Annotated in this window: 96 protein-coding genes, 2 pseudogenes and 2 other annotated features; of the genes and pseudogenes, 12 read left to right on the top strand and 86 right to left on the bottom strand. The window is 45.4% G+C overall.

Translation table 11 applies throughout. The features are described 5' to 3' along the window. Positions 1-22: 22 nt before the first annotated feature. From nhaC to AM231_RS29855, 10 genes are all read right to left on the bottom strand, one after another. Positions 23-1,399 carry a Na+/H+ antiporter NhaC gene (gene nhaC / locus AM231_RS08010; RefSeq protein ID WP_054402160.1) on the bottom strand — a complete coding sequence of 459 codons (1,377 nt, stop codon included), beginning with the start codon at positions 1,397-1,399 and terminating at the stop codon, positions 23-25. 226 nt (positions 1,400-1,625) lie between these two features. Then, positions 1,626-2,711: an aspartate-semialdehyde dehydrogenase gene (gene asd / locus AM231_RS08005; protein ID WP_082341689.1), complete on the bottom strand. Its 1,086-nt coding sequence runs from the start codon at positions 2,709-2,711 to the stop codon at positions 1,626-1,628. A gap of 206 nt (positions 2,712-2,917) precedes the next feature. Then, positions 2,918-3,181: a binding site (T-box leader), on the bottom strand. A gap of 96 nt (positions 3,182-3,277) precedes the next feature. After that, the gene (locus AM231_RS08000) at positions 3,278-4,876 is read right to left on the bottom strand and encodes an amidohydrolase (protein WP_054402159.1); all 1,599 of its coding nucleotides are present in this window, start codon (positions 4,874-4,876) and stop codon (positions 3,278-3,280) included. 203 nt (positions 4,877-5,079) lie between these two features. After that, positions 5,080-5,490, bottom strand: a complete 411-nt coding sequence (locus AM231_RS07995) for a VOC family protein (RefSeq protein ID WP_054402158.1) — start codon at positions 5,488-5,490, stop codon at positions 5,080-5,082. A gap of 720 nt (positions 5,491-6,210) precedes the next feature. Further along, the gene (locus tag AM231_RS29460; RefSeq protein ID WP_054402157.1) at positions 6,211-6,720 is read right to left on the bottom strand and encodes an LLM class oxidoreductase; all 510 of its coding nucleotides are present in this window, start codon (positions 6,718-6,720) and stop codon (positions 6,211-6,213) included. A gap of 350 nt (positions 6,721-7,070) precedes the next feature. After that, positions 7,071-8,072 (bottom strand): LLM class flavin-dependent oxidoreductase, encoded by a 1,002-nt coding sequence (locus AM231_RS07980; RefSeq protein WP_054402155.1) that lies wholly within the window; start codon positions 8,070-8,072, stop codon positions 7,071-7,073. A 6-nt stretch (positions 8,073-8,078) separates the two neighbouring features. Beyond that, positions 8,079-8,375, bottom strand: a complete 297-nt coding sequence (locus tag AM231_RS07975) for a DUF3219 family protein (protein ID WP_054402154.1) — start codon at positions 8,373-8,375, stop codon at positions 8,079-8,081. A gap of 219 nt (positions 8,376-8,594) precedes the next feature. After that, complete coding sequence (locus tag AM231_RS07970; protein WP_054402153.1) at positions 8,595-9,551, bottom strand: LLM class oxidoreductase; 957 nt, start codon at positions 9,549-9,551, stop codon at positions 8,595-8,597. A gap of 338 nt (positions 9,552-9,889) precedes the next feature. Further along, positions 9,890-10,189 (bottom strand): ArsR/SmtB family transcription factor, encoded by a 300-nt coding sequence (locus AM231_RS07965; protein WP_054403565.1) that lies wholly within the window; start codon positions 10,187-10,189, stop codon positions 9,890-9,892. Positions 10,190-10,341: 152 nt separating this feature from the next. Beyond that, positions 10,342-10,500: a DMT family transporter gene (locus AM231_RS29855; RefSeq protein ID WP_423212918.1), complete on the bottom strand. Its 159-nt coding sequence runs from the start codon at positions 10,498-10,500 to the stop codon at positions 10,342-10,344. Between the two features lie 190 nt (positions 10,501-10,690). Between AM231_RS29855 and AM231_RS29455 the strand changes: the two genes are divergently transcribed. Next, positions 10,691-10,861: a hypothetical protein gene (locus tag AM231_RS29455; RefSeq protein WP_207383545.1), complete on the top strand. Its 171-nt coding sequence runs from the start codon at positions 10,691-10,693 to the stop codon at positions 10,859-10,861. A 251-nt stretch (positions 10,862-11,112) separates the two neighbouring features. On the opposite strand, the gene AM231_RS07960 is transcribed toward AM231_RS29455, so the two are convergent. From AM231_RS07960 to AM231_RS07950, 3 genes are all read right to left on the bottom strand, one after another. Continuing rightward, on the bottom strand, positions 11,113-13,500 hold the full coding sequence (locus AM231_RS07960; RefSeq protein ID WP_054403564.1) for a polyprenyl synthetase family protein: 2,388 nt from the start codon (positions 13,498-13,500) through the stop codon (positions 11,113-11,115). 106 nt (positions 13,501-13,606) lie between these two features. After that, positions 13,607-14,383 carry an alpha/beta fold hydrolase gene (locus AM231_RS07955; RefSeq protein WP_341271602.1) on the bottom strand — a complete coding sequence of 259 codons (777 nt, stop codon included), beginning with the start codon at positions 14,381-14,383 and terminating at the stop codon, positions 13,607-13,609. Positions 14,384-14,691: 308 nt separating this feature from the next. Continuing rightward, a complete protein-coding gene (locus AM231_RS07950) occupies positions 14,692-15,105 on the bottom strand; it encodes a YugN-like family protein (protein ID WP_053493643.1) in 414 nt (137 codons plus the stop codon). Between the two features lie 482 nt (positions 15,106-15,587). On the opposite strand from AM231_RS07950, the gene AM231_RS07945 reads away from it, so the two are divergent. After that, positions 15,588-17,378, top strand: a complete 1,791-nt coding sequence (locus AM231_RS07945) for a hypothetical protein (protein ID WP_054402152.1) — start codon at positions 15,588-15,590, stop codon at positions 17,376-17,378. Between the two features lie 131 nt (positions 17,379-17,509). Here the strand turns inward: AM231_RS07945 and AM231_RS07940 are convergent, their stop codons facing one another. The 5 genes from AM231_RS07940 to uvrA form a co-directional block, all read right to left on the bottom strand. Then, on the bottom strand, positions 17,510-17,860 hold the full coding sequence (locus tag AM231_RS07940; protein ID WP_054402151.1) for a DUF2512 family protein: 351 nt from the start codon (positions 17,858-17,860) through the stop codon (positions 17,510-17,512). A 78-nt stretch (positions 17,861-17,938) separates the two neighbouring features. Further along, positions 17,939-18,616 carry a protein kinase family protein gene (locus tag AM231_RS07935; RefSeq protein ID WP_053493646.1) on the bottom strand — a complete coding sequence of 226 codons (678 nt, stop codon included), beginning with the start codon at positions 18,614-18,616 and terminating at the stop codon, positions 17,939-17,941. Positions 18,617-18,771: 155 nt separating this feature from the next. Continuing rightward, on the bottom strand, positions 18,772-22,503 hold the full coding sequence (locus tag AM231_RS07930) for a non-ribosomal peptide synthetase (RefSeq protein ID WP_054403562.1): 3,732 nt from the start codon (positions 22,501-22,503) through the stop codon (positions 18,772-18,774). A gap of 44 nt (positions 22,504-22,547) precedes the next feature. Beyond that, positions 22,548-24,320: a methyl-accepting chemotaxis protein gene (locus AM231_RS07925; protein WP_054402150.1), complete on the bottom strand. Its 1,773-nt coding sequence runs from the start codon at positions 24,318-24,320 to the stop codon at positions 22,548-22,550. A gap of 456 nt (positions 24,321-24,776) precedes the next feature. Next, positions 24,777-27,254, bottom strand: coding sequence for an excinuclease ABC subunit UvrA (gene uvrA, locus AM231_RS07920; RefSeq protein ID WP_054402149.1), 2,478 nt, complete (start codon positions 27,252-27,254; stop codon positions 24,777-24,779). A gap of 271 nt (positions 27,255-27,525) precedes the next feature. Between uvrA and AM231_RS07915 the strand changes: the two genes are divergently transcribed. After that, a complete protein-coding gene (locus tag AM231_RS07915) occupies positions 27,526-27,981 on the top strand; it encodes a MarR family winged helix-turn-helix transcriptional regulator (RefSeq protein WP_207383606.1) in 456 nt (151 codons plus the stop codon). 79 nt (positions 27,982-28,060) lie between these two features. Here AM231_RS07915 and AM231_RS07910 read toward each other — a convergent pair whose 3' ends face one another. The 36 genes from AM231_RS07910 to AM231_RS07740 all read right to left on the bottom strand — a co-directional run bounded on the left by AM231_RS07910 (position 28,061) and on the right by AM231_RS07740 (position 70,473). Further along, the gene (locus AM231_RS07910) at positions 28,061-28,393 is read right to left on the bottom strand and encodes a thioredoxin family protein (RefSeq protein ID WP_054402147.1); all 333 of its coding nucleotides are present in this window, start codon (positions 28,391-28,393) and stop codon (positions 28,061-28,063) included. A 36-nt stretch (positions 28,394-28,429) separates the two neighbouring features. Next, positions 28,430-28,768: a bacillithiol system redox-active protein YtxJ gene (gene ytxJ / locus AM231_RS07905; RefSeq protein WP_054402146.1), complete on the bottom strand. Its 339-nt coding sequence runs from the start codon at positions 28,766-28,768 to the stop codon at positions 28,430-28,432. A gap of 99 nt (positions 28,769-28,867) precedes the next feature. Further along, on the bottom strand, positions 28,868-30,493 hold the full coding sequence (locus AM231_RS07900) for a histidine kinase N-terminal 7TM domain-containing diguanylate cyclase (RefSeq protein ID WP_054402145.1): 1,626 nt from the start codon (positions 30,491-30,493) through the stop codon (positions 28,868-28,870). A gap of 186 nt (positions 30,494-30,679) precedes the next feature. Next, positions 30,680-31,414 carry a class I SAM-dependent methyltransferase gene (locus AM231_RS07895; RefSeq protein WP_054402144.1) on the bottom strand — a complete coding sequence of 245 codons (735 nt, stop codon included), beginning with the start codon at positions 31,412-31,414 and terminating at the stop codon, positions 30,680-30,682. 53 nt (positions 31,415-31,467) lie between these two features. Then, complete coding sequence (locus tag AM231_RS07890; RefSeq protein ID WP_242615087.1) at positions 31,468-32,103, bottom strand: cysteine hydrolase family protein; 636 nt, start codon at positions 32,101-32,103, stop codon at positions 31,468-31,470. A 214-nt stretch (positions 32,104-32,317) separates the two neighbouring features. Next, entirely contained in the window at positions 32,318-33,298 is a 981-nt protein-coding gene (locus tag AM231_RS07885; protein ID WP_054402143.1) for a hypothetical protein, read from the bottom strand. Beyond that, positions 33,265-33,810: an RNA polymerase sigma factor gene (locus AM231_RS07880; RefSeq protein WP_278044628.1), complete on the bottom strand. Its 546-nt coding sequence runs from the start codon at positions 33,808-33,810 to the stop codon at positions 33,265-33,267. The genes AM231_RS07885 and AM231_RS07880 overlap by 34 nt, the downstream gene beginning before the upstream one ends. A gap of 213 nt (positions 33,811-34,023) precedes the next feature. Beyond that, a complete protein-coding gene (locus AM231_RS29450; protein ID WP_054402141.1) occupies positions 34,024-34,476 on the bottom strand; it encodes a hypothetical protein in 453 nt (150 codons plus the stop codon). Between the two features lie 204 nt (positions 34,477-34,680). Further along, positions 34,681-35,823: an efflux RND transporter periplasmic adaptor subunit gene (locus tag AM231_RS07870; RefSeq protein WP_054402140.1), complete on the bottom strand. Its 1,143-nt coding sequence runs from the start codon at positions 35,821-35,823 to the stop codon at positions 34,681-34,683. 24 nt (positions 35,824-35,847) lie between these two features. After that, positions 35,848-36,726, bottom strand: a complete 879-nt coding sequence (locus AM231_RS07865; RefSeq protein WP_054402139.1) for a carbohydrate ABC transporter permease — start codon at positions 36,724-36,726, stop codon at positions 35,848-35,850. Between the two features lie 17 nt (positions 36,727-36,743). Further along, the gene (locus AM231_RS07860) at positions 36,744-37,625 is read right to left on the bottom strand and encodes a carbohydrate ABC transporter permease (RefSeq protein WP_054402138.1); all 882 of its coding nucleotides are present in this window, start codon (positions 37,623-37,625) and stop codon (positions 36,744-36,746) included. Beyond that, positions 37,618-39,036 carry an ABC transporter substrate-binding protein gene (locus tag AM231_RS07855; RefSeq protein ID WP_054402137.1) on the bottom strand — a complete coding sequence of 473 codons (1,419 nt, stop codon included), beginning with the start codon at positions 39,034-39,036 and terminating at the stop codon, positions 37,618-37,620. Before AM231_RS07855 ends, AM231_RS07860 begins: the two co-directional genes overlap by 8 nt. A gap of 21 nt (positions 39,037-39,057) precedes the next feature. Beyond that, positions 39,058-40,365 carry an ABC transporter substrate-binding protein gene (locus AM231_RS07850; RefSeq protein WP_165593378.1) on the bottom strand — a complete coding sequence of 436 codons (1,308 nt, stop codon included), beginning with the start codon at positions 40,363-40,365 and terminating at the stop codon, positions 39,058-39,060. A 426-nt stretch (positions 40,366-40,791) separates the two neighbouring features. Then, complete coding sequence (locus AM231_RS07845) at positions 40,792-42,006, bottom strand: hypothetical protein (protein WP_054402135.1); 1,215 nt, start codon at positions 42,004-42,006, stop codon at positions 40,792-40,794. Further along, positions 42,003-43,457 carry a sensor histidine kinase gene (locus tag AM231_RS07840; protein ID WP_054402134.1) on the bottom strand — a complete coding sequence of 485 codons (1,455 nt, stop codon included), beginning with the start codon at positions 43,455-43,457 and terminating at the stop codon, positions 42,003-42,005. Before AM231_RS07840 ends, AM231_RS07845 begins: the two co-directional genes overlap by 4 nt. 3 nt (positions 43,458-43,460) lie before the next feature. Beyond that, positions 43,461-44,159, bottom strand: coding sequence for a response regulator transcription factor (locus AM231_RS07835; RefSeq protein WP_054402133.1), 699 nt, complete (start codon positions 44,157-44,159; stop codon positions 43,461-43,463). Between the two features lie 92 nt (positions 44,160-44,251). Next, the gene (locus tag AM231_RS07830) at positions 44,252-45,688 is read right to left on the bottom strand and encodes an N-acetylmuramoyl-L-alanine amidase (RefSeq protein ID WP_054402132.1); all 1,437 of its coding nucleotides are present in this window, start codon (positions 45,686-45,688) and stop codon (positions 44,252-44,254) included. A gap of 331 nt (positions 45,689-46,019) precedes the next feature. Beyond that, entirely contained in the window at positions 46,020-48,308 is a 2,289-nt protein-coding gene (gene metE / locus AM231_RS07825; RefSeq protein WP_054402131.1) for a 5-methyltetrahydropteroyltriglutamate--homocysteine S-methyltransferase, read from the bottom strand. A gap of 344 nt (positions 48,309-48,652) precedes the next feature. Beyond that, entirely contained in the window at positions 48,653-49,309 is a 657-nt protein-coding gene (locus AM231_RS07820; RefSeq protein ID WP_054402130.1) for a GAP family protein, read from the bottom strand. Then, positions 49,306-50,088 carry a MerR family transcriptional regulator gene (locus AM231_RS07815; protein WP_053493668.1) on the bottom strand — a complete coding sequence of 261 codons (783 nt, stop codon included), beginning with the start codon at positions 50,086-50,088 and terminating at the stop codon, positions 49,306-49,308. The genes AM231_RS07820 and AM231_RS07815 overlap by 4 nt, the downstream gene beginning before the upstream one ends. A gap of 275 nt (positions 50,089-50,363) precedes the next feature. Continuing rightward, on the bottom strand, positions 50,364-51,026 hold the full coding sequence (locus tag AM231_RS07810) for a bifunctional 2-keto-4-hydroxyglutarate aldolase/2-keto-3-deoxy-6-phosphogluconate aldolase (RefSeq protein WP_054402129.1): 663 nt from the start codon (positions 51,024-51,026) through the stop codon (positions 50,364-50,366). A gap of 26 nt (positions 51,027-51,052) precedes the next feature. Continuing rightward, the gene (locus AM231_RS07805; RefSeq protein WP_054402128.1) at positions 51,053-52,714 is read right to left on the bottom strand and encodes a hypothetical protein; all 1,662 of its coding nucleotides are present in this window, start codon (positions 52,712-52,714) and stop codon (positions 51,053-51,055) included. 272 nt (positions 52,715-52,986) lie between these two features. Next, a complete protein-coding gene (locus AM231_RS07800) occupies positions 52,987-54,846 on the bottom strand; it encodes a glycoside hydrolase family 35 protein (protein ID WP_054402127.1) in 1,860 nt (619 codons plus the stop codon). A 36-nt stretch (positions 54,847-54,882) separates the two neighbouring features. Then, positions 54,883-56,136: an alpha-L-fucosidase gene (locus AM231_RS07795; RefSeq protein WP_054402126.1), complete on the bottom strand. Its 1,254-nt coding sequence runs from the start codon at positions 56,134-56,136 to the stop codon at positions 54,883-54,885. 113 nt (positions 56,137-56,249) lie between these two features. Then, the gene (locus AM231_RS07790) at positions 56,250-57,617 is read right to left on the bottom strand and encodes an ABC transporter substrate-binding protein (protein WP_054402125.1); all 1,368 of its coding nucleotides are present in this window, start codon (positions 57,615-57,617) and stop codon (positions 56,250-56,252) included. Positions 57,618-57,771: 154 nt separating this feature from the next. Then, complete coding sequence (locus AM231_RS07785) at positions 57,772-58,608, bottom strand: carbohydrate ABC transporter permease (protein ID WP_053494264.1); 837 nt, start codon at positions 58,606-58,608, stop codon at positions 57,772-57,774. An 18-nt stretch (positions 58,609-58,626) separates the two neighbouring features. Further along, positions 58,627-59,547: a carbohydrate ABC transporter permease gene (locus tag AM231_RS07780; RefSeq protein ID WP_054402124.1), complete on the bottom strand. Its 921-nt coding sequence runs from the start codon at positions 59,545-59,547 to the stop codon at positions 58,627-58,629. A 347-nt stretch (positions 59,548-59,894) separates the two neighbouring features. After that, positions 59,895-61,487, bottom strand: a complete 1,593-nt coding sequence (locus tag AM231_RS07775) for a response regulator transcription factor (protein ID WP_054402123.1) — start codon at positions 61,485-61,487, stop codon at positions 59,895-59,897. Next, a complete protein-coding gene (locus tag AM231_RS07770; protein ID WP_054402122.1) occupies positions 61,487-63,211 on the bottom strand; it encodes a cache domain-containing sensor histidine kinase in 1,725 nt (574 codons plus the stop codon). The genes AM231_RS07775 and AM231_RS07770 overlap by 1 nt, the downstream gene beginning before the upstream one ends. Before the next feature lie 70 nt (positions 63,212-63,281). After that, positions 63,282-65,450 (bottom strand): alginate lyase family protein, encoded by a 2,169-nt coding sequence (locus tag AM231_RS07765; RefSeq protein ID WP_054402121.1) that lies wholly within the window; start codon positions 65,448-65,450, stop codon positions 63,282-63,284. After that, positions 65,440-66,561 carry a glycoside hydrolase family 88 protein gene (locus AM231_RS07760; protein ID WP_054402120.1) on the bottom strand — a complete coding sequence of 374 codons (1,122 nt, stop codon included), beginning with the start codon at positions 66,559-66,561 and terminating at the stop codon, positions 65,440-65,442. Before AM231_RS07760 ends, AM231_RS07765 begins: the two co-directional genes overlap by 11 nt. Then, a complete protein-coding gene (locus tag AM231_RS30185; protein ID WP_278044612.1) occupies positions 66,542-66,673 on the bottom strand; it encodes a hypothetical protein in 132 nt (43 codons plus the stop codon). Before AM231_RS30185 ends, AM231_RS07760 begins: the two co-directional genes overlap by 20 nt. Before the next feature lie 107 nt (positions 66,674-66,780). After that, a complete protein-coding gene (locus tag AM231_RS07755; protein ID WP_054402119.1) occupies positions 66,781-67,290 on the bottom strand; it encodes a ClbS/DfsB family four-helix bundle protein in 510 nt (169 codons plus the stop codon). 103 nt (positions 67,291-67,393) lie between these two features. Continuing rightward, positions 67,394-69,301, bottom strand: a complete 1,908-nt coding sequence (gene thrS, locus AM231_RS07750) for a threonine--tRNA ligase (protein WP_054402118.1) — start codon at positions 69,299-69,301, stop codon at positions 67,394-67,396. 367 nt (positions 69,302-69,668) lie between these two features. Continuing rightward, a complete protein-coding gene (locus tag AM231_RS29000) occupies positions 69,669-69,812 on the bottom strand; it encodes a hypothetical protein (protein ID WP_053493681.1) in 144 nt (47 codons plus the stop codon). Positions 69,813-69,987: 175 nt separating this feature from the next. Further along, entirely contained in the window at positions 69,988-70,473 is a 486-nt protein-coding gene (locus AM231_RS07740) for a hypothetical protein (protein ID WP_054402117.1), read from the bottom strand. Between the two features lie 244 nt (positions 70,474-70,717). On the opposite strand from AM231_RS07740, the gene AM231_RS07735 reads away from it, so the two are divergent. Next, positions 70,718-71,410 carry a DUF421 domain-containing protein gene (locus AM231_RS07735; RefSeq protein WP_054402116.1) on the top strand — a complete coding sequence of 231 codons (693 nt, stop codon included), beginning with the start codon at positions 70,718-70,720 and terminating at the stop codon, positions 71,408-71,410. Positions 71,411-71,527: 117 nt separating this feature from the next. Here the strand turns inward: AM231_RS07735 and AM231_RS07730 are convergent, their stop codons facing one another. The 3 genes from AM231_RS07730 to AM231_RS07720 are packed head-to-tail and all read right to left on the bottom strand — an operon-like array spanning position 71,528 to position 73,768. Next, entirely contained in the window at positions 71,528-71,728 is a 201-nt protein-coding gene (locus AM231_RS07730) for a hypothetical protein (RefSeq protein ID WP_054402115.1), read from the bottom strand. 58 nt (positions 71,729-71,786) lie between these two features. Then, positions 71,787-72,578: a GNAT family N-acetyltransferase gene (locus AM231_RS07725; protein ID WP_054402114.1), complete on the bottom strand. Its 792-nt coding sequence runs from the start codon at positions 72,576-72,578 to the stop codon at positions 71,787-71,789. A gap of 17 nt (positions 72,579-72,595) precedes the next feature. Then, complete coding sequence (locus AM231_RS07720) at positions 72,596-73,768, bottom strand: GNAT family N-acetyltransferase (RefSeq protein ID WP_054402113.1); 1,173 nt, start codon at positions 73,766-73,768, stop codon at positions 72,596-72,598. A 272-nt stretch (positions 73,769-74,040) separates the two neighbouring features. On the opposite strand from AM231_RS07720, the gene AM231_RS07715 reads away from it, so the two are divergent. Continuing rightward, complete coding sequence (locus AM231_RS07715; protein ID WP_054402112.1) at positions 74,041-74,580, top strand: NADPH-dependent FMN reductase; 540 nt, start codon at positions 74,041-74,043, stop codon at positions 74,578-74,580. A 100-nt stretch (positions 74,581-74,680) separates the two neighbouring features. Here AM231_RS07715 and AM231_RS07710 read toward each other — a convergent pair whose 3' ends face one another. From AM231_RS07710 to AM231_RS07700, 3 genes are all read right to left on the bottom strand, one after another. Then, positions 74,681-75,874, bottom strand: a complete 1,194-nt coding sequence (locus tag AM231_RS07710) for a DUF4179 domain-containing protein (RefSeq protein WP_082341559.1) — start codon at positions 75,872-75,874, stop codon at positions 74,681-74,683. Continuing rightward, on the bottom strand, positions 75,840-76,433 hold the full coding sequence (locus AM231_RS07705) for an RNA polymerase sigma factor (RefSeq protein WP_054402111.1): 594 nt from the start codon (positions 76,431-76,433) through the stop codon (positions 75,840-75,842). Before AM231_RS07705 ends, AM231_RS07710 begins: the two co-directional genes overlap by 35 nt. A gap of 159 nt (positions 76,434-76,592) precedes the next feature. Then, a complete protein-coding gene (locus AM231_RS07700) occupies positions 76,593-77,462 on the bottom strand; it encodes a LysR family transcriptional regulator (protein ID WP_054402110.1) in 870 nt (289 codons plus the stop codon). Between the two features lie 129 nt (positions 77,463-77,591). On the opposite strand from AM231_RS07700, the gene AM231_RS07695 reads away from it, so the two are divergent. After that, complete coding sequence (locus AM231_RS07695) at positions 77,592-78,506, top strand: DMT family transporter (RefSeq protein WP_054402109.1); 915 nt, start codon at positions 77,592-77,594, stop codon at positions 78,504-78,506. A gap of 84 nt (positions 78,507-78,590) precedes the next feature. Here the strand turns inward: AM231_RS07695 and AM231_RS07690 are convergent, their stop codons facing one another. The 6 genes from AM231_RS07690 to AM231_RS07665 all read right to left on the bottom strand — a co-directional run bounded on the left by AM231_RS07690 (position 78,591) and on the right by AM231_RS07665 (position 87,608). Then, a complete protein-coding gene (locus AM231_RS07690; protein ID WP_054402108.1) occupies positions 78,591-80,420 on the bottom strand; it encodes a cache domain-containing sensor histidine kinase in 1,830 nt (609 codons plus the stop codon). Between the two features lie 15 nt (positions 80,421-80,435). Further along, complete coding sequence (locus AM231_RS07685; RefSeq protein ID WP_053493692.1) at positions 80,436-82,010, bottom strand: response regulator; 1,575 nt, start codon at positions 82,008-82,010, stop codon at positions 80,436-80,438. Positions 82,011-82,052: 42 nt separating this feature from the next. Then, on the bottom strand, positions 82,053-83,717 hold the full coding sequence (locus tag AM231_RS07680; RefSeq protein WP_054402107.1) for an extracellular solute-binding protein: 1,665 nt from the start codon (positions 83,715-83,717) through the stop codon (positions 82,053-82,055). Positions 83,718-83,928: 211 nt separating this feature from the next. After that, positions 83,929-85,626: an extracellular solute-binding protein gene (locus AM231_RS07675; protein WP_054402106.1), complete on the bottom strand. Its 1,698-nt coding sequence runs from the start codon at positions 85,624-85,626 to the stop codon at positions 83,929-83,931. 71 nt (positions 85,627-85,697) lie between these two features. After that, positions 85,698-86,561 carry a carbohydrate ABC transporter permease gene (locus AM231_RS07670; protein ID WP_054403559.1) on the bottom strand — a complete coding sequence of 288 codons (864 nt, stop codon included), beginning with the start codon at positions 86,559-86,561 and terminating at the stop codon, positions 85,698-85,700. Between the two features lie 66 nt (positions 86,562-86,627). Continuing rightward, positions 86,628-87,608, bottom strand: a complete 981-nt coding sequence (locus AM231_RS07665; RefSeq protein WP_054402105.1) for an ABC transporter permease — start codon at positions 87,606-87,608, stop codon at positions 86,628-86,630. Positions 87,609-88,132: 524 nt separating this feature from the next. On the opposite strand from AM231_RS07665, the gene AM231_RS07660 reads away from it, so the two are divergent. Further along, positions 88,133-88,957, top strand: coding sequence for a TerC family protein (locus AM231_RS07660; protein WP_054402104.1), 825 nt, complete (start codon positions 88,133-88,135; stop codon positions 88,955-88,957). A gap of 122 nt (positions 88,958-89,079) precedes the next feature. On the opposite strand, the gene AM231_RS07655 is transcribed toward AM231_RS07660, so the two are convergent. Continuing rightward, positions 89,080-89,991 (bottom strand): NAD(P)/FAD-dependent oxidoreductase, encoded by a 912-nt coding sequence (locus tag AM231_RS07655; protein ID WP_054402103.1) that lies wholly within the window; start codon positions 89,989-89,991, stop codon positions 89,080-89,082. 55 nt (positions 89,992-90,046) lie between these two features. Next, positions 90,047-90,541, bottom strand: coding sequence for an RrF2 family transcriptional regulator (locus AM231_RS07650; protein ID WP_054402102.1), 495 nt, complete (start codon positions 90,539-90,541; stop codon positions 90,047-90,049). Positions 90,542-90,722: 181 nt separating this feature from the next. Here AM231_RS07650 and cypC point away from each other — a divergent pair, with 181 nt between their 5' ends. Continuing rightward, positions 90,723-91,988, top strand: a complete 1,266-nt coding sequence (gene cypC / locus AM231_RS07645) for a CYP152 family fatty-acid peroxygenase CypC (protein ID WP_207383544.1) — start codon at positions 90,723-90,725, stop codon at positions 91,986-91,988. Positions 91,989-92,161: 173 nt separating this feature from the next. Further along, entirely contained in the window at positions 92,162-93,079 is a 918-nt protein-coding gene (locus AM231_RS07640; protein WP_054402101.1) for an aldo/keto reductase, read from the top strand. A gap of 113 nt (positions 93,080-93,192) precedes the next feature. Here the strand turns inward: AM231_RS07640 and AM231_RS29445 are convergent, their stop codons facing one another. From AM231_RS29445 to AM231_RS07630, 4 genes are all read right to left on the bottom strand, one after another. Next, positions 93,193-93,291 (bottom strand): YjcZ family sporulation protein, encoded by a 99-nt coding sequence (locus tag AM231_RS29445; protein WP_207383543.1) that lies wholly within the window; start codon positions 93,289-93,291, stop codon positions 93,193-93,195. 134 nt (positions 93,292-93,425) lie between these two features. Next, on the bottom strand, positions 93,426-93,569 hold the full coding sequence (locus tag AM231_RS29440) for a hypothetical protein (protein WP_242615084.1): 144 nt from the start codon (positions 93,567-93,569) through the stop codon (positions 93,426-93,428). A gap of 106 nt (positions 93,570-93,675) precedes the next feature. Next, positions 93,676-94,212 carry a GNAT family N-acetyltransferase gene (locus AM231_RS07635; RefSeq protein WP_054402100.1) on the bottom strand — a complete coding sequence of 179 codons (537 nt, stop codon included), beginning with the start codon at positions 94,210-94,212 and terminating at the stop codon, positions 93,676-93,678. Between the two features lie 297 nt (positions 94,213-94,509). Next, on the bottom strand, positions 94,510-95,364 hold the full coding sequence (locus tag AM231_RS07630; RefSeq protein WP_054402099.1) for a manganese catalase family protein: 855 nt from the start codon (positions 95,362-95,364) through the stop codon (positions 94,510-94,512). A 201-nt stretch (positions 95,365-95,565) separates the two neighbouring features. Here AM231_RS07630 and AM231_RS07625 point away from each other — a divergent pair, with 201 nt between their 5' ends. Continuing rightward, complete coding sequence (locus AM231_RS07625; RefSeq protein ID WP_054402097.1) at positions 95,566-96,072, top strand: DUF3231 family protein; 507 nt, start codon at positions 95,566-95,568, stop codon at positions 96,070-96,072. A gap of 98 nt (positions 96,073-96,170) precedes the next feature. Here the strand turns inward: AM231_RS07625 and AM231_RS07620 are convergent, their stop codons facing one another. After that, positions 96,171-97,145, bottom strand: a complete 975-nt coding sequence (locus tag AM231_RS07620; protein WP_054402095.1) for a DMT family transporter — start codon at positions 97,143-97,145, stop codon at positions 96,171-96,173. A gap of 132 nt (positions 97,146-97,277) precedes the next feature. Between AM231_RS07620 and pdxR the strand changes: the two genes are divergently transcribed. Continuing rightward, the gene (pdxR, locus tag AM231_RS07615) at positions 97,278-98,672 is read left to right on the top strand and encodes a MocR-like pyridoxine biosynthesis transcription factor PdxR (protein WP_054402094.1); all 1,395 of its coding nucleotides are present in this window, start codon (positions 97,278-97,280) and stop codon (positions 98,670-98,672) included. A gap of 103 nt (positions 98,673-98,775) precedes the next feature. Here pdxR and hisC read toward each other — a convergent pair whose 3' ends face one another. The 9 genes from hisC to AM231_RS07570 form a co-directional block, all read right to left on the bottom strand. Beyond that, complete coding sequence (hisC, locus tag AM231_RS07610) at positions 98,776-99,903, bottom strand: histidinol-phosphate transaminase (RefSeq protein WP_054402093.1); 1,128 nt, start codon at positions 99,901-99,903, stop codon at positions 98,776-98,778. A 313-nt stretch (positions 99,904-100,216) separates the two neighbouring features. Continuing rightward, entirely contained in the window at positions 100,217-101,821 is a 1,605-nt protein-coding gene (locus AM231_RS07605) for an alkaline phosphatase family protein (RefSeq protein ID WP_054402092.1), read from the bottom strand. A gap of 114 nt (positions 101,822-101,935) precedes the next feature. Beyond that, complete coding sequence (locus AM231_RS07600; RefSeq protein ID WP_054402090.1) at positions 101,936-103,156, bottom strand: MFS transporter; 1,221 nt, start codon at positions 103,154-103,156, stop codon at positions 101,936-101,938. A gap of 139 nt (positions 103,157-103,295) precedes the next feature. Beyond that, on the bottom strand, positions 103,296-105,809 hold the full coding sequence (locus tag AM231_RS07595) for a WG repeat-containing protein (RefSeq protein WP_054402086.1): 2,514 nt from the start codon (positions 105,807-105,809) through the stop codon (positions 103,296-103,298). Between the two features lie 183 nt (positions 105,810-105,992). Beyond that, complete coding sequence (locus tag AM231_RS07590; protein ID WP_054402085.1) at positions 105,993-107,237, bottom strand: MDR family MFS transporter; 1,245 nt, start codon at positions 107,235-107,237, stop codon at positions 105,993-105,995. A 340-nt stretch (positions 107,238-107,577) separates the two neighbouring features. Continuing rightward, positions 107,578-107,982 (bottom strand): NUDIX hydrolase, encoded by a 405-nt coding sequence (locus AM231_RS07585; RefSeq protein ID WP_054402083.1) that lies wholly within the window; start codon positions 107,980-107,982, stop codon positions 107,578-107,580. 27 nt (positions 107,983-108,009) lie between these two features. Beyond that, positions 108,010-108,474 (bottom strand): DMT family transporter, encoded by a 465-nt coding sequence (locus AM231_RS07580; RefSeq protein WP_054402081.1) that lies wholly within the window; start codon positions 108,472-108,474, stop codon positions 108,010-108,012. A 40-nt stretch (positions 108,475-108,514) separates the two neighbouring features. After that, positions 108,515-109,216, bottom strand: coding sequence for a Crp/Fnr family transcriptional regulator (locus AM231_RS07575; RefSeq protein WP_054402079.1), 702 nt, complete (start codon positions 109,214-109,216; stop codon positions 108,515-108,517). Positions 109,217-109,268: 52 nt separating this feature from the next. Beyond that, complete coding sequence (locus AM231_RS07570; RefSeq protein ID WP_054402077.1) at positions 109,269-109,694, bottom strand: DMT family transporter; 426 nt, start codon at positions 109,692-109,694, stop codon at positions 109,269-109,271. A gap of 379 nt (positions 109,695-110,073) precedes the next feature. Between AM231_RS07570 and AM231_RS07565 the strand changes: the two are divergent. Next, a pseudogene (locus tag AM231_RS07565) lies at positions 110,074-110,936 on the top strand (pentapeptide repeat-containing protein). Between the two features lie 150 nt (positions 110,937-111,086). On the opposite strand, the pseudogene AM231_RS07560 reads toward AM231_RS07565, so the two are convergent. The 4 genes and pseudogenes from AM231_RS07560 to AM231_RS07545 form a co-directional block, all read right to left on the bottom strand. Continuing rightward, positions 111,087-112,774 (bottom strand): annotated as a pseudogene (locus tag AM231_RS07560) (glutamine--tRNA ligase/YqeY domain fusion protein). Positions 112,775-112,854: 80 nt separating this feature from the next. After that, positions 112,855-113,112: a binding site (T-box leader), on the bottom strand. An 85-nt stretch (positions 113,113-113,197) separates the two neighbouring features. After that, the gene (gene infC, locus AM231_RS07555) at positions 113,198-113,686 is read right to left on the bottom strand and encodes a translation initiation factor IF-3 (protein WP_054402074.1); all 489 of its coding nucleotides are present in this window, start codon (positions 113,684-113,686) and stop codon (positions 113,198-113,200) included. Positions 113,687-113,723: 37 nt separating this feature from the next. Beyond that, complete coding sequence (locus tag AM231_RS07550) at positions 113,724-114,443, bottom strand: metallophosphoesterase family protein (protein ID WP_341271616.1); 720 nt, start codon at positions 114,441-114,443, stop codon at positions 113,724-113,726. A 227-nt stretch (positions 114,444-114,670) separates the two neighbouring features. Further along, positions 114,671-115,114 (bottom strand): GNAT family N-acetyltransferase, encoded by a 444-nt coding sequence (locus AM231_RS07545; protein ID WP_054402071.1) that lies wholly within the window; start codon positions 115,112-115,114, stop codon positions 114,671-114,673. Positions 115,115-115,343: the final 229 nt, after the last annotated feature.

Raw genomic sequence — 115,343 nt, 5'->3', positions numbered from 1 at the left:
CATATATGATTATCAATTAACCTTAACTCTTCCCGCCTAGCGAGTTCCGCTGTAATCGTGGAATCAAAGCGTAGGCAAAAGTAAAGAGCGGACTCACCCATAAAAAGATGGCATAGGGAACATATTCAATGACCGGCACTCCAAGCGCTGCCGCGAAGAAAGCCCCACTAACCCCCCATGGAATTAAGGGGTTCACCAGTGTGCCGCAATCCTCCAAAGTACGTGACAACGTCTTTGCGGGAATCTCCCTGCGGGTGTATTCGTCCCTGAACATTTGTCCAGGCAATAGAATCGATAAATATTGCTCGCCCGTCATGCCGTTAACCGCCATCGAGGATGCGCCTGTCATCATAACGATGCTGCTCTTCCGCTTCAGCGGCTGCATGACTCTACGGAAGAAAGCCTCAATGACGCCGCAATGTTGAAGCAGCCCTCCTAACGCCAAAGCAATCAGAATGAGGGAAACGGACCCCATCATCGATTGCAAGCCGCCGCGGTTGACAATTGATGCAACGGTTTCGTTGGCAATCGGGCTTTTATAACCGTTCTGCATCACGCTAAACCAGACTTCAACAGCTGTATGATGCTGAACCAACGCAGTTACGATGAGACCAGTAACGATCCCGGTGATCAGTGTCGGGAGAATCGGGATTCGCTTAATTGAGCATATAATCACGGCTAGTGGCGATATCAGAGTTAGCCAATGGATATGAAACCCTTCATTAAGCGCGGTCTTAATTAGATGCAGTGATGATAAATCCATCGTACTGGCCATGGGTGCGAGCAAGAAGAATACCGTTGTCACGACCAGAGCTGGCACCGTAGTATAGACCATATGGCCGATATGGGTGAATAAAGATACACCAGCTACAGCAGGAGCAAAGTTGGTCGTGTCGGATAGCGGCGACATTTTATCACCGAAACATGCCCCGCAAATGACAGCGCCTGCTGCCAGTGTTGGCGAAATCCCAGTCGTTACGGCAATTCCCATGAGCGCTACACCCACGGTGCTGACGGTTGTGAAGGAACTGCCGGTGAACATGGAGACTACGATGGTAACATATAACGCACTCACGGCAAAATAATGAGGTTCGATATAATCCATGCCATAATAGAGAATGGTCGGGACAGTACCGCTCATCATCCATACCGCAATGAGAATACCGATGAGCGAAAGAATCAGAATCGGCATAATCGCCGTTTGAATACCTTGAATGATGGCAGATTCGAGCTGCTTCCAGGAGAATCCGAATAAGCGCAGCAACACTGCTGTACCCACTGTCGCAACCAGAAGCGGGATATGCGGCTCGGATTTGAGCAGAAAGATGGATATAAACAGAATAACCAGAATAAATACAATAAGCATGATGCTTTTTGAGAAACTAAGATGTCGTTCCATGATGATCGAACTCCTTGCTTATGGTTGGACAGGCACTCCTCCCTATCCCGAGTTATTGAGTGTCAATTCGCGCTTTTCTACTTTTGTGCTTTTTTGCTTTTGGGCGTTGAAGCGCAAAGTTCACTATAAACGATAACCATGAAATCCGTCAATGAATGAATCATGAACAAACACCAAGAAAAAGACGACCGCACCAAGCAGTCGCCTTTTGATCATCATGAGTACATTATTTAGCTACAATATATCCATCCGCTTTCAACAGTTCAGCGATCAGTACAGCACCACCCGCTGCACCGCGCAGTGTATTATGTGAAAGACCTACGAATTTATAATCATAGATTGAGTCTTCACGGAGTCGGCCTACCGATACGCCCATACCGCGTTCAATGTCGCGATCCAGCTTGGTCTGAGGACGGTTCTCTTCTTCAAAATACGTAATGAATTGTTTTGGCGCGCTTGGAAGTTCCAGCTCTTGTGGTCTTCCTTTAAACTTCAGCCAGCGATCGAGGATTTCATCCTTCGGCGGTTTGTTCTCAAATGATGCAAATACGGTCGCTAAATGGCCGTCAGCTACAGGAACTCGAATACACTGCGTCGTAATGATCGGAGACGCCGCTTTGACGATCTCACCATCTACCACGCTGCCCCAAATGCGAAGTGGTTCCTGCTCGCTCTTCTCTTCCTCACCGCCGATATACGGAATAACGTTATCCAGCATCTCCGGCCAGTCGGTGAAGTTCTTACCGGCTCCCGAAATCGCTTGGTACGTGGATGCCACTACATTGGTAGGTTTATAATCCAGCAAAGCATGAAGCGCCGGTACATAGCTCTGAATAGAGCAATTTGGCTTAACTGCAATAAAGCCTGTAGAAGTTCCAAGACGTTTACGCTGCGCTGCAATGACATCGATATGCCCGGGATTAATCTCAGGGATGACCATAGGAACGTCAGCTGTCCAGCGATGAGCAGAGTTATTGGAGATAACCGGCGTTCCGGTCTTGGCATAGGCTTCTTCCAATGCTTGAATCTCATTCTTCTTCATGTCGACAGCGCAAAATACAAAGTCCACGTCGGCTGCCACTTGCTCCACTTGAGCAGCATCCTGAACAATAATGCTCTTCACGTGTTCAGGGATCGGCGTGTCCAGCTTCCATCGGCCTTGCACTGATTCTTCATAGGTTTTGCCAGCTGAATTGCTGCTCGCTGCAATAGAAGTAACTTCAAACCATGGATGGCCATCCAGCAGCTGTATAAAGCGCTGACCAACCATACCCGTTCCCCCGACAATGCCCGCTTTTAGTTTTTGTGACATACGTTTCTCATATCCTTTCAATAATGGCGTCATGTTCTCCATACATCGAATCTCATCTACCGTACGGACAAGTGCATGCAATGAATAAGCAAATAAGTTCTTTCTAGATAACTATTCAACCTGACCGGATTGGTGTAGGTTTTCTACCCTGAACACCCGTATTTCTTATGATATAACAAAAAAATCCCACCCCCAAGACCTGTAGTCTCAGGGACGAGATTGTTATACTCGTGGTACCACCCTAAATTTGCCAATATGTCACCATATTCGCCTCATCGAGTACGGCATCGTATGTCATGCAGATACTCTAGCTCTATAACAGGAGCTCCTGGCACACCATCCTCCTCGAATCGAGGGTTCCATGTGCTGCTCTGAGTCTTTATTCAATAAAGAACGCTTTGCCCCTTTTCAGCTGCCGGAGCTCTCTGTACAAGAATTCGTTTATTTACTCGTCTCTTCATCGCATTTGTTATGATTACGATTATTATATATAAAACTATATCGATGGTAAACCTTATTTATGAAATTTCTCTGACACATCCACTATTTCGATGTATACCTAAGACTTACTCGGAATAACCGATTTCCCCGTTAACGATGGTCATTCTAACCTTCGTCTTCAGCAGTTCATCCGGATCCATCCCGTCGTGCAGTCTGCGATCCAGCACTGTAAAATCGGCATATTTGCCAAGCTCAATGCTGCCACGCTGTGCTGCTTCTCCAGCTGCCCGAGCACTGCCGAGCGTGAATAACCCGATGGCTTCCGTAAGGCTAAGCTTCTCCTCCGGCAAATATCCCTTATGATCCTCACCCGGTCTGCATCGAGCCATAGCTGCATGAATGCCGAGCAGCGGGTTCAGCGGCTCGATCGGTGCATCACTTCCGCCTGCACATGGGAGACCCGTTTGTAACCATTTCTTCCATGCATATAAGTAGCTTGTCCGATCCGGACCGACACGGTTCAGTACCCAAGGGAAATCACTGGCTACGAATCTGGGCTGCAGGTCAACGGCCAGATTCAGTTTGCTCATTCGCTCCACCGTATCCGGTTGTACAATTTGGGCATGAATGAAGCGGTCCGGTAGTCGTGCATCCATGCTTAATGGCAGTTTTTCAAGCACATCCGTCATCAACGCGGCCGCGCCGTCTCCGATGGCATGGAAAGCTACGGGGAACCCCTGTCTGCGGGCCTTGCCCACGATCTCTTCTAGCTCCTCACGCGTATGCATGGCCATTCCATGGGTATGCTTAGCATCACTGTAGGGCTCCTTTAGCAATGCAGTTCTGCCTCCGACCGACCCATCCACGAACAATTTAACGGCCCCGATCCGGTCCCATTCATGGCCGCTGCCAGCCTTGACGCCAAGCACTTCCATTTCATCCAGATACTCATGATACATCAGTTGATGGGTACGAAAGGGCAGCCCTTCCTCCCGCAATTCTCTATGCACACGCTGCATCGCTTCAACACTGCGAAACAATCGCAAATCCTCCGTATGAGCCGCCGTAAGACCAAGTCGAAGCGCATCCCGACATGCCTCTCGCATGGCCAATTTGATCATGGACATGTCAGGCTCAGGCTGTACCTTGGTAAAAGGCACCGAAGCATTCTCATAGATGCAGCCATTCAAACACCCGTCACCGCCTCGGCCATAAGCGCCAGCCTCCGGATCCGGACTGTCCTCTGTTATTCCCGCTCTTCGGAATGCTTCCGAGTTGCCAAGGAAAGCATGGAAACAAGTCCTTGTCAGATAAACAGGATGATCCGATGTAATGGCGTCCAGCTCCTGCATACTCGGAATCATATGATCTGAGAAATTATTCTCATTCCAGTTCAACCCCATGATCCACTCCCCGGGCGGCGTAATAGCAGCACGTTCCCGAAGCATGAACAGCATCTCTTCCTTGGAAGCAGCTTCGGTGAAATCCAGCATTCCAAGTTTTAGTCCATGCATACCAAGATGCACATGGGCATCGACCAGGCCTGGTAGTATGAAGGCGCCATCCCAATCCACCGTTCGATACGGTTTGCCAGCCAGCTGGTGCCGAAGCTCGGCTGCACTCCCGATGGCACGAATGATCCCATCTTCCACATATATCGAATCCGCTGTTGACGCGCTGTCAGGTGAAAAGACAACACCATTTGTAAAAAGAACGGGTTGCATGACTCCATTCCCTCCATATTTTTACCATGATTATACCAGACCGGCTCCTGACTCGTCAGCGAGCGTTCCTTATAAACAAGCAAGCAGCCCTCAACAGGACTGCTTGCTCACGACGATTTGAAATTGTTTATACATGGTCCATTCGGTAAATCCCTCCGCGTCATTCGTCCAGGCAAGCAGGACTGATCACAGAGTACTCACGCTTATTCACGGCAAATCATGAGTTTATTGCCATCTGGGTCCTTCACGACGAACCAATGATCATGCTCAATTTCCGTAACCAGTTCCACGCCGAGCTTCTTTATGTAGGCTAAGGACCCTTCCAGGTCTGCTGTTAGCAGCATGAACGCAGGCGTATCGATAGACGGTGCACCCCCCGGCTCATTTCCTCCCCACTTCGGCATCGTATCTAGAATTACGCCTGCTCCCTCCATAGGTAGAGGACATAGATGACCATTCAAAATAGGACATTTGTCTTCGGATATTCCAAGCATGCGGCAGTACCAGCTGCGCGATGTCTCAATGTCCCGGACTGGGATGAAAATACTGCCCACTTTGTTCTTGATCGGACTTGCCTGCATGTCGTTGAGATTCTTTAGTGCTTGTTCGTTCATCTTATCCCTCCATCATTCTGAATGTGAGACGTGGCATAATATTAATTAGTCTCGCAAGGAATCACGTCCCAATATATTGTCACAAGAATTATATGACATATACTGGGCATCCAGCTACTCCAAATTCACCTCTACTAAACCGGAACGGCAAAAAAACGTTGGCATGAATTTTTATTAAAAGTCAAGAGTTAAAGTAATGCACTTAATACATCAGCATTCTTTATACAATGTGCAACATTATAACAAGTTTTTTTTAAGCTGAACTAATTTTTGCGTTAGTTCAGCTTTTATTTGTGATTAAAGATATAAATTGGGGTCTTTATGAAATGTCAGTATAGTATAAGCGAGATGTTAAGTTATGTATTCTTCAACGGCGCAGTTTAGTTGAATAAAGTAATAGATTTTTTTGACAAAATAATTATTCATAATGTTTCTTTGAAATAAAGTTTGATCAAAAAAAACCCACAAACCAGCATTTTACAATAAATATAAAGAATCCCGTTTGAAAAAAGATTGATCAAAATGGATTCTTTATCAGCAGATATTAGTTTCGTTTTAAAAAAAGTTGGATAATTTCGTAATGGTGTTGCTCATTCCTGAATTTCTAAGGATAATCCATTACCAATCTTTACTTATGACACCACACGAAACTTTATAGTCTATAAGCTTCTTTTAAGACAAAAAAGTCGATTCCCACGTTTTGAGAATCGACTAATCATTTTAATATTTCCTAATACCTTTTTGCGTATCTATTTTCTGGGAAGGGTAATCCCAAGTTTCCTCGTAACGTATTTGATTCGTATTCTGTACGGAAAGTAAAATTGGAACAACTAAGTCAATAAAATTCTCTAAACCCGAAGGATGTTCCTGGCTTACGATTAAGATATCCATCGCCCCTGCTTCATACCACTCCTGAATTTGATCAGCTACTTTCTCGGCTGAACCGAAAAATAAAGGTTTTGGTATTTTGTAGAAAGGCATTAAACTTTGTAATTCTTGGAACATCTCTTCTGCTTCTTTTTCTGTTCTGCCAACAATCGGTCTTTGTATTGACGCGATGAAAAAATCTTCTGGTGAACATTCTTCTAAGGCTACTCTTCTTTTAACATCTTTACTAAAATTCAGAGTATATTCAAAATAATAATTCAAAGCAAGAGAAGGATCCTGACTAGGTCCAAAATCAAGGCGTGGTGCCAGCATAACATCCGCATATTTAGCAGCACTATTCATTGAATTAGCAGACGTACCTGCTACTGAAAATTGGCGGTCTACCTTGGATTGAACGATTTATATTCAACGGACCATCCACCGAGAAATACTCGCCTCTATAATTTATCGTATGCATTTTTTCAGGATCGAAAAACACCACACGCTTTTTATTCCGTATAAACGCATCATCCTCATAGGTATCCCATAACCCTGTTACAATCTCTATAAATTCTTTTTGCATAGGGTACTGATCTGCTTTTGTCAGATATGTTTTGCTATGGTTTGCCGTTCCCCCTAGGTTAGAAGTAACTGCATTCAAGGCTACTCGCATAATTTTTTCTTTCTTAAAACAGATTTTTAACTACCCCTATTCAAAGGTTTTCTTTCGAAAATATCTCTTTTGCAATTAGTTTATATGATTGAATCCGATCTTTCGGAGAGTACGTAATTGTGTTGATCATGATTTCGTCTGCTTGATAATCAGTTTGTAACTCCATTAATTTCCGTTTCACCTCATGAGGATTGCCGATGATCATGTTCTGTCTCATTTTGTTTAACGAATCCTTTTCTTTTTCAGTTATCTTGTATTGCTTAGCTTCTTTAATCGAGGGAACACCTTGATGTCCCTCCCCTTGCAAAGACCAGATGAGAAAGCTTTCTGCAATTTCTTCTGCTTGTTCCGTAGTTTCTCCACAAATGGCTGAAACAGTTACGATGACTTGTGGAGCCTGTGCTTCCTTTCTTGGTCTAAAAGCATCCCTATATGCCTGGATGATAGCTATCCCATCATTGTCGCTCATAAAATGACCAAAAGTATACGGCATGCCATTTCTTGCTGCAAGTAGCGCACTTTTTTCACTTGTACCAAGAAGCCAAGGCACAGGCGAATTTTCAGGTATGGGAGACGCGGAAATCTTCGAATACTCGTGATCTGCTGAAAAATCATCCTCTAAAAAATGGAGTAATTCTTTCACTAACGCAGGTAACTCCCAAACTTTTTGCAAAAAGTTGTCAGATAAAGCGTTCGTCGCTTCAGCTGATCCACCCGGCGCTCGTCCTATCCCTATGTCAATCCGATACGGAAATAGAGTAGCTAACATATTAAATACTTCTGCAACTTTATAGGGTCGATAATGAGGTAACAAAACAGCCCCAGAGCCAATTCGAATTTGATTCGTGTTAGCCCCGATATAACTTAACATCACTTCAGGTGCAGAGCAGGCAAGTCCAGGTAAATCATGGTGTTCGGCAATCCAATATCTTGTATATCCTAGTGCTTCTCCAGCTTGCGCTAACTTCATTGATTCAATCAATGCATCATTAGCTGTTTGATTTGAAGATATGGGGGATTGATCTAATATACTTAATCTCATTACAACTCAGCCCTTTGCTTCATGACCTACTTCCATCAAAGTCAATTTATATTGTCCGACTTGGTCCTTTACGTACAAATTAGTAAGGGAAGTAGAATACTCATAAATGGTTCCCCTAAATGTTAAGTCTCTCTCGGGAATCTCAACGTCAAATGTTCCGCTATAGAGCAAAGTCGAAATGTCATGATATTCTTCACTTGTTACGTTAAAATCAACTGAAATTTTATACAATCCATTTGTTTTTTCTTCCTGATAACTACGTAAGTAAATCAAAATGCCATTTAAGAACATCTTTTGCACCAAAAAAAACACTCCTTTTTCAGTTAATATTAAATACAAAAAGTGGATCAGCTATAAATATTGATTGAATCAGAAAGTTTTGTCTCACTCTAACATTAAATTGAAACTGGACATTATATGTGTTTTCTGTTAAATACACATATAATGTCCAGTTGATCCTCGTAGCCTTTTTCTCGTGACGCTCGCTGATTTAAGCCATTTCTCGTAACTAACAGAAAAACTTTATACTTCTTTATTGGATAATGCCGGGAAGAGTGGAACCACTTCCTCCCCTAATTCTTGGATTACCTCTTCAACCGGCCGCTGACCATATTTCAAGTTGAATGCAAGATGGTTTACACCGATTTCTTTTAAAGCATTGAGGTAGTCAATTAAAAATTGACGTCCAGTTCTGAATCCTAAGTGTATAGGAGTGGGACCTTCATTCGGGTTCTCTGATAAATCTATATATAAAGACTGACTAAAAGGCTTAAAGATATTTGTTAATGTACGCCATTCTTTAATAAGCGCTGCTTGATTATTTATATTTCGTGGGTAATAAAACCAGCCATCACTGTTTTCTGCTATCCATTTTGGCGTCTGCGTCGAATGACCCGTTACCAAAATTGGAATATCTTTCAATTCCGGTTTGGGTAACAAATCGCCACCCTGAAGGTTCAGACTTGGTGAATGAATTTCCGGAAATTCTTCATTCCACACTTTTCTCATGACATGCAAAGATTCTCGAAATAAATTACTCCGTTGTTCTCGGTCTACTGAAAACGCTGAAAACTCGCTAGGGCGATCACCCGTAGCAATTCCAAGAACAAGTCGTTTCCCAGAAATTCGATCAACAGAAGCTGCTGCTTTTGCCACGTGCAGCGGATGGCGTAGCGTTGTGACAATACTTCCGGTACCCAATGAAATCTGTTTTGTATGGGCAGCCAAGTAACCAAGAAAAACCCATGGATCGTATAGCTGTCCTGCATCTCCAAAACTTGGGACATTTAACGGCACATCTCTAACGAATAATGAAGCAAAGCGTGCTTCTTCTGCTTTTTTTGCCAAGTTCATTTGATGTTCCAAATCCATCTCCGCGATACTTCCCTCATAAGACTCTAAAGGGAAATACAACCCGAGAGTAAGTTCCTTCTCTTTAAACATGTTTGAATAGCCTGTATGTGAAGCAAATTTATCCATTTTTCTTATCCTCCGTACATGAATGTAGTTAGTCAATAAAGCAGAAATCACAAAAGTACACATAATGAATCAACATATTACGAATTGATGATATGAAACAAAATAATAATATGCATTCTAACACATTAATATATTAAAATATATCAATATATAAAGTGTAAATAAAAGAGGATGTTGCTATATGATTCCAACCAAGACCTCCAATTGCAGCACCAAATTTTGTTTTTTCATTACTCATTATTTGTACTCCTTTCTAATTTATAGAATTATATTGTCATATCGCAAATTGTAAATATTTCATCCGAAAAAAATACTGAAAACAGATTTGAAACCTGGATTCAGTCTTTTTTCAAAAATAACCCTACTTGATTAATTGCATCTTCGTTTCTTCTGTAATAAGTCCATTTACCAATGCGAGTAGCTGTAATTAGACCAGCTCGTTGTAATATTGCAAGGTACTGAGAGGCTGTCGACTGATTCATACCTAATTTCTCCGTGATTTGACTTACACAGACCCCAATTTCTTCAAGATCAATCCCTTCTTGGGGAGAGAAATATACTGCCGGATTCTTTAACCATTCTAAAATTTGCAAACGAGCCTCATTTGATAATGCTTTAAATACTTCAATTTGCTCCATAGAGACATAATACACTAACATATTGTAATTTGTCAATGTGTTGTGCTGTAAAAAAGTTATCACCATAGCTCTTCAGTAGATTGAAGCTCCACAAATAAAGGATAGCGTTTAGAGAATGAAATACTTACGGTGTCCCTAAAATGTTACCTTGCCTATATCAAAAAGTTTACAACAAAGATTCCCCCAAGAATTCCCCCTAACCACACCCACCATGGAGCCTTTTGCTTAATAGGATTTTTAATCCTGGTAAATGAACGATCCTTTATTCCAACAACGATCACTAATGTGATGAAGCCGGTAAGAAAGTGGATGTCGATGTCATGCCCATAGAAGCCATAAATACAAATAATGACGCGATTAGAGGCATTAACGGCCCGTGTAAAAGAATAACGGACAATGCTGAAACACTACTAATACAAGAAAGAATTAGTCATTAATCAAGATTTAAAAAATGAAGGAAAGGATTTACTTTTAGTTAAGTATCCCCCATATAATTTAGAAGTGAAAAAAGATGAAGAATTAACTTTAGCGTATACACTTGGAGGGTATGCGGATACAACCAAATTTTTATTGGCTCTTACAATATATTGGAAGCAATGGAATATTGATAACAACGAAGATAGTTTTGTTCCAATTGATAATAGTTTTAGATTCACTTTAGAAATTGAATAAATTTATAATAAAGCAACTTAAAGGCGACTCTGAACTGAACCCCGAATAGGCTCACTTTTTTAAAGTGTCCACTATTCGGGGTTCAGTTCACAAGCCTTAATTCATAGTCGATTGGCACAACTAAATCGACATTTTGAAAATCAAAACTCATTTGTAGATAGTCGTTTGGGACAATACTCATACCAATACAATTACTTGTTTTTAATATTACAGATTAGCCAACGCTTTCTTACGGCGTGCAAGGAGCGAACCTAACGGTCTCGGTTTACCATGTAATTGAGTAAGTGTTCGAGAAATGCCGTGTGACGCGGCAGCTCCCGCAGCGCTTCCATCGCCAGGCAATAATGCTCCCACATCTCCCGGCTGGCACCTTCCTGCCCCAAAATTGTCACGAAGGTCGATGTGTTGTTCTCCGCATCCTGTCCGCCGGGTTTCCCCAGCTGCTCCATATCCCCTTGCACATCCAGCAGGTCATCCTGAATCTGGAAAGCAATGCCCGCATGATAGGCAAACTTCTTCAAGATGGCGATTTCGGTTTCATTCACCTGAGCCAGAATGGCCGGCATCACGAGAGAAGCCTCAAATGCGATACCCGTCTTGTAATAACAGACCGTATTCAGCTCCTCCAAAGACAATAGCTTCCCCTTGGAATTCAAATCCATCGCCTGACCGGCACACATGTCTCCCGCCCGCGAGGACGAATACTGTATCAGTTTCAGAACCGTTTCCGGATCGAATCCTTTGAGTGAAGACTGTTCTTCAATGGCTTTCTGAATCAGGTACAAACCCGTAATTTCTGCCGTGGCACTGTCATGAACCCGGTGCAAGGTAGGCCGCCCTCTTCGGACGGAGGCGTTATCCTGGGTCGGTAAATCATCGAAGATCAAGGATGCGGTATGCATGTATTCCAATGACCTCAGCAGCGGTATAACTGCCGAAGCTTGCAGTCCATATTCCTTCACCGCCATAACCCAGGTTAAGATGGGTCTTAGTCGCTTGCCGTCTCCTTCAAGCGTATAGTTGGCCGCATCGATCAGTGTGGCTTTCATCGGTGGTATGTCATGGGCCTTGTCAATTTGCAAGTTATGATTGATTTCTTCCCGCACGGATTTAAAGGTATCGATAAAATAATCCTTCTCTTTCCGCTCGTTTCTCAGCATGGCAACCATCTGATCCCGCAGCAATTTATCCAAAAAATCCACCTGATCCGCTTTACGGACCATTTGCTGGATAAGTTCATTAAATTCCGGATTCCCGGATGCAAAAATCCTCATAATTTCATTATAATTTTCAGCTCCGACCCGCTGTTTGCAACGCTTTAAGCCATTGATGGCCCGGTCAAGCAACAGCTCTCGCGTCTTGGCGTCCGAGTCGTAGACATTATGGATTAGATGCGAGATCACAGCCCAGTACAATTCATAAGGATTAATGAGATCAGTCCGCTGGTCCCGATATTTCAAATAATAGGTGTAGGGCGTTACTGCTCCATCTCCCATATCCTGAAACATATCGGCAAAATCATCGGCCAGCTGATTGTAAATTCCATAAGCGAAGATTCGCTCCTCGAAGTCTTCGTCCGCTGATGCGCTTATGACAGAACGGACAATCAAGCGGGAGGATGCTGACTTCAGAATGATCGGCATATATAATTCTTCATTTGTGTAATGTGGATTTGCGAGATCCTTGGTCCGATCTACATGCTGGGAATGGAAAAACACGTTGGACTGCTCGAAAAAAGTTTGCTGCGTTTCCGGCCTCTGTCGGCCTTTAATATACTCGAACGCATCCGTGAGTTCCTGATGCACATAATGAACGAGCTCCATGTTTTTTCCGTTCCACTGACCAACTTCCGGCACAGTTCCGGTGAGCAGTGCATGCCGTATCATTTGCGAGTATTGCTCCTTCTCTTGAACGTTCAATACTCCGGAATCAAGAAGATCGTCTATGAAGGGATAGGTTAACCCATAAGAATAGCCCAGCCGGATGGCATCTTCCAGACGAGCCGATCTTTCAGCCGGGGATGCCTCCGCCCCCAGATCCTCAATGACATGCATGACAACACCCACTATGATTTTGATCAGTTTTCGCTGGGCTTGCTCTGCATCCATCTCCTCGGGAATATGATCCGCCACATGCTTCAGCTTGTTAATGACCCAGATGACGGCCGTTTCTATTCCTTCTTTCTGGGCCCACCGATACAATCCGGCCAGACTTATAAAATCCGGCGCCTTGTTTCCCCCATCTTTGCTCACGGAGTGAAGCAGCAGTTTTTTGGTATCCTCCACAACCTGCAGAATTCTTCTTTTTGTATCCGGTGAGTCAAGGGCCATCCCCAGATCTCGCATATATATATAAGAAATGCTTCGGTCCAAGTATTGATCCAACTCGCCAGTATGATGGAGCCATCCGATATATTTATGGTAATCCCGAGTATCCGGTTTTCTTTTTTCAAGCGAAAAAAAAGATCGCCATGCAAAACGACGAATATGCTTGCGTCTCCATAATAGAATGTCTTCTGTCAGGATAGGTATATAACTCTTTTCCTTAACCTGTACATAAAGTGATGCAAAATACTGGGCTGCCTTCTCTTCAGCCCGCCGATATCCCGTATCGGCATGATCTGTATACGCTACATTCATATGATGGAATCCCTCAACTTCTTTAAGTGTTAAACATGAAGCCATGTTTATAACCTTTATACGTAGAAGTTTCACTCGGGTTACAATTTAGTTACAACCGTCGGTACTACTCTAAATTCTGAATCCAAAGGTCCATCGCCTCAATCACTTCGTTCAACTGCTCAGCCTCTGTAATGGAAGCCTGGTGGTCTCCTTTTTGAAAACCGTAGGAACCGAATTGCCCATGATTACCTCCTGTAATATCCACATAGGTGGTAGCTTTCGGCATATTCTCTTTTGCCGCTTCCCATTTCGTCCGATCCAGAACGCCATCCTGCGTACCGCTCAACTGCAGTGCGGACATGTTTAGCCCATTTAGATCGCCCCCATCATCAGCGTAGGAAGCCATGAAATATACACCATCAATGCGCTCCGCGTGTTCAGAAGCATATCTCGCAGCAAAAACACCTCCCAAGGAATGGCCGCCAATAACATATCGATTGTCCGGATGCTCCGATATAAAGGCATCTGCCTTATTCTGACCGAATACAGCGAGATTCAAGGGCATGGAAGCAATATATACGCGGTGCCCCTTCTCCGCCATTCTTTTGGCAAAAGGCGCATAACTCTCCGGTTCCACCAAGCCGCCTGGATAAAAAATAATGTTCGGCTCGATCGCCCCTCCATCCGCAGGTTCGAAACGATATCCGTTCTTAAGCTGTGTGATCGTTATCTTCTCCGTATTACTTTGGAATACGGCCTTTGCTTCACTAAGCGGTTTGTACGTAAGTGAGTCCAGTAGGAAATAAGCTGCTATGATAACAACGGCCAAAATTGATAGAGTCCATAGGAGTATCCTGTTCCACTTCTTGCCCTTTGGCTTGTTAACTTGCTTCATATTCATCACAATCCCTTCAAGTATGTCGATAAAATTAATTATACCGCAGGGTTAATTAAATTTCTATGTGACCGGCAGTATGATGAACGTCACCTTCTGCTTATCTGAGACTTGTTCCAGATGAAATAGCTGCTCCTCGTATTCCTTCTACGAAATCTCTTAAAGTTTTCTCAAAGTATTTACTCAAGGCGTTCACCCATAAATAACATAAGCCCCGATTGTCGCGATCAGCATAACCAAAAAAGCCGTACATTATCTGCACGGCTTTAAAAGCAAACTGGGAAATGATCAACCTAAGAACCAGATACTGAAATTCATTGCAAATAGCCAGTCTCCACCTCAACCAGAACTTTTTTCGCTTCCTCAACCCACATCTCATCCAAAGAAGCATCCGGATCGATGGGAGACTGGAATTGATCAAATACTGCTCCGAGAAGATGAGGGGCCGCATGCTTATCGGTTCCCTTATTGTAGATATGTCTGAATACAAAAGGCCGACCTAGCCTGACCATGGCTTGGCATCCTCCACATTCGCCGTCCAGGCTGCCTTGGGTAACTCGAAAAGGAATCCGCAACCACACCATCCGCTCCTGATCCAACCGCTTATCCAGGTACCCATGCTTGTAATCCCAGTTTCCCGCTAAAGAAAAATTATGCTTACACAGGTAGGTATCGATGTTCACGAAACGATCTTCAATATTCTCCAGACTCGATTCCAAATTAATCATGTTAGCTCCACCTTACGTTTTAGTTCTAGGATAGACGTCAATTCAGAGCTTTATACGGTTTATCCAGCACGAACCCAGGTTATGGTCATAAATATATCCAAACCTCCACGCCCACGAATTTAAGGTGTGTTCACTATGATGGTTGAAATTACCGGTCTGAAAAATGTAATTTCCCCTATTGGCCCTGAAACGCTAATCCCATTTTTAAATAGGGAAACTGGGTCATATGTGTATGGGAATCGCTTCTTTATTCCTGAGTATTTCGCCTTATTTTGTACTAATTATTATAAATTATATGATTTATCCAATAATTTGAAATTATTGAGTAGTTCCTTCTATACCGATCAACTGTTCGGTTCAGCGATTACAGTCTGTCCTCTAAGAATATGGCCTCATCATTTTTCGAAACATCAATGCTATAATAACCCCGTTTACGATATAGAGAATCTATGGAGTTCTCACAGAGAAATGGAGGGAAAACATTGAAGGCAAAGGGTTACCGGAAGCTTGCCGGCCTCTTGGTGGTCATGATACTGGCAGGGCTGCACACCCCAGTCTACGGCGAGAATGCAGTAAAGAAGGCAACCTGGATATGGCAGACCAATCTGATTCAAGATGGCGGCGAAGAACTGCTTGGTTTCTCGCGTGAAGAAGGAATTAACCTGATTTACTTGCAGATCGATCGTCAGATGTCATCAGACACATACGAAGCATTTATACGGCGTGCGCATGAAGATCAAATCGCAGTTCATGCCTTGGGAGGTGATCCCGGATGGGCTCTCACCGAACATGCCGATGATATGCTCGATCTCGCTGATTGGGTGAACGATTATAATGGCAAGGTTGCGGCTGATGCAAGATTTGACGGAATTCATTTGGATATCGAACCCTATGTACTGAACCAATGGGAGACGGATCATCAGAAGATCATTGCCAGCTGGGAGCAGAATCTGAACATGTTCCTAAGCCGGGTTTCCGGCAGCGGACTAGAACTTGGGATTGATATCCCTTTCTGGTTTGATTCGTATACCTTGGCGAATGGACAGAGCCTCGATGAGTGGCTGATCAGAACTTTTGACCATGTCACCATAATGGCTTATCGGAATGAGGTGGAGTCCGAGCATGGCATCCTTAATCTGACGCGTCATGAGCTGGAGCTTGCCGACCGGCTTGGAAAGCATGTAATGATTGGTGTGAATACCAAAGAAATGCCGGGTGAATCTCACACCAGCTTTTATGGGCAAAGCAAGGAACAGATGAATCGGAAATTGGATCATCTGGCTAGCGTACTCGGTTCCTATGCATCTTTTGCCGGGGTTGCCATTCACGACATTCGCAATTGGCAGAGCATGACAAATGATGAAGTGGCACCGCCTGACGGCAACGAACCAACTTCCCCATCCCCCGCCCCTGAACCGGAACCTGATCCGAGAGAAAACGGGCGTGTGCCCGATGCGGATCCCGTAAATCGTGATCCCATCGTAAGAGGAACCTATATATGGGAAGCGTCTGAAGTGATTCATAACAGCCAGGAAATTCTTGCGTTTGCCAAAGAAAAAAAGCTGAACTGGCTATATGTACGGCTGGACCTGGAGCAGCCATATACTTCGTTCTCATCGTTTGTTAAACAAGCGGCTGAAGCAGGAATCGAGGTTCATGCTATGGGCGGTCATCCGATCTGGGCGCTAGAAGAGAATCGGCCAAGAATGATGCGGCTAATCCAATACGTGAAGGACTATAATCGAGCTGTGGAAGGCCAAGCCCGTTTTCACGGCATACACCTGGATATTGAGCCTTATGTGCTGCCAGCTTGGCACGAAAATACACAGCAGGTTATTACGGAATGGACTTCGAATCTGGATGCATTCGTTACTGAATTGAAGAAGGATTCCAACCTGGAAGCCAGCATGGACATGGCCGTTTGGCTGGATAAATACAACATACCCGGTGAAGAGATGTCTCTTAGCAAGTGGATGATTCAACGAATGGACCATGTTTCTCTTATGGCCTTCCGGGATGTTGCGGCAGGTTCGAACGGGATTGTCGGAGTGTCCAAAGAAGAGATTGCATTTGCAGATGAGCTTGGCAAGCCGATCCAGCTATCGGTAGAGATCAAAGCCAGCCACGAAGGCGACCATATCACCTTCTATGAAGAAGGAGCTGCCTACATGGAGCAAGAACTCGCCAAGCTGCCTGATTTATTGAAAGATTCACCTTCATATGCAGGTAATCTGGTACATGCGTATACTTATTGGAAGAACGCGAAGCCTTAACTGTTGATAGAAAACTTAGCCCCATTGCTTCAATATAGCAATGGGGCTAAGTTTATTGTTCCTTCAAGGCTTCCATCACGATATGGCAGCCTTGTTTTATATGTCTCAGTGTAAATTTCTGTATATGATTTCTACGAAACTCGTTGATTTTTTTTAAACAAATTTTCGCCTCTGAGCCACATATGAAACAAATACTCAAAGCATCCGGCGAATATGGCTAACAGGAGTATTTCAGGGAAATCTACGGTCCAATTTGTAACCTCTCTAATGACCCATAACATGACAAATACCAAACCGGCATCCGCTATCGTTGCGAACATATTGCTGGTACGAGGCAAAATAAACAAATCCCCCACCAGATAAGCAACGATACCAATTCCTAATGCCGTCAATAATGCCCCTGTGAAGGGAGTATTGGAAAGTGATACGAGCAGGGAAGTGATCAAGACTCCATGCACCAACAATTTTACAAGCAGTTTCATTCGTCACACACTCCTTTTGTGTTATGATAACCTGCTTGCCCTGTTCTTAGTACTGCACAAGAGAAAAGCATTCCGTGCCTATTTTCTGAAAAACAGCTTGCTGATCCGATCTGCAAATTCCTGCATATTCACGCTCGACGGGTCAAGACGGTAATATCCGTTCTTCACAGCCTCCAATACCCAAAGCGGCAGCTTCTTGCCTTCAAGCAGCGGGTATACGTTATCGTAAGCCCACACGAGATGCTCCCATCGCTTGTCGTTTCCGTCCTGAACATACTCTGAGACATCGAGCACCTTCCCTCTGCCTTCCTGCAATAGAACATTCTTCAAATGAATGTCCCTTGGATTTAATCCCTTGCTCCGCACATAAGAGCGTGCTGCTTCGACATCGTCGATGACTTGCCTAGGAACGGGCACACCATAGAGCAGACAATCGTAAAGGGTTAATCCCGATTCGTGGCTGATCGCCACATAACGTTCGCCAGCTCCATAAAATTCAGGAAAATAAGGGCTGCCCATCAGTTCATGATAGACCTTAACTTCCGCTTCCTTTTTGGGAAGCGCCTCCTCCGCATATAGCTTATACGCATAGGCCGGCATAGATTCATAGACGAATACGGCAGCATCCGTACCGATTCCGATGCAACGCAGTTGATCTGATTCACCCTCAATCGTTACGGGGTCGTTGACACCATTCTTAATAACCTTCATATTAGCCAGCGCTGTTTCCGCCTGCTTCCATCGTTCCTTGTTCATGGGCCACCTCATTTGGTGTTACTGACTAAAATTTCAGCATGATCGTACCATAATTGTGTCAATAAAAACATCTCTTTCTTCTTACCGTAACACATGACAACAATACAAAAAACCGCGAAAACGATTCGCGGTTTCATGCTTGTACATATCTGCTCTTATTCAGGCTTAACGAAATACCCGATACTTACGGCATATTCGATCATTTTTTCAAAAAATGGCTTATCCGGTATAGCACATGCCACCCCTGTATTCTGCAGGAATGCCGATGTTTGTGGACAAGTATACCGATAAATGGAATTCTTAGCGCCGTCACCTTCAAATTGCGCCATTGCCAGCTCCAGGCCTTCCTTGTTCTTCGGCTGCTGCGGATCCAATAACCAAGCCTCGTATTCCTTCCAATCCATCAATGATATGTCATATCCTTGGGCTTTAAACTGCCCCACCATGTCTTCATAGGAAATGGCGGCCGGGTTGCATATATGGAACACCCGACCTACCGTTTCATCCTGAAGCAGCAATGCTGTAATTGCTTCTCCGGCATAGTTAATCGGCGTAATATCCACTTCCCATTTTACATCAGGCGCAGTCTTCAAGAGCAGCATCGCTTTTAACATTCGGTAAAAGGCGTTATTGTCTATGTTGCGTTGGAATACACCGTTCTTCGAGTTACATGACAAATTCCCCACGCGGTAAACTGATGTTGGAATACCTTTCTCTGTACCGGCTTTAATGACAAGCTTCTCCGCCTCCAGCTTGCTGTTCGTATACACATTCTCGATGGACGATCCTTCATATCCTGTGCCAGCAACGATTGAATCCCATTGACCACCCAATGCCAAATCTTCAGGGATACCAAGCGTAGATATGAAGTGGAACCGAATATGCGGTCTGGTCTGGGCCAAGGCCAACAAGCGGTCCGTACTCACTACATTAACTCTGGCAAAATAGTCGGAATCTCCGAAGTGCTTCACTTCTGCTCCGCAATGAATGATAGAGTCGATACGCTCTTCAAGCATTGTACGTTCCTCTACTCCTAGCCCCAGATGCTCCTGCTCCAAATCACCCTGTATGGCAAACACTCGCTTATCCATCAACGATGTAACATCTTCTCCAAAATAACCAATCATGATTTGCTCCAGCCGAGTATACGGCTGCATATGCTGCGATGGTCGAATCAGACAATATACGGAGGCAGTTGATTGCTGCAGCAATTCATACAGCAGATGCGATCCCAGGTATCCCGTTGCTCCGGTCAGTAAAACATGCTGCTGAGTGAAGCGCGGTTGTCCAGAAATTTCGCGTACAGGAAAAGAGATCGGATACTCAGCCAAGTCTTGTATCGGAAGATCCTTATCCTCTATATGATCCGCATGAGTTCCTTGTTCTCCCAATTCCTCTACTCTCTCCGCTAACTTCGCAATGGTCGGATATACGAAGAAATCATTGATCTTGAGCTGTGGATAACGTGGCTTAAGGAGCACCAGTATCTCTAGGATTTTCAAAGAATAACCGCCTATTTCAAAGAAATCATCGTGAATTCCGATTTTAGATAGTCCTAATGATTGTTCCCATGCAGTGCTCACGTCCATCTGGATATCGTTAACAGGTGCTACATAATGGGTATCGTCTTCTTCCATTTCCAACGATAACTCGTATAATGCAAGCTTTTTACGGTCAATCTTACCTGTAGGTGATAATGGCATCTCTTCGATGAAACATATATATTTAGGAACCATATAGCTTGGCACCTTTTGACTCAAGAACTGCGCAAGTTCCTTAGCGGAAGCAGCTTGCCCGTTATTCGTAGTGTAGAAAGCTGCCAGTATTTTAGTTCCGTTTTCGTCCGTTCTCGGAATAACCGCAATATCCTTAACATCATTATGCTTCGCGAGATTATCTTCAATTTCTCCAATCTCGATCCGGAATCCCCGTATCTTCACCTGCGAATCTTTTCTACCTCGGTATTCCACTTGCCCATTCGGCAGGAGGCGGACCAAATCTCCGGAACGATAAAACTGCTTTCCCGATTCAGGTGTGACAGGATCCTGGATAAAGGCTTCCTTCGTTTTTTCCGGCTGATTCAGATACCCTTTGGCTACGCCAACCGAGCAGATCAGCAGCTCCCCAGTAACACAAGTTGGGCATAATTCATTATGCTCATTCACGATATACAGTTCATAATTATCAAATGGTGTCCCAATATACACCGTGGCCAGATCATCCGGCACCTCATAATCCACAACATGCCCTGTGGCGACCACCGTAGTTTCAGTAGGTCCATATAGATTTACAATAGGAAACTTCAGTTTCTTCTGGAACATACGAACGGTTTCTCCTGCCAATGCTTCCCCGCCAACTACGATCGTCTTGATATCGCGATATTTGTAGGTATCTTCTACCGGCAAATGCGCAGCCAACTGATTGAAGAATACGGTAGGCAATATCGCAATACGTGTAGCATTGGTTTCTACCACCGCTTGTGTAAAAGCGTCAATGGAGAAACGCTGATCATCCGTTAGAAGGTGCAGCCTAGAGCCGCATGCTAGCGATCCGAATATGTCGTAAACCGAAGCATCAAAGCTGAACGTTGAATATTGGAGAATAATATCCTGCTCACTCATCTCTAATTTCTTCTGATTGGCCAGTGCCAAATTCACGACCCCTTGATGGGCGATCAATGCACCTTTCGGTTTTCCCGTAGATCCGGAAGTGTAGATAATGTAAGCCAAATCTTCAGCTTCAACGCAAACACCGCAGTCATCGGTCGGATAGGAATGAATCTGGTCATCATTAAGACAGAAATATTCAGGCTTCGTATCAAAACCAGCCAATAATCCATCCAGCTTCGCTGTGTAACTCGGATGTGTAAGAATGATAGCCGATTTCGTATCCTCAATAATATAAGCATTTCTGTCATCCGGATGTGAGGGATCCATCGGGATGTAGGCACCGCCGGCTTTGAGAACACCGAGCATACTAATAATCGTATCCAGTCCTCGATCCATAAATATCGACACAAACTGGCCTTTACGAAGTCCTTGGGCTAGTAGCATATGTGAAATTTGGTTTGACAAACCGTCAAGCTGTTTATATGTGATTTGCTTCTGATCAGATGAGAGTGCAATTCTGTTCGGGAAGCGCGCCACAACCGAGCCGAACATCGCTACAATCGTTGGATCTTGCGGAAGTTCTTGCTTCGTATCATTGAGAATAGCGTAGGCATCCAGATCCTTATCTGTCATCATCGATAATCGGCCAATTGGGATGTCCATATGTTCAAGAGCATCCACTGCAAGCTGCTCAAAATGCCTGCTGAATTTCTCAATCGTCCCTTCATTGTACAGGGATCGATCATAAGAGACATGGAGAGTCCAGTGGTCTCTCTTCTCTTCTTGAACCATCCAGTTTAACCAGCTGGCATTATATGCATAACCGTTCCCATTAAGTCCATAGATCGTCTGCAGGGTAATGGTTTGACCAAGTATTTCTTCCATATCTGCAAGAGAAAGACGACTTGCCTCGATCTGCTCCAGTTTGGCTGAAATCTGCTTATAAAGCTGAATGAATGAATCGTTCCCGTTTATGTTAACTCTTAGCGGAAGCAAGTTCCCCTTCTCATTATTCACTCCAATCAGCAAATCGGCATCATGAGTCATTCGGTATAGTAATACCATATAGTTTGTCAGCATCCATGCTTTGATGTTATATGAATCGCGGAACCGTTCAACCTTGTCGGTAGCGATATGAAGGTTTATCACCATATGATCTAGTTCTTGATGCTGAAGATGCGCTGGACCATCGGTGTACAGATAGAATCCCGGTAAAGGTTGCTGCAGCTCATTCAACCAATATTCTTTGCCTTGTTCGATAATCAATGTTGTATTCAAAGTTTCAGCTCCATCTTTTATCTCTACTTTTTCTTCTTTCAGCATTACACTCGCAATTTATTCACAAGGGTTTCCAGTTCAGCAGAAACCTGACTGATCTGCTCTGCAGATTCAAAGATTTTAACGAAGGAAGCCTGCTGTTCTTGGGCACTGATTCGGATTTCACCCGACACAGTGGAGTTCCGCTCTGCCAGCTCGGCCAGTTGTTTAATTGCAGCAGTAATTTGCTCAGTCTCGGCAACCATCTGCTGTGTTGCTGCAGAGACCTCTTGGATTTGACTGGTCACCGTATCGGTAGCCGACAGCATCCCTTTAAACAGCTCACCAGTTTCTTTTACAACCTCAATTCCCTTGGCAACATTGTGTTCTCCTTCACTAATGGCTTCAACTGCAAGCGCCGTTTCATCCTGTATATAACGAACTAATTCAATAATCTGGTCAGCGGAATGCCTGGATTCCTCCGATAGCTTCTTCACTTCGCTGGCTACGACTGCAAAGCCGCGCCCCTCTTCACCTGCTCTTGCCGCTTCGATGCCCGCGTTAAGTGATAACAGATTTGTCTGGGTGGCAATGTCAGTAATAACCTGTACGATCTGACCAATCTCATGTGATCGATTCTGCAGCTTCTCGATAATATCCACCGAGTTTTTGACGGAATGATCAATCGAATGCATCTGCTGGATAACCTGCTCTACATTTTGGTTCCCTCGTTCTGATTGTTCCTTCATCTGTATGGATATTTCGGATAGATCCGATGTATTGCCTGCAATCGTCGATACCCCCGAGGAGATCTCCTCAAGTGAAACAACACTTTCGGTAATCGATGTACTCTGTAAGGCGACTCGATCCGACATTTCTTCCATATTCGTAGCAATCGCTGAAGATTTGTTATTATTGACTTCCACAGCAGAGAAGAGAAATTTGGACTGTTCAGCGGATTGTTCTGATACCGATTTGATCGTTGTGACAAGCTCATTGATATGATGGACTGTTGTGTTAAATTTGGCATTGACTTGTCCAAGCTCATCTTCTCCAGCTTTTAATTGAACCGTGAAGTCACCTTTGCTGAGTTTATCCAGAGCTCCCATTAAAGCTTTGATCGGTGCGAATGTCCGTCTTATCGTGAAGTATTGAAGTAATAAGACGATGACCAGAGTAATCAATAGCGCAACGACTGTTTGTTTAATTAACTCTTGTTTACCGGTAGCGATCAAACTTGCGTCGACATCGATACCCATATAAGCAAAAATATCGCCCTTTGCATCCAAGAATGGATGCAGCACTGTGATCCAGGTACCATAATTGTCTTTATAAGCTTTGGTAAACACTAATTTTTTCGATTCCAGCATCTCACGGACGGCATCTGCATGAATCTTTGGCTGTTCATATAGATCGCCCAGATTCAGATTTTCTTCGGCAAACATGTCAAGTACTGCCGTAGGCATGGCGACAATCGTTGTCTTGTTGCCATCTACAAGCTCCGGTCCAAAAATATATCCTTGAGCGATATTAGGATAATGCACGGATAATTCATCAAATACGTTGGTCAATTTTTTCTGGATATCGGCTTCCCGGTCAGTGGTCCTTTTTACCTCTTCTGCGTCTTTGACCGATACGGATTTAACCAAGGTCTCCATAATACTTCCCGAATCAGACTGCAGCTGTTTTGTCAGCACGCTGTCCTGGATATAGAAGCTTGAGCCAATCACAATAGCGCCCGTGATGAAGATATAAAGACTCGTCCACATCATATTTCTTGTAACAATACTAAGGTTTCTAAAGGGCATTCTCTTTGAGAACGCTTTTGAGTTGCTCACTTGGTTTCTCTCCTTTATATATCTATTATGTACTCACCAAATACGGGTACCTCCATTATCAAATGTATCGCATCACCCACTTTCCTGAACATCACATATATTTCTGATTCTTTTCATAAATTTATTACATTTTTCAGCAATGTTCATATGTAAAGAATCACGTAAATCCTGCCGTGTTATTTATTGTTCACGCGAACGTTCTGTTATGCGAAATTCAGTCTAAATGAATCATATTTATATAGAAAGGACATCTTTTGTACTATTAATAGATCGGCTATTATGCATCATTTTTTAATGCTTTAGTAATTTTCATATGCAATCAAGGTCCTATTTTACGACAAATATTTGAATTTTTTTGTTCCCCTATTCTAAAATGCTTCCTTTTGTGTACAGTTTTTCTGCAAGCAAAAAAACCGCGATTTTCGCGGTTTCCTTCCATATAGACCTGTCACGGTTTTACAGAAACATGCCTGTGTAAGAGGTCGGCACTTTTGCTATCTGCTCCGGAGTCCCCTCGGCAACTAATCTGCCACCAGCTGCGCCACCATCCGGTCCAATATCGATAACCCAGTCGGATTCCCTTATTAGCTCCAGACTATGCTCAACGACAACAACCGTATTTCCTGTCTCCACTAATTTATCAAGCAGGTTATGAAGCTGCTTGATATCTGATGGATGAAGTCCTGTTGTTGGCTCATCCAGCAAGTATAGCGTATGGTTCTTCGATGGTTTACTTAATTCTTTAGCCAGCCTGATACGCTGTCCTTCTCCGCCAGACAAGGTTTTGACCGACTGTCCCCATTTCAGATAACCCAATCCGACCTCGCACATCATCTCGATGATAGCTGCAACTTTTTTTTCTGACTCAAAGATGGTGAGACTTTCCTGCACCGACAAGTTCAGCAAATCTGAAATAGACAAACCTTTATACTGAACCTGCAAAACATCTTCGTTAAACCTTCTTCCCTTACAGTCCGGACATCTCACTTCCAGATCAGGCATGAAGTTCATATCAAGTGAGAGCGTTCCTAGCCCCTGGCAAGTCTCGCAGCGTCCTCCCGATGTGTTAAAAGAAAAATGCTTGGACGTTAATTTTCTTTCCTTGGCTTCCGGAAAGCTGGCGAACATCTGCCGCCAGTAAGTAAATACATCTGTATAGGTCGCAACATTAGAACGCTGCATTCGGCCTATCGGTGTTTGATCAAAAATAACGATATTACCCACTTGATCCAAGCCGGTTATTTCCTTACATCCTGTCGGTATAACCCCTTTAGTGCTTTCTTGAGCAAGAATATCGAATACTAATGTTGATTTGCCAGAACCCGAAACCCCCGTTACGGAAACCAGTTTGCCAAGTGGAAAAGAAACAACAGGAATATCAATATTCCGAAACTTCGCTTCTCGAATCGTAATATGCTGACTATTCCCCTTCCGTCGAATACGGCTGGAAACAGCCATTCCCTCTTCCCTTAAATAAGCACCGGTTATCGAATGCTCGCTTGTCATCAAGTCGTTCAGGCTTCCTTCACCTACTACAGCTCCTCCATATATTCCAGCACCAGGACCGATATCAATCACATGATCAGCAGCACGCATCATTTCAACATCATGCTCGATCACGAGCACTGTGTTTCCAAGATCGCGAAGTTCCTGAAGTACACGGATAAGTCCAAGGGTATCCCGCGGATGCAGTCCTGTCGTTGGCTCGTCCAGAATATACAGCACCCCGGTCAGACCTGATCCGAGCAGCGATGCAAGACGAAGCCTCTGTGCTTCTCCACCGGAGAGTGGCACGGTCTGCCGGTTCATCGAGAGATAGCCGAGCCCTACATTCATGATCCGTTTTAGTCGGACAGGCATATCATCCAATATGGGCTCCAACAGATGCAGACCATCGGATGGGATTGAATCCTGCAGCCCGTTCATCCACTCGAACATTTGGCTCAGGGACCATTCCGCGACCTCTGAAATCGATGAGCCATTTACCCGAACTTGTGCAACCTCCTTCTTCAAGCGTGTACCCAGGCATTCCGGACAAAGCTGCTCACGGAAAAAGCCACCATCTTTCTCCTGATTACCGGCCTCCTCTTTCTCCTTGTAACGCCGCCACAAACCCGGGATGATACCTTCAAATTTAGTGCCTTGAACAGCTTTCATATGCGGATAATGTCGCTTAAATGCCTCACTCTCTACACCGTGGTACAGCAGATCACGCTGAACATCATTGTAGTCTTTCAATGGAAGGTCCGGGTCAAAACCAAATCCAAAGTGGTTGCCAGCAGCTACTAGAATACGAATTTGAATATCTCGGTGGACTCCATTCAGAGAAGAAACTCCTCCCTCTCGAATGCTGAGCTCTTGATTAAAAACCGCATCTTCATCGATGCTGACTGCATGACCAAGCCCGCTGCAAGTTTGGCAGGCTCCTTCCGGCTTGTTAAATGAAAAGTGTGACATACCCAGCTTCTCAAGCTCAGTTCCACAATGTGGACAGTCCGTGGTTTGATACTCTACCGGTTCGTCTTCCTCCACAAGCTTACTTGTCGGCTCAAAAGAAGGAGCAATCCTGGCCTTGCAATATGGGCAAGTCCGTTCGCCCAATCTGGAAAAGATAAAACGCACATAAGTATATAAATCGGTTACGGTTCCTACCGTTGAACGCGGATTACGGTTGGTGACATGCTGTCCGACGCTGATGGAAGGAGACAATCCCTCGATAGTATCAACCTTCGGCTTACTGATCGAGTCCGATGCCATTCCCATGGATTCCATGTACTGTCTCTGACATTCCCGCTGGAGTGTGTCCATCGCCAACGTTGATTTACCTGAACCTGATGGACCCGTCAGAACGACCAACTTGTACTTGGGAATCGAAAGCGAGATATTCTTTAAATTATTCTCCCGAGCACCTTTAATAATAATGGTATCTTTCACAGGAAAGCCCTCCAATTACAAATGAATGTATCTGCAAGAATATGAATGTTGTTCAGAAGTCTGCGGGGCGCTGAGAAATAAGTGTTTATCCTCTTTGCAAATCTGCAGAGATTCCGATAGAATGTATTCGACCTATTAACACGATCATCAAATATCTCGTTCGTTAAATATCTTTACCATCAAGATATTTACATCTTAAAAGGAGGTCAGTCTTTTGTCAAGCAATCGACAGGAACAACCAACAGAACAGCAGGTGAATTTTACCTTACGCATGCGAGGACTTGGAACCCGAACTGTATTGTACCAACAGCATGTAGCTTCCTCTCTTGGTTTATACAATAACGACTTTATTTCCATAGATATCCTGCAAGAGAAAGGACCTATTACGGCCGGTGAACTCTCAAAACTAACCGGACTTACAACAGGCAGTGTTACTGCATTGATCGACCGTCTTGAAAAAAATGGATATGTTCGTCGAGAGAACGACCCCAATGACCGCCGTAAAGTCATCATTGTTCCTTTGTATGAGAATAAAGAAGAGGTCAGCAGCACGTACCTTCCGCTTCATGCTTCCATGATTGATCTGGCTTCCTCCTATTCGGAAGAAGAACTTGAACTCATTACACAGTTCTTAAGTAAGGCAAGTGCAGTATTGGATGAGCAAATTAATCGTCTCAATTCTAGTGCGCGCAGTAAAACTTCTTCCCTAAAGGAAATGAATCCATAAAATGAAAAAGGCGATATTGCCAGAAGTCTCATGACTTTGGAATATCGCCTTTATATTTTTCGTAGCGTTATATAGATTCCTAGTTAAGGAGCTCGATCAGATTCTCCAGTTTTCGTTCCAACACGCCAAACTGTACAAAACGATCCTCTCTCAGCATTTCCTTACCCTCAATGAAGAGGAGGAGTGTTGGTGCAGTGAAAATCAAGTATTTGGATGCAATCTCGCCCACGGCTTCCGCCTGTATATGTCCCAACGAAATAGAAGGAAAACGTTCTAGCAGCTCTCTTAATTTAGGTAAGATCGCATGGCAAACGCTGCAATCCTGCCTGGACACATATAAGAAGCTAAATGGATGGTTTGCAATGAACCGTTCTATGGCTTCAATGGATGTTAGTTCTTCCATTCCCCTCATGATCTGCACCTCGCCTTAACATACCTATGCTGGGTTCTAATCCAGGACCGCTGAGACATGTTCTGTCGTAACCGCCCAGTGTGAAGCTGTCCAATACTTACTCTTGTCCTTCACATAAATAATTTGCGGTGACTCATGCTTCACATTCAAATCTTCGGCAATTTTATTGGAGACCGGGCGTGATTCAATGACTTTCACCAGTGTGTAATCTACCTCGCCGTTTGGTGTCTTAGCTAAATAAGCTTCAAACTCTGCCAGAGCATTGGCACTCACCGGGCATGTCGTGCTATGCTTCAAAATAACTTGGCCTCGTTCTGAGGATTTGTTCAAAATCGTATCCCATTCTTCCAGTGTCGTAATTTCATTCCATTGCATTTGGAATTCTCCCCTTTATTGTGATGTATCGCATTGCTGATATGGTCTAACTACATGCTATTATACACATAAACTCCACTATGTTTCACGGGTTGTCTATTAAGCATCGGGTGATACTTCCTCTTCCGACACTCTGATTGTATTACGGCCGGATCGTTTAGCTTCATAGAGTGACTGATCCGCCGACCTCAAAATTCTCTTCAGTTCTATATCCCATTCCCATTGCCTGGCATCAGACTTATCAAAATAGCTTGAACCAACAGAGACTACGCCGAAGCTGGCTGTAACCCGAACAGGTCCCAGCGAAGTGATCATAGGCTTTGATAACAGTGCTGAACGTATACGCTCTGCTGCGTCTTCAGCTTCTAACAACGTTAAGCCTGGTAGGGCAATTACGAACTCTTCGCCGCCATAACGAGCGAACACATCCTCCGAACGAAGCGAACTACGGGATAACTCAACAACATGCAAGAGTGCTTGATCGCCAAAGTCATGGCCAAAATCGTCATTAATCCGTTTGAAATGATCAATATCATATAATAGGAATGACATAGGTTGATGATCCCGAACAGCTTGGCTTAGAAGACTATAACTGAGATTCATGAAGTGGCTGCGGTTATAGATTCGCATCAGGCCATCATAATATGCTAGCTGTCTCAATTCTTCCTGGAGGCGCGTCTTTTCCGTCACATCTATAAGGACAATCAATCGCCCAGCTTCATGTCCTCCCTGGTTCCGTATAGCGGAGGACCTAATCTGATAATTATACGATTGGTCTCCCAGTCGCCACCGAATTTCTTGAATGTCCGCGTCTTCCGCTTCCATTCCCGTTCGTTCCTCCATCGTGTAAATGGGCTGACTTGAATGATGCTGCCATAAGGCTTCCAGGGGTTCTCCTATAACTGAAGGATGGAGTTCAGGCAGCATAGCTGCTGAGGCTGGATTATAATCAATCAATCTATTGTCCAGATCCAGTATAAGAACACCATCTCTCATGCTCGTAAAAAGGCTATCCCTTGCGATGGGAACAACATGAAACAAGCCCTTGGCAGTAAGCGCCCATAGATAGAGAGTGGAAGTAACGGTCATAATAACGGGGATCGGATCCATTCCGTTAGGGGTTAGTCCGCATAGATACAGAAAATCGCCAATAAGGGGCAGAACCAGACCGGTCAACATGATAACAAGCTTAAACCGGTAAGATGGCATCCTGCGCAAACTCCGCACGAGCAGAATAGCCCCACCTATCATACAAGCAAAGGTATAAGCCCCCTGGATGATATACCAGGGACCGATAAGGATATCAACCCTCTGGCCTGCTGCGCCTATGTTAAGCACGATGTTCCGGTAATAGAAATGATGCCATTCATTCGTCAGCACAAGCAGGAGGGTCACGAAAGGAATAGCAAACATAGCAATGAGCAGTTTGCGCTTCAAGTATCGCTCCATGCCAAGATATGACAAGATAATAATCAAATTAAGAGGCGGCAGAAATGGCATGCCCCAATACTCAAACTTAATCCAGAAACGAATCTCTTGGATCGTGTTGCTGGACAATTCCAGTGCGGCACCGAAGGTATAGATTGCAGACAGCATACAGAAGACGACAAAGCTTTTGACGGTTATAACTCTCGAACGTCCGGACAGTGCATATAATCCCAAAATAATGTTTAATACACCTGCTGTGACAATAAACGTGATGGTCGCCGAGTAAGGTGTTCCCATAGTGTAGACTCCATATCTGCTAATGGTGGATCGTTCATGACACCGATCGACTCTTAATCCGATGTTACCATAGCGGAACTGTCGGAACAATCCTGGATCTGTCGAACTACTGATCGTCGGCTTACTCAGGTGTACATCAGATTCCCTCCAGACTAAAAAAGAAACTGCGATGCTCGCAGCTTCCTCTCAATCAACGGATTTCCTGGCCTTCACGATTAAGAAATGAGGGTTTGTCATCAGTCGATCATACCATTTCGCCATCCATTCCTTCGCCTCCGGATTATCCTTATGCGCTATACTGGGCTGCGGCTCAACGATTTGTTCGATGTTAAACCTGGAGGAAGTTACGTTCATGATTTCTTGAATCGGTCTTCTATAGAAAGTAACCTCGACAGGGCCTGCTTCCGGTTTGTTCCATGTCTCCGTCAATAACTCACGGGCGAAGTAGTCATGGCGATCAAAATGTTTAAAATCCATAAAAGGATGATGAACAGAGAAGATCAAACTTCCTCCGTGCTTCAGCACCCGCTGAAACTCTCGAAAGATTGGAGTCCAATCCTCGATGTAATGAAGTGTTAGTGAACTTACGATCAGATCAAACGTCTCATCATCAAATGGCAGCTCCTCGTTCATATCGCATGCAAATACATTTGCTTTGTTGCCCACTCGTCTCTTACATGCCTCAATCATCGCCGGGCTGAGATCAATTGCCGTCACCTGGGCTCCCCGTTGAATGAATTGCTCCGTATACCACCCTGCGGCACATCCTGCATCAAGCACGGTCATCTGCCCCAGATCTGAAGGCAGCATGCTGAGCATAGCTGGTCTCTCATAAAATGCATTATGCCCACTCTGTGAATCCACATGTCTCTCGTAGTCTCCAGCCAGCTTATCATAGGCCTCCATGACCTTCTCCTTCATGATTTCACTTCCCCCCTTATATATTATCTATGTATTCATTTCTCATCGATCTGTCATTTAAATTGCGAAATAACTTGTTCGGTGGTGTAGGCTTTTACACCGATACGGATGAGTTCCTCAATCCCATGCGGATAAACACCCGAGATGGCGTCTTCAATCATAACGACCTTAAAATCACGTTCACTTGCTTGTACCATGCTCGCTCTTGGACAATTCGGGAAATTGCAACCGATGAACACTAGTGAATCGATTCCTTTACCTCGCAAGAAATCTTCCAGATCGGTTTGATAGAATGCGCCCCATCTCGGTTTATACATCGCCCATTCCAAATCGCCGAGGGGTTGCATTTTTCCGCTCAGAAGCTCCTCATGACTTAAGTTTGCGTCTGAAGAAGGCTTGATGGAATCAACCAACTCAGCACCTGACGAGCCGGGACTAACAATCTGCGCGCCGGATTCAATCAAGGCTTTGCGGCATATATCAGCATTCGATCCGTCTTCCTTATAGATCCGTACCACGTGCAGAATAGGGATGTGGCTCTTTCTTGCTGCCTCCAGAATACGTTTCATTTGTGGGATGACTTCATGCGTTCCCTTTATTTCGGCAATCGCGCCAGGCAAACTAAAATCGTTCTGCGTATCGATGGTTATAACCGCACATCGTGAAAAATTCGGTTCCGTATAATCCACCACATCTTCCCCCTCCATGATTAGCTTAAGATAATTGCACAATTAGCGCGATCGAAAAGTCTTATCTTAGTTAGAATAGCACGCACCATTTTTCGGATAACTTAACATCTCTGTTATGTGCTGTCAATTCTATTTTTTGTTGATTCTGTTCAGTTCTGTTTCGACAATCTAAGAAGCAGGCTGCCCCTTGGCAGCCTGCTGTCCGTTCTCTTATTTAGTCGATAATCATACTCTCTGCCATTGCCTTCAGATCATTCTTAGTCATTAGACCTTTTACATTTACCATAATGGTATATACGATATTTCGTTTACTATCATACCAACTGATCTTGTCTCCATCTGACTCATCATGGAGGTAAATGGCCTCGACATGTTTTAGCTGTATTTTCTCTGAGGAAGCATCCAGAGACTTCGTTAAGCTTGCACTTTGACCATACCCCGCCATGATCGATATAGCTGTGCTGCTCTTGCCATCGGATAAGTACATAAAGGAGTTGAATGCTTTCGACCATTTCAGCTTTTCTACAAACAGCTTCTCTCCACTGCTCGATAAATAGGCCTGACTCATCAATCTTTGTTCTAGTTCTAAGTATTTCACACGATCCTTTTCTCCTGAAGGTGCCGGCCCATAAGGAAATACTTGACCGTAAGCGAATTTCACGCCCTTGGGAAGATAACCAGGTACCTCTAGAATGGGTGCTGAAGTATGAACACGCTCTTTCTGGAAATCATCATATGAACGATAGTCTATTGGTTGATATTCAAATTTTATATGATTCGCCGTGTCGTACCCATTGTCCTTATTAATGTAATCATCCTTGATGTAATATGCGGCCAGCTCTCCGGGCTTCAGCATGGATTTTACCCTCGTCCTGTATTCCTCCAGTAGATTGCTCAGTTTGGCTGGCAGCCCTGATGTCGACGGATCGGCTGTTTTTAGAACAATTTCCCCTTTACTATTAAAAATTTGTATATGCCCTGTTGCTGCATATGCAGTGAACGAGACTAGTAATATAGAGGAAATCATGATAGACATTACGGTTTTTCGCTTGAAAGATTGGAGTCTTGAACGACTTTTATGCTGCTCGTCCTCAATATGTTGTCTGACTCTTGAAACAAACTCAACATCACGAAAATGACTGTCCGGTACAGATTGCTGCCTCAACTCTTCGATTGGATCAACGATGTTTCCCATTGTTCTTCCTCCTTCCATTTATTCATGGCATCCTTCAGCTTCATTCTGATTCGGGTTATCTTTTTACGGATGGCTTCCGATGACTTTCCTGTTATTTCGCCTATTTCTGCATACGTCTTGTCGTGAAATGCATACAGAATCAATAAGCTTCTGTCCTGTACCGTAAGATTCACAAGGGCTCTCATTAGCGGTTCGCTGAATGTCCCTCTTAAATACTCCTGCTCTGCACTTTCGGCGAAAATCTGTCCTTTCCACAATCTCCCGAGCTTCTGCGATAATTGCCGTCGATGAATTACATTCAGACAATAATGGTAAGCGATCTTATATAACCATGCGTTAAAGCTGACCGAAGGCTTATACTTTGTGATCGATTTGTATGCCTTCAAGAAGATTTCCTGCACGGCGTCCTCCGCTTCCTGTTCGCTACCCAGTAGTCGGCAGCAGTAAATATACATTTGGCGCTGGTACTCACTTACAATAGGAATAAATGCCTCTGCGTGCCCCTCCTGAATCTGTTGAACATATTTTTCAATTGTTTCAGCGTTAATGACTCTTCCCCTCCTCTCTAGAAACTTGGATACCTATATAACCATGCAGCAAACGAAAAGCGGACATTATTCGGGAAAAACCGCATAAAAAATATGGCAAAGTCCATATGAGCACAAAAAAAAACCGCGATGGGCGCGGCTCCCTTATGAATAATATCTTGGAATTGCGAAACACCTCTACTTTTCCTTAAAAAGATCTTCAATGATCGATTTGTCATAGCCATTGACCATCCTATAACTCCAGGAATATTTCTTATGTAAACTTCTATTGAAAGATATCTTGATAACATCCGGTTCTGTAAAATATATGACGAAGGGGGTGTACTCGACATTAACCCAGATCATGTACTCCGTACCTCTTCCATAATTTTCAGTTTTCCACAATTTCGCATTAGAGAAGCTATTTATAATTCGATCTATAGTTGCCGGGTCGGTAATTTCCACACTATTCTCACCGTATGAACTGTCCCTTTTATCAATTTTCATAAAACTTATCTTCTCTGTATCATAAACTTGATCCTTCATCAGCTCTTTAAAAGAAGTGCTGGATTGAATCAATGAATAGACGACTCCAGTCAGTACGATCAATGCAACCACAACAAAAAAGACTCGCCATGACCTGTCACTCATCACGATTCCGTCTTGAAAACCTAAGGAATTCGGGCTTTTTCATAAGCGTATTTTTCATATCCCCCTCCATTGCACATAAATAATAAATAAGCTTAGCACCTATCACTATATAAACCCCATAAACCATGCTTTGGTTGCCGGATAATTCAACATCTTTTGGTTTGTACTGTCAATCCTATTTTTCTGGCTGGCGACATATCGGTGTTAGTTTTGGTTATATACATTGACACGCGCTCCATCCATAATAAGATCACTGCTGTCCACGATAATTTCCTGTTGATCGAACAGACCACCGACAACGGAGGTAGTATGGCTGTTGGAATCGGTAATTTGAATTGACGTACGAACAGCATAATATGCATTGCCGAGAGGGCCTTGTGTTTCTTTTATGGTATAGACATAAGCGCCCTGGCTGTCCTTGTGAATGGCTTTATTCGGTATGAGGATCCCTTCGCTGCTCTTAGTTTTGACTATACTGATCCTCACTTGTTCGCCACCGGATAGCCCACTCCCTTTTAGTTTAACGAACAAACGTGTCATGGAACCGCTTGATTTCTCAGCGTCTTCGTTAACATCGGGACTGAGCGAGTTCATATCCTCTTCTATCCTTTCAATCTCACCCGTAATTGATGGTTCTTCCTTGCCTTCAAGCATGATGTTATCCAGAACATCCCCTACGCTCAGCGTGGTAGCGATACCTGACGGTACATACATTTCTAACCCATACCCTTTTGCCAAATGGCTCATCGTGATATCCGGTTTCCCGGTAGAACTTAATCCCTCCATCGCACCAATCTCTATAACGATACCGTCAAAAGGGGCTACCATCTGCCGATTAACTGAAAGCGTATGTTTCAGGTTCTCGATCTGCTGCTGTTGTGCAGCAATATCAAGCTTTGCCGTTTCGAACGCGCTGGATGCACTTATAAGAAGAGCCTCGTCTTCTTCCTGCATCGCTTGAATGACATTATATTCGAGAAGCTCCATTGATAGATTCAGCTTCTTCAGAGCAGACTGCTCCACAGCCATCTGCTGCTTAACCTCACTGCCGTCATATTGTATAAGAACTTGTCCCTTATGCACCATCTCTCCTTTTTTAACGAGCACCTTGTCGACTTTCCAGCCCGAAGGATGGATAAGTTCCCTCTCCTCCTCTGGATTTATCGTCGATCGGCCAACATAGGAATGAACCAGCGAGCCTTTGTTTACCGATGTAATCACTACCTTAGGCAGCGTCAAGGCTTGTAGGGTGTTACCTGCAAAAGTCAGTACAAGCAGAAGACCTGTAAACAGTCCGGCTATTATGCTAACCTTGCGTTTTCTTGACCGGGAAATTACCTCTTCCAATATCCATCACTCCTAGTACTAAAACTAACCTTTTATGCCCGACAATTGAACGCCTTCAATAAAATAAGACTCGGCATACAGGAATAGAAGAATCATGGGTGCCATATACAATGCCGATGCGGCAAATCCGATTCCCAGTGCGTCTTTGTTAATCTGTGCAAGATATAGAGACAGCGGCTGTTTATAGGAATCTTGCAAAAATATGAGCGGCTGCTCGATCATGTTCCAATAGTCGACGAACAATAGAACCGTCAGCGCGGCCAGACCAGGCTTCGCCAGCGGCAGGATAATACGCCAGAAGATGACCCATGCTCCTCCACCGTCCATCATGGCCGCTTCAGAATACGCTCCGGGAATATGGGCCATGAATTGTCGCATCATAAAGACGCCAAAGGCTCCAAAGATGCCAGGTAAAATAATGGCGGCGGTATGGTTCATAAGTCCAAGCTTGTCTATAACGATATAATTCGGAACAAGCGTTACCTGAAACGGCATAAGCATGGTCATTAAATAAAGCATAAACAGCTTGTCCCTTCCGATGAAGCGAAGTTTGGCAAAGGCATAAGCCGCAAGCGAGGCGACGACCGCCTGTCCGGCAACAATCGGCACGACCAAGGCGACGGAATTCCAGAACATCCTTAGAAATTTTGTGGTTAGAACCAGTACCTCGGCATACTGTCCAAAGGATAGCCAATCAGGAATAATCTTCAGATTGACGAACGCGTCCTTGCCACCCTTCGCAACGTCGATCATCTGCCCCAGAAGGTCGTAATTCCGCCCAATCTCTTGCTCCGTCATCAGGGAGTTCGTAAAGGTAAGCAGAATCGGTACCAGCATGACAACGGCTAACAATCCGAGCAGCAGCGTCAGTACCAGCTTTGGAATCCACCGTATATTTTTCATGATGAGCCTCCCTTTGGTCACTCCAAGTTATCCCGAAATCGGCGCTCAACGCTCAATAGTCCCGTCACCAGAATGACGATGAAGCCGACCATCAGCGTGGCTGCAGCCGTCAGCTTCTGAATATCAAGCGAGGAGAACATGTTGTTCATATAGTGCTGCATCATATAGATCCGGTCATACGGATAATCGCCTGCAAGCAGATACGTCTCCCGAAAGACCTTGAAAGAATTGATGATGGAGATCAGCACGACAAAGAATGTTGTAGGCGTCAAATAGATTAGCGTAATGTGAAACAACTGACGGAACCGCCCCGCGCCCTCAACACGTGCCGTCTCGTAATAATCCTTCGGAATGGATTGAAGTCCGGCCAGAAATAAAATCATGTTGTAGCCGATGTTTTTCCACAAATACATGAGGATGACCACGCTCATCGACCAATCCGATTGCATCCAGTCGATCCTCTCTTTATGGAAATGGTGCAGCCATGCATTTAAGGTTCCGTTCCAATCGAAGAGGATCTGCCAGATCATCACAACGGATGCGACGGGTACGACAAGCGGCATAATAAAGGAGGTTCGAAGCCAATTGCGCATAAACAAGGGCCGATTCAGCAGTAATGCCAGAATGAGCGACAACGCGATGACCAGCGGAACGCCAATGCCGGTAAAAATCAGCATATTTACCGATGCCTTGTGGAAGGAGCCGCTGCTTAGCACTTCATTGTAGTTATCGAAGCCAACTAATGTGCCCTCCAATGAACCGTCCGTGAACGATTCGTAAATGCCCATTATGAACGGGATGATATAAAAGCAAGCAAAGCCGATCAGGCTGGGAGCCATGAACCATAAAGCTTTCATCCCGTCTTTGCGCATCCATCTCCTTAAACTTCTTCTATTCATTCAGATAGGTCGTTACTTTATTCTGGATGAGCCTGGCGACATCATCTACGGATTTCTGTCCGGCAAAGAAGGCTTTGGACTCATTTACGATGATGTCATTCACTTTGGCGGACTTGTACTCGACCTGATGAGTGGCTCCACCCACCAAACTCTCCAGTTGGTTCAGCTTGGCCTGATCGACTTTGATCGCCATTCCTTGCAGCGGGCCTTCCTCATAGGCTTTAACCGTTCCTTCTTCCTTCAATTGCTTGATCTGATTGGCAAATGATTTCTTGTTGATCGGAAATCCTGCCTTCGTGGAAGGCGTTTCGATTTCTCCGGACATCAAGAATTTTATGAAATCCCACGCTTCCTCCTTCACTTTGGAGTTCGCATTCATGGAAATGCTCTTGTAAGGCCGGAAATAACCGCCGGCTGTCGTTTCCTGGGCATGAGGCTTCATGTAATACTTCATATTCTCGCCGTATTCCCTTAGAGATACGAGATAGTCCCAAGGAGAGTTGATATGGATGGTTCTGAAATAAGCCTTGCTCCGAGGATCCGTGGTCACGATATGATTGTCGTACATGGACTTCACCTGGTTCATCAGACCGGTAAAGGAGGCCGATTCGAAATTGCCCTTGCGGCTCTCCGTATCCACAAATAAGGAATAATTGTCAAGTGCAATGTCTGCCAGCAGGTTTTCGGGTCCACCAGATACCAGCGCTGATGGGTATACCTTGGAAGCCGCCGCCAGCTGATTTGCGGTATTTATAAAATCGTTCCAGGACCAGGTTTTGTCGTTAATCTGAATCCCTGTTTGCGCGATGGCATCTGCATCTCCGGCAAAGCCTTCCAGAAAGAATGCGAGCGGCATGCTGTAAAGTCCTTTGCCGGTTCGAGAATTGTCCAGGATATTACCGAAATAATCTTCCTTTCGGAAAGTGGAATCCTTGTCCATCCATTCACCGAGATCAACCAGCAGATGATGTTTAACGTAGTTATCAGTAGGCAGAATATTCACATATTCACCCGATTGGAGCAGATCGGGGCCTTTGCCTGCCAGCATCGCCGTATTCGTATTCTTGACGAACTTCTCCTCATCCGCCTCCATGTGCGAATCGTCGGTATAGCCCGTCTGCAGCTTGATTTCGATATTCGGATGAAGCTGTTCGTAATTCTTCTTTGCTTCCTGAAACAGTTCATCTGGGAAAAACATCGAAAAGACGATGGTCTTTTTGCCACCGGAGGCTGATTCATCATTCTGAGTCGTGCTCTGCACCGAACCACCGTCGTTTGTACCTGCGGACGCTTCATTGCCGCCGCTGGTTCCCGCTGATGATGCTGCCCCTGTTGGGCTTCCACTACCGCAAGCGGTTAAAGAGAAGGCTATAAAACAGCTAACCAATAATCCTAACCCGATTTTTTTCATATGACGATTCTCCTCATCGTTTCACTCGTTGAGATATAGATTGATCTTGTTCTGAACTTGTTTCGCAACATTGTCCGCTGATTTCTGTCCGCTGAAGAAAGACTTTGATTCATTGGAAATGATCTCATCAATCTTGGACTGTTTCTCGATGGAATGAACGGCTCCCGTAATATAGGCGTCCAGTTGGTCCAGCGATGCATTGTCAACCTTGACCGCGGGAAGATCAGCCTCATGAATCGTTCCTTCGTCTTTAAGCTGCTTCAGCTGTTTTTCGTAGGCAATTCTGTTAATTGGAAAACCAGGGCTTTGATCATACACATCGGTATAAGACTGCGCCTCATCCTCTATGAGAAATTTGATAAAATCCCAGACTTCTTTCTTATGAGGCGAGCTTGCGTTAATCCCGATCATTCCAGAGTTTTTAAAATAACCTCCAGCCCCCACATCTTGCGGATGCGGTTTGGCATACAGCTTGGTATGCTCGGCGAAATTGTTCAACAGATACCCTCGGAGGGAACTGATGGTTTCTTCGTTGAAATAAGCTTTCGTATTCCTGGTAGCTTCGCTGCCTCTGCCACCGCCATCTGTAACCATGTCGTAAAGCAAGCCATCATCGAACATCGTTTTGATCTGCTGCATTAACCCGGCAAAGCGCACCGAATCGAAATTGGCTTTCCCGTTTCCTTCTGTGACGAGCTGGCGGTAGTTTTCAGCGACCATCTCGCTCAGCATATAATGCGGTTCGCTAATGAGCACATTCTTGTACTCACCTTTCTGTGTCAATTGCTTGGCAATATCCGTAAAATCGCTCCATGTCCAACTGCTGTCATCGATCTTGACTCCGCTCTTTCCGAGGGCATCCTCATCGCCAATCAAACCGGCAAGGGAGAAATAAAGCGGCATCCCGTAAAGTCCCCCGTCAATCTTCGAGTTGTCCAAGATGTTGGTGAAATAATCTTTCGTCTGAAGCGATGAATCCTTCTCCATCATGTCGCTTAGATTGACAAGCAGATGACGGCTTACATATTTATCTGCCGGGAGCATATCAAGCTCAATCAGGTCGGGACCTTTGCCGGCCAAGATGGATGTGTTCGAGGAGGTAACGAATTTTTCAATATTTGCAGATACCTCGTCGAGATCCTTCCCCTCAAAGGGTGTAGCCTGCAGCTCAATCTCGATGTTGGGATGCAGCTTCTCATACTTCTTCACAGCAGTCTGCATGTAATTGCTCAGATAAAAAGTCGAGAACACGAGCTTCACATGTCCTTTTGAATCCACACTTTCTTTCGTACTTCCGTCTTGCGCCGCTGTCGCTCCTTTCATTGCCATTTCGCCTTTGTTTCCCTGAGCTCCACTGCAGGCGGAGAGACAGAGAATTAGACAAATCCATATCCAGCCTATTTTCTTCATCATGACTCACCTTTCTTTACCGTTAGATTCCTTAAGCAGCGTGGGCAGCCATTCGTTCATGGAATAGCCTTCCCCCCTCCGGGAAGCCCCCTTGTCATCCGTGAAGACGATCCTTGTAAAAAGAATGGAAACTATCTTCGCTGACTTTTCCAAATATAAAGTAAAGATGTCTCCGAAACTTCACCTACTTGTAAACAAATTGTCTCTGAAATAACCCCACAAACATATAAATTCTAATATCTTAAAAAAGACGGCAGACAGAACGATATTTCGTTCAGTCTGCCGCAAATAAGGTTACTATGAAAAGTATTTGTTTTGGGGCTCCACTTTGTGGCGTTAGGTTAACTATTGAAACCTAATAATAAACGGTTGATTATACGAGACGACACTTGGCTCCGGATTCGTTTGTTGTCTTGAAGTGGAATATATTTTTCGCCCATTTACCAGAAGACTGTCATTATGCGGACTCCAATACATTACCGACGGGAAGACGCCCTGATATACCGATTCTTTGTACAGGACGTTGTTTCCTTGAAGCTTTCCTGCAAAAATTGAGATTGTATCGTTGTCGTCTTTCTGGGAATAAGCAATATACTTCCTGTCTTGCGATAATTGAAAGCTAAGAACCTTCTCCAGCAGGACAGAGAGAGCCATGTTTCGTCGATCGTACTCATAGATCTCGCCTTCCGTTCCAAGGAAAACAAACTGATCTTTATTAAGCCATGCCATCTGATCACCGCCCGCCTGATGCTCGTATTCGATATGAAAGCTGCTTCCGTTTATCGTCCCCATGCTGATACTAAGGGTCCGTTCATTTTGCACCACAATCAGTGCGCTTTGTCCATCGTCCGACATTTTCACCTCGGAGACGCTGCCTGTGTTTCGGAGGCCCTTCAGCGGATAGACCTTGACTTGCCGGGCGGTTGTGTCATACACGGCCATTTTGACAACGGGGTTTGTGGCGACACCCACATCGGTTTGTCCACTGACGGGGCCTGAAGCGACATCTGTAGCGACGTCTGTGACGAGATAAGAGATGTATCTGCTGTTATCCGACCAAGTGAGCTCTGTCAAGAGCAGATCATGACGGGGCTTTATGGTGGCCATGATGGTTTCCCGTCCATCAGAAAGCGATATTAACTTCAGTACATTGCCGTCCTTTGTCTTCTTAATACCGGCGATATATTTGCCGTTTGGCGACAGTTCGAGATTCCAATGATCAGCGTCCACGCCTTGCAGCGTCTCGAATTTTTCATACGGCGATGAGAGCCGCTGCAGCAGATATTGCGACAAGCGCATCTTTGAGTCGGGGGCCTGAAAAAGACCGAGAACGGATCCTGAATCCTCCCAACCAAGCAATTGATCGTCCTTCGTGTCCGAAAACGGAAGACGGTATATCGTTTTTACTTGGAATGGGGCGCTGCCCGAATCGGCAACTTGCTCATCTTCCGAGCTCGGAATAACGATGGTCTCCGACCGCAGACCTCCCTCACATCCGGACAAGAGGAGGATGATTGCAAGCAGCACGGACAAACCTGCAAATCGTTTCCGTATCATCATGATCTCTCCTCCCTGAAGTAAGGTAGTTCCACGTAAACCATGATCTGCCCGTCCCGGCTGACTAGGCGGATGGTCCCTCCATGGTCGTCGACGATCGATTTGGCGATACTGAGACCCAGACCGACACTGCCTTCTTCCATGAACTTATGGCCCGCCGAATAGAACGGCTGAAACAGGTGCTCAAGCTGGTCAGGTGGGATCGGTTCACCCGGATTTTCGAAAATAAAGCGAACGAGTCCGGAGTCCAGTTCGACCTTAGCAGAAATCTCCGATTGGGGAGAGCTGTATTTGATCGCATTGTCCAGCAGGTTGATGAACAGCTGGCGCAGCCTGTCCGGTTGTCCGTTTACATACAAATGTTCATCCGTCTGGCAGATGATGCGCTTCTTATAACGCTTGGCACGGAAGGACATGGAATCGCTAACGTCGTGCAAAATTTGACCCGCATCCACCTTTTCGAATTCACGGTCGTCCGAAGCTCTGCGGGATACTTCCAGCAGCCTTAGCACCATGTTATGCAGCCGCCGGCTCTCTTCAACAATGTGATTCATGCCCTTATCGAAGAACTCCCGGTCGTCATCCCCTTTCTCCCGAATAATCTCGGCATAACCAAGAATGGACGTCAGTGGCGTCTTAAGCTCATGGGTGACATTGTCGAAAAAACGTTTTTCCTGATCGTTAAGCTCCTGAAGGCGATCCCGATCACCCTCAATCGTGGAAATCTGGCTTCCGATCCGGTCAATCATGTCATTGAAATTCAGAGCCAGCTCGCCAATTTCATCTCTTCGCCGGAACGGGATTCGAACATCGAGATTCCCGTTCTTCACTTCCGTGGATGCACGGGTGAGCTTTACTAATGGAACGGTGATATGCCTGGATAGCATATACGAGAACAGGAACGCTGCCCCGAATATGGCAAGCGCGATGTAGAAAATAATGTCCATAATGCGCCCGCTTTGATCATAGAGCAGGGTAAAATCTTTGGTAAATCTTAAGATGCCGACCTTAACACCATCGATGATAACCGGGTATGAGTATAGAACGGTCCCGCTGTTCCGGCCATAAGTGATGGTATAAGCTGTTTTACCCTCGATGGCTTGCCGCAGATCCTCGTCGGATGACCCGGAGAACTCTTGCTCATCCGATGAGAATAATAACTTGCCGTCTACGGTGTACGCACTAACATCGCTTGATGTCGCATGCTTCAAATCATTCACCATCTCTTCGGCCATCTGTCCAAAATAAAGCTTATTGTTCGTGAAATGGTTGATTAGAAATGCTTGCCTTACATATACATTGCTGTTGTTTTTGAGTCCGACCAGATCGGAAGTCACGATTTTCTGATTGCTTGTCCGAATGATCTCCTTGACAGTTTGATTGAGTACGAGGAACGACAGACTGAAGATCACAAAAAAACCAACAATAAACTTGGCTCTGATGGTCCGGATCATCTCTTATTCCGCCTGCTTCTCGAATTTATAGCCGATGCCGAATACGGTTGTGATCAAATCGCCGGCATCCAACTTTTTGCGGAGCCTTTGAATATGCGTATCCACGGTCCTCGTGTCCCCCATAAAATCATAACCCCAGACCAAATCCAGCAGTTCCGAACGCGTGTAAATCTTCCCCCGATGGCCGTACATTGTCATGAGCAGGTCGAATTCCTTCGGCGTAAGGTCAACCGGTATTCCGTCTTTCTTGACCAGTCGCTCTTCCATTACGATTTCGATGCCCCTAAAGCGGATCACGGCTTCCGGCGTTCCTTCCCTATTCCCTTGGTTTGCCTGATCCAGTCGTCGGAGGATCGTGCGAATTCGGGCGACAACCTCCCGTAGATCGAAGGGCTTCGTAATATAGTCATCGGCACCAAATTCAAGCCCGAGCACTTTATCCGTGATGTCGGATTTAGCGGTTATCATGAATATGGGAAGGTTATAGTTCGCGGTTACTTTTTTGCATATATCGAGTCCGCTTTGATCGGGCAGCATCCAATCTAGAAGGAGCAGATCGGGATGAAATGACTCAAGCTCCCTTAAGCCCGCAGCTCCGCTGGCCGCAATACGGGTTTCGAAACCCTCCATATTGAGACCATAGGCAAGCAAATCGGCAATCGGCCCCTCATCTTCGATAATGAGAATTTTTGTTTTTTTCATGAAGTCTCCATTCTTATTCCATGCGCCTATTTGATGAATCGATTTTAGCATATAAGGTTTGCAAATGATAAGTCTGATTCGTTACAGGCTTACTAAGATTGCGATTCAGGCAAATGCAGCAGATCCGGGACCGTTACGAATGAGTAGCCTTGATCTTTCAAATCCGGTATTAACAGCTCCAGTGCCTCCAGCGTGTTGGCAAGATGGTTCTTGCCGTTTGCGGTATGCTGAAGAATGATGCCTCCAGGCTTCAACTGCTTGTGGATGATTCCCATGATCTCCGGCGCGGGCAGACCTGACCAATCCATCGTATCCACGGACCAGTTCACGATTGCTAAATCCATATTCTGGATGTATTCCTCCTGCTCCTTGTCCAAAGCCCCATAAGGCGGCCTGAACAGGGATGGACGATAGCCGATAATGTCGTTCAGTTCATTCTGCGTATTTATCACCTGATTCATCGCTTCTTCCATAGATAACTCCGTAAAATCGGGATGGGACCAGGAATGATTTCCTATGGCATGACCTTCCTCTTTAATTCGCCGCACAGTCTCAGGGTGGGCCTCAGCCCGGTTTCCCAGAATGAAAAAGGTGGCTTTAATATCGTTTTCCTTCAGGATATCAAGGATTTTGGGCGTAACAATGGCATCCGGTCCATCATCGAATGTAAGTGCGACCTGTTTACCGTCCTGGGCTGATCCATTAAAATACACCTTTTTCTCCATAGACTGATTCCCGCTTTGCGGAGTGCCGGGTGATCTTTCAACTGATTCACCGTTTGCTTGGTGTCCAAGCGAGAGTTCCTGCGATTCCGCAAAATAGTCCTTGAGCCCATCAACAATAGCTTGTGCGGCAAGATCTTGACCTTCATTGCTCAGCAGGAAACGCTCATCCTCCGCATTGGTGAGATATCCAACTTCGATAAGCACTGCCGGCATCGTGGGCTTAGATAGCACTTTTAACTGTTCTTCCTTGATCCCGCGATCACGAAGGCCAATTCCCTTCACCAAATGCTCCTGAAGGGTTTGGGCCAAGGGGATGCTCTCCTCGTGTCGGTACAAGGTTTCCGTACCCGATGTCATGGGGTCCGTATAGGTATTGCCATGAATGGAAATCATCGCATCCGCATTCCAATCATTCGCCTTGGCCGCCCGTTCATCCAATTCAACGAATTGATCATCCGAACGTGTCAAGAGAGGTTCAAACAAAGGGTCCTCCTCAAGGAGGTCAACAACCCGCCCGGCAAGAGATAGATTGAACGTTTTCTCATAGGCACCGCTTGCTCCGGTAGCTCCCGGATCTTTTCCCCCATGACCGGGGTCGATTACGATTCGATACGTTTTATTTAGATTAGGCACAGCAGGAAGCGTCTTATAGTTCTCTTCAAGTCTAGCAGATGATGCTGGCACCAACTCCACTGTTGATGAACCGACGTGCCGTACCATTTTGAAGCAGACAATAAATAGGATTGCAATGAATAGAATAGACAAGACTCTGGTAAATTTCTTTCCTTTCCTGTGATAGATCATGGTTCCTCCTTCTTAGGTGATCGTGCTAGATACGATTCCATAGGAAGAATATAATCGCCGGATGTGATAACGATTTTACCAAGATGTCAACAACTTGTGTCCAACCTACTCTATGTAAATGTCAGAAGACTTCCATAGACATATAGACGTCACTTGGATTCTACTTTAAAGCCAAACCTTTCATATAACTGGATTCCATACCTACTATACGCTTCGTGATAGATATCGGCTTGGTTAGTAAAAAAAGAAGCAGGCTGCCGATGCAGCTTGCTTCTATATTATCTTAACGATTCATATCTCAGCCCACCCTGACAACAAGTCAGATTTACGGTTACACGTTTAACGCATATTTCGAACGAGCGATCTCCGTCGCTTGAACCATGTTGCGAAGAGAGGCGACTGTCTCTTCCTGTCCGCGTGTCTTGAGACCGCAGTCCGGGTTGATCCAGAACAGCTTCGGATCCAGCACACGCAGGGCGCGCTCAATCATGCTTGTCATCTCTTCCACGCGCGGCACCCGCGGACTGTGGATATCGTATACACCTAGGCCGATTCCCAGTTCGTACGTATTGACTTCAAAGCTATGAATCAGCTCGCCATGACTTCGTGATGTTTCAATCGAAATGACGTCGGCATCCATCGCCTCAATTGAATCGATCATATCATGGAACTCGCAATAACACATATGCGTATGAATTTGCGTGGTCGGTTGAACTGTGCACGTAGTCATACGGAAAGCCTTGACAGCCCACTCAAGATATTCTGCTTGATCTTCTTCCTTCAGTGGGAGTCCTTCGCGTACTGCAGGCTCATCTACCTGAATCATCCCGATGCCTGCCTGCTCTAATGCTTCCACTTCTTGTCTGAGCGCATAGGCCAGTTGATATGCGATCTTCTCCCGCGTAATATCTTCACGGACGAACGACCAGTTCATGATTGTGATAGGGCCGGTCAGCATTCCCTTAACAGGATGATTTGTCTTCGACTGTGCGTATTTTGTTTCCTCCACTGTCATCGGTTTTTCGAAGGTAACATCTCCGTATATAATAGGAGGTTTTACACAACGGGAGCCGTAGGACTGAACCCATCCATATTGAGTGAAGGCAAATCCGCCCAGCTTCTCACCGAAAAATTCCACCATATCCGTTCTCTCGAACTCGCCGTGTACCAGTACGTCTAGGCCGATCTCTTCCTGCAGGTTGATCCAAATATCGATCTGATCCTGAATAAAGCGCTCATACCGCTCATCATCCCACTCACCTTTACGCCATGACTGCCGTGCCTTACGCACCTCTGCCGACTGAGGGAAGCTGCCAATGGTTGTAGTTGGGAAAATCGGCAGCTGCCATTTGTTCTGCTGTGCAACATGCCGCTCCGAGAATGGAAGACTGCGAGCTGGCTCCTGCGCACTTACCTCGGCCACAGCTTGCTGAATGTCATGTCGATTTCGTACTTCAGATTGCTTTAGAGCCTGAAGTGCAAGATCACATTGATCCAATTCCTTCGCGATCCGATCCGTACCTGAAGCGATAGCTCTTGTGAGAAGGACCAGTTCAGTCAGCTTCTCGTCTGCGAAAGCAAGAGCGCCCTTCAGTTCAGGCAGCAGTTTTGTCTCATTACTCACCGTCACAGGAACATGCAATAAGCTGCATGAAGATTGCACAATGATACGTTCAGCGGCCACGTACTTCTTCAATTCTTCCAATTGGGACAGTTTCTCACGCAGCGGCGCCTTCCAGATCCCGCGTCCATCAATGATGCCTGCTCCCAGTACTTTATTACCTGGAAATCCAGCTTCTTTGATGGCTTCAATATTGCCGGTGAATCCATGTACAAAATCAAGCCCGATGCCGCTCACAGGAAGCTGAATGATATTCTGATAGTTTTCTATGGATTCAAAATAAGTTTGCAGCATGATATTCAAACCAGGAGCCGACACGGCAAACGTTTCATAGATTCTCGATAAACGCGTAAGATCCGCATCGCTTAACTTGGTTACAAGGATTGGCTCATCGATCTGGACCCATTGTACCCCTTCTTGAGCAAGTTCTTGCAATACCTGAACGTAGAGCGGCAGCAATTTATCAAGCCAAGAATCTGTTTCCGAAGGTTGATAACCTTTGGACAATTTCAGGAAAGTTAACGGACCCACAATAACCGGCTTACCTTCAATTCCGAGCTTCTCCTTGGCCTCCCGATATGCTGTTAGCGGGCGGTTCTCCGTAAGCACAGGGTTCGCTCCATCCAATTCAGGCACGATATAATGATAATTCGTGTTGAACCATTTGGTCATTTCACTCGCCGGTGCATCCTTCGTTCCCCGGGCAATACCATAGTAAACAGATAATGGAACAGCTCCGCCCTCATAATGGAATCGCTCGGGAACAATCCCGAACATGGTTGCCGTATCCAATACATGATCGTAGTAACTGAAATCATTGACCGCGATTAGGTCAATCCCGCTCTCCTTCTGCTTGCGCAAATGATTCAGTCTTATCTCTTGCAGCTTCTGATGAAACTCCGGCTCTTCCAGCTTACCAGCCCAGAACGCTTCCAAGGCTTTTTTCCATTCCCGATCCGCACCAATACGCGGGTATCCCAATACACTGCTTCTCGTCATCTATGTAACACTCCTATACAAATTGTTACAAGAAAGATATCACGTATGACGAAGGAGCGTGTAACTCATATAAGCTATATCCAGTGATAGCCTAAAGCTATAGCTAAACTGGTGAATGTCTAGATATCTATTAGGAAACTATAGGATAGACTGTGATAATATGCGGTTTTTCACAATATTAATCACATTAATTTTTAATACCATTAATTAAATTGAATAGCACCGAGCATAAGCCTTCGTTCCTATATCCCCTGAATATAGGACATTTATTAATACCATAGTTGTCCTTCCCTTACCGAAAGCTCTAACTTGAAAACAAGCTCAGTGATGTTAGGCGCGGATTGTCACAAGTTATCTATGCTGTTGAGCACCAGGATTACTCCGGCTATACACATGACCCAGGAAAGGACCGAACCGGAACTTTGGGCGATTTTCATGCGCAGCTTCTCAAGCGGTTTCTGCATAACACGTCCAAATACGAGATGTAATCCAAGCAATATAAGCGGAGGAAGTACCATTACAACATTATATGCTGCAAGAAGTGGTATCCATTGGAGCAAACTTAAGTGAGCAGTAGTCATAAGACCGATCGCGGCAAAATACGGAAGCGCCGTTGCTACCTCTAGTAGTGAAGTAGTCAAACCCAATCCAACCATGGCTCCCAATCTTTGTGACTTGGGACGACGCGGCTCAGATGTTTTCTTCGTTGGTACAAAGAAACTGGCAACAAACAGAACACCACCAATAATCGCCATGATCCAGCTTACCGTTCGGTTTTGGAAAATCGCATTCACGGACTGCAATAACGCATCCATGCCCAGCATCAGTGCGATGCCAACCAGGAAATAGAATCCTGCCACCGTTGACAAATAGACAAATAAACGTAAAATCAAGCGCTCCTTCCCCGTTAATAGCAAATACACCGTAACACCGAGCGTTGCAGGACTTAGCGTGTCGAGAAGCGACAAAGCCCCGATGGAAAGCAGCAGTTCCAACGTCATGTTGTCTCCCTCCCTGCCCGGAGTTGTTTTTCCTTCCTTGATGCATAAATCTCATAGGCCTGCTCCATAAATCGAATTAATTCCGGTTCAATCGGATATAACCCCATCTCCTCAGATTTGTCGGGTGATTTACGGATTTCCCACAATTTATCGATAAAGACGTCTTCATCCTCAAATTGCTCCAAGCGTTTTTCATCCATTCGGTGTATGATTCTTTGTACTTCAGGTGATCCGGGTCCGCCATCCATTCGCTGCTTGAGCTGTCCAAGCAGGGCGATCCACTCCAGGGAGTCGGGGTCCGTGCTGTTCATGCTGGGCAGAAGACCCAGCAAGTCCGCTTCTCGCTTCTCAAACATTTGTTGCCGAAATGACTGCTTCAGCGCTGGATCTTTTCCAGATAGCTGGATCAGCTTCTGAATCACGTTCCAGCTTGTCTCCCCCTCGATAGCAATGCTATGCAGGACAGATCGAATTGCGTCTTCCATTTGTACCAGCTTGTTCTGTTCATTCTGTACATAATCTAATTGGTTCATTAAACTGGCAGACCAGTTCCATTCCAGGTTCGACATCATATCCGATATTTCTCGCAAACTGAAGCCAAGCTTCTTCAGAAACTGAATTTGCTGCAGCTTTATTAATTCTTCATCACTATAAATCCGCTGCTTGCCAGGTATTTTGGCAGCTGGAACGAGGAGCCCGATTTGGTCATAATATCGTAAGGTTCGCACTGTAATGCCCGTTTGTTTTGATAATTCATGAATCGGAATCGATGGTAACACCTGCTTTCTGCTTCGTATGTTATATCTTCACTATACATGATGACGCTGCGTCACTTTCAAGCTTTTTTGACGAAAAATTTCGATTTTGATCCGATCCAATAAACAAACAAAAAAGCCCGTGTTATGGGCTAGTTTAAAAGCATACGGTTGGATTTACAGTCTATACTAAGCATGAATAGTCAAGCAATAAACTACGCCTATTGAAGACTCGAGGAGTCCGCAACAGGCGTTAGTGTAACAAAATTCCGTACCAATTTATAAATAAATTTAATGCGTCAACCTTTAGCCTGCAAATAAGCTCGCTTGTATTCAGCCGCTTTTTGAGCAATCAAGCTGTAATCCTGCTGCCTCAAAGCCTCACTTGTCAGATCTGAGCCAATACCGACAGCGATCGCTCCCGCCTTGATCCATTCGCCAAGATTATCAAGCGAAACACCACCGGTCGGCATGATATTCGCCTGCGGGAGCGGGCCCTTGATCGCCTTAATCATCGACGGGTCATACAGGTTGCCTGGGAATAGCTTGACGATGTCCGCACCTAGTTCCAACGCTTCCTGGATCTCTTTAATCGTCATGACCCCCGGCATGACTGGAATCCGATAACGGTTGCACAGCATTACGGTTTCCCTGCTCAGAGACGGCCCAACAACAAATTCGGCACCATTCAATATCGCAGCACGCGCGGTTTCCGGATCAAGTACTGTACCTACACCGATGATGGCATAGGAGGATGGGTCTTTGGCGTCCCATGAATATTTACGCGACAACGTTTCAATAGCCCGCAGTGCAAATGGTACGGTCATCGTCACCTCGATTACTTTGATGCCGCCGGCGATGGCTTGTTCGGCCATCTGCACAACCTGCTCCGGCGTTTCACCGCGCAGGACCGCGACCACGCCCTCTTCCGCTATTTTTTGAATCAGCTGCAGTCTCTTCATCTTTGCTCCTCTTTTCTTCTCGATACTTACACAGAATACAATTCAAACGTACATTCAGCTCCGTTTATCATTCTCGCTGAGCTGCCTGAAGCCGTATGTTTCAAACATAGTTGATCTTCAGTCGTCCATCCTGTATACACTACCTCAAGCCCGCCGTCTGTCTTGAAATCCGGCTTCTGCTTGGACATTCGCTGCGAGAACGCCTTCAGTTGTTCGATCCCCCTGTGCTCCGCATCCCGAACGGATACCGCCTCTACGGTGAGAGCAATTCCGTCGCCTCGGCAAACGGCCAGATGATATCCGGATTGTTCCCTGATGTCATAAGCCGTCCCAGGGCTCAAGTGGATGGCAAAATACACCTCATCTACTTTGCCGTACAAAGCTTCGGACTCGTACAACCATTCCCCTTCCGGTAGAACGCCGACAACTTCTCTGCCCCCGGCATCCGCTGATTCAGGCAGCGGGTATAGAGCCAACACGACATTTTTGTGATACAGCACCTCCATCCACTCGCTTTGGTGGCGAGGATCGCTTCCGGAAGGATTATATCCCTCCCCCGGGTGAAAGAAATACAGCTGATTCGCCTTGCCTTCGGATCGGACAGGGAGGCTGAACATCCAGCGCAGCTGCTCGTTGTCGAACTCAAGAACCCGTTCCCACAATCCGCCCGCCGCAAAACATTCCGTCACATATGCATAGGAGTGCAGCTGCCGCATCTGGTCATCAACCGATTTCATCACAACCTTACGCACCTCTGTCGGTTCGCTCCGATTTAGGGCAAGCTGCCGTTTCGCTTCCGGTGCTTCGTAGAATAGAAAACCGGCAAACTCCGTGCGTGGCATCTCCTCCGAGAGGTTGAAATCGCCGAACTGGACATAATCGTGAAGCACATTACCATCCCTCGGTGCATCATGAGGCCATCCCCTGGAGTGGGCTCCTACCCAAGCCCCTTTCAAATAATAGTCCGTGCGCAGGCTCCACAGCTCATCCAATAGTGCATGAAGCTCCTGCTTCAATTCCGGTTCTTCCGCCAATTCCAGCGCACAGGTGAACGCCTGTGTCCAATGCCAAAACCACGGCAGGCACCCGTACTCAGCCATACCTTCCCGGCGGAGCACAGTCAGAGTATCTCTAAGACTTTGTTTTCCGTCCTCCAAGAGTTCCTTATCGCCGAACCGTTGGCCGAATATTAACTTGGCCGCCGTATATTTCGCCTCATGATGATTGCACACCGTGAGCGGCTTGCGAAAAAAACCACCTTGATAGATGTGTTCCAGCGCGGTCTCAAACTCCCTCGCCAAGCCCTCACTCATGTCACTTTCAAACTTATGATGGAAGAAAACCATCAAGCTCCCCATCAATTCCACCGGCAGCACATGCGGACTCGCCGCTTCCGGATCAGGCTCCAGATTCAGCGGCCAATGTCCATACATCGGGCTCTTCGGTTCCCGGTTCTGCAGCCGCAGCACACGACCCAGAACCTCCTCTGCCAGCTGCTTACCTTCCTGTCGGTTGAACTGCGAATCATCCTCACATTCTAACGAAGCTGCAAACAGATAGGAGGCATAATAGAAGTTGTCACGTACGTCACTATGAAACCACAGTCCGCTAGATCGCAGGGGCTTATTCCATGCTTGTTCCGCAACATTCCGAACAATCAGGCTCATTCTCTTTTTATAATCGTTCATTTGTTCTCCTTTCCCGATCCGATGAAAAATCTGCTTCCCAACACTACTGTACGATAAAAACGAACAAAAATAAACTAATTTGAACTTATATATACATATCGAACCGAAATAAACAAATCTAAAAGCGAATTTTTGACTAAAAACGTATATGTTTCTGATACTATCCAGCAGGGACTCCTACATTAGGAACATACGATAATAGCCCGGCCAGAGAATCTCTCTGGCCGGGTTTACCCGAACACGATGAACTGTAAATCCCCTATCGTTATTGACTATTTGTCCTCTTCGACCTGAACGAAATTAAGCACAGCTTCGTCCACTGCCGCGGTCTGACCAAGGTCTGGTTGATCTGACAGTTCGACTTCACAAGATTCGGGACCACCATGCAGTTCAAAAAGAACCAGTTCATTTTCCCCTTTACGTAATAATGGGCCGGGAATATACAAGGCCTTCTGAGGCCCCGCGTTCCAGTATCGGCCGAGATTGAAGCCATTGATCCAGGCGACACCCTTCGTCCAGCCATCAAAGCGAAGGAACGTATCTCCGATGTCCTCCACCGGGAAGCAGCCGCGGTAAAATCCGGGCAGCCCCGCTCTTACCGACTTCGGCATGGACAGCTCTACATGCTCTACCTGACCTTGATCAGTTACCGGTCTATAGGAGAGTGATGCCAGCATCTCGGGCGCAAGCGGCAGGGGCCGGATCGTCCAGTCATACAGGAACTGGTTATCGATTCTTACGCCTTCCGTAATTCCTTTGGGATCGCGGATCAGCGGTCCGTAATTGATCCGTCCCATGTTCTCAACGAGAATATCCAGTCTCGCTCCGTTTGCGGGTACGGTAATATCAAGTGGCTGCGTATCCCATCGTTCAATAACGCCAAGCGACTGACCGTCCAGAAATACCTGGGCGCGATCTCGAACCTCCTGAATATGCAGCTGTTGTCCCTGCCGCGGCCCCTGAATATAGGTACTGTACAATATAAAACCATAGGACTGTCCGATTTTTTCCATCGGCTGGATCGATACGCTTCTTATCGGATCTGAGAGATGCTCAAGGTTGGTATCCGTAAACAGTCCGGCCATTTCAGACAAAACTACCTTTCCGTAAGCTACCTTGGGAATCGGCTCCGGGAAGTCACAACCCGGGTAAAAGCCATGCTTGCTGAGCACCAACCGCACCGCCTCATATTTCTCCGTCTTATCTCCCCATTCCGTCAAAGGGGCATCATAATCATAGCTTGTCGTTGTGGGTTCATATGTCTTGATGTGATTCGCCCCACTATAAAAGCCGAAGTTAGTTCCACCATGGAACATATACATATTAAGCGAGGAGCCCTTCTCGAGCATTTCATCCAGTACGCCCGCGACATCAGCCGCTTCACGCACATGATGGTCCTCCATCCAGTGATCAAACCACCCGTTCCAGAATTCCATGACCATCAGCGGCTCATCCGTACGGTATTCCCGGTATTTGCTGAAGGACTCTTCTACCCGGGAACCAAAATTCACAGTCGCGTGCACATCGCCAATTGACCCGCCTAGCAGCATTTCATCGGTTGGACCGTCGGAGGTAAAGAGAAGCACATCAACCCCGCGCCGCACCAGTCCTGCGCGCAAATACTCCAGATAAGCGTGATCGTTACCATAACTGCCGTATTCATTTTCGACCTGAACGGCCAGAATCGGCCCTCCGTTTGTAGACAGTAGTGGAACTAGTCTTGGGATCAGCTCGTCATAATAATGATCCACCTTGCTTAAATAGAGCGGGTCACTGCATCGAAGCCTCACTTCTTCATAACCAAGAAGCCAGCCCGGCAAGCCTCCAAACTCCCATTCCGCACAGATGAACGGGCTGGGTCTGACAATGACGTGCAGACCCAATTTCCCGGCTAATTCGATAAACGATGCGACGTCAGCCATACCGCTAAAGTTAAACTCCCCTTCCTTGGGTTCATGCACATTCCATGCGAGATAAGTTTCAACGGTATTAAAGCCGCAGGCCTTTAATTTTAATAGTCTGTCTTCCCAATATTCAGGAACGACACGGAAATAGTGAATCGCTCCTGATATGATCCGGTACGGCTGCCCGTTCAGCAAGTATACTCCGTTCTTCCAAGTGAGCACTCCCATTACAGATCTCCTCCACCTCTTGTTATGATTCAAGGATTATTGCCCGCAGCGATATACCGCCATTTTTTTGATTACCGGATTTGCTGCCGATTCCAGTACCCGCAAACGCACCTTGTCGGTAGTTACTGGAGAGAACGCGTCGATTTTCTTGTGACCGATCGCGCTGCCGCGTGTAAGCTCGTACCACTCTCTATCGATGTAGGCTTCCAGCACGTATTGACTTATCCGTTCCCCGTAAGCAATTTCCTCCATGACAACGACATGATCGATCACACATGCACGAGGAAAAATTAACTCAACGATCTCTCCCGATCCCGAGCTTTCGGCCAGGGCATGACCAAACCGACGATCGATCTCTCTGCCAAATTCCAAGAGCCGGTTTATATCGGCTTCCGGAAGCAGCCCGCGCGGGTCAGGAGCGACATTGAGCAGCAAGGTCGCTCCATGTCCAACCGAGCGATAATAGATTTCCATTAGCTGATCAAGAGACAACAGCAAATGTTCTTCATCCGGATGCCAGAACCATCTGTCTTTTCGGATGGGAACATCGCATTCCGCGGGCACCCAGTCCGGCGTCTCCGGTAGCCATTTAAGCGTATCTTCGCTGAACATGCTGCCCCTCGAAGAATCGGCCGTATTCCAGCAAGGATACGGAGCTACCCCATCCTCATTACCCACCCAACGGATCGTGGGCGCACCCATATTAAACACCATAGCGCTTGGCTGATGTCTTTTCACAAGATCCATGATTCGTGGCCAGTCATATTCGCGGCCTTCCGACCCCGCGCCGTCAAACCAAATTTCCACAAGCGGGCCATAGCCCGATAAGAGCTCCTCCAATTGTCTGCAATAAAAGTCATCATACTGCTTGGGGTCAGCATAACACGGCTCGTGCCTGTCCCAAGGGGATACATAAATACCGAAGCCGATGCCCTCTTCCCGGCAAGCTTCCGCACATTCTTTTACGACATCACCACGTCCATCCTTCCACGGACTCGAGGCTACGGAGTATTCCGTTGTCGCCGTCGGCCACAGGCAAAAGCCGTCATGGTGCTTGGCCGTCAATATGAGATAACGGAATCCGGCTTCCTTCGCGGACCGGGCCCACTGTTTAGCATCCAGTCGGTCTGGATTAAACAAAGAAGGATCATCCTTGCCTTCCCCCCATTCCTGGTCACAGAATGTATTGATTCCAAAATGGCAGAACATCCCGAGCTCCATGTCCTGCCAGGCCAGCTGCTCCAGCGAAGGAATTGCTAGCTGGTCCTTTGGTTTTCTTGTTATTGACATGCTTTTTCCCTCCCACTCTCCACAGTCGTAATAAAAAAGGGCTTTGGGGAAGCCGGCTTAATGGCCCCCGAAGCCCGATTCCTATCAGGATTCTCTATCTTGTGCTATCTCTGTTACTTTATAACGCTTTTTTCGTTAATGATTTTCGTAGCTTCATCGACCATCCATTTTTGAACCTCATCAATCGACTCATTGCTGAGCATAAATTTCGCGAAGCCATCATTTATGATCTTGCTCAATTCCGCGGTAGACGCGATCATGACTTTGGCGGCATCCAGATATTGGATTTCATCGCTAAACAGTGTATATTTCAACGAATCCATATCGTACTTATCCTCTTTACCCGCAACCAGCTTCGTCAGCAATTCCTCGTTATTCGCCTTCTTGTAACCAGAGAACTCAAGTCTGTTGTTGGAATCAGCTGTTGTCATGAATCTCATAAGCTTGAAGGATGCTTCCTTGTTGGCGGAATTGGCGCCCATCGCCAGCATATTACCGCTGGTGAAGTATTTTCCTTCATACTCTTTAGGTTCCCAGCCAGCAGGAGGTACAGGTACAGGAGCGAAGGCTGTTTTGAAATCATGCGGATATTGCTCGGTATTTCCTGGGTCTGCGATCGTAAAGTTGCCTGTAAGAATCATAGCAGCTTCTTCATTAAAGAACTCCGTACGGTAGTTCAGCTTCGCAGCAAGTACGTCACTGTAAGGTTTAGCCGACTTGTCCTGCTCCTCCATATCTTTGCGGAGCTGGAAGAAATACTTGTAAGTCGGATCGGCCAGAATGGTCGTTCCATCCTCATATACGAACGGATCTCTCATCATGGTTTGGGCAGGTGCGTTCATATAAAGCTCCCATGTATGGAAGTAAGATCCGTAACGCTTGTCAACACCATCACCCTTGGTCAGCTTTTTAGCGTATTCGCGGTAGTCGTCCCATGTCCAGCCAAATTTCGGAACCTCAAGTCCCGCTTCATCCAGAGCATCCTTATTGAGCATGACATAGTTCGTGCTCTTGGTGTACTGCATGCCATAGTAGTTGTCGTTTAACTTGGGATTTACAAAGTACTCGTCTTCCGGAACCAAACTTTCCTTCTCATAGAGCTCGTTCAGAGGAGCAAGAGCTCCACGTTCAGCCCGTTCGAGAACTCCGCCCAAGCTTGGGAATTGAATAACATCAATCGCTTCACCGGAAGAGATCAGGAAATCAAGCTTTTTCAGCATTTCCACGGAATCGCCGGGAACCAGAACCACGTGTTCGACCTTGATTTCCGGATTTTGATCCATAAATTCCTGGAGCATGGCATCCGTGCCCGCCTGTTGGGCCTCGTTATCCCAGTTATAGTACTTGATAGTGGTAACCTCTTTGTCCGACTTGCTGGCACCCGATTCTGACCCGGAGTTCCCGCAACCGCTTAAAATCAAGGTACTTGCCAGGATCGTGCTAAGAATGACGGATAATCTGTGTTTAACTTTTTTCTTCATCTTACTTCCCCCTGCACAGATAAATTAGTTGTCGCGCTGTTTTCATGTTCATTATAGGCACCAGCAAGGCCGATCAAGTGCACAATTTTGATGTTCTATGATCACATTTTTGACTTTTGCGAATAGTTCTGATTTCTTTCGCATTAAATTCGTATCAACCTTTTACCCCGCCTAAAGCGATGCCGTTTATGACTTGCTTTTGCAATACGATGAACACGATGACCAGCGGAATGATCGCCGATACTGCTGCCGTCATCATTATGGCATAGTTGTTGGTGTAGTCATCACGGAACAGTGTCATACCCAGCGGAATCGTGTATAAATCCTTGTTTAACAAGAAGATGAGCGGATTCTGGTAATCGTTCCAAGTCCAAATGAATTTAATGATCGCTACCGTAGCCAGCACCGGTTTGCATAGTGGAACCATAATGGAAGCAAATGTCCGCAGATGACCCGCTCCGTCAATTCGGGCCGCTTCCAAATATTCATCGCTGATCCCGATCATAAATTGACGCAGCAGAAACGTGAAGTAAATCGAGAACATACTCATGAAGATGATGGCCGCATGCGTATTGTAGAGACCAAACCAGCGAATGAGCAGAAACCGCGGAATCAGCGTCGCCTGATCCGGAATGATCATGAATGAGAGCAAGGCCATAAAGACGAGATTCCGTCCTTTGAATCGAATTTTCGTTAGAGAATAAGCTGCCATGGATGAGATGATCAGCGTGATCAACGTGGTGATAATGGCTATTTTAAAAGAATTAAAATAGAAATCATAGAATGGAACCTTCCCCATCCAAACCGTCTTAAAATTGTACGCCAGATTCACCTTTTCCGGTATCCATTGAATCGGAAAACGCATAACATCCTTCTCATATTTGAAAGCCGCGGAAATCATCCAGATCAAGGGAACGAGAAACACGATGGACAATGCCCCCATGAAAAGGGTGATTACCGTTTTGGACATGTTTTTTCGAAGCAACTGCATGTACATTCCTCTCCCTCTTTATTCTTCATTTCTCATTTTCCAGGTGAGCGCGGTAATCAGACCGATAATCGCGAATAGCAGCCAGGAAATGGCCGAAGCATATCCCATATTGTAATATTTAAAGCCTTCCTCATAGATGCGGAATACAAGCACGGTAGAAGAATTATTCGGTCCGCCTTCAGTTAAAAACGCGATGATATCAAACACTTTAAAGGAACCAATCAACATCGTGATCAACAGGAAGAAGGTTGTCGGACGCAGCATCGGAACCGTGATCGCAAAAAACTTTTTAATCGCACTGGCACCATCAATATCCGCCGCTTCATAAATTTCATTCGAAATGTTCGTGAGCCCGGCCATATAGATAATGATCGTATAGCCAAGGCCCGCCCAGGAACTAATAATTGAAATTGCCAAGAGCGACGTTTTCGGATCGACCAGCCATTTCGGCGGATTGCTGATCCCGAGATCCATCAGAAACTGGTTGATTGGTCCCAGCGATGGGTGGAATAATGCGCTCCACACCGCAGCAACTGCGATTATAGAAGAAATATAAGGGATGAAGAACGCAACTTTAAAATAACTCTTGAAGAACACACTATTGTGAATCAAAACCGAAAGCACCAGGGCGATGGCAATCGGGATTGGCACAGTAAGAACCATATAGATCAAATTGTTCTTTACCGCTTGAATAATGGTCGGATCATGAAACATCTTGATGTAGTTATCAAATCCGGCAAACTCAATCCCCTTGACACCCGACAGCAGATCCCAATTGGATAAACTCAAATACAAAGAAAATCCAAGCGCAAATACGTTTAATAGAAGCATCCCGACAATTTCCGGAGCAAGAAACAGCCACCCGATTAAAGCCTCTTTCCGCTTGGGAGTCCAAAACTTCCGCCGGCTCTCGGGCGCTGGTCGTTGTACAGCCTCCATGAAGCATCACCTCAACAATTTGTAAGTTGTCATTATAGTAATACATCCGATCTCATCAAGAAGGAGGGATTCTGACCAGCCATGTGCAAGATTTTGACCTAAAGAAGCCCCACAAAGTGGAGCCTATGCTTCGATGCTTATTCCAGATACTTTGCGGGGACCCCAAAACAAAAAGTCCCACAAAGTGGAGCTATGCTTCGAAGCTTATAACAAATACTTTGCGGGGACCCCAAAACATCTAGCAAATACATTATTACTTGCTCTTCGCTAAAAACTTATTCATTCTTAAATCGTAAAAAAGCCGCCCTTATCAGGCGGCGACTTGCTGCTGTATCGTATCGGTCCATTTATTTTCGCGCAGTGTACTTCGCTTTATATTCGCTCGGCGTGCTCCCCACGTATTTTTTAAATACTTTTGAAAAATACGTTCGATCTGAATAGCCTAATCCCATGGCCAAAGACTCCAGATTTTGTCCGGACATTCTGAGCTTTTTGGTGGCAATCTTCATTTTGTATTGATGCACGTAATCCGTGAAGGTAAGCCCCGTCAATCGTTTGAAATATCGAGAAAAATAGCTCGGGTTCAAATACAGATAACGTGCCATGTCAATCGACGTAATGTTATCGTCAAGATGCTGATCGATATACTGCTGGATCACCTGGAGCTTCGGTTCGTTCGTGGTGCTCCCCATACCCGTTCCCGTTTGCCGGGCTCCCATCATTTGAACCAGCTTACTCTCCACCAGTTCCATCATATCTTCCAGGCTGCGAGCTAATGCAAGATAGGCGAACAGTTCCTCTCCGAATTTCAGGCTGGAGAACATCAATTCAATGCTGCGAAGTATGGAGGATAAATCCCTGGCAACGTCCCCCGGTTCAATCGACAACTCTTTCGCAGATCTGGCGATCTTCTGGAGCGTTGTGCGTAAACCGTCCAGATCCTGCTTGATGAGCATCCGTTCCAGCTCCGAAACATAGCTGTCAAGAAACCGCTGAGGCGCATTTTGAAACCATCTGGACCTGATTTGCGAAACTTCAGTAATCGTATAGTTGGTACTTTCATAGAACTCGTACTTGCCATGAAGAATTTCCTGATAAATGGAGCCAATCGAGCTTAATTCCATTTTGTCCGTGACTGCTATAACATTCGGTTGAATTTTAAGAAAGTGGACGCACTGATAACGCAGCCGCTGCAAGAAATTATGAAAATGCAGACTGGCATTCTGTGCTAGATTGAGACGATAGTTATATAGAATCACGATGTTTCCCTGCTCCATAAACGGCGTAATCCCTTCATACAATTCAGACAATTCCGCCGCGATATTGTAGACAGCGTATAAAATCAGAGGAAACTCCGTTTGTCTGAAACGCTTGTCAAAGCTGGAAAGCTGAATGCTGACCAGCCCCATCATAAACCACGGATAAGTCCAAGAGATTCCGATCTGAGCCGCATAAGCCAGAGTGGCCTCAGATGGTGAGCCATTGATTACCCTTTGCAGCAAATCTTGCCGATAGAGCTGGCTGTTGTAATTCGCCGTCTCGCGATGAATCAGACCGGTTCGCTTCTTTAACAAATGCATGGATTTGCCGAGACTCTCCTCCAACTGCTCCGCTGTAAGCTGATCCTTAATCAAATAGTCATCCGCTTGCAGTTTAACGGCTTGCTGGGCGTAATGAAAATCCTCATGACAGGTCAGGAAGACAATCCGTACCTCGGGCTTCATGCGAATAAAATGGTCCGCGAGCTCAATGCCATTTTTTTGCGGGAGTCCGATATCGGTAATGACAATATCCGGCTGCACTTCCTCAAACATATGCAGTGCTTTGGCGCTGGAATACGTACTGCCGGCAATCTGCAGATTATTTGCCTCCCAGTCAATCATCTGTTGAAGTACCTTGAGCATAGGAACATCATCGTCTATGAGCATTACTCTATACATTATTCTTCCTCTCCCTCCGGTAGAAAACCCTGATGATGACTTAGGGGCAAATACAGTGAAACTGACATTCCTTCATGCGGAAGGTTGGCGAGTGCCAAACTCGCCTCCTGCCCGAAGGTCAATCGGAGTCTCTGGATTACATTCATAAGACCGACTCTTTCATACGATCCATCCTGCTCTTCGCTAGGTTTCCCCAGACTCCGGTTCAGAGATTTGAGCAATTCTTCATCGGCCCTGGCACCGTTGTTTGTAATCTCAATCCTGATTCCACCGGGGGTGCGCCGGGAACGGATCTCAATGCATGGAGTCTGATGATCAACAAGTCCGTGGACGATGGCATTCTCAACGATCGGCTGCAATATAAGTTTCGGCAAAATGAGGCCCTCGGTTTCCGAATCCAGATCAACCTTTAACTGCAGCGGGATTTCGTTGCGGATTTTCATAATGTCAACATAGTGGCCGAGCAGCTTACACTCTTCGCGTAAAGTTGCCGGTTCATTGACCTTAAGGTAGGCTCGCAGCAAACTCATCAGGGAATCAATAATTCCGCTGTGAAGCGTATCCTTTGTCAAGATCAGGCTGCATTTGATCGAATTCAAAGTATTGATCAAAAAATGAGGGCGAATTTGCATAAACAAGGCTTCGAGCTCCATCACCCGCTTCTGTTCCTGCTCCTGCTCGATATCCTGAATCAGATGCTCTAATTGATCCAGCATTGTATTCAGGGTCTGCCCCAATTCAGCGATATCGTCCTTACCCTTGACCTCCAGTCTGACATCCAGATTTCCCATTCCGAACTGGCGTACCACCCGCTGCAGCTTGAGAATCGGACTGTGCAGCCTTTTGGCGATCAGGACAGACATCCCGGAAAAAACGAGAAACAGCAGAAGAACTCCGGCAAGACCGGTATAAAAGGTTCGGGAGATTGGCCCTGACCACTCTTTCTCCGAAGCTTCATAGGACAGCTTCCAGTTCGATTTCAGAATCTTTCTATCCGTTCGGACACTGCCCTTGGTCTCTGTCTGTTCCGGGCTCAGTCCCGAATGACCTGCAATATAGTCCCCGTTTGCATCAAAAAGAGCCACCTTGCCAAAGTCGATCGTATCAAGCAGATTGTTGAAGTATGTATCGGAAATAGCACTAAGCAATACGGACACTTGTCTTTTCTCACGTGTGTCATTGATGACCCTGGCAATATAGTAACTTTTACCTTGACCCTCCGATTTGCCACCCGTCACCCCAATCCATTGCAGGGTTTCCGGTTTATTGAGATCGACACGCTGCATCAACTTGTCGACACTTCCGTTAATCTCTGTCATATCCTCCGTACCGGATGAGATAACGAAATTCTGTCGGTTGACCAAGTACATGCGAACGTTATTGTTCAGCGGCTTGGAATTAATGAGGGAAAACACATCCTGAATCTGTCTAAAATGTACATAATCCTGATAAGTAGCCAGCCGCTTAGTATCTGCAAATGACTCCAGGATATTGCGAACATTCCTATCGTTCACGATAAAATGGGAAGCAAACGTAACATCGTCAATCGTCTTACTCAGCTCATTCGTCATGACGTTCAGGACATTCTCGTTGCTGAGCTGAAGCTTCTCCACCATCGTATCCCGGATCAGGACAAATGAAATGATAGAAACTGCTATCAACGGAATAAAGATCAGCACAAGGAACGACAGCTGGATGCGTTTGTAGAAGGTGAATTTGAACATTTTTCTTCGCGCCTCTCTTTATGCTCTTTGTCCTCTTTATTCTATCAATCCTCTGAGCTGGAAGCATTCATTAAATGATGACGGTTACATTTTCTTGTTCCCCCAGGAGGGTCAACAGCACAGCCTCTCCGAAAATCTGCGCACCCTCCACCACATATGAATCATAATGACCGGACGGAGGACGATGACTAACAACGAGAATAAACTCTTCTTCCATTCCCGGAAGCTGAACACCACATGCTTCAGCTTGCCCGTCATGAACCCGCTCACCCGTGTGGCGATATACGGGAACCTTACGGACTCGCGGAGAGGTCGTCTCCCCTGGACGATGAGGATAAAGCACCTGCATGATGCTGATCAATCCTCTCCCTGTTTTGGAATAAGCAGCATTCGAATTGGGTTCGAGCAGGTTATATTCCCGGGACATGACACCCTCGCCGACTTCCCCACAAAGGTTCTCTGTGTTAACAGGAATGATTGAGAGATTCGCCTCTTCATGGGTGTTTGTCCGGCAAATCATTGAATCTGCTTCCATCAAGACTTCTCCAGGCGGGTGCGGAAAATGAAAATACTGAGTCAGGGTGTGCTGCTCAAGGCACGCCAGGCTGTCGATCAGCAGCCAAAAATACGGCTTGATGAAGATGATCCTTCTGCGAGGAATCAACGGTTCATTCCCATATAGATAGCCGTCATGCGTCCCCTCAACATAGTCAAAGTCAGGCCTGCTAATCCATTTGCAGCCCAGTGGCCCGGCAATTCGGTCGTAAGACCAGGTGTCCTTGATCCCGGTAAACCCTATTCCGTCGACGACCGTTGTGTTATGGGCTGAGCTCTCTTTTAATGCTTTTCTGAGGGATGTGTGATCGCTATAGTTATACCTTCCAAGATCGGTGAGCAGATCACGACCGTAGGCATGGAGATCAATATGCAGCATATCGGCGTGCCCGTGGCCTCCCCCGAGTGGGCCGCAGTGAAAATAAAGGTACAGCGCTTCTTCGTCCCATCCCGTTCGCATTGTATAATGACCGGAATGGATAAAAGCTCGGCTTTTGGATGGAGGCTCCACGGGCATCATCGCTTCATATTCCCGTATTCCCTCCATGCCCATCAGCCATGCATTATCGTAATCCGGCTTAGCATGTCCGCCATAGCGCAGAACAGAATCCCCAAATAACCAGGCGGCATATGTCAGAATGCCACGGATATCGCTATCGTCGCTGTCTCCCAGCATCGGCTGCCTGTGGTTCGGCTTCGCCCAGTATATGGAGGCTGTGGCCATCTCGCGGACCGTTTGTCGAAATGGACCATCTAGCTCAACCACGTTAAGATTGGCGAGATGAACGCAATCAAGATAACAAGCCAGCACCTCATGATGGTACGTTGGCGATTGCTCCCAGTGGATGCCATCCGCCATCACCTGGAGTCTCGCCGTCTCTTTCAGTCTCTCTACTCCTAATTCCCGCCACCTTGCCGACTTGCAGAACTCGGGGAAGAACAGTGCAATATGATATAAACCGCAGGTCTCCAGCACGCCCCAATTGCTGATATGCTTCCAGCTGTTGAAGGAAGCAGCCAGATATTCCCCGTGCTCGTGAAGCGAAATCAGCGCTTTAGCGAGCAGCGGCGGAGTCAGCGATGGACTGCCGATTATATATCGAAATGCCTTAATCCAGTTCACACTGCGCAGACCCGCCTCGATCGGGCGCCAAGTCAACGTATCCGTTGTAGGATTTTCGGGTACAGGATTCCGATCGATCCAGTTCTCAAGCTGGCGGCAAAATACCTCCGCATACTTCTCATCGCCAGTCATCGCATACGCTTGTCCCAGCGCCACCCAATAGCGGTGGCGATTCAGCATATAAGCCCACTCCACATCTTGATCGGGGATATGGCACCAATCAATTTCACCGTCAAATGTAACGGAAACTATGCTCCGTTCCATATCCCATGGAAAGCGGAACAGGAATGTCTGCTCCACCACCTCGTTCGCCGTCTTCATTACGGTTTCCAGTTCATCTGCACAGTGTTGCTTTATATATTCGGTGATATTCTGCTTATCTTCACTGCTCATCCACCATCCAGGTGTCTTTCGGCAAGCGAAGTATTCATGCAGCTTATTAAGTACATCGTGCAGATGACCTTGATTCACTGCTTCACGCATCGGATCAATTTCAGGATCCTCCAGATTCCAAATTGTCAAAACGCCTCTCACCAAAGCTTCAGTCGCATCAGCGTTCATACCAGTACCCCTTGTTTCCAGTCTCCATTCGAATCAAGGCTTCCAGGTAAAAATAATCCCCCCAGATCATGAAATCATCCGGGGACAATCCGCCGCGCACATGATAAGAACCACGCTGAAGCAGGCCCTCCGCCTCTTGGCCGATGGTGGAATAATTCCGTACCAGTGAGGTCATGGAATCCTTCAATCCTTGTTCTAAGTAGGCTCTGTCCAGATCCCCCTCCTCCAAATGTCCAATCAGTTCCAGCAAGCCCGCTGCTACGATGGCGGAGGCTGAACTGTCCCGATACGTATCGGCGGTTACGGGTGCATTAAAGTCCCAAAGGGCGACATGATCCTTCGGTAAGTGCTTAAGGAAATACCTCGCCATTCGTTTAGAAGTTTCCAGGTATGCTGGATCTCCAGTATATTGATAAGCCAATGCGAAGCCGTATACCCCCCAGGCTTGTCCCCGCGTCCATGTCGAACCGTTCGTATAACCCTGGTGCGTCGCACCTCCAATTGGCTCCCCGGTTTGCTGATCGAAGAAGAAGGTGTGGTATGAGCTGTCATCTCCCCGTACCAGATAGCGTCTTGTCTTCTCCGCCTGCATGATTGCAACTTCCTGATATATGGGATTGCCGGTTTGCTGCCCCGCCCAGAAGAGCAGCGGCAGATTCATCAAACAATCGATAATGATGCGACCGCCCTCCTGTTTATCTCCTTCAGGGCCCCATGCTTGAATATATCCTCCACGTGAACGCCAGCGTGTCAGGAGCAAGTCCGCAGCCTGAAGCGTCAACTGGCGGGCACTCTCATCCTTCTCAACGATCCACTGCGCTTTGGAGGATAAGGAATACAGAAATCCGATATCGTGATGATCAAGCACCTTCTTATCCGCAAAGCGTTGACGAAAGTCTTCTACCGTTCGTACTGCTCCCAATCTGAAGTCCTCGTCGCCTGTGTATTCATAACATAGCCAGAGAAGACCGCTCCAGAAGCCGTTCGTCCAGTCATCGTTGTCATTCAGCAAATAAGCCCCATCCCTGCTGACGTGGGGGAATTTTGTCCCAAAGCTATCCATGTTCTTCCGGATTTTCTCAACGGCATCTTTAATCGCACTGCTCCACATACCCTCGTGCTCCCTTCAAATCGATCTGATTACGATTCATGATAGGGGGAGTCACCTGGATCTTGTAGAGCCTATTTTTGCCTTGATGTGCACTATTTTGACTTTTGCGCACCTAGGACGGTATAAAAGAAACCAGTCTATCCCTTTCCGATCGAATCCAACTAAAAAAAACGACCCGAGGTTATCCTCGAATCGTTCATGCCTGCCGTGCGCCAGGATCTAATCGGTGTACTTTTTCCACCTTCTAATTTTGGTTCTGAAGCTTTTGAACGGCGCGACGGAATTGATGTGCAGCCATTTCCACATCGGCCAATTGGCACTGGATATTGTCCACTTTCGAACACCCAAATGAAACAACTCTTCCTCACTTAAGCCGTCTATCCATTCACACCAATCATTCGTCCTCTGCTTCAACAGTGAACGTAATTCTTTCAAAGAATATCCATCATACGTACGATAGAATTGCTCATACAACGCACCCAATTGATTCCACTTATAATCTGGGGTTGGCGTTGTAACCACTTTGCCCGCAAGTTCATCCTTCTCCCAGCTCAATACCAGCGTTAGCCATCCCAGCTGATAGGCCATCATCTCCTGAGGCGTTCTGTCGACTTCGCCAATCCGAAGATTCTTTTTATCCTCTGGAACGTCATCAAATTCTTGGTCAAAGAGCCTGTACGTTTTCTGGATTTCAGTGATTAAAGCTTCTTTGTTCTGGTACGTTGGCAATGGTACTCTCCCCTTCATTTTCCATGTTCCATTTAACAGGTATATCCAGATGATACCATGCCTAAGAACCATGTACGGTGAAGAATATCATCCAAACATCTTCTTATTTCCTAGTCTCAATCTCATTCTGAAGCCGTTCAATCACTTGATCGATGGAGCTTTCACCAAGTTCACCTTCGCCACGTTTTCGAACAGATACATGATCGGAGTTCATTTCCTTCTCCCCAAGGACTAACGTGTATGGTGTTTTCAGCAGACCTGCTTCACGGATTTTATAACCCAGCTTTTCATTTCTGACATCGACGTTCACCCGTATGCCGGCATTCTCCAAACGTTTCTTCACCTTCAACGAGTAATCGATATAATGGTCCGATACCGGAATGATCATGACTTGTACGGGAGCTAGCCACATCGGGAAAGCCCCAGCGTAATGTTCTGTCAGGATTCCGATGAATCGTTCGATTGATCCGAAGACCGCGCGGTGAATGACAACCGGCCGATGCTTCTGATTATCTTCTCCTATATACGAAAGATCGAATTTTTCAGGGAATTGAAAATCCAGTTGAATCGTACCGCATTGCCAACTTCGTTTTAAGGAATCCAGGATATGAAAATCGATTTTCGGCCCGTAAAACGCTCCATCTCCTTCATTAATCCGGTATGAGAGCCCCTGTTGGTCCAATACCTGCTGCAAGGCGGACTCCGCCTGTTCCCATAATTCTTCAGACCCCATGGAGTCTTCCGGTCTTGTCGATAACTCTATTGTATATTCAAAGCCAAATACTTGATAAACCTGGCTGATAAAATCGATAACCTGCTTAATCTCATCCTGAATTTGGTCAGGTCTGACAAAAATATGAGCATCATCCTGACAGAACGTCCGCACCCGCATCATGCCATTCAGTGCGCCCGAGAATTCATGGCGATGCACCTGCCCAAATTCAGAAATTCGAATCGGGAGCTCCCGGTAGGAATGCAGCGTATTTTTGTAAACTAACATATGTCCCGGACAGTTCATTGGTTTTAATGCATATTCTGTCTCGTCCACCTGAGTAAAGTACATATTATCCTTGTAATGATCCCAGTGCCCCGACATTTCCCACAGCCGTTTGTTCATCATCAGCGGCGTACGAACTTCATCATAATCGCGGTGGAACTGAAGTTCTCTTGCGAATTGTTCCAGTTCATTGCGGATGATCATCCCATTAGGTAAGAAAAAGGGCATACCCGGCGCCTCTTCCGAGAACATGAATAATCCCAGCTCTTTACCCAGCTTGCGATGATCCCTTTTTTTGGCCTCTTCCAGGAAAAATAAATGCTCCTCAAGCTGCGACTTTTTGGGAAACGCTGTTCCGTAGATTCGTTGCAGCATTTTATTGTCAGAGTTCCCCCGCCAATAGGCGCCTGCCACACTCATTAACTTGAATGCCTTGATTTTGCCCGTTGAAGGCAGATGAGGCCCTCTGCACAAGTCAACGAACTCGCCCTGCTGATAAACGGAAATGATCTCGTTTCCCGGCAATTCATGGATCAGCTCCATTTTATACGGATCTTCTTTGAACAGTTGTTCAGCCTCCGGACGACTGACCTCTTTGCGTACAAACGGCAGGTCTTCCTGAACGATCTTCTGCATTTCCCGCTCAATGACAATCAAGTCATCATTCGTGAGGGAATGTCCCAGATCCATATCATAATAAAAACCATCCTCAATAACGGGTCCCACACCGAGATGTACTGACGAGCTGCCGTAGATCCGTTTTACCGCCTGGGCCATCAGATGGGCCGCGCTATGTCGATAAACGTACAATCCGTCATCGGAATCCAGTGTAACGATGCTGACTTTTGCATCATGAGACAGCTCATAATTCAAATCCACGAGCTTCCCGTCCACTTTGGCTGCGACGGCCTGTTTCAGAAGTCCCGCATGAATGGATTCCGCGATTTGCTTCATCGTCGTTTGAGCAGGATACTCCTTTTTGCTTCCATCTGGCAGTGTAACTACGATTGACATTGCTATCCCTCCATCAAATTAAGATTGAACGCAAAAAACACCCGATCCCAAAGGGACGAGTGCGTTCAGCTCGTGGTTCCACCCTAATTTGATCCGGAAAGACAAGCGTTCGCCTAAGCGGCATGCTCTTCTTCGGATCCTCATTTTAGACATCCGGTAACGGGGATGAATCGGTGTTCTCTAATACCTTATAGGGTTCAAAAACACAGCTACAAAGGGGTAATTCAAGAAGCAAGCACTGTAGAAGCTTTCACCAATCACTTCTCTCTCTGGACAGGTTGTTTCAGGAATCATGTCTTTGATCGTTGCTGATAGTAAAGTACTATAAGTCAATAAATTCTAATTGTCAACACTCTCTGGACAATCATTATTCCTCGTTTGTTAAAGACATTTTAATCAAATAGCCAACTCCCAAACCGACAAGAACACCTGGAAAAGCACTCCCCAAGGCTAATCCGATTCCGGCCCCCACAATGACACAGGCATATATGATGCTGTCTCCCTTCTTCATTTAACTCCTCTCCTTCTCATAAGATATGTGACATCATTCGTTAACTTCTATGCCAACTAATATCTTACAAGATGACGTCGCGTCACTTTCAAGTGCGTATTTAATCTCGAATGGAGAAATGCCTAATATCACAAAAAAACCGCTGTAAAACTGCGGCTTTTGTTCATACATCTGATTAATGAATGCTGTTGATAAGAAGAATAAACTCCTTTTTGTGGTGAGCGTCGTAGTTCTCGGGTAATTTCTCCAACAAATGATTTATACTGCTTTGCATTACGGTGAAACGGCTCGTCTTGTTGTTATTTAAAGCATATGTCGACATCTCATTGAACATCAATTCCTCGACTGAGGTTAGGATGACTTCTACACCGCTCATATCTAGATCTGTAGAAGACATCGAATGTTCGAATTCGATCATGGATCTTTGTGCCAGATCGAGTCGTTCATCCGCATTAATCAATAGATTCAAATTTTCTTCTTTCATATGCTTGTCATCCAATTCACCAATGAATTGACTGAAATATTCAAGCCCATGAATAAACGTTCTATATGAACTGCTGTCTCCCACAGCATGTTTTTTATGATCTGCTATGTAATGATTACTAACAAGCACAACCCCAAATATATGAAGTATGACCGAAATAATCAGTATCGTTCTCAAAGAATTCTTCCTCACCGTTCCCATCCCTATCCATTAAAAAATCACATCACCTGGCACCACAAAAGGTAAATATACCGGAAAGACAGTGCGAGTCATCATAACACAACCGATGGCCCTTGGGCTACAGGTAAGCTTTCCCTTGTCATTACATCCGCTATCCCATAACTGGGGCTATCTCCCTAGTTTCTGCTTGATGTCTAAGCGTTTAATATCTAAGTAAATTGCCATTCAAGGAGGCTGACCCATGGAGATGTACATGCAGTTAGGGGTTAAACTGATCGTCAGCTTTTTTGGGTTATGGATTGTTACCTTTGTTACCGGAAGAAAAACGCTTAGCCAGCTGACTCCGCTCGACTTCTTAGCTTCGCTTGCGCTTAGCGAGATCGTCGGTAATACCCTGTATGATAAAGACGTAACCATCATGCATCTGATATTCGCTCTTGCCCTATGGACCACCTTATCCTATCTTTTTGAGAAGGCAACGACTTACTTCGTGAAATTCGGATATTTGGCGGAAGGCCGAGCTGTAATGCTGATCGATAACGGAAAGCTGAATCAAAAAATGCTGGATAAATATGATATCGAATATAAACAATTATTATCGATGCTGAGACACCAGAATATTTTCTCATTAACTGAAGTTAAATACGCTATTTTGGAAACGGACGGATCGATGTCCGTCATGCGAAAGCCAGAATTTGAACCGCCCTCCAAGCAGGATCTGGGGTTGGAAGCCACGCCGGATGCTTTTACGGTAACGGTGATCGATAAGGGAAGGTTATTGAAAGAATCGATGCTGGGTAAGCAAATAAATCTGGAGGAGATCAGGTCGATGGCGCGGGAACAAGGGTATGATTCCTTGGATGATATCGCGTATGCAGAATATGCTGACGATGGAAAGCTGCATATTTTCTCCGTGAAGGACGTTCAGAAATAATTCTACTAATAGTCAAACAGCTGAAAAGTTCTTTAGTAAATAAATCGTTTACTTATCCGTCTAACCTCCAAAAAGAAGCATGCTGAAAAAACAGCATGCTTCTAATTTACTTTCCAACTATCCCTTTCCTTTCTTACTATAAATTACATAAGCAATAACCCCAACTAAATAGCCTATCCCAGCTCCTATACTAACTGAAAATACTAGAAAGCTTGGTTTGAAAAAGAGGGAAACAATGACACCGATAGCGGTACCAGCAATCATACCCAATGGGATTAAACTATCGATTAAACCTTTAGCCTCTCTGGACTTTTTCATACCTGACATTCCTTTCTGTTGCTCCCAAACTGCATTTAACGTTTATCAAAGAATTTGGTCATTTACAAGTTGAAACTGCGAATGTAACCATGTACTGCTTGCATACAGTGACATAGCCAAGGGACTGATACAATTGGATCGCAGCCGTATTGCTTGCCAGAACATTGAGGTACACATGTGGCGTAATAATACGAGCTCTTCGGGTCAGTTCAGCGCATACCTTTTTGCCAAATCCTCGCCTTCTCCATCCCCGATCCGTTCCTATATTCCCAAGCTCCACATAATCCTGACCGTATATATGATAGCCACCAACGGCAACAAGCTCCTGATCTTGCATTACACCATAGAACGGATTTTGAAGCTCTTCTTTTGCAAAAGCCATCGCTTGAATTGCAGCTAATTTATCCTCAATCCGATCAAAATGAGCAGGCCCCAGAAGGATGACCTCATCTGCCGTCAGCGGTAAACTCTCTGAATCGACATGCTTCATCAACCAGATTTCTATGGGAGGTTTAATAACATCCACTTCCGGACTAAGCACCTTCCATTCATCTGCATGGACGATAAAACTACCTTCTGCACTGTCGGGCAAATTCAGCTCTTGCTTTATATGTGCCAGAACAGAGGGCAGCTGAAACTGTGGCTTGATAGGATAAACAGAGAATGCATGAAAGGACAGACCATTCAAGTAAGCCAGAACACCCAGCAGCTCTCCCGATTCCGAAAACTGACCATAATGTAGGCTGTTTTGCCTTCGATTCGTAAGGTAAGAATAATATAGGAAATGCTGTTCCTGATTAATCGATGCCAAGAGTATGTCTAATTCTTCTGGCCGAAGTCTGCGAATCAACGTGGCTTCTTCCTTTCTTAAAAGAAATCCATAAGATGGGTGTGACCTGTAGGAATCATGGATTCCAATTGGGCTGCCGCTTGTGGATTACCATTTAAACGATGGATGGAATAAAGCTCATGCGGTCTTTTATATCCCGTAAACAGCGCGGATAGACTCTGAATATCGGTGCTCAGATCAGCCTGCTCCTCATGATCGTTTGGAAGCTCTGTCAACTCCGCTCTTCCTGCTTCATTAACGGATAATCGCCATATGCCAGCATTCCAGGGGGCAGCGGAATCTTTCACCGCTAAGGTAATTACAGCTTCCTGGTGCCGTTCGAAAGCGTACCCCTCAATGAAGGACTTCAAATCAACGATGCGCGCCATGAAGTAGGGAACCACCTCCTGTATAACTCGAGGCTCCGGCAGAATAAAGGGCAGCTGATCATCCACGGGTACCATTTTCATCGTTGCCTGCTCGATTCTGGAGTCATGGTTTCCAAAAAAGGTCCAAAGCGCACTGCGTGCTTCCTCGTTGAAAAATACGAATTCATCACACACCAGTTCCTTGTTCTTGAGATGGTATAACGCATAACCCGTCGCTTGTCCCTCTGCGGAATAATAAACAACGTTATGAACCCCGTCCGTTAGAACGGATCTCCTCCACCAGGCTTCATCGCGCACAAGCATACCGTTGTAGTTTCTGGCGTAAACTTGATACATATCACTTAGAGTAGGTATATCAAGTACATCTCTTACCAGCCGGCCCTCTACGGATACTTTACGTGGAAAATTGTTTATCGGAATGATGTACTTCTTATATTCTGCATAGACTTCCCAGCCGAATTTACGGTAGAAGGGTACCGAAAAAGGATGCAGGCAGGATATGCTCTGGCCTTTGTTCTTCATCTCCTGCAATGCATGTTTGAGCAATGTATTAACATGTCCCTGTCTGCGGTTCTCCGGCCAAGTTGCCACACCCGCGATCCCGCCCATATTGATCGTTCTACCCTGCATGTAGATTTGCAGTGGAATTATCGTCAATTTCGCTTGCAGGTCATCTCCGTCAAATATCCCCCAGCTTTGTTCTGGTTTAAAATGTTCCTTGCGGGATTCCCGCTGCTCCTGTGATAGCGAAACTTGAAACGCATACTCGGATAATTTTGTGCTGATTTCAAATTCATCGGATCTCAATTGTCTTAATTCCATAAGCGCTTCACCTCGTTTAGAATCATTCCTATGTAATCAGGCAACACTAAGTTTCATAACATGCATAACATCAGTATAGCATTGGGTCTAGCCTAAACACTACATAGCAAGAAGCGATTGGAGAGCTGTACTCAACGGTTGGTTGAGAAGAACACAGCAAACTTTTCGTTAGTTACTTGACAAAGTTAACCGACTGAGATTATTATTTAAGCATGCGATATAGTCAACACATCACGATCAAATATATGAACAAATATTAGGAGGTAAGTATTATGTCCAAATTGAATATCGGCATTATTTTGGGAAGTACACGTCAAGGTCGCTTGAGCCCTCAAGTAGGCGAGTGGGTTAAACGTATTGCAGATGAGCGCGGAGATGCGAACTACGAAATCGTAGACATCGCGGATTACAAGCTTCCTCTGCTAGGCGAGGCCGACGCTACCGAACAAGCAACCGCATGGAATACCAAGCTTGCAACTTTGGACGGATTTGTGTTCATCGTTCAGGAATACAACCACAGTATTTCAGCCTCTTTGAAAAACGCCCTCGATTATGCACGGGAAGCGTGGAACAATAAAGCAGCCGGTATTGTCAGTTATGGCTCCGTTGGCGGCGCTCGTGCGGCCGAACATTTGCGCGGAATCTTAGGCGAGTTGTCAATAGCCGATGTTCGCATTCACCCTGCCCTCTCATTGTTTACTGATTTTGAGAATGGTTCTGTGTTCAAGCCAGCTGATCTGCATCTTGTCAACTTGAATGGCATGCTCGACCAAGTGCTTGCATGGAGCGGAGCACTGAAAACACTTCGCTAATCTTATGAAAATAAGACTATCTAGCATATTTCATGCTAAACACGACCGAATAAAAAGCGAGACCCGAAAGTTATCGGGTCTCGCTTTTCTCATAGTTATGTTATTGATGAACTGGAATGGTCAATTCCAAGTCTGTCAGATATGTTTTTTCACCCGGGCTGTTCTGTCCTTGACCGACTACGCTCCAATCCTTGTTATTTACGGTCAAGGTAAACGGCTTAATTGTAATAGATTTTGCCTGTCCGTTAAGAGGACTGAACAGTTGATCGATATGATATTCGTTCTTAGGCTCGCTGTTAAAGTACTCAAACTTTCGCGGAGCCAGAACATTGCCTTGGTCGTCTACTAACTCGTAATAGACCATGCTCGCACTATAGTCACCGGTTTGTTCAGGTGAAGTTGGAACTGGGCCTACACTGTCCAGAACCAGACGGGTCGATACCGGTGAAATATCCACCTGCTTGACCGTGTAGCTGAACGCTCCATCCGATTTAGATGCTGCTTCGGGTTTAACAACAACCGGCTTATTCGTGACATTTACAGGAACCTTGAATTCAAAATTTTCATTTACCTGAGTTACGTTTGCTTGAATGGTCAGTTCGAATTGATCAGGCAAGTTCAGACCCTTAGTAAGCTCAACGATATAGGCATTATTCTGTTGCGGATAGTCTCCGAAGGTACCTTCACCCATCTCAATCTGTTGTCCGTTCACCAGAATTTTTGGTGTTTCAATATATCCCTTTTCCTGATCTTCCTTGGCTACTTTCTTCGACTTCACATACTCGCTATCTGAATCACCGATGATGACAGCGTCCTCGCTTAAGTATGGAGAAGCCGTACTCGGCAGATCCACTCCTTCACGCTCCAGAATGAAGGATAATCGAGTTCCATCATACAGAAGGTCAGCCACCTTTAAAGTTACGCCATCATGAGTCACACTCAGATTAGGTTCGGATAAAATCCCTTGTTCGATTGCGGCATTTACCGCTTCTTCGCTTGTTCCCTCGTACAGCACGCCGATCACGGGGATTTGTTTCAAGGTTGCTGCCATTACGGGTGATACAAATCCCGATCCAATAACGGTTCCTCCCAGTACAGCTGCTGCGGATGCAACGAGTAATGCTTTTTTCAAAACATTTGGTTTACCTTTGGTTGATGTTCTTGTCATTTCACGCTCTCCTATCTTGTTCATGATTCGATAACTCATGCTATTCTTCGGAAATGCTGACTCACGTATCATCTCTTCCAGTTCGTTCATTTCAGTGAATTCCGTTTGTTTCGGCAATTGTCCCACGTGCCACCTCTCCTTTTTGGCTTATTCGTTCCATCAGTTTTTGGCGTAAACGCTCATACTTTTTCCGTACCGTCGCTGACTTAAGACCCATAATGTCGCTGATTTCATCAAAGGTATACTGTTCAACAGCCTTAAGCAGCAATATATGTCGCTCTTCTGCTGTAAGGTAGGTTAACAGCTCGTACACAACCGACTCGTGCTGAGATATTTGCATAACCGGCTGCTGTTCCTTGTAATGCTGAATCAGATTAAGGAAACGGCTCTGTTTCTTTTTAATATTGATCAAATGATGGTAGGCCATTTTATACAACCAGGCAGAGAAAGACACTTGTCTTTTGTACTGATGTAGATTCTCATAGGCGCGAATGAAAATGTCCTGTACCGCATCTTCAGTCTCCGCATGATTCTTTAGAATATAGTAGCAGTACGTGTACATCTGCCGTTCAAACTGGATGATGATCGCTTGGTAAGCCTGCTTCTCTCCTGCTTTGACCTGTTCGATTATGGTTTCAATGGCTTCTCTTTTTCCTTCCGCTTCCCCGGGGATGGTTGGCTGCAACTGAGCTCACCTCCTTCTTTGTTTACCTATATAACAATCTCAAACAGGCATTTTGTGACATGAATTATTTAACCTGGAGAAACACAATGAATGGCACACCGGAAATTATAGATTCTAGATACTATGTATAGCCGTCATCATTACATTGCTATGTATGCTTTACAGCTTGGGGTAGCTCTTCACATAATTCAAGAATCGCTGCGTAGCCGGTGATACTTCCCTCATTGAGCTTATCGCTATACCCAGTAAACGATAGCTTTTTTCCTTTAGTTCAATCAGCCGGATATTACGCTGCTGCCCTCGGAGCACGAGTTCCGGAAGAATACTTATACCCAGCCCCTTCTCAACCATGGCCATAATGGCATAATCGTCTCCAAGTGTATATTTGATATCCGGCTTAGTCCGGGCCTTCTCCAGCAACCGATTCACATCGTAATCAGACCCTTTGGTCGGCATAATGAACGGCTCATTCTCAATCTGGGATAAGGTTATAGAATCCTCAGAATTAAGAGGATGGTCAAGAGGCAGTAAGACTAGCAATGGGTCTTGGTGCAGGGGAATCGCATCGAATGTATCCCAAGTTGGTAACGACAGGAAGCCGCAATCAATCTTGCCCTCTGCAATCCATTCTTCGATTTCCTGGTAATCTCCTTCGACCAATCGAATTTCGATATGCGGGTAATCCCGCTGAAAATCCTTAATAATTCCCGGCAGCCAGTGAACACCCACACTAGTAAAGGTACCGATGTGAATGGTACCCAGCTCGATCCCATGAATGGCCGCTACCTGCTGCTCCAAATGTTCGTTCCACTTCAGTATTTCACGTATCGTTTTCAGCATCTCCTCACCATTGGTCGTCAACTTCGCACCTGAACGGTTTCGGATCAGCAAGGAGAAACCGAACTCGTCTTCCAGGCTGTTGATCATATGACTGACACCAGACTGCGTAAATCCCATGACTTCGGCGGCTTTGGTTAAGCTTCCGAGCTCCACAACCTTCATTAGAACTTTGAATTTATTGATACTCATGAGAAATATCCTCCAAAAGTTTATTTACATGAATTTCATTCATGTTCAAGATTAAAAACATTCGTTTTACTTGTCTATTGTACGTGAGTATACTGATTCTGTTCAATCACTTGAAGGAGGAAAAAGAACTTGAAACCGTTAAAGGCCGATCTTATGATTTTATTCATCACCATTTGTTGGGGCTCGTCCTATCTTCTTATGAAAATAGGGCTGGATACGCTCGGAGCGTTTAATTTAATTGCCCTGCGCTTTGGATTGGCCTTTCTAATTGCTGGAGCGATTTTTATCCCCCGCTTGCGGCAGGTTAACGTAAAGACGATTCGATATGCCATGCTTCTGGGCTTCATTTTATTTATCATGTTTACCGCCCTGACCTTCGGTCTTAAGACCACTACAACATCCAATGCCGGATTCCTGGTCAGTCTAACGGTGGTGTTTGTCCCCTTAATACATACGTTTCTGTTTAAGAAGAAACTAGAGAACAAAGTGGTTATCTGTATTATGCTAGCCATAGCTGGCATTGCGCTGTTAACGATCCAGCTGCCTTTCAAATTCAGAATCGGGGATCTGTTCTGCATGGCGGCGGCATTATGTTATGCGCTGCATATCAATATAGTAAGTACAGCTGCGCAGAAAGTGGATACGCTCAACCTCGGCATCCTGCAGCTTGGGTTTACTGGATTGTATGCGTTCATCTCGTCTCTGCTCTTTGAAACTCCAGTATGGCCCAGCACAACCAACTCGTGGATGGCAGTTCTCTTCTTGAGCATTCTGTGTACCGCTGTCGGATTCATTTTCCAGACGATCGCCCAAAAATATACAACGGCTACCCGGACGGGACTCGTATTCTCCCTGGAACCTGTATTCGCAGCACTGGCTGGATTCTGGTTTGCTCACGAGATCATGAACAGCCATCAATATTGGGGTGCTGCCCTAGTGTTTCTTAGCGTAATCTTATCGAGCATAAATGTGAAAGTGGGAAGACGTTCTACGATCAAGAATGGCCCCGTCTCGCTGGACACCTATACACCTGAATTCAAATAATAAAGAGCAAAACCTGCTTATCAGGTTTTGCTCTTCTTCAATATATAAGTGCATGAATCCATCGTCAGTTTAATCTGCAGATCTTTATTCACCCAATGCTTGATCTTCATCCAGAAACAATCGACGTTTTCTAGCAGGAATACGAACCGTTACCGAGGTGCCGATTCCTACTTTACTGAAAATGGATACTCCATATTTCTCTCCATATTGAAGCTGTACCCTCTGGTGGATATTTCGAATTCCAAATCCAGTCTCACTGTTACCCGATGGATTCAAGATATCGGAGATACTCTCTCGTCTGACTCCTATTCCATCATCAATAATTCGATATAGGATTTCATCATTCTCCAACCGGGCAACAATCCGAATATGAATTCGATCACCGCCGCTCCAAGCATGCTTCAGCGCATTTTCAATAAATGGCTGTAATATCAACTTAATGGTCTCATATTTCCATACTTCTACATCGACATCAAAGGTAACTTCCAATCGATGGCCATATTTTACTTTTTGGATATCAAGATATGCGTTGGCCTGCTCAATTTCTGAATAAACCGGGATTAGGTTCTTCCCTGAATTGAGGGTCAGTCTGTAGAATTTAGCCAGCTCCACGACCATCTTGCGCAGCTTTTCATTCTCACCAAATTTAGCTAACTGATTAATCGACGAGAGCGTGTTATACAGAAAATGAGGATTGATCTGGGTTTGAAGCATTTCCAGCTCAGCTTCCTTCTTCTCAAGTTCAGTTAAATATACTTTTTCGATTAACATCTCAATGTCTTCTCCCATGTTGTTCATGGCTGTTGCAATCTGTGAGAATTCATCTTTTCCCCTGTAGGTGATTCGTTTACGCAAGTCCCCTTCCCGGAACGCGTTTAAAGTTGAAACGAGCTTTGTAATCCGTTTAGAGAAGTAGCCCGAGATATAGACCCCGGTAATGGTAAAAACAATGAAACATAAGATACATATGCCTATAATGAATGTACGTACACGTTCAGCCTCTTGTTTGATAATGGTTAAGGGCACGTGAGCCACAATGGTCCAACCCTGCGGTGCCATATATTCTTTTAAAGTCAAATATTCATCCTCCGGCAGCAATTCCGGTATCGTGGTCCGCCTGGTCAAACTGCTGTTGTTATCACTCGATGCAGTCTGCATCTCTTGGTCAGAGGCATAGATGGCTCGGCCACTGCGATCCAATACATACAGCATAGAGCCTTCGCCAAGCTTGCGGTAATCCACACTCTCGAATAATTCATCCATGCTTACACTGAACCTCATGATCCCAAGTACGTGGATGTTAATAGGATCCTGCAGATCGACTATGCGGCGAATCATAGAAATACGACCGCTCTCTTGATCATTCTCTACTTCTTCCCAGCGCATCGTAATCCCGTATTCTTCTGAGGGAAGTGATTGGTACCATGATCTGTTCACAATACGTCCCATATGATAGATATTAAACGTTTGATTGGGAAAATTAGATCCTGGTTTGTAACTATAATAGACTTGTGAGATGGTTTCGTTCTTTACATATATGAATAAACGCAGATTAATCCCGATTGACTTCGAGGCACTTTCCAGCTTCGGTTCAAAGACTTTTTTAGCTCTAGTATGAATTTCTTGTGCGTTTGTAAGATTCATCTTCAAGTTTTCTACAAACTGTTCATCATCATAAAGCGTTGACGAAATCCGCACGATATCCTCTGTTTTATAAGCTACATTGTCTCGTATTTGAGCGAGTGTGTTCTGAATATTTTCCCTCGTTTGCTTCCGCATGGAAGAATCGTACATGGAGTGGGACACATACCCGATCGTAACCAAAAACACAATGAAAATAAGATAAGACATCATGAGTTTGTATCCGATGGGTATGTAACCGCGCTTTTTTATTTTCCCCCACACCAGTTTCATGTTTGCCTCCATTGACTACTGCACTTTTTTCCGGTATTCAAGTGGTGTCATGCCGAATTTTTCTTTGAATTGCCTGCTGAAGTAAGGCAAATGGCGGTATCCTACCTTATCCGATATTTCATAAATCTTCATTCCCGGTATTTTCAGCAGCTCACAGGCTTTCTCCATACGCAGCTGTACGAGCAGCTCGTTGAATGTATATCCTGATTTCTCTCTAATAAGAAACCCAAAATAACTGGGAGAGAACGAAAATTGCAGCGCGATATCCTTAATCGTAATATTCTCTCTCATCCGGTCCTTGATCGTTTTCATCACATTTCGGATAAACTGGCTGTCATTCGTGTTATTTTTTTGATGGAGCTTCTCTGATATTTCATATACGCGGTATAGCAGCCAGCGACGAATATCGTTAATGGTTTCAAATTGAAGTAATATGTCGAGTTTGCGGATATCAATGTCCAGAAGTTCAAAGAGATCCTCATTCATGGCGCTTAGATATTGATCCAATTTCCAAATAAAGTAACTGATCAGATTATGTACGGTGAACTTGGAGCGAAGGCTTGTTACGGAACGAAACAGGTTTTCCAGCTCATCGTGAATATGGACAAGCTCGTATTCTTTAACCGCTTTCATTAATGCATTCATATGTTCATTCAACATATTGAAGTCAAGCATGGCAGGTTCAACGCTTACATCCTCAAACTTGATGACGCCTCCCTTACCAAGAAACATTTTTCCTTCGACGGCTTGAACGGCTTGTAAATAAGATTCGCAGAGTTGATCCGATGTATGGACCGGCGAACCCAAACCTGTCGTCACCGTGATGGATAGTCTTCTCTGAGCAGAGTCCAACACGCTGGTTATAATGTCTTCTACCCCCTCTGATTCCAATAACAAAGCAACCCGGTGGGAGCTCAGCTTGCAGTATGGGATAACGCCGATTCGATGAATCGCTTCATCCAATTGTTTCATAAATGATCGGGTCCCTTGATGACTCGCTGGAGATCTTTCGTTCAGTCTCGAGATCAGATCCAGTTCCATCACTGCAACCCTCAAAGGCCATTTTAAGCGATCAAGCTCATGCGTTTTCATCAGCTTTTCCATATACTCGCGATCTGACGTATCTTCTCCTTCGAAGAGTCTCAGCAGCATATCGCTTTTGGCAATCGGAATCAAATCCTGATAGGCTTCCTCAACTTCCCGCAGCTTGTGTTCCTCATCCAAATCCTTCTTGACCTTCATTAAGGAAGCGATCAGCTCACTGTCTTCCATCGGCTTCAGGACATAACTATAAGCATTAAGAGACAATGCTTGCTGGACATAGCTAAATTCTTGATAACCGCTCACAAATATGATTCTTATCTTGGGTTTCCGCTGCAGCGCGATCCGTGCTAATTCCAATCCCGACATATACGGCATGTTTACATCACTTATAAGAATGTCGATCGCATGCTTATCCAATATCTCACAGGCGGATAAAGCATTATTCACACAGCCTTTGACCTCCATGCCCAGTTCAGCCCATGGAATAAACCGCTTCATTCCTTCCAAATCAAGTTCTTCATCATCTACCAACAACACATTATACATAGCCTCTTCCTCCCATGCCGTATCCATGCTAAATGCTCGTTGCTATTCATCATTCAGAACTTTCAAATTGTCCTGCCATCTCGCTGTGATATAGTCCAGGTATTTCTGAAATCCGGCTTCCATGGAAGCCTTATGTGCTTCATCAAGAATAGCCAGCACCTCTTCATCGGACTGTCCGAACAACGCCTCTTCCCTCGCATCAAGCCAGATCTCCTTGACAACACGCATGATTTGCCCTTCTTCGGTATTCAAGGCAGGCTGTACATTGATGAACGGGGTGGCGTCACCCTGTGATTTCCATGTCACCTTCTGCTGCCAGTAAGTCGCCCAATTCCTTTCTTCTTCAGGCAAAGACCTTTCGTAATTGCTTTTGGTTTGATCCAGATAATCGGTATTTCCAACCCATATCATATCCCCTGAAATCGATTGGATCTTGGCTAAGCCAGCCCGATCCGAACTATATTTGGGAGTAAAAAGCGGAGTTATCCCGTCGGGTCCAAAACCGTTCCAGTACCCATCCGGTCCCGGTGGTCCCCACATTTGCACAGCGGATCCTTCCGGACCTGTCATCCAATCAAGCATCGCGAAAATTGCTTCCGGATTCTTCGCACTTGTGGTGATCGCAGCCACATTCCAGCCAAGAATATTGTACGTCCCCGGAAAAATTTTCGAGCGGTCCAAACCCTTTTTATATATAGGATCGATAAACATATAACCATCCTCAGGATTGAGCTTGCGCTGCTCCGCATCAGCTGGCATCACATGGATCATAGGATTGGCACTTGCATAAACCGCTACTTTTCCGTTTGTTAACTTCTCGCTGACTTGATCCTCTGTCTGGATCATGGCCTCGCCCGGCATGAGACCCTCACGCATAAGCTTGGCAACGAATATTGCGGATTCGCGAAACGCAGGATCTTGATAGATTGAGGTTATTTGGTTACCCTTAGGGACAGCGTACAATCGCGTAAAACTGTAGTTTTCTTCTTTGAATGCCGAGAATAATTGATCGATACCATGACCGTCTTTCGCCTGCCCTGTCTCGAAAGGAACCACGTCCGGGTAGCGCTCCTTTACCTTCTTAAGGTAGCTATACAAATCATCAGTCGTCTCTAACGGAGGAGAGCCCAGTAGACGATATATTTTTTTATTTATAACATATCCGGCATTACCATAAGGGTTGCTTGTGTAGTAATTCGGAAAATAATATATTTTCCCATCCGGAGCGCGCAGTAAATCCAAAACTTTGTCTCCCGCCCACTTCTTTAAATTGGGATACTTCTCGATGTATTCATCCAAAGGTACGAATAGTCCTTCTTCACGCATTCTCTGCAGATCATAATCCCGATCTCCCCATACCAGATCAGGTAGTTGTTTGCTCGTTATCATCTTCTGCAGCTTCAGCTTGGCATTACCATCCGAGCTTATTGCTTTAATATGTATATTCATCGTATCCTGAATCCACTTGGATGATGGATCGGCACCCCATTGCGGCATCGTGTACGAATTATAATGAGCGTAAAAAGTTAGTTCTAGCGGCTCTTCATTGGTTCGAAATGTTTTCTGCTGTTTGTCAACCTGCTGCGCTTCAGTGTTGGGGTTAGAGATATTCTTTGATTCATTTGGTATGAAGCTGCACCCTGAAAGTATCAGCACGATAAATCCAGTCCATAGCAACCGTAATGGTCTTACCTTGACTACACGCACAGTGTTGAGCCCCCTGACAATTTGCTTTAATGTAGAAAAGCATGTTTGTCAAATTATAACAATGTTTGGAGAAGAATACATCATAATCTTTTGTGTTTATGAATCTACTCATCTTTTTATACTTTAGACTCATTCTTATTTAAGGGATAGAATCCACCCCCAGGAATGTATGCAACATTTCCTAAGGATGGATCCTAAACTCCTATAAGTATTACTGACCTAACAATTCTTTATTTTTAAGCCATTGCTGTGTACGCCATTCCAGAAGTTCATTATATCCGAGTGCCACAGCATCCTGTTCTGCTTTATCCAAAATTTTATCAACATCCGCATCGCTCTTCGCGGTTGCGGAAGCTGACAATGCTTGTTGGAAGATATCCACTACGTTAACGCTGATATCGGCCAACTCAGTACCAGCCTCTGGGACCAGATTCGTCCCCAGTGCCGTGTGGTCGATATGCGTTTTCCAAGTAATTGATTCCTGATAACGCGTCATCCAGCCTCTTTCTTCAAACGGCTTATCCATTTCACGCTTTACTTTGACTGGGTCGATATAGGAGCTGTTACCTGCAATAATGACTGCATCATTATCTGACTCAATTTGGGCAACTTTTACAGGGTCGTATGCATCTGTGAAAATCGGCTCCTGATTCTCGTTGAAGCCTTCCCAATAACCACCCTCAGGACCAAAGTATTGAACAGCCATGCCTTCCGGACCTGTCAACCAGTCAAGGAATGCGAAGATTTTCTCAGGCTCTTTGGCATCTGTCGTAATAACGTTTACGTTCCAGCCTAATTGATCATAACCGCCTGTGTAAATTTTATTTTTGTCCAGGCCCTCTTTGTAAAATGGCCATGTTACAAAATAACCTGCATCCGGATCTTCTTTCGAAAGCTCCGCATTCCCTTGAGATGCATAAGCCAGTGGACTTGCACCTGCAAAAACAGCTACCTTACCGTTTATAACCCGTTCTTGGATCTGGCCTCGATCAGTCGTAAACATATCCTGGTTGATCAACTTTTCACGATACAGCTTGGATACAAATTTCTGTGATTCACGGAATGTCGGATCGGTAAACAGAGAAGAAAGTTTGTTATTCGCATCGTCTACAACAGCAATCGTGTTGGCGTTAAAGGACCGGTAATACGCATTCTCTTTGAAGCCGCCATAGAGAAGTCCAATCCCTTGGGCGTCCTGCGCACGCTCCGGATCAAACGGTACGATCTCGCTGCCGTAATTCTCCTTAACTTTAACCAAGTAATTATACAGATCATCTATAGTCTCCAATTTTGGAGATCCCAGTTCTTTGTATATCTTTTTGTTGATGACATAGGCCGAGCTTCCGTTAGGAATGGTGGCATAATAATTCGGGAATTGATATAGTTTACCATCCGGAGCGCGCAGCAAATCTGCTGCTTTCGGGTTTAGCCATTTTTTCAAATTCGGGTACTTCTCCATATAGTCGTCCAATGGTACCAGCTTTCCAGCTTTATAGAGTCTCTGAATATCATTATGATTACGTTCTGCATAGATGAGATCGGGAAGCTTATTATCTGCCATCATGGTAGCCATTAACTGATCATTGTTCCCACTTGCAAGGATAGATTTGATATTCACCTTTTTGTTTTCCTTTAAATACTTCCACAGAGGAGCATCTTCCATCTTTTCAGGGAAATCCTGCCAGCTGTAATGAGTAAAAGCTGAAAATTCCAACTCGCTCGAACCAAACTCCCATACGTCCGATGGATTTTCCTCACCCGTTTTCTCTGTGCCCTCTTTCTGGCTGTTCGGTGACGTTGGCGCTGGATCTGTCTGCGGTCCTTCGGCTGATTTCGAACAGCCTGCGAGTACCGTTGCCAGAAGGAATACAGCGGTGATCACCAATAATAGTGCTCTTCTTCTTTTCACTTCCTTATTTCCCCTCTCGATTAATATTTATGTCTCAAGCGCTTATAGCGCCTCAAACCACAGATTACGTACTACTCTTTCAACGAACCTACCATGACCCCATTCACAAAATATGTTTGTACAAATGGATAGACCAGGATAATCGGAAGTGAGACAACCATGACCGTCGCACTAATAAGTGATTTGGAGGTCAAGCTTTTTTTAGACAGTTTTTCTGACGCCAAACTATCCCCTCCTCCGATTACATCATTAATCAGGTTGGCATTCAGTATTCGCCGGAGTATGGTTTGAACTGGCATCAAATCTTGGTTGGTAATATAAATCGTGGGCGTAAACCAATCATTCCAATGAGAAATGGCCGTAAACAAACTGAGCGTTGCAATAACGGGACCTGAGAGGGGCAGAACGATTCTGATGAAAACTCCCCAGTTAGAACAGCCATCAATTTGCGCGGATTCCTCCAAACCATTCGGTAAACTCTTAAAGAAAGTACGAAATATGATCATATTCCAGACGCTGATCAAGCCGGGAATTATGAATACCAGGAAATTATTCATCAGGCCTAAGGATTTGATAAGCAAGAAGGTAGGAACCAGTCCTCCGCCAAAATACAATGTAAAAATGAAGAAAATGGTTAAAAACTTCCGTCCCATCAAATAGGATTTGCTCATTCCATAAGCCAGCAAAGCGGTCATAAAGATTGCCGAAACCGTACCTATGACGGTTCGCAGTATACTAATGCCAAAGGACTGGAGTATGCGGTCATTCGTAAATACGATCTCATAGTTCGTCCAAGTAAATTCCCTTGGCCAGAATGTAATTCCGCCCTTGGCCGTATCCAAACCTTCATTCAGTGACACCACTAATGTATTCCAGAACGGATACAGCGCCGTGAAGGATAGCAGAATTAATAAAATGTAAATGATGATCACCATAACCCGGTCGCTATATCCCAATCGTTTAAAAGCCAATGGTTTCCACCCCTCCTTGTGTTGAATGACTTACCATAAACTGTTGCCTGATCTTCTGGCCAAATAGTTAGCCATCGTCAATAGAACGATACTTACTACTGCTCGGAACAAACCAACGGCGACGCCGTAATCGTATCTCTGATTTTGAAGTCCTACCCGGAATACATAAGTGTCAATTACATCGGAGACAGGACGCAGACTTGGATTTTGTGCCAAGATCAAGATATCCTCAAATCCGGCATTCAGAAGACTGCCCATTTGCAGAATCATAAAAATTATGATGATCGGCATAATGGTCGGAATCGTAATGAGATACATCTGTTTAAACCGGGTTGCTCCATCGATCTCGGCGGCTTCATACAAGCTCGGGTTAACTCCTGAAATCGCAGCTAAATAGATAATGGAGTTGAAGCCTATGTCTTTCCACACATTGGTTGTGACGAGAATCCCCCAGAAATACTCTCTCATGGACAAGAAGTTAATGGGTTCATCGATAGCTCCCACGCCTTGAAGGAGCATATTAACGCTTCCGTTTTCCGTTGACAGCAAACTCATGACCATACTGCCGACGATGACCCAAGACATGAAATAAGGTAAGTATGTAATCGTCTGCACTGTGCGTTTAAAGAATCTCCCCCTGATTTCATTCAACATGAGAGCCAGAATAATGGGTGCCGGAAAGCCTATAAAGAATTTCATAAGACTGATCGCCAGCGTGTTTCTCATGATCGTTACGAATTGTGGGGCTGAGAAGAATGCCTCGAAATGTTTAAACCCTACCCAAGGATTATCAAAAATCCTCGCTCCGGTAAAAATGTTGTAGTCCATAAATCCGGTGAGCACGCCATACATTGGAATGTAAGCGAATACAAAGATTAGAATAGCTCCTGGCCAAACCATTAACTGAATATCAATTTGCTTCCACCATCGCTGAAAGGCATTTCTTTGATGAATCGGCTTATAATCTGCTGTATTCTTCGCGTCTGGTTCCTTTACTGTTGCCTGCGGCATAACGGTCCTCCCATACTTCTTGATTGATTTCGCCCCTATTCGCCAATCTTTTATCATGACTGACTGGGATGTTCTTCCTTTCCCTTGTTAAACATTGTACTTCTCTGGTAAAAATGTAACGAGACCATAGAACCATGATTTTTTGCTCTTCCACATTAACTTTTTTTTGAGAATTTATAGAAATCCATGATGGAATTCAAATAATCTTCAAATCTGTTATTAATTCATGATGAAATGAATAGAAAATCAAAAACTTGACTTCTTTCCCAAAAATCTATATCTTTATATCACGGCTTAACTGATGAAGAGATCAGTTATGCAGGAACGTGAATAAAGGGGAGTAGCTGTCACAGCAAAGTCGTCATTACGGGAGTTCACCCCGGCTTTGCTGGCAACGATAACGTTGTTTGCGAGACCTTTACCACTGACTTGTGGTGAAGGTCTGTTTGTGGTTTCCATGAACCTTCATCTGCCGGTGGAGGTCTTTTTGTGCCTTCAAATATTTTATAGAAGGAGGAAATCGCATGGAACTAATGTTGGAGTATGGGTGGGTACTGTTAGTACTCGTCGCACTGGAGGGACTGCTGGCTGCCGATAATGCGCTAGTCCTAGCTATTATGGTTAAACACTTACCGGAGTCCCAGCGGAAGAAAGCTTTATTCTTCGGATTACTTGGAGCGTTTGTGTTTCGCATCGGGTCACTCTTCTTAATCTCATTTCTGGTGGATGTATGGCAGGTTCAGGCAATCGGTGCATTATATCTTCTCTATATTTCCATCAATCACACCCTGAAACACGTACTCAAAGGCAGAAAAGCAACGGAGGATGCTAAGTCGGAAACGTTGAAACCGAAGAAGCAATCCGGATTCTGGATGACCGTATTTAAGGTCGAAGTTGCGGATATCGCTTTTGCTGTTGACTCGATCCTCGCCGCGGTCGCGCTGGCTGTTGCTTTGCCGCCTAGCGGATTGCCGAATATCGGCGGACTGGATGGAGGTCAATTCATCGTCATCTTCCTGGGAGGATTCATGGGTCTGATCATTATGCGTTTTGCTGCATCCTATTTCGTTAAGCTGCTGCAGCAGCGTCCCGGTCTTGAAGTGGCAGCATTCCTTATCGTGGGCTGGGTCGGCGTTAAACTGGCCGTTATCACCCTTGCCCATCCAGACGTGGCCCTGATCAACCATCATTTCCCCGAAAGCTCAATCTGGAAGGCAACTTTCTATATAGTTCTTGTCTTGATTGCTGTAGTTGGATGGTTTAGTTCTTCAAAGCAGAAAGTACATGATGAAGATAATGCCATCAAGGAAGTAGAAGCTCAGCAACCCGGAAAGACGCATCAAGGTTAGATCTTGTGTCGGATTAGAATAGAACACCGTGTTTAACAAACAATTTAGAAATAATAATCCCCAATGGTACAAAAAAAGCAGACTTGGATGTTAGCCAAGTCTGCTTTTCGTATGTTCATAAACTAACGATTCCATCGTTCATTAAGCAGCTCACCGTTGATGGCTGCCGCTGCCATGGCTCCCATCGAAGCGGCCACAATCGCCTGATACATTTCGGTGGCTGCATCACCAGCGCTGTAGACGCCAGGCACGCTTGTTTTGCCCAAGGCATCAATGACCACAGTTCCCGCTTCATTGATATCACAGCCTATAGCTGCCGGCAATTGAGAACCGGGGACCAGATTCGGAGCGAAAAAGATGCCTGTGCACGGAATGACTGCTCCATCCTCCAATACGACTTGCCTTACCATCCCTTCGTTCGATTCAATGCGAAGAATCGGGGAGTTAACTAGAGGAACGTCATGATCCTTTAATTCCTGCCGTTGTTCATCCGTCAGTCCATCAGGTCCGTTCGTACAGATCGTATAGTGGTCGCTCCAACCTGCAATGATTTTAGCAAAGTGCATGGCCGCCTCCCCCTTGGAAATCACCACCAGCGGCTGGTCCCTTAATTCCCATCCATCACAGTAAGGGCAGACGAAGGCGCTTGTTCCATATACGTCTGCCAAACCGTTAATATCCAGCGGACTATCCTTCTTCCCAACTGTGAAAAGCAGCTTCTTGCTTCGGTATACCGTTCCATCTCCGGTTGTTATCTGGAAATCACCATCAGCTCCTGTAACGCCGACAGCCGTATCCTGTACAAAACGTACAGTGGGATAAGCACTAATCTGTTCCCTTGCAATGCTGCGAAACTCAGCTGGACCGATACCGTCTCGGGTTAGAAAACCATGGGTCTCCCGGGTAACCTTGTTTCTTGGCTTCCCTTCGTCAATCAGCACAACATCTTTTCTCGCTCTACCTAATACCAACGCAGCACTTAATCCTGCAGGTCCTCCGCCAATAATAACGACATCCTTTATTTGTTCCATCATTCATACCATCTCCATTCTAGATCTTTTATATCCATAATAAAAGTACAAGAAGCCGTTACTTCTTGTTTGTTTCTTCATGCCCGCAATCGAAGGATGCCGAGTCCAATACAGATTGGATCGTGTGCCGCCGCAGATAATCATTCATCTGCTTCTCAGCGCCATCCATCACCTTTTTAACTAGGCAACCTTTACTGTGAACGGAGAATCCCTCAGCTTCTGTCCCAGCGGACTCTGCTTCAAAAAATAACTGATGGCGTTCCTCATCCATATTAAAACAATCATAAAGCTGCTGCCGGCCTTCAATGATCTCAACGATATCAAGAAATGTGATTTGATCGGCCGACCGAGCCAGCTCATATCCGCCATTCACACCCGTCACAGCCTTAAGAATACCGTCCTGCCGCAACTTGGACATGATTTTGGATAAATAGCTTTCCGAAACGCCAAGCAGCCCAGAGAGCTCCTTGATTCCGACATTCTGCCCACGCTCGGCACGTGCAAGATGAATCAGAGCATGCAGTGCGTAACCCGTGCTTTTGGAAAATTGCATAAAAACACCTCCTTACTGAGCTGCTAAAAGTTTATTATAGACTACTAGTGTCCATTATAGACAGTAGTTATCTATAATGCAAATGAATTTGTTCAAATCCGGTTTGATCGGGTATGTAAACAATATTGTATTAGATACGTGACTTCGTATTAAATATTGACAATCCAGGAGGCTGATCTTATTGGATAACATCAAATGGATTCCCAAGGAACAAGGTATGGATCATAGTCTTAACGTGCTTCGTGAAGGTTATTTGTTCATAACAAACCGTAACATTGGATTCCAATCCGACATATTTGAAACTCGTCTATTGGGCGAACGTGCAATCTGCATGCGAGGAGAAGAAGCGGCCAGATTGTTTTATGATCCGGATAAATTTGTTCGAACAGGGGCAGCACCCAAACGTGTCTTGAAGACCCTCTTTGGGGAAGGCGGCGTCCAGACATTGGATGATAGTGAGCATCACCACCGCAAAGCGATGTTCATGTCGCTGATGAACAAGGAAGCTCTTCAACAGATGAGAATGATTACGCGTAAGCACTGGGAACTTGCGGGCAGCCGATGGGAATCCGCCGACCAAGTCGAAATCTACAAGGAAGCCCAGGAAGTGCTGTGCAGGGTAGCCTGCGAATGGGCCGCAGTACCGCTCCCTGAGTCAGAAGCCACAGAGAAAACCGGCTGGTTTGCTGCCATGATTGAAGCAACCGCTGCCTTTGGAATTAAGCATAGAAAGGGAAGAAGTACACGAGGGCAAGCAGAAGAATGGATTCAAAGACTTGTGGCTGATGTTCGTAACGGGGTTTTGAAACCACCTGAAGATTCTGTCCTGCATACGATGTCCTGGCATCGAGACCTTACCTGTGAGCTTCTGGATGAGAAAACGGCTGCAGTTGAAATCATTAATATCTTGCGTCCCATCGTGGCGGTAGCCATTTATGTATGCTTTACTGCTTTGGCGATCATCCAACAACCAGATGAACGAAAGAAATTAATGACATCTGACGAAAAACTATTGAAGAATTTTGTCCAGGAAGTGCGCCGGTTTTATCCCTTCTTTCCTTTTGTACCTGCCCGGGTTCGCAAGGATTTTATTTGGCAGGGTTATTCATTTGAAAAAGGCGTTCTTACACTTCTCGATCTCTATGGAACGAACCATCATCCAAGCATTTGGGAGCAGCCGGAGCTTTTTAAACCCGATCGTTTTAATAATTGGAATGGAAGTCCTTTTAATTTCATACCTCAAGGAGGCGGAGATCATGATGTCGGTCACCGCTGTGCGGGGGAATGGATCACACTTGAGATTATGAAGGAGAGCTTGGATTTTCTCGCGAATAAGATCAGTTATGAAGTACCCGTGCAGGACGTTAGCTTCAGCTTTCAGAAGATGCCTTCCCTTCCCCACAGCCGGATCATCATTCAGAGAGTTAAAACGTTATATATAACTTGAACGGCCGCCGCTGTTCTTTGCAAATATGACTTGATCCTGAACCCGCCTGCATGTCACAATAACATGGAGACTGTCAGCATCAATTTAGACAACCAGCATAGCTAACAAGATCTCAGCTGCCCCGGAATAATGGCCGCACAAACAACTTACACGTATAATGGGAGGTCCCTATCATGAAGACAATGAAGCTTGGAAGCAGTTCACTTGAAGTCCCTGTTGTAGCCGTTGGTTGCATGCGTATAAATTCGCTGGAAAAAGCGGAGGCAGAGCGTTTCGTACAGGCTGCCTTAGAAGAAGGAGCAAACTTCTTCGACCACGCCGACATTTATGGCAGCGGCGAATGTGAGGAGATTTTTGCCGAGGCCTTACATATGAATGCGGAAATTCGCGAGAAGATTATTTTGCAATCCAAATGTGGAATTCGTCCAGGAATGTTCGATTTCTCCAAAGAACATATCTTGAATTCTGTTGATGGCATTCTGAAAAGATTAAAAACAGATTACCTCGATGTATTGCTCCTTCATCGTCCAGATGCGCTGGTTGAACCTGAAGAGGTGGCGGAAGCATTCGATCAACTCGAAACCTCCGGCAAAGTACGTCATTTTGGCGTATCCAATCAGAATCCGATGCAGATCCAGCTTTTGCAGAAGGCCGTGAAACAACCACTAGTGGCAAACCAGCTGCAGCTTAGCATTACGAACACAACGATGATCCAAAGTGGGATTAACGTAAATATGGAGAATGATGCAGCAGTTAATCGTGATGGCAGCATTCTCGATTTCTGCAGACTGCACGATATTACTATTCAGCCTTGGTCGCCATTCCAATATGGATTCTTTGAAGGGGTATTTCTTGGAAGCGACAAATTCCCTGAGTTAAATCAGAAAATCGACGAAATCGCCGATAAATACAACGTAACGAATACAACGATTGCTATCGCCTGGCTTCTTCGTCATCCTGCTCACATGCAGCCGATCGTGGGAACGATGAACACCGAGCGTTTGAAGGATTGCATCACAGCCGGTGACTTAAAGCTTACCCGCGAAGAATGGTATGCCATCTACCGTGCAGCAGGTAATATTCTTCCTTAATGTTTCACTTGTTGGCCAAACAGCCTCCTATCAATTGATAGGAGGCTGTTTGCATGTTTTGCTAATAGCAGCTCCGCACCACTTACGCGGTGCGGAGCTTTTGATATTAGGACTTAAACAAATGCAGAAACGATGATTACCAAGAGAATAAAGAGAACCAGGATAGCTCCGACAGAATTGTTGTAACCACCATATCCAGCAACTTCACCCATTGTTCTAACCTCCTTTATTTTTCCGAACACAACATCCTATGCTCGATAAACAAAAGAGCTTAGACTATAGAGCAAAAAATGAAAAACTTAGAAAAATAGGTTGCTATGGAGAGTCCTCTACTTTAGATTTCATTTTATTTGGCGAGCAATCCTTTTGCAAAACTTAGAACATCCGACTTGGCGTCTTCCGTCCAAATGCTGTAACGAATCTGCTGCTCCTCATCCACCCAGTCCAGGTGATCCCTTCCTTTGGAGTCAACTGTATAGACACACTCCACTCCGTTAATGACGATAGTTTCCTTTTTCTAGTTAGGTTTTTCAATTGGTACAAAAGCAATGTCGATCTTTTTAACTTTGCTTCAAGTTCACAAATCGCGTAAGAGGCTAACTCTTCTTTGAATCAAACTGAAAAACTAACTTCTCATTGTCGTCCCTCAATTCAACAAGTTCCTGTGCATGTATACCAGAAGCATAATGGTTCACCGTCTTTCTCCAGAATGCCTGCGTTCGTTTATTACGATCCGTGGGATTCGTTTGAATCTCCCAGCTGCCGGCATGCTTGTCGAACACTAGTGCTGCAGCTTTCTCAGCAACATTCTTGCCTCGGAAAGGTTTCATTATAAAGAACTCATTCATGTAAAAATCACTGCCAAACGTGTATGGCGGGGTTGCTACCAGAGCAAATCCTGCCGTGATGCCATCCACCCGAATCAGGTAAGGAAATAAAATCGAGGGCTTCTCCCACCATATATCAAATACTTTGTTCTGATCATTCAAGGTCTTTGTGTCATCTTCTTCAAAGATGCCATATGAATTGGGCTTCCAGCCCCAGATTCCTGATAAATCATGTAAGTACAACGGATATATATTATTAATGATAAATTTGTTGGAAGTATCCGTTAGCTCCACAGTAACATCCATCTATTCTTTCTCCTTTCTGGTTGTACTCCATATATTGTAATTCCATCTTAACTAAGCTATATGTAACCCTCCACACATCAAGGGTATCATCCCAACAATTTCTTCTATATAGACAATATGATTATAAATTATCCTTTGTATAAACCATCGTATACCAGCACCGAGGACCATTGCTGCGGGTATCGGCGTATCACTCGATTCTCCTGAGTTCCCATGAATACCAATGAAACAACAAAAAAAGAAGCAGCTCGTTAACCGCTTCTCTTCGTATTGCATCACATGTGCAGGATATTTGATTTAATGATTTAAATCATACAACCCAGGTGCGTGCTCGTTAGCCAACTCCGGCATCACAGGCAGCGGGAAACCTTCCGGTGGTTGTACCACTCGCAGCTCGCCGCCATTTCTGCTTGGTGTTTGACCGCTGAAGATTTCGCCGATGCGGGTATCGTCCAATCTGAAGTTGAATTGTGCATTGTGAAAACCCATATCGACGTATTTCTGACACTCCGGATATTTATGAATGTCATAATTCGGAATCGGAAATATTTTACCCCATTCCACACCTAGCGTCTCCAGTGCTTTGGCAAAAGCATTCTGATGCGCATTGTCCCGAACGATCAGAAAGGCAAGCGTCTCACGGAACGTTTTATTTGTGCTCATCTCATATATCCGTGTTTTTTGTAGCACTCCTGTTGATTCAAGCACGATGTTATCGAGCAGATTGCTGACCAGATTACCATGATCGTACACGTAATTTCCCTGCCATGGATTGCCTGCTGCATCAACGGGCAGAGATGCTTGAGCGCCCATAATATAATGATGCGGATTCGCATCCTTGATTGCTTCATCCAGCGGTGCCCCGTCCATGCCAGAATCTCCGGCACCTTCGGCGCCAGCCCCGGTTAGCAGCTGATTGATCGTTTGTTGGACCAATTCAACATGACTGATCTCTTCCAAAAATATACCACGGATCAAATCGCGATATTGCGTTGCTTTTCCACGGAAATTGCTGCTCTGGAAGAAGAATTGCATCATCGTCCGCATCTCGCCGAAACGGCCGCCTAACGTTTCCTGAAGCACCTTGGCAGCGGAAGGATCAGGTTGATCCGGAACAATCAGATTAATTAGATCCTCTTTATAAAAATACATGGAAATAGCCTCCCGATTCCTCTTATTGTCACTTTTCCAGTTTGCATAAATAGTTACAGTTCCATGCATCCGTACCATAAACAAAGATTTCCTATATAGAGTTTGTAACGCAATTCATGTATCGGATCATTTCAGAGAATGAATTGACAGCGATTAGTACATAATGACTCTGTTGATTAAAACGTAAAGGAGTTAATGCAAATGGGAATTTTAAGCGGCAATCCTAAAGATGAGCCTATGCATTACGGGGAGATTTTCAGCGTGTGGGAAGCATCCATGTTGGCAAAAGGCATGGTGTCCTGCTATGAAGCTTATCTCTACCATGCAGGAGATAAGGATTTGAAGAAAATCCTCCATAATCTGCTGGATCAAGCTAAACTCGAAGTTAAAGAATGTGATGAACTGCTTACAGACAACGGAATCGCCCCTGCGCCGGGACTTCCTGAGCGTCCTCCGGCGAATCTTGAGGATATTCCGGTTGGAGCAAGATTCACAGATCCGGAAATCGCAGCCAAAATCGCAGCCGATACATCACTTGGATTGGTGGCCTGTAGTTCCGTCATGGGGCAATCCATTCGTGAAGATATCGGAGCATTATTTGCTAAATATCACCTCACCAAGACGGCTTTGGGTGTGAGAATCCTGCAAATGAACAAGGAAAAAGGCTGGCTCATTCCGCCACCACTACAAATCAAGAGACCCGAATAATTACTCGTTAGAGTAATCGCAGCAACATTATTAGATTCAATGCTACTGCTCACACAACAAACAAAGAAGCGGCCTATAGGCTGCTTCTTTGTTTGTGTTTATTCTCGGGCCTCTGCTAAAACTCGCTGATCGGAAGCAATCTTCTTCTTAAACGGGACATTCTTAGCTTGCTGTCGGCCAATAAGAATCATGCCGAGTATAACCAGGATGCCCCCTCCCCACTGTTCCAACCCGGCCGTTTCTTTTAATATAAGGACTGATAATAGCAAGGATGTAAAAGGCATCATACCAGAAAATGCGGCCGCAGTTGAAACCGGACATCGTTTGATGCCAGCATACCACATAATAAAAGCCACTGCTGTGACCATGGGTCCATACCATACGAGCGCAAACCATTCCTGTACTCCGATTGTTGATAGAGCAGTCACTGGTCTCTCCAAACAGGCAGGGATCAAGCATAACACCAACGTGATCGCAGAAACCAATGTCGTTTGAACTACAGGATGAATAGCTTCGCCTTCTGAACGCTTTTGATGAACCGTGCTAGCGCGAGATAGCAGGTTAAAGATAGATTCGCTTAAAGCCGCGCATAGAACCAGCAGATTACCGAATACATGCTGCAATGTGAAAGAATGGCCTGGCGTAAACAATCCTTGGATTACCATAATGCCGACTATTGTACTAAGAATCCCCGCTAATTTCGTGCGGTTTATGGATTCTTTCAATAAAGTAATAGCCATGATTACCGTGAAAGCCGGTGTTGTTCCTGTCAGTATCCCCGCCTCTGCTGTGCTAGTGTACAGGAGAGCATACAACAGCAGCATTCGAAATAGAAACATTCCCAGTAATGCCTGAAAAAAGAGATATGTCCATTCACGTAATGTCAGTCGTTGAATTGTCCTCATTAGATCCTTCATACATAGAGGAAGCATGCAGAGTAATGCCAATATCAAGCTGACAGCCGTTATAGTAAACGTCCCCAACTTTCCATTCAAAAACCATGCCGTAATGACAGAAGTCCCGGCAAGCGTGAAAGCTCCCAGCAAATAAAACATCCCGCTCCAGCGTGCCACTAAGATCCCTTCTCTCCCAATATTCCTAGATGGATATCAATAGAAACTATGCTACAATCATAGAAAAAACCGGGGAATCACAACAGGTCCAGATGAACACAATTTTACACAAACCAGTTGGAGGACAGGTATATGTGGGGAATTAAGCTGAATCGAAGCAGCGATGTTTCGTTAAAACGGCAGATTTATGTTGCCTTGCGGGAACACATCATTCGAGGAAATTTAAAAGCAGGAGAAACTCTGCCATCAACCCGGCAATTGGCGCTGGAGCTTCAAGTATCTCGCAACACGATTATTGAGGCTTTCGAGATGCTGAATGTTGAGGGTTATATCGTAAGGCGAATCGGGGCCCCCACAAGGGTTGCGGAAGGCCTCATACTGGATACCAGGACCGAGTCCAGACCATCACCGGGGATCGAAGATATACCTGAATATATAGCAGACTTCCGAACCGGGATTCCGGATCTGAGATTGTTTCCGCGTTATGCTTGGCAGCGGATAACGATGAAAGCCCTCTCCGAACTGTGTCCTTCACTATTAGGTTATACGGGGCCTCAGGGAATGCCGGCGCTTCGGCAAGAAATTGCTTGTTGGCTTCATCGAAGCAAGGGGCTTGTTGTAGATGCCCAGGATATCTTTATTACGGCTGGTGCAACACACGCACTGCATATTGTAGCCGAACTACTCTATCAAGATGCCCAGAACATATACTTTGAGGATCCGTGCAATATTGAGATGCTGAAGACATTTATAAACAGAGGATTCAAGATATCGTATATCCCGGTGGATCAATACGGCATTCAAACTGATCACCTGAAAAATGCACCTGGTTATCCGGTATACGTCACTCCTTCTCATCAATTTCCTTTTGGAGGCATCCTGCCAGCAGAGCGACGAGCTGCACTCATTCGCTTTGCCAGACATACCGGCAGCTATATTATCGAAGATGATTATGACAGCGAATTCCGGTACGATGGGGAACCGGTGGCCCCTTTGCATGCTATGGATGCCGACCGGGTCATCTATATTGGTACATTCAGCAAAACGTTGTTCCCTGCTCTTCGTATCGGATACGCGGTCGTTCCGCGAAACCTGCAGCAGCGTTGGTGTTATTTACGCACGTATACCGATGTCCAGAACCCGCCCTTTGAGCAAGCCGCGCTTGCCGAATTTCTGCATACCCGGAAGTTGGACAGGCATATTAGCAAGATGAGAAAGATTTACCGAGAACGCAGGCAAGTCCTGTTATCTTCTCTCAAAGAATACTTCGGAGATGATTGGCTCGTTTGGGGGGATGCCGCTGGATTGCACCTTACGGTAGAATTTCAGGACGCTATGTTTGATGATGTTTTCCGACAGACAGCCCGGAAGGAGTTAATTCGCATCACACCCCTGGACTATCACTGTATTCAAAAGGGCGTGCATGCCAACAAGTTATTGTTCGGATACGGCCATCTAGAACCAGCTGAAATACGCGCAGGGATTGACCTATTACATACCTTTATGAAAAAAGCCGGATATGTATAAGGATTCTGCACAGATAACCATGAATCAATATGCCTTCCACTTACACCCCCATAACAACACAAAGGCTGCCATTCGGCAGCCTTGTAGTATTGCTTCTATTATTTCAATCCTGCAGTTCAAGAATTTCCTCCAAAACTTCCAAGAACCTCTGATTCTCCTCCGAGGTACCTACCGAAATCCGAATATGCCTCGGAAGTCCCCAGCCTTTAGCGTATCGGACGATGACCCCGTTCTCAAGCAGCTTAAAGTATAATATTTCCGCATGTTCGCCAAGCTCCGCCAGAATGAAATTGCTCATGCTCTCGGAGTAAGGAATCGATAAACGGTCCAGCCCATCATAGATTTGCTGCCTGCCTTGCTCGTTCATTCTGCAGGATGACTGGACATGTTCATCATCTCTAAGTGCGGCAGTTGCCGCTGCTTGTGCGAGCACATTGACATTAAATGGCTCCTTTACCTGAAGCAGCGTGCGGATGATACCCTCAGAAGCTGCGCCATACCCTACGCGTATCCCAGCGAGCCCGTAGATTTTGGAGAAGGTATTCAGGGTGATGACGGGATACCCCATCTTGATGTAATCAATCCCGTCAGAGTAATCAGGCTCGGTCGCGTAATGTCGATATGCCGTGTCAATCACAACCAGAACTCGCGCTGGAAGGCGGTCCAACAGCTTTTTCATTTCTAATTCGGAAATGTAGGTGCCTGTTGGGTTATTCGGAGTGCATAGATACACGATTTTGGTTCGCTCTGTAATCGCAGCGAGTATATCTTCAACAGAGAAAGCAAATTGCTCACGCAGCGGTACCTTGATGACCGTTCCCGACATGAGAAAAGCGCCAAATTCATATTCGCTGAACGTGGGATCAGGAACCACGATTTCATCTCCAAGCTCCAGGTACGCACGAGAAATAAGCATGATCAGCTCATCTCCGCCGTTTGTAACAATGAATTGATTCGCCGTTAATCCCAGGTGCTCGGCCAGCGCTTGGGTAAGTCCCGAAGCACGTTCATCAGGATAACGGTGCAGATCAGGCAGCTGCTTCTGAATGGCTTGCAATGCTTTGGGTGAAGGACCCAGAGAATTTTCATTGGAGGCCAATTTGATGACGTGATCCAAGCCGTATTCCTGCTGTACTTCCCAGATCGGCTTACCTGCCGTGTACGGCTTCAACCGTCCTAATGCCTGACGCGGTGTTATTCGCAATTCTTGAGTTTCCCCTGCTTCGTTCAATGTGATCTCCCTCCGTTACGATATATTTCTTTTATATTTAATAGTAAAACTATGCTGACCTTATTGCGAATAAGTAAATTAGCGTATATACAATCATGATTGCAACAATTACATATAAGAGTTTCTTCATTTCATATCACCTCATAGTATAATCATCTTTTTTACATTATTAGGGTGGGTTACAACATATTATAATGGCTTGAGCCCAAAAAATCGCTAAAAAAGACGCTATTTTCCAAATAAAATGAAAAATAGCGTCTTAACTTATTACAATATTCAAATCGCATGGATCTGTCTGACTCAACCTTTTTGTTTATTCCGTCCTCTGCTTGTGACCCGATAACAGACCAAGCAAATAGGCTTTAAGATCAACCATTCTTAAATGTGCCGGCTTCTCATCAGTCCCAGCTATGATAAGTGGAACAAGCGACTCGGCTTGTCGGATCGACCCATGTCCCCCGCCCCCCTCATGCGTCGGTGAGCTGCGGTCCTTCAATTCATATCCCGGTTTAGCCGTGACAACCAAGAAATCACCTGGATGAGAATTCAGCGCACCTGATAATCTCTCCAACACATCGGGATACTGTCCGTAATTGAGCGTCCGACCATCGGCATTCACTGTGAGGTCCAACACCTCGGCATTCTGTTTCACGGTCCACGTTTGTTTATAGCGATCGATCAATTTCCCCTTTGCCTGATATAAGAGTTCTTTTGAAGTGGCTCCTTGAAGGGCATGAATCCATCCGTTTTCTTTCCAAGCGACAAAATCGATGCGGTTATCCTTGCTTAGGATATCCGCCAAGCTACGCATGGAACGACTAGGCTTGAAATTATATACATAAGCCATCGTTTCATTGACCGCGAGGGCAACCTCGGTCTCATCCTTTACTTCTTCACCGGGCTTTAGAACGGAGATGCCCTTCAGCATAGCTGGCATATCAATTTCCGAATGCTGCTCGGCCGGAAGAAGCTGTGTCATTCCGCTGTCACCAGCGATAATGATAATTACTTCGTTTAGCGCTTTTTCCGGGGATCCAAAAGCATTTAATAAAGATTGGAGCTGCTGATCCACCTTTATGACGCCTTTGAGCTCGGATGGTCCATGCTTATGAAGTTTTTGGTCCAGGTCAGGTAAATAGACATACAGAAAATCCGGGAGCTTGTCCGCTTGTATCAGATAGTTAACGGCATTAATTGCATACTTATTATTTAAGCCCAGACGGTCAGTAAGATCATCAGGTAATTTTTTCGTACCTTCCAAAGGATTGGACAAGGCTCCCAACGTTAGAAAATCAGGTCCTTTCACTTTAATTTCTTTAGGCAGGGAAGTTGGAACCTTCACCCAGTTCGGGATCGTCAGGGTGTGTTCGGTATTACCACGATACACCAAGCCGTTAATCGATCCTGATTTCAAGTCAAGTTGAGCTAGATCTTCATAAATCGTACGGGAGTTCGGATTTAAATGTTTGCCGTTCAAATGGATTAAGGCATCAGTCAGGACAGGATTGATTCCTTGTCTGAGAATTTCCATCGGTCCCGTTCCATAGTTGATCATCTTCTTTTCTTCGGATGAATACCATAGGAGACCCGGTAAGCCATGGCCATTCGGATATTGTCCCGTCAACACCGTGCTGTCGATCGCAACGGACATCGTAGGAAAAGAACTAACCAGATCCTTATAGTATTGTCCATGTTCAGTCAAATACTGAAAGGTGGGCAGTTGTTTTTGAGAAATGCCCTTATCAATCGCCTGCGCCATTAATGAGTCGACCATCAAAAATATGACTTTCTTATGTGCTCCTCCTTGTTCGGATTTAACCCGCAGCAAATCCTGCTCGGCAGGTTTTCGATGCTGGCAACCCATCACCGAGATTAATGCAAGAGACAGCATCACGATGAACACTTTGTTTATTCGCATTTCACATTCACCACCTTAGTACATGTTGTCACTAAAATGGAAATGTCATTCAAGGGATATTTTGCATATTTCGATAAGCCATTCATGTTTAAATATGTTATATGAGGAGTGTAATCAGACCTCTCTCTTCCCGCTTTGGTATAAAATCCGGTTCACCTTCTCGGAACTCAGCATCATGATTAGGGCAAACATCAAAATGACGATGGGAAACAGCCCTATCGATATTTGAGCTGCAACGATACCAAACAACGGGGGCAGGATCGTAGTGCCAGTATAAGCAACAGCCATCTGATAGCCCATGATTCTGGACGAATGGTCTTTGCCAAAGCGAGCCGGCGTTTCATGCAGCAAACAAGGAAATATGGGAGCAAGCCCGAGCCCGATCACAATGAACCCGACGAGAGAAAGATAAGGATTCAGCGGCAGCATTAACAGGACAACGCCAGAAATGGCAGTGATTTGCCCTGCACGGATGAGCGTCCGATTGTTAAACTTCAGCGTCACGAACCCTGTAAAGAAACGGCCAAGCGTGATGCCTCCATAATACATGGACACCCACACTGCCGCTGTTTCCGGAGGTAAATGACGAGTTCCTACGAGAAAGCTCGCTCCCCATAAACCGACGGTCGCTTCCACACCACAGTAGAACATAAACGTCAACAGGGTCACCTTTACTCCTCGGATTTGAAGTGGTTTATCATTTTTTGGAACTAAGGCTTCACCGCTGTTCGTTAATTGATTTCCCGTTTGTGCTTCTAGCGTCGTTTGGGGCTCATGCTGGCTTGCCACGATCCTCCAGAGTGGAAGTGTAATCAGGAGAATGAAGACCAAAGCAAACTGCAGTATTGAAACGGTATAGTATCCGTCTCTCCATGCATGGTTAGTACCCATGGAAGTGGACATGATAATCGGCCCTAACGTTGCGCCTACTCCCCAGAAGCAGTGCAGCCAGCTCATATGGTGAGCTTTGTAATGGCTTGCTACATAATGGTTGAGTCCCGTATCGACTGCCCCCGCCCCTAAACCAAGCGGAATCGCCAGCAGAATGAGCCAGAACAGCGATGGGGCGAACGAAAATCCGAGCAGTGCACTCGCCGTTAATACACAGCTGGCAAGCGTTACAATACCCGTGCCGAATCGTTCGATTACCCTCCCGCTAACCAAGCTGGACACGATTGTTCCTCCGGTTACGACCATGGATAACAACCCTGCGGATTCGAAAGCGGCGCCGATTTCCGGCTGCATGGCTGGCCAGGCAACCCCGAGCAATGAATCTGGAAGTCCTAAACTAATAAAAGCCAAATAAATAATAATAAGAAAAAATGTTGCCACAATTAAGGTCCTCTCTATGCTGTGATCATTTAAACAATAGGATTCTACCGACTACGTGTGTAATTGAAACTGCTACTTATTCTAATACTAGTTCGAATAAATGGAAAGATTCGGCCCCACATAAATTGCCCATAATGAGTAGCTAAGTATGAAACGCCTTCCAGAATTCACCCTCCGTATTGATCATGTCCTTGATTTGTACAAATGGAATGGTGAATGTCGGAAAACCCGCCGCATAAGGGGCTATCTCGTAGGGTGCGAATACCAAATGAAGCGCATTCTCAGTCACATAGAAGGGCTGGTCAGCAGCGATACCAGTATAACTGTCCGGAAATACGTACGAATACTGGGGATCGTCTTGAATCTGCTTGCCAACGATCCGGCTGAGCTCTTTCACATAATCGCTGCCCGGCTTAAACAAGTCCTTCAATTCATACATCCTGCCGTTCTCCAGATTAATAATTACATAAACTTTGGTTGGCATGCCGTGCGCCGCACCAAATGGATAGTTATAACCGTTTAACTCCATCTCGAGCAGCTTCTGCTTGTAGAAAATAACGTCAAAATCGCCTGTATACGTATAATCAAGCTGTTCATGCTCAGGAATGAATTTGACCTGTGACATTTCTTTAAGCTTCGTATTCAGCGTTTGCTGAGCAGCTTGATCCCTCATTCCGTCAATCTGTGGATAATAGACCAAGTAATCCGCATTAGGTTTATACTTCTCCTCGATTACTTTATAAGGTGCCAGCAGTGGAATTACTGTGTTCTGCTTCCATATAACATTGCCCGACCGGTCCAGGTAAGACAGACGCTGATCGACCAAGGCTTTTATCAGCCCGCCTGGCTCCAACGTTAGCGAACCGCTGCCGTTAACGCGAGGATAGCTAGGCGCCGGTTTACCTGTTCGATCAATAAAATACGTCTGCTTCGCATCATAAACCGAGGCCAGCCCCTGCTTGTAATCCGATACGTCCCGATATACAAAATCAGACAACCTGTTACCATTCCAATCTGCAATGGCATAGATCGAGCCAATATATGGCCGTTCAGGATCTATCGCACGTCCAAGTGCAAACCGGTCTTCCATCAGATCCCGGATATCGTTATATTCCGGCTGGATTACCCACTCTCCCTGCTTATTAATGACGCCATACTCCGATTTATAATCTTCAGCCGTGTTGACGATGGCTCTACCATGATGAAAAGGAAATGCCGAAGTATATGTCGGCGGGATGATGATGCTCCCCTGCTCGTCGATATAGCCGTATTTGCCGGTGCTATCCTTCTGAAAGGCAAGCAAGCCATCACCAGGTGGCCCCACGTAGGCGTACAGATAGTTGGCCAATCGGCGGCCATGCAGATCAATGAGCGCGTAATGTTTGTCTTTTATTTTTACAACTGCCTTGCCATTGATAAAATCATTCGCTTCCTCATATTGTGCTGGAATGACCTCTTGGCCCGCAGAATCGAGATAGCCATATCGGCTATTCGCTCCATCTCCACTGCCATTATCGGTTACATAGTAAACCGCTCTTCCTTCTTGGAGTCCTGCTATATACGAATATCCTCGCTTTGTCAGCACTTCCCCTTGCTCGTTAATCATCTTGAAACCTTGTTCATCAATCACGGTCGCTCGATGTTCCGAGAACGGACTAATAGACTGATGTATAGGCTTCACAACGAAACGGTCAGACCTGTCGATAACACCATACTTGCCGTTCACGCCTACAATAGCGAGACCATTGTCCTGAAAATCTTGTGCGTCATCATATTGGGGTTGAATGACCATTTCTCCGCTACGATTAATATATCCCCATTTCGTTCCGCCCGTTGTCTCTTGAGATGCCGGAAATAACCCAACATGCTGCTGCAGCTGTCCTCTGCTTGCCAGCATTTCCTTGATCCGCCTCTCAAGTTCAAGCAGCGTATCACGTCCTGGATAGGGTTCTTCGAAGGTGAGTGCTTTGCGAACCGATACAATGGCTGCCTCCGGCATCCCGGCCCGATATTGTGCGTCAGCCAGGTAAAACCAATAATATGAGTAATCCGGATGTTCTTGCGTCAGTTTCTCGTAATACCTGACAACAACAGGATAATAATACGAATATACATCTGGGGCAGTCACTAAGCTCCCCTGAGTCCACCTGATGACCTCAACTCGATAAGCTTCGCCTGTATCGTGAATCCAAAGTGCGATTTCAGCCTGACCATCCGGGCCTGAAGCACCTGGCATATCCATAATATCGATGTAACTGTAATTTATATCAGCAGGTGCGATATCTTGAAGACCCTCAGGTGTCCAATCATATATAGACAATTTGGACCAGATGGAACCGAGCTGCCACCCCACAATTAATTGATTCATGCGAGGATTCAACACCGGAGCAGCGGTCAATAAATTAACTGCATATCCCTGTCCCAAGACATTGGCTACCATCTCATATCCACCGTTTCGGTATTGCAGCGCGAACAAATATAATGAGTCATTTAATCGATATACACCAGCAATCTCTGGGGTATGATCCCCCGTGATGTCGGCTGCGATCACTGCAGGATGTTCATGTTCTGTAGACTGATAGATTCGTGCAAGTTCAGCCCCTTGGGGCAGATAAGCCATCGCTATTTGCGCCAGCTGCTGATCATTAACGGACATATTAGCGTCCTCCCTTATTCAGAGCTTTCTCGCCTAATCGTATGCAGACGATAATCATTTATGAACCTGCCAAACTAATCCTTTATATGCGACGTTGCGTTCGATCACATAAACAAAAAGGCAAGCCTGCGGCTGCATTCAGCCGGGGCTTGCCCTCACTCTGCTCTCCATATCATGGGCTCTTTATGCTGTGTCTTCTTCCACATACATTCGAAATAACAGAATATACAGCACTATACTGACGAATGCCGATAGCAAGATTATGCTGAATATCCCCATAGGCGGCAGCCAAGTGGACAGAAATACCGTCACCGGAGCCAGAAATCTGCCGATCGTAAACTGCAGGCTATCAGCTCCCATATACTGTCCTCTTGCATGCTCTGGGGCATAACGGCTAATAAAGCTTTGCGTTACTGGCGAACGAACCATTTCACCGAAAGTAAAAATAATGGTTACGAAGAATAGGAACCAGATGTTCGTATTCAGTCCGAGTGCAAAAGTACCTACTCCGGATAACAAGGAAGATAGTACGAATACATCACGCTCCTTCCAATTCCGAAGCCACTTGGTGACCGGAAGAATAAAGAGAACGAACAAGAGACCGTTGAGCCCCAGCACCCAGCCTAATATCTCCGTACTCGAAAGCATAAGTGAATGTCCGTTCCAGGAGAACAGCGCTTGGGATGGTACATAATCGATTACATATACCGCCAAATACAGATCCAGCTGCATGATGGCCACAAGGGCAAAAATCCCCGCCAGTATGTATACCAGGAACACTTTATCTCGAAAAATGATGCCATATCCCTTCCACTGCTCCTTGAATACCTGAAGAATTGAGCTCGTTGCCTTTAAGCTATTTGCACCCGCTGGTAGGGTTTCATGAACAATGAAGTAAATCGCGATAAAATAGATCAGCAGCACAAATGAACAAGACCACAGAAGCTCTTGCCGATACTGAAAGAAGAAAATGGCTCCAAGTGCCGGACCAAGTACGGCACCGAGGTTGTTCGCTGTTGTAAATGTTGCAAATACCTGCCGCCTTTCTTGAACCGGAACCAGATCGGCTACCATAGCAGAGCTAGCGGGTCTATAGATCGATCCTCCGAATCCAATACCGATAAATGCGGCATAATCGATCCAGTGCGAAGGCGATAGCGCGAACAATGCGAACATGATCGTCTGCAGTGACGCGCCGAGCAGCATGATAGGGCGACGCCCTAGCCGATCGGCCAATGCACCGCCGAGCAAGCTGCCGATTATGCTGAATATCGGGGGAACTGTCATGAGTATTCCTGCAATATGGTTGCCTAAAGCCACTCCGAAATAAACCGTTATAAAGGGAAAGTACATCCAAAACAGCATATTGAACAGTGCTTCACCCAATAATCGAACCTTCAAATTGTTATCCCATAATCGTATTTGCACAAGTTTCCCTCTCTACAGTCGCAACTGCACAAAATTTAAAAACTTACGATAAATCAAGCTCCCCGGCCGGGTATTACAAACTATAAAACAATTCCCTGGCAAAATATAGACTTATAATAATCGCTGAGCTATACTAATAATATGAAAGCTGAATATCGTCCGATTTAATTTAGATGACCCACAAAACGAACATTTGTTCCTTATATATGTAAAAAAGACGCTTCCACGGGAGCGTCTTTTTTACAGCGCATGTTCGTATTCAATTTATTCTTTGGCCAGCATGTATAGAGTATATACTGATCACGTTGGAACCTGGACGCAGATTGTTATCCCAACATGCTTAATCAGCCAACTTCTTCAATTCATGCAAATGATCGAATATCATCTGACAAACCTCAGAGACTCGCTCCCGATCCTTATACGTTAACCAAGCCATTTCTTCGATCTCCGAAGCTGGGTTTATCTCTCCTTCATACTCTGCCGTGTAACAGGACATCGTTACTCGAACACCCTCCGATTTGCCATGAGCACCAGCACGGAAGCTGCCTGCACTTGCCGCGGTTTCCGGTTTGATCCGAACGGACAGCTCCTCCTTGATTTCCCGCACCAGCGTATCGATATCAGCCTCTCCCGATTCCCGTTTTCCTCCCGGCAAATAGTACGTATCCTTGCCTTTGGAACGAGCGCATAAGATACGACCCTCAACGATCTGAATCCAGGCAACTTTGTCAATTTCCTTTATCATAATGGATTCCTCCCTTGTCATGTGAACTCAATGCGAAGCTGTTTCCTGTTGTTCCTGCTTCCCGCCTAATTTGAAAACTAATATCCCCCCGACAATCACAAAAACGCCAATCAGCTGATTCAGGGTAAATGGGACCTTTTCGAGCCCTATCCATCCCATGGAATCAAACAGCAGTGCGAATCCGAGCTGCGAGGTCATGACAATGGATATAGCGAATGTGGCGCCCAGCAGCTTCGTTGCCTGTACCAGGCATATCACCACACCAACCCCGATCAACCCGCTTATCCAATACCAGGGCTGCATATTGTGAAAAGCAAAAGTCCCCTTACCCTCTACAGCAAGACTCATGCCAAACGAAGCGATGAAACCCATCCCGAGCACCAACGTCGTTGTAGACCAGGAGCCAGTCCGTTCATTAACCCGATTATTGAAAATGTTCTGCAAACTAACCAAAGAACCTGCGAATAGCGCCAATATCAGTCCTGCTAACATGTTCTATCTCCTCACTTCATGTCTTCATCATCATTCTGGTTTATTCCTCGTAAATATTGCCTCCTGCTACATGTGTTAACGCATTCCGATCTTTAATTAGAATGTACCCTTTATGACGCTCGATCAGTCCCTCTTGACTGAATTTCTGGATCACCCGGTTCAAATGCCGATAGCTGGTCCCTAACAAATTCGCAATATCAGTCAAGTTGAACGCTGCCGAGTTATCGGTAGCAAGTGTATCCGACTCTCCAACCGAAACGGACAATAAATAGCTGGCCAGCCGTACCTCCACCGGATGGAGCAAATTGAAACTTAAGAAATTGGATTTAATATAGAATTTCCGCGTTATAATCCGAAGCAAGAATTGAAGCAATGGCGCATGGTCGTGTCCGTATTTACGAAGCCAGCGGTTAGGGACACCGATCATATAAACAGAGGATACGGCCTGTACCGTATTGATCAACGGATTGCCTTGAATATACTCAATATCTCCGATCACCTCAAGCGGTGTTTTGAAAGATAGAACAAGCGCTTTGCCTTCCACAGAGGTTGTGAAGATTTTTATCTTCCCTTGAACCAGAATATACAGCATCTCGGCCGGCTCGCCTTGCGTACAGACGAGTTCTCCTTGTTCGAAGTGATGTAGCACTACATACGGCAATACGTCATCATTGAAAATGGACTGGAGCTGGTTGCTCAGCAGAAAATGCTGCATAAGCTCCGCATTATGAACTTCCTTCACGCCCTCTCTCCTTTCCGATAAACTCTATACTCCTGAACCGCGTGTTTTGCTATCATAGTTTCATAATCACAACACCGGCAATCATCATGCCGATCCCAATGAATTGAGGCAAGCTCATTCTCTTTTTCAATACGCCGAACCAGCCGTTGCTGTCAATCAGAAACGTCAAGAATAACTGGGCAATTAATAAAGCAGATATCGTGAGTGTAACACCAATATTCTGAATCGCTGTTACCTCACTGAAAATAATGGGAGCTCCCAAAGCTCCTCCAATTAAATAGAGCGGATTCACTTTTCTAAAACCTTGTCTGCTTCCATCCCGGACGAAAAGAAGAATAATTAAGGCTATTATAAATCCAGTCAACTGTGTAACCGCAGCCGCTTGCCAGGTGCCCATATCCTGACTTATCCGGGCATTAGCCACTCCTTGCAGCGTTATGCAGGCACCGGCAACGAATGCAAATAAAATTCCTTTCATATTATACGTACTCCTTCATCTAATAGGTCTGTATACTATTAAAAGTGAATTTCCTCCATACAGGAAAGGACATATGTCCTGAATAGATACGAATTTCATTATATACTATCGGTCCGCTTCGCATGCAACATACTAATAAGCCGCCGAAACTTCCTGGTGACTTAAAGGAATCAGCAATATGCGATGATATTTTCGGATTATTAGAACCATGTATTTAGCTCTCTTAGCAGAATCTATGTTTTTTATGTGATAATCTTCACAAGGTAAAGAACACTTTAAATCAATATTGTATCTATGCCTCTATGTTCATTTTGTTTTAAAATAATGACTAGATGTCACTTATGGACGTAACGCTGACTGGAAGGAGCACTTATAACTTATGCTGAACAAACAACAACAAATTCCAGATGCACAAGGCGGTAATCCATTACAAGCCGATTGCGCACGCTGCTTTGGACTATGCTGCGTAGCTTTACCTTTCGCCGCTTCAACAGATTTCGCCATGGACAAAGATGGCGGAAGTCCTTGCCACAATTTGCAATCCGACTTTCGCTGCGGTGTGCACAACAGCTTGAGGCAGCGAGGTATGAGAGGCTGCACCGTATACGACTGCTTTGGAGCAGGTCAAAAGGTATCGCAGATTACTTATAACAGACGAGACTGGCGGCAGGCCCCTGAGACAGCAAAAGAAATGTTCGAGGTCTTCCCGATCATGCGGCAGCTTCATGAGCTGTTATGGTATCTGAACGAAGCCCTTACTTTACAACCTGCTCAAGACATTCATACCGATCTAAGATTATCGCTGGACGAGACGAAACGGTTGACCCAGCTTTCTCCTGAATCTCTGTTACAGTTGGATGTGGCAGCACACCGAGCAGAAGTGAATCAACTGCTGCTTCGAACCAGCGAACTTGTGTGGGATGATGCACGCAAGAAGCACAAGGGGCCGCCAGTACGTAAGAAGATCGGAGGGCACGGTGCAGACCTGATAGGAGCAAAGCTTAAAGGAGCAGACCTGAGATACTCAAGCCTAAGAGGAGCTTATCTAATTGCCGCCGATCTCAGAGGAGCAGATCTCCGGGCTGCCGATCTGATTGGTGCCGATTTCAGGGATGCGGACCTCCGCGCGCCAATCTAACGGGCAGCCTCTTCCTTACTCAATTCCAGGTTAACGCAGCGAAGGGAGACGCGAGCACCAAACTGCCTCCAACCTTAAATCGCCCCGAACATTGGATGAGTTAGCTCATCCATATATCAGCACGTAACAAAACATAGTTTACTAAATAACAGCAAACAGCCAGCTGCACAAACTTGCAGCCAGTTGTTTGCTGTTTTGCTGTTGAAGATCGCATACTCAACGGCTTGAAAAGTTGTGGTTATGCGAATCGTATTTTAACTTCCCATCGGCTTCTTCCATGAATCCTTCAATGAAACAATACGGTTAAATACTAGCCTGCTGTCGGTACTATATTTAGAATCCAAGCAGAAATAGCCATGTCTGATGAACTGGTATGTTCGATTCAAGGTGGCTTCCAGCATGTAAGGCTCCAAAATGGCATTCTCAACTCGAATCAACGATGCAGGATTCAGCAGCTCCCCCCAGATGTTATCCGACTCTGACAACTCGGTCGATTCCTTCAGCAGCTGATCATACAAGTGAAGTTCAGCCGGAATCCCGTACTTCGCTGACACCCAATGCAGTGTTGCTTTCACCTTCCGCTCATTAAATCCGCTGCCGCTCTTCGTAGCCGGATCATACGTACAATGAATTTCTGAGATCTCCCCTGTCGAGCTGTCCTTCACGACATGTTCGCACTTGATAAAATATGCCCCTTTCAAACGCACTTCCTTGCCAGGAGATAACCGATGAAATCCGGGAGCGGGCACTTCCATAAAATCTTCTTGCTCGATGTACAGTTCTCTTGAAAAAGGAACCTCCCGTTGACCCATGGATATATCACGCTCATGATTCGGTATAACAAGCTGCTCGCTCCAATCCTCAGGCATATTGGTCAAGACCACCTTAAGCGGCTTCATCACAGCCATTGCATTATAACAGCACTCCTTCAAGTCTTGGCGGATGTAATGATCCAGCATCGCTGGGTCCACCATGCTGTTGCTGCGAAGCACGCCGAGGTCGGCCAGAAAACGTCGGATACCCTCGGGTTTTACGCCTCGTCGCCTCAGGCCTCTTAAGGTAGGCAGTCTGGGATCATCCCATCCATCCACGAAACCTCCCTCCACCAATTCCCTCACGTATCGTTTACTCGTTACCGATCCCGAAATATTCAATCTCCCGAATTCCCGCTGTTTCGGAGGCTCCGTCACTTCCAGCTCCGTAAGCACCCACTCGTATAACGGCCGGTGATCTTTGAATTCTGAAGAGCATAACGAATGGGTGATGCCCTCAATCCAGTCCTGGATGGGATGAGCGAAATCATACATTGGATAAACGCACCATGTTGTTCCCGTACGATAATGCTCTGCGTGAATGATACGATACAGGACGGGATCTCTCAGGTTTATGTTGGGGGATGCCATATCGATTTTGGCTCGGAGTACTTTTTCCGACGTTTGGAATGCACCCGCGATCATTTGCTCGAACAACGACATATTATCCTCGATGCTGCGCTCTCTATAAGGGCTGTTCTTACCTGCTTCAGTCAGCGTCCCCCGATATTCTGTCATTTGTTCAGGTGTAAGATCGCACACATAAGCTTTCCCTTTAGCAATTAGCTTCTTCGCCGCTTGTATAATTTGATGCGCATAGTCCGAGCCGAAATAAACGTCCGGCTTCAGTCCGAGCCATTCGATGTCCTCTTGAATAGCTTGCACGTATTTCATATCTTCCTTCAGTGGATTTGTATCGTCGAATCGAAGATTGAAAGACCCATTAAATCGGCTGGCAATCGAATGATTGACGTAAATGGCATAGGCGCTGCCGATATGCAAATAGCCGTTCGGTTCCGGCGGGAATCGCGTAGCTACAGGTCTGTGGCACACGCCTTCTCTACATCCTCCTTGATGATCCTGGTCAAAAAACCCACCGTTTCTTCTCCTCTGATTTTTTCTTCGCTCATGGAAAGCCCTCCTGTTCGGCTGTTGTAAATCTTCCTAACTTTATCGAATAACAAAAAAATCCCGTCTCCAAGACATTAGTCTTGGGGACGAGATTGGTTTCGCGGTGCCACCCCTATTCGCCGATATCTCACAATATCAGCCTTATCAGGTACGGCCATCACGCGATCGCTTATACCCTAGCTCTATAACAGGAGCTCCTGTCGCACCATCCCTGATCATAAGTTCCGATGCACCGCTCAGAGGCTTGGTTCAATGAGTGGCTTCCCACTCCTTTTCAGCTTACCGGAGCTCTCTGTGGGGATTCCTGTTCATCTACTCTTCTCTTCATGGCGTTTATAATTTGATCCATAGTATCATCTGAAATTCCAAATGTAAACCCTAATTTTCGCTTGGAAGACCGGAGTGAAATCCGGCACCACAGATCAGATCGGCAACAGTTTCACGGTCGCCTGCTTACCGCTAATCTGAAGGCCTGTCTCCTTCTTGCCTATCTCAGCCAAATCTTGAACGAGTCGTTCTAGCAGCTTGCGGGCAGTCTCGCCTTCCTTGCCTTGTATGCGAATAACGGGCTGAACAGCTTTACCCGCAGCCAGCAGCTTATGCATTTGCGACAGCTTGGTATCGTAATCATGTTCCTCAATATGTGCGGTCAAGCGAAATTCCTTCACTTTAATTAGTGCCGATGAACCTTGTTGGCCCTTCTTCTCTTTCGTAGCCTCCTGCTTCGCCTGACCCCGTCTTACGAGCTTGCATGGTGGGGGGCTGCTGAATAGCGAGGTGCACACCAAATCGGCTTTGTGTTTCTTCGCCAGCGCAAGCGCCTCATCCCTCGAAATGACGCCCAGATCTTCGCCGTTTAGGCCAGTCAGCTCAACTTCGCGCGCTTTAATCTTTTCATTCATAATCAGCATGGTCAAATCCTCCTGATGAAAATAGTATGATCGTATATCATTTGTGCATGATCGGAACGAAATGCGTTCTGTATTCCTGCTCATCCGTGATTTCCAGACAGTTCAATTGCTTACCATACACGCATGCGCCATCTATGCCGATTTTGTCTCCTTCGTCACAGAACCAAATCTGCTCCGAATCATGCAGGTTCATGGTCGGCGTATGTCCAAACACCACTGTTTTGTTAAGACCTGTTGGAAAATTATAAAATGGATCGCGAATCCAGATGAAATCGTGAAGAGACTGCTGTTTCCAGTTCTCAATCCCCGGATTGATTCCTGCATGCACGAATATATGATGGTCTGTTTCATAATAGAGAGCCAGCGTATCCAGAAAGGAAATATGATGCTCAAAGTTTTGTTTAATATAGCCTTTACCTTCGTTATATCTGTCATGGTCCATTTCACCATTAAAAAAATCGGCGCCGCAGTAGCTTTCAATCGTAGACCCGGCTCCATTGCGAATCCAGCGTGAATTCACCTCATCTGTATCTAATAAAATGGCATCCAGCATCATCTGATCATGATTTCCCCGCAGAGTGATGGCACCTTTATCCCGCAATTCCATCACTTGCTCCAAGACTTCCCTGCTCCTTGGCCCGCGATCTACATAATCCCCTAGCAAGATCAGTTTGTCATGAGTGGGGTTATACTCTACATCAGACAATAACTGATTGAACTCATCGTAGCAGCCATGAATGTCACTAATCGCTAATATTCGAATCGTTAACCCTCCCCGTCACTTCTTACGAACCCGAACAATTCAAAGACATCGAATCCGAACCACTTTACTATTTAGGTATATTAGCACATTCTCATCCATAATCGTATATCTATAAAACGAGTAATGAAATGATTAGAGGATACTCGGAGCTACAGAGATTTGCGCTAAAAACCGTGCATTCTGCCACTAATAATGGTTAAACGCACGGTCTTCATTTTTGACTATATAAAACGATATCTAGCCATAATGTCCCCCCAAGGGGCGATCCCGGCTTCTTTAAACCCTATCTCGGAATATAGTCTTTCCGCACGCTCATTCTCGGGTTTATAACATAACATAATCTCATGTGTTGAATCGGGTGATGAATTCCGAATCTCTTCGAGAACCAATCGAATCGCCGGTTTGGCATAATGCAATCCCTGGTACTTACCGTCGATCATAAAACGGTAGATCCAGTAGTTATCATCGTGAGGATGTAGGCCATACATCACAAATCCAATCATCTCTTCATCATGGTAAATTGCCCGCGTCTTAAAGCCCTCCATAAACTGAGCTTCCGCTATCGAGTATAGATTGGGAGCAATCCACTTCTCCTGTCCCGCTGTGGGTTTAAGGCGTATGCAATCCTCCCAATTGTCCTTATCTATCGGATGAAGTGTTATCAAATACAGGACTCCTTCATATATGGTATATTCCCTAATCCTAATCCAATTGAGACCCGTTTTCACGGTATTAAATATGTATACTCAAAAAAACCAGCTAATGTTTGTCAAGTATTGCGACTTGAAGTCATCTCATAAATCTTGATATACTTTTATAGCAACACAAATAACCTTCATTGGCGTGAAGGTTATGGATAAATATGGGATTATGCTTTGTAGGGCTCGTTTTTAC

Source organism: Paenibacillus solani, assembly GCF_001277345.1.
GTDB lineage: Bacteria > Bacillota > Bacilli > Paenibacillales > Paenibacillaceae > Paenibacillus_AQ > Paenibacillus_AQ solani.
The sequence above is the reverse complement of the archived record's forward strand: the minus strand, read 5'-3'. Positions and strand labels throughout refer to the sequence as shown.

Excerpts from the sequence above, each read along its gene's own strand:
- AM231_RS07765 (WP_054402121.1), bottom strand. The coding sequence starts at position 65,450 with ATGAACGCTGATGCGACTGAAGCTTTGGTGAGAGGCGTTTTGACAATT.
- AM231_RS07845 (WP_054402135.1), bottom strand. The coding sequence starts at position 42,006 with ATGATGATACGGAAACGATTTGCAGGTTTGTCCGTGCTGCTTGCAATC.
- AM231_RS07640 (WP_054402101.1), top strand. The coding sequence starts at position 92,162 with ATGAAGACAATGAAGCTTGGAAGCAGTTCACTTGAAGTCCCTGTTGTA.
- AM231_RS07605 (WP_054402092.1), bottom strand. The coding sequence starts at position 101,821 with ATGCGAATAAACAAAGTGTTCATCGTGATGCTGTCTCTTGCATTAATC.
- AM231_RS07970 (WP_054402153.1), bottom strand. The coding sequence starts at position 9,551 with ATGGATAAATTTGCTTCACATACAGGCTATTCAAACATGTTTAAAGAG.
- AM231_RS07655 (WP_054402103.1), bottom strand. The coding sequence starts at position 89,991 with ATGATGGAACAAATAAAGGATGTCGTTATTATTGGCGGAGGACCTGCA.
- AM231_RS29450 (WP_054402141.1), bottom strand. The coding sequence starts at position 34,476 with ATGAGTGACAGGTCATGGCGAGTCTTTTTTGTTGTGGTTGCATTGATC.
- AM231_RS07690 (WP_054402108.1), bottom strand. The coding sequence starts at position 80,420 with ATGAAACTGGTGTGGGGGAAAATAAAAAAGCGCGGTTACATACCCATC.
- AM231_RS07625 (WP_054402097.1), top strand. The coding sequence starts at position 95,566 with ATGGGAATTTTAAGCGGCAATCCTAAAGATGAGCCTATGCATTACGGG.
- AM231_RS07820 (WP_054402130.1), bottom strand. The coding sequence starts at position 49,309 with ATGACGTTGGAACTGCTGCTTTCCATCGGGGCTTTGTCGCTTCTCGAC.
- AM231_RS07760 (WP_054402120.1), bottom strand. The coding sequence starts at position 66,561 with ATGTGGAGCAGTGCGATTAAAGATGCCGTTGAGAAAATCCGGAAGAAC.
- thrS (WP_054402118.1), bottom strand. The coding sequence starts at position 69,301 with ATGTCAATCGTAGTTACACTGCCAGATGGAAGCAAAAAGGAGTATCCT.
- AM231_RS07795 (WP_054402126.1), bottom strand. The coding sequence starts at position 56,136 with ATGTCAATAACAAGAAAACCAAAGGACCAGCTAGCAATTCCTTCGCTG.
- AM231_RS07660 (WP_054402104.1), top strand. The coding sequence starts at position 88,133 with ATGGAACTAATGTTGGAGTATGGGTGGGTACTGTTAGTACTCGTCGCA.
- AM231_RS07730 (WP_054402115.1), bottom strand. The coding sequence starts at position 71,728 with ATGAAAAAGTCCAGAGAGGCTAAAGGTTTAATCGATAGTTTAATCCCA.
- AM231_RS07585 (WP_054402083.1), bottom strand. The coding sequence starts at position 107,982 with ATGATAAAGGAAATTGACAAAGTTGCCTGGATTCAGATCGTTGAGGGT.
- AM231_RS07775 (WP_054402123.1), bottom strand. The coding sequence starts at position 61,487 with ATGTATAGAGTAATGCTCATAGACGATGATGTTCCTATGCTCAAGGTA.
- AM231_RS07595 (WP_054402086.1), bottom strand. The coding sequence starts at position 105,809 with ATGTCCGTTAATGATCAGCAGCTGGCGCAAATAGCGATGGCTTATCTG.
- AM231_RS07885 (WP_054402143.1), bottom strand. The coding sequence starts at position 33,298 with ATGGGAAACATCGTTGATCCAATCGAAGAGTTGAGGCAGCAATCTGTA.
- AM231_RS07855 (WP_054402137.1), bottom strand. The coding sequence starts at position 39,036 with ATGAAAAAAATCGGGTTAGGATTATTGGTTAGCTGTTTTATAGCCTTC.
- AM231_RS29460 (WP_054402157.1), bottom strand. The coding sequence starts at position 6,720 with ATGAATAGTGCTGCTAAATATGCGGATGTTATGCTGGCACCACGCCTT.
- AM231_RS07935 (WP_053493646.1), bottom strand. The coding sequence starts at position 18,616 with ATGAACAAGGAACGATGGAAGCAGGCGGAAACAGCGCTGGCTAATATG.
- AM231_RS29000 (WP_053493681.1), bottom strand. The coding sequence starts at position 69,812 with ATGAAGAAGGGAGACAGCATCATATATGCCTGTGTCATTGTGGGGGCC.
- AM231_RS07720 (WP_054402113.1), bottom strand. The coding sequence starts at position 73,768 with ATGGAATTAAGACAATTGAGATCCGATGAATTTGAAATCAGCACAAAA.
- AM231_RS07700 (WP_054402110.1), bottom strand. The coding sequence starts at position 77,462 with ATGAGTATCAATAAATTCAAAGTTCTAATGAAGGTTGTGGAGCTCGGA.
- AM231_RS07840 (WP_054402134.1), bottom strand. The coding sequence starts at position 43,457 with ATGATCCGGACCATCAGAGCCAAGTTTATTGTTGGTTTTTTTGTGATC.
- metE (WP_054402131.1), bottom strand. The coding sequence starts at position 48,308 with ATGACGAGAAGCAGTGTATTGGGATACCCGCGTATTGGTGCGGATCGG.
- AM231_RS07835 (WP_054402133.1), bottom strand. The coding sequence starts at position 44,159 with ATGAAAAAAACAAAAATTCTCATTATCGAAGATGAGGGGCCGATTGCC.
- AM231_RS07865 (WP_054402139.1), bottom strand. The coding sequence starts at position 36,726 with ATGAAAAATATACGGTGGATTCCAAAGCTGGTACTGACGCTGCTGCTC.
- AM231_RS07790 (WP_054402125.1), bottom strand. The coding sequence starts at position 57,617 with ATGAAGAAAAAAGTTAAACACAGATTATCCGTCATTCTTAGCACGATC.
- AM231_RS07635 (WP_054402100.1), bottom strand. The coding sequence starts at position 94,212 with ATGGATGTTACTGTGGAGCTAACGGATACTTCCAACAAATTTATCATT.
- AM231_RS07670 (WP_054403559.1), bottom strand. The coding sequence starts at position 86,561 with ATGGTGATCATCATTTACATTTTATTAATTCTGCTATCCTTCACGGCG.
- AM231_RS08000 (WP_054402159.1), bottom strand. The coding sequence starts at position 4,876 with ATGCAACCCGTTCTTTTTACAAATGGTGTTGTCTTTTCACCTGACAGC.
- AM231_RS07995 (WP_054402158.1), bottom strand. The coding sequence starts at position 5,490 with ATGAACGAACAAGCACTAAAGAATCTCAACGACATGCAGGCAAGTCCG.
- AM231_RS07915 (WP_207383606.1), top strand. The coding sequence starts at position 27,526 with ATGCGAGGACTTGGAACCCGAACTGTATTGTACCAACAGCATGTAGCT.
- AM231_RS07860 (WP_054402138.1), bottom strand. The coding sequence starts at position 37,625 with ATGAATAGAAGAAGTTTAAGGAGATGGATGCGCAAAGACGGGATGAAA.
- AM231_RS07650 (WP_054402102.1), bottom strand. The coding sequence starts at position 90,541 with ATGCAATTTTCCAAAAGCACGGGTTACGCACTGCATGCTCTGATTCAT.
- AM231_RS07900 (WP_054402145.1), bottom strand. The coding sequence starts at position 30,493 with ATGGGAACACCTTACTCGGCGACCATCACGTTTATTGTCACAGCAGGT.
- AM231_RS07950 (WP_053493643.1), bottom strand. The coding sequence starts at position 15,105 with ATGATTAATTTGGAATCGAGTCTGGAGAATATTGAAGATCGTTTCGTG.
- AM231_RS07780 (WP_054402124.1), bottom strand. The coding sequence starts at position 59,547 with ATGGAGGCTGTACAACGACCAGCGCCCGAGAGCCGGCGGAAGTTTTGG.
- AM231_RS07810 (WP_054402129.1), bottom strand. The coding sequence starts at position 51,026 with ATGAAGAGACTGCAGCTGATTCAAAAAATAGCGGAAGAGGGCGTGGTC.
- pdxR (WP_054402094.1), top strand. The coding sequence starts at position 97,278 with ATGTGGGGAATTAAGCTGAATCGAAGCAGCGATGTTTCGTTAAAACGG.
- AM231_RS07785 (WP_053494264.1), bottom strand. The coding sequence starts at position 58,608 with ATGCAGTTGCTTCGAAAAAACATGTCCAAAACGGTAATCACCCTTTTC.
- AM231_RS07955 (WP_341271602.1), bottom strand. The coding sequence starts at position 14,383 with ATGAATATGAAGCAAGTTAACAAGCCAAAGGGCAAGAAGTGGAACAGG.
- AM231_RS07735 (WP_054402116.1), top strand. The coding sequence starts at position 70,718 with ATGGAGATGTACATGCAGTTAGGGGTTAAACTGATCGTCAGCTTTTTT.
- AM231_RS07895 (WP_054402144.1), bottom strand. The coding sequence starts at position 31,414 with ATGAAGGAGAAGGTCATGGAGGCCTATGATAAGCTGGCTGGAGACTAC.
- AM231_RS07630 (WP_054402099.1), bottom strand. The coding sequence starts at position 95,364 with ATGTATTTTTATAAAGAGGATCTAATTAATCTGATTGTTCCGGATCAA.
- AM231_RS07665 (WP_054402105.1), bottom strand. The coding sequence starts at position 87,608 with ATGCCGCAGGCAACAGTAAAGGAACCAGACGCGAAGAATACAGCAGAT.
- infC (WP_054402074.1), bottom strand. The coding sequence starts at position 113,686 with ATGCTGATTATGAATGAAAAGATTAAAGCGCGCGAAGTTGAGCTGACT.
- nhaC (WP_054402160.1), bottom strand. The coding sequence starts at position 1,399 with ATGGAACGACATCTTAGTTTCTCAAAAAGCATCATGCTTATTGTATTT.
- AM231_RS07960 (WP_054403564.1), bottom strand. The coding sequence starts at position 13,500 with ATGAATGTAGCGTATACAGATCATGCCGATACGGGATATCGGCGGGCT.
- AM231_RS07805 (WP_054402128.1), bottom strand. The coding sequence starts at position 52,714 with ATGAACGATTATAAAAAGAGAATGAGCCTGATTGTTCGGAATGTTGCG.
- AM231_RS07800 (WP_054402127.1), bottom strand. The coding sequence starts at position 54,846 with ATGGGAGTGCTCACTTGGAAGAACGGAGTATACTTGCTGAACGGGCAG.
- AM231_RS07570 (WP_054402077.1), bottom strand. The coding sequence starts at position 109,694 with ATGAAAGGAATTTTATTTGCATTCGTTGCCGGTGCCTGCATAACGCTG.
- AM231_RS07965 (WP_054403565.1), bottom strand. The coding sequence starts at position 10,189 with ATGGAGCAAATTGAAGTATTTAAAGCATTATCAAATGAGGCTCGTTTG.
- AM231_RS07910 (WP_054402147.1), bottom strand. The coding sequence starts at position 28,393 with ATGAGGGGAATGGAAGAACTAACATCCATTGAAGCCATAGAACGGTTC.
- AM231_RS07580 (WP_054402081.1), bottom strand. The coding sequence starts at position 108,474 with ATGTTAGCAGGACTGATATTGGCGCTATTCGCAGGTTCTTTGGTTAGT.
- AM231_RS07685 (WP_053493692.1), bottom strand. The coding sequence starts at position 82,010 with ATGTATAATGTGTTGTTGGTAGATGATGAAGAACTTGATTTGGAAGGA.
- ytxJ (WP_054402146.1), bottom strand. The coding sequence starts at position 28,768 with ATGCAATGGAATGAAATTACGACACTGGAAGAATGGGATACGATTTTG.
- AM231_RS07940 (WP_054402151.1), bottom strand. The coding sequence starts at position 17,860 with ATGAAACTGCTTGTAAAATTGTTGGTGCATGGAGTCTTGATCACTTCC.
- AM231_RS07715 (WP_054402112.1), top strand. The coding sequence starts at position 74,041 with ATGTCCAAATTGAATATCGGCATTATTTTGGGAAGTACACGTCAAGGT.
- AM231_RS29445 (WP_207383543.1), bottom strand. The coding sequence starts at position 93,291 with ATGGGTGAAGTTGCTGGATATGGTGGTTACAACAATTCTGTCGGAGCT.
- asd (WP_082341689.1), bottom strand. The coding sequence starts at position 2,711 with ATGTCACAAAAACTAAAAGCGGGCATTGTCGGGGGAACGGGTATGGTT.
- AM231_RS07830 (WP_054402132.1), bottom strand. The coding sequence starts at position 45,688 with ATGATCTATCACAGGAAAGGAAAGAAATTTACCAGAGTCTTGTCTATT.
- AM231_RS07980 (WP_054402155.1), bottom strand. The coding sequence starts at position 8,072 with ATGAGATTAAGTATATTAGATCAATCCCCCATATCTTCAAATCAAACA.
- AM231_RS07850 (WP_165593378.1), bottom strand. The coding sequence starts at position 40,365 with ATGGCAATGAAAGGAGCGACAGCGGCGCAAGACGGAAGTACGAAAGAA.
- AM231_RS07770 (WP_054402122.1), bottom strand. The coding sequence starts at position 63,211 with ATGTTCAAATTCACCTTCTACAAACGCATCCAGCTGTCGTTCCTTGTG.